A 115,343-nucleotide genomic window follows, 5' to 3' on the forward strand; every position below is an offset into this window, starting at 1 on the left:
CCTCTTCGCGACTCAACGCTTTGCGGGTAACGCTCTTGCCCGTGGGGTCGCCGATCATGGCGGTGAAATCGCCGATAACGAACAGCAGGCGATGGCCGAGATCCTGGAATTGACGGGCCTTATGGAGTAGCACGGTATGCCCCAGGTGCAGATCCGGGGCGGTGGGATCCATGCCCAGCTTGATCCGTAGGGGGCGGTTATCGCGCTGCGCCGCTGCGAGCCGCGCCAGCATTTCGCCTTCGGGCAGCATGTCGACGGTGCCAAACGCGATTTGTTCGAATGCATCCTGATGCTTCATAGTCATAAATTGGCCGGTGTCTTGTGATGAGGCTGCATATTAGCATCGGCGGGCTCTCGGCTGAATGCTCTTTGCCGACACCGGGATTGGCGCCATGGGTCACGGTCAGGCACTGGTTAGTCGCCGCAACAAAGGCACCTTGATCTGGTCGAGGATCAGGGTGTAGACCATCGTCGCCAGGAGCAGGCCGACGATAATCGGCATCGGTAAGGGCGCCATCAACCAACCCATCGCAGCCAGACCGCCCACCACCAGAATATCCGCGAGGCTGGCCCAGAGCAGGAAGCGACCGGGGACTGACGCCCAGAGATGGCCACGCTCCCGCACCAAAAAAACATTGGCCAGGCCGGAAAATACCAGTCCAAGGAAATCCAGGGTCTGCACGGATGCCAGCGGCAGCCCCAGCGACCGGCCCACACCATACACGGCGAAGATATAAATCAGCCAGGCGAAGGCAACGACCAGCGAGGAAAATACCAGGGTATGTATGTCCCAGCGATCCGGTTTCGGCGAGGGACGCACGTTGTCCTCCGCCAGGGACATGGTCACGAAATCGTTGGCAAAGAGCAGCAGAAGAACCAGCAGCGGGGTAACCACAAAGCTGCGGAACAGCAGGAAGCCCAGGCTCAGGAACAGGGCGACCTGAAAGACTTTGACAATTTTATTGAGGGTGTAGGTGAGCATGCGCTGATAGACGCGCCGCCCGGTGACCACCGCATCAAGCACCCCCTGCAAACCGGGCGCGGTGAGCACGAGGCTGGCCGCCGCCTTGGCAACATCGGTGGCGCTTTCCACGGCCACGCCCATCTCTGCCTGTTTGAGGGCGGGGGCGTCGTTGACCCCGTCGCCCGTCATTCCGACGATCCGACCTTTTTTCTGCAACCCTTGCACCAGATGAAACTTATCAGCGGGGAAGACTCCGGCATACACACCACAGTCCTCAGCCAGGGCCTTGCCGTCACAAACGCTGCCCATGATACCCAGCGCTGTGGCAACATTTTTTGCGGTCTGCGGACTGTCACCGGTGACCATGCGCACCTGCACGCCCAGTTCCTGTAATTGTTGAACGACTTGGGCCGCATCCGGGCGGATCGGGTCAGCGAGCGCAAGCAGACCGAAAAATCGTGGTTGGCCATCCGGGCCCGCTGCCACGGCGAGCACCCTTGCGCCACCGGCGGCGAGATCCGTTGTCGCCTGTTCCCAGTCCGTATTGCCGCAGAGTTTGGCGATGATCTGGGGTGAGCCTTTGAGTGCGCGCCAGGATGCGCCGTCCTGCATGAAAACCCCCTCCGAACGCTTGGTGGCGGGATCAAAAGGCACGAACTGCTGACGGTCCGGGAGGTGTGGGGTCTGGGCTACCGATGCACGGAGAACGGCGAGATCAATGGGATCCTGAGTGGCACTGTCACTGGCGATGGCCGCCATCTTCAGAAGCTCCGTCTCTTCCACGCCGGGCCAACCCTTTGCCTGACTGAGGCTGAGGCGGTTCTGAGTGAGAGTGCCGGTTTTGTCACTACAGAGGTCGCTCATGGCAGCGGCTTCCTCCACGGCGGCCAGGCGAGTGACCAGCACACCCCGGTGCACCAGATGCAGGGAGGAGATGGCCGTAGCCAGGGTGAAAGTGGCGGGCAGCGCCACCGGTACCGAAGCAACCAACAGGATGAGCGCAAAAGGCAATATTTCCGCAAGGGGGACGTGGCTGGCGGCTGCGTAAATCAGGATCGCGGCGACGAGAATGACGTCCATCATTACCAGATAACGGACGATGGAGAGCACCAGTTCTTCCAGGTGACTTTTGGCACCGGCGCCGCGCACCAGTTCAGCGGTCTTGCCAAAATAGCTTTTGGCTCCCGTGGCCGTAACTTCCCCGGAAGCTTCGCCGCGGCGGACGACCGAGGCGGAATAGAGGCTGTCGCCCGCTGCCCGCTCCACGGGCATGGACTCGCCCGTCAGTGCGGATTGGTCCACCAATATGCCACCATCGCTGAGATGCAGATCGGCGGGAACCATATCCCCGACCCGCACATGAACCAGGTCGCCCGGCACAAGGTCGGCGGCCGGGATACTTTGCCATTGTCCATCGCGACAGGCGCGGGCCTGAATCCGCAGTCGCTCTTTCAGCAGTTCCAGTGCGCTCTGCGCCTTGCGCTCCTGGCTGAAGCCGAGCACTCCATTAAAAATGAGGAGCAAAGTGATGATGATCGCTTCCGGCCACCTACCCAATATGGCCTCCAGAATCAGGGTGCCTTCCAGCATCCAGGGTACTGGTGCCCAGAACTTGTGGAGAAAGAGCAGCCAGTTTTTGGGTTTTTCTTCGATGACTGCATTGGGGCCATATTGGGCAAGCCGTTGCCGCGCTTCATCACTGCTCAGTCCGCTACAGGTGTTTTCCGGCATATTCCGTTATCCTGATATCTTTTACGTTTTCCCAAGTATAGAACCCCGAGGCCCGCGAAGATTCCCCCATGGGCCATGCTGGTAGTAAACTGCGCAGATCGCGTTGCATGGGGAGCATGGCGTCATGTTAAATCTTCTGGGAAAAATGGTGATCGAGGCAGGGATGCCGGTTGCCCTGGCGTCTGTCGCCGGGAGGGCAATCCGGCTGACCAGCCGCCCGCCCCGGGGAGAGGGTCGGCGATGATTCTGTTAACCCTCCTGAAGGGCAAACTGCATCGGGTGCGGGTCACGGCTGTCGAACTGGAATACGAGGGTTCCTGTGCGATCGACAGCGAGCTGCTGGCTGCGGCGGGCATTCATCCTTATGAGCAGATACACATTTACGATGTGAATAACGGTGACCGATTCAGCACCTATGCGATCAGCGCGTCAGCGGGGTCGGGTATCATTTCGGTCAATGGTGCGGCGGCGCGCAGGGTGTCCCTGGGAGACGTACTGATCATCGCCGCCTACGCACAGGTCACCGCAGATGCCGTGGCCGGTTTCCGACCGCAACTGGTCTATGTAGACGAGCACAATCGCATCATACGGCGCAACCAGCACATTGACTCCGCCCCTGCCTGAACGACACCCCCCTTGCTGAAAGGGGTCCCCCGTACTGCGCGACTGCTGATGGGTGCACGCGCCGCGCGCAGCGTGGGGCAGGGTGCGCTGGTCGTCGACTTTGCACTCTATCTGCATGCCCTGCATTGGTCGGCATTGGCTATTGGCCTCCTGTACTCGGCCAGCCTGCTGGTCGGCGCTGTAGCGACACTGCTGGTGGGCCCCCTGAGCGATCACTTTGGTGCCAAAGGCTTTCTGCTGGGCTACGAGGCAGTTCAGCTCATCGCGGCGTCCATCGCGCTGAGTACCGCCCAGCCCATCTGGCTCACTCTGGCAGCCGTATTGGGCGGGTTCGGTCGCGGCGCCAACGGCGGGGCAGGGCCCTTCGCACCAGCGGAGCAATCCTGGATATCCCGGAGTGTAACCCGCGGGCAATGGGGACAGGTGTTCCATTTGAATACCAGCATCGGGCTCCTGGGGATGGCCGCCGGCGCTACGCTGGCAGCCTTACCCGGCCTATTGGCAGGCGTATTGCCGGGTACCGAGGCCTACAGGTTGCTCTTCCTGGTTGTCTTGCTGGGTTCGCTTATCTGTCTGCTGTTTTTGGGTGCGGCAAAAGAATCGACGGCCGATACGGCATCCGCAGTGCACAGTGAGCAGATACAGACTGCTCCTCCGAAGGTGCGCAAGCCCATCTGGCGGGTGTTGCTGACTTTCGGTACTATTAATGCACTGAATGGTCTGGGAATTGGTATGGTAGGACCGTTGATGGCGTACTGGTTTCACCTGCGCTTTGGGGTGGGGCCCGCGGCGATTGGTGGCGCGATGGCCCTCGCCTTCGTCAGTGCCGCTTTCATGTCGCTGATCGGTCTACACCTCATTCGGCGCTTTGGCCTGGTCGGAACGGTTTTGCGTATGCGTCTGCTCGGGTTGGCGCTACTGCTGGCTCTGCCGTTTGCACCGTTTTTCTGGGTGGCGATGCTGCTCTTCATCGCCCGCGCGGCCTTGAATCAGGGGAGCATAGGCTCACGGCAGGCCCTCTTTCTGGGTCTGGTGGACAAGAGCCAACGCGGCCTGGCCGCGACGGTGAACAGCCTGTCAGTGCAGGCACCGCGCTCTATCGGCCCGACCATTACCGCCCTGTTCTTTCAGGCAGAGATGCTGGTAACGCCTTTTTTGATTGCGGGGGCGCTGCAAGGCCTTTATCTATACTTTTTCCAGCGGTTTTTTAGCCGGGCGGAGGACCACGACCAAGGCGCGTAGCCGGTGGCGCTGTCCGTCGCCGGACGTGGTCAGGCGATACCGGCGGCCCTCATCGTATCGGCCCGCTTACGGCCGCAGCGGGCCGGACCCAAGCCGTGACAGGCATGAATTTAGGCTTCCGATTGCCAGACAAGGCGCATGGCGACTATGCTTTGGGCATGGACCATACCAACCCCAATTCCTTTCGTTTCGCGCCGCTACGGCGGGCGGCCTATCGCCTGAGTGTGACCCAGGCTGGCCAGTTGCCCGCCGATGATGGCGCCGAAGTAGCCATTGCCGGTCGTTCCAATGTCGGCAAGTCATCCACCCTCAATATGCTGACCGAGCGCCGGGCACTGGCGCGAGTCAGTCGCACCCCGGGCCGTACCCAGGCCATCAATATTTTCGATCTCGATCCGGGGCAACGCCTCGTGGACCTGCCCGGCTACGGGTACGCCAAGGTCCCCGAGGCACTGCGGCGCTCCTGGGGGCCACTGCTCGAACAATATCTACGGCGGCGCGGCAGCTTGCGCGGATTGATCCTGGTCATGGATATCCGCCACCCCTATACTGCCCACGATGCCGACCTCATTGCCTTCGCGGAGGGCTGCAGCAGACCGGTGCATGTCTTGCTCAACAAGGCAGACAAACTCAGCCGTGGTGCGGCGATTCAGGAAATGGCCCGCTTGCGGCGGATTCCGGAATTGCAGGGGGTCGCCATGCAGCTGTTTTCTGCCCAGTCGGGGTTGGGTATAGATGAGTTGCATGAACGTATCGCAAGATGGTTCTCAGCGGATTCAGAAAAAGAAACCCCAGCCGGAGCTGGGGCGAATAGCGAGTTCTCAAAGGGAGGGGAGAACTCATGATCCGGTCAGGGAGGGTAGACCGGACCCAGACAACCAAAGGGTCATCTATAGCGTTGGAGTGACGCGTGCCAAAAAAGTTCAGTGAGCAGCATCCCTGGCACGTTTTGCGGCCAGACCGGCGTGCCCGCTGGCGCGCGCGCAGGCAGCACTGGACGAACGTCCTCCACCTGGAGGACTGGTATCCGCATTTTCCCATCGCGGCGGCGGTAGGTTTTCTCGGGCTCTTCAATATCCTCCCGGCGCTGGAGCATCTGCTGGGCCTGAGCTACACCGACAGTCTGGCGGATGTCTCGCACAGTTTTGTGCTGGATGCCTTTCGCGGCGTTCCCCAGGGTGCTGCGGGCGTGGTGTTGCTGATCATGTCCCTGGGCCTGGTCTTCCGCTCCCGTTTTGCCTGGGCTATCGTCCTGACCATGGCGACGGCCATCCTCGCCTTTGGAATTTACCGCCATCCTCAGCAGATTACCGTGCTGCTGTGTTATAATGCCGCGCTGGTCTTTTTCCTCTGGATATTTCGCGGCCGTTTTAACCGCAGCAGTCTGGCCACCGGCACCCTGTTTGCGTTGGTCGGCGCCATCATGGTCATGAGCTACGGCATCTTTGGCGCATATATTCTGGGGAACGGGTTCAGACCGCAGATTCATAGCCTGTCTACGGCACTGTATTTTTCGGTGGTCACCATGGCTACCGTGGGCTACGGCGATATCCTGCCGGTCAGCAACGAAGCGCGGCTTTTTGTGGTATCTTTAATCGTGCTGGGGATAACGGTGTTTGCCACGTCGCTTTCGGCCATTATCGTTCCGGCAGTGAACAACCGCCTGCAATCCGCCCTGCAAGGAGAAAAGCGCCACATGATCCGCAAAGGCCATTATATTATTGCGGGCGACACCCCGCTGGCGCGCAACAGCTATCGCGAACTCAAGAGTCGCAATCTACCCGTGGTAATGGTTATGGGGCATCAGCCTGATGACTCCATCTATCAGCCGGAAGATCTCGTTATCGGCGACTCCAGCGACACGGACGTGCTGCGCAGTGCCGGGGCCGACCAGGCAGCGGCGGTACTTGCCCTACGGGCCGACGACTCGGAAAATGCCTTTGTGGTGCTGGCGGTCAAAGAAATGGAGGGCTCCGCCAAAACCGTAGCTGCCGTCAACGATAGCAAAAATCTGGGACGCGTCCGCCGGGTGCAGCCAGACATGATCATCGCCCCCCAGGTGCTGGGCGGGGAACTGTTGGCCATGGCCCTCAACGGCGAACAACTGGACAGCGACGCAGTGATGAAGATGTTCCGCTTCAGCAGCGGCACGGAGACCGCCGGGAAAGACTGAGTTCAGCCATGCGCTTCATCCCAGTGCTTGCCGATACCCAACCCCACGAGGAGCGGCACCGCCAGTTCCGCTACCCCCTCCATACGCGCCTTTAGTGCCGACTTCGCAGCCTCCAGGCCGGCCTCCGGCACCTCCAGAATCAGTTCGTCATGTACCTGGAGAATCATCCGACCACGCTCGGGCCGTTCCTGCAACCAGGCATCCACGGCAATCATCGCCATCTTGATGAGATCCGCCGCAGTGCCCTGCATAGGTGCGTTAATGGCGGCACGCTCGGCATAAGTACGCCGAGCCGGGTTGCTGGAGCGAATCTCCGGTACATACAGGCGACGGCCAAAGAGTGTCTCCACATAGCCCTGCTTTTTCGCCAGGGCACGGGTCTGCGCCATATATTCGAGAACACCCAGATAGCGCTCGAAGTAACGGTCCATGTATTGCCGCGCGGCCGCCTGATCAATGCCCAACTGTTGCGCAAGGCCGTAGGGCGTCTGCCCATAAATCAGACCGAAGTTGATAGCCTTGGCGGCACGACGTGCGGCACTGTCCACATCTTCCGGAGCCAGATCAAAGACCTCGGCAGCGGTAACCGCATGAATGTCCTCGCCCTCCGCAAAGGCTTGCAACAGGCGTGCATCCCCGGAGAGATGGGCCAGGATACGCAGTTCGATCTGTGAGTAATCGGCGCTCAGCAGCCAGTGCCCCTCCTCGGCGACAAAAGCCTGGCGGATACGCCGACCCTGTTCGGTACGCACCGGGATATTTTGCAGGTTCGGATCGTTGGAGGAAAGGCGTCCGGTGGCCGCGACCGCCTGCTGAAAATGGGTATGGACCCGGCCGGTGTCGGGATTGATCATCTGCGGCAGTGCATCCGCATAGGTGTTCTTGAGCTTGGCCATGCCACGATAATCCAGAATCAGGCGCGGCAGATCGGCATGAACAGCGAGCTGGGCGAGCACATCTTCATTGGTCGACGGCTGACCGCCGGGGGTTTTCTTGAGTACCGGCAACCGCATCTTGTCGAAGAGAATTTCCTGAATCTGCTTTGGGGAGTTGAGGTTGAAGGACTGCCCCGCCAGAACAAAGGCCTTCTGTTCACAGTCCGCCATGTCTCTACTCAGTTCCGTGCTCAGCACTTCGAGCTGGGCACGATCGATTTTGACGCCCGCTTCTTCCATACGCGCCAGCACCAGCACCAGCGGCATCTCTATTTCCATCAACACGCGCCGCAAGCCCGGCTCGCTGGCGAACCGCGGCCAGAGCAGCGCGTCCACACGCAGACAGACATCGGCATCCTCTGCCGCGTAGGGCAGCGCCTCCGCTACCGGCACATCGGCGAAATTACGCGCTGACTTGCCTTTGCCGACCACCTCTTCGTAGCGGATATTCTGATGTTGCAAGTAGCGCTCGGCGAGGGTATCCAGATCGTGACCATTGTGACTGCTGTTTAAGACGTAGCTTTCCAGCAACGTGTCGCGGGCCAGGCCGGCGGGGTGGATGCCATGTCGCCAGAAAACCCGCCAATCGTATTTAGCGTTCTGGGCCAGCTTGGCGGCCTGCGGGTCTTCCAACCACGGGCGCAAGGCGGTGAGGACTGTCTGTCGATCCAGTTGCGGACCAGCGTCGCGGTGGCCAACGGGAACGTAGACAGCCTGATAGTCGCCACCGGCCTGCCAGGCACAGGAAATTCCCACCAGATCGGCATGCAGCGGATCGAGGCTCGTGGTTTCCGTATCCAAAGCGACCACATCGGCCGCTTTCAGGGCAAGCAGCAGCACATCCAGCGCTTCCGCAGTGGTGATGGCCCGGTAGGCGGCGCGATCTATATCACTGCTCCGCTTTTCCGGCACTTTCCCCGCATCGCCCGCAGGCAGGTCCCTGAGCCAGGCCTGAAAACCCAGGCGCTGCGCCAACGCCCGCAAGGCGACCACATCCGCCGCCCGGCGGGCGTACGTCGCGACAGGCAGCGTCAGATCACAGCGAATGGTCGCCAGATCGCGGCTCAAAGGCAGATAATGTGCGGAGGCACGCAGCGCCTCACCCACCTTGCCGCCGATATCGCCGGCGTGGGCCAGCACACCGTCCAGATCGCCATATTGCGTCAGCCACCGGGCAGCCGTTTTCGGTCCGACCCCGGGCACGCCGGGAATGTTGTCCACCTTGTCGCCGATCAACGCCAGCAGGTCGGCAATACGCTCCGGCGGTACACCAAAGCGCTCCTCAACCCCGGCCGCATCCGTTTCGATACCTTTCATGGTATCGATAAGCCGCACCCGCGAGTTCACCAATTGGGCCATGTCCTTGTCGCCGGTGACGATAAGCACCTGCTGGTCGGGCGCCGCCTCCCGGGCCAGGGTGCCGATCACGTCATCCGCCTCCACATCGGGCTCGATCACGAGCGGCAGGCCGGTGGCCCTGATCCAGTCGTGCAGCAGCGGAACCTGGACTCGTAGCTCCTCCGGCATGGCCGGCCGGTGTGCCTTATACTCAGGATAAAGTCTGTCCCGAAATGTCCCGCCGGGGGCGTCGAATATGACGATGATTTCGTCACTCGGATGCTCCTTCAGCAGGCGGCGGAGCATGTTGGCGACGCCGTAAATGGCTCCGGTCGGAAGATTGTCCGGGGCGCGCAAGTCAGGCAGCGCGTGAAAGGCACGATAGAGGAAACTGGAGGCATCGACGAGGATACGGGGATCTTGGGGCATGGTCTGAGACTTCTCCGCGGATTTCCGTCATAATACGGAAAACTACCACCATTGACACTGGAACGACGGATGCGGGCACATCTCGATGCGGAAAAACTGCGCGACAAGGGCGAGGGGCGCCTCACCCGTGAAGCCTGGAAAATTTTTCAGATTATCGCTGAGTTTGTACATGGTTACGAAAAGCTGGCCGACGTCGAACCCTGTGTCAGCATTTTCGGTTCAGCCCGCATCGAGCCGGAACATCCCTGGTATCTGAAAGCCCAGGAAATTGCCGAGAAACTCTCCAATGCCGGGTTTTCCGTCATCAGCGGCGGCGGTCCCGGCGTGATGGAAGCTGCCAACAAGGGCGCCTTTCGCGGCACGGGCTACAGCATCGGGCTCAATATCGAACTGCCCCATGAGCAACACACCAACCCTTACCAGGATGTCTCCATATCCTTCGAGCATTTCTACTCACGCAAGGTCATGTTCGTAAAATATGCGGTCGCCTACGTGGTGATGCCGGGCGGTTTCGGAACCCTGGACGAACTGGCCGAGTGCCTGACCCTGGTCCAGACGGGCAAGACCCGCAAAATGCCCATCATCCTGGTGGAGTCCAGCTTCTGGAAAGGGCTGATCGACTGGTGGCGGGACTCCATGCTCACCGCAGGCACCATCCGACAGGAAGATCTCGATCTCATCACCATGATCGACGACACCGACGAAGTGGTATCGGCCATTTTCAATCACTATGAAAAACGCGGCTTTGCGCCGTCCGCCGCTGAGACAGAGGCCCTTCTCAACCTTTAAGGACCCCAGGGAGTATTACCATGTCCATACGTATCTTCGTCATAGTTGTCGGTGCCTGCTTTGCGTTAGGCACCAGCCTCTCCACATGGGCTGCGGACGATCTCCAAAAACTGCATCTGCCGACGCTGGCCCCCAAGGCCAAAACCGGTCCCAAAGCCGAGATCAAAGTGCCGAAAGGCTCCCGGATCGAGGAATATAAGGTCAATGGCAAGGTGTACATGGTCAAGGTCATCCCACCCAAACCGTTCCCACCCTACTATCTGGAAGACAAGGGTGGCACCGGCCGCTTCACCGAGGTGCCGCAGACGGCAGCTGAACACCTGAGTGTGCCACATTGGGTTATTTTCCGCTGGTAATTCTGCCCTGTTCCTCCCCATCTCCGAGCGAAAGTGCCGTTTATGTCTGTTTATACCAATGTCAGCGAACACGAACTCGCGCAATTTCTCAGAGACTATGAGCTCGGCGGCGCCTGCGCGTTGACCGGCATCTCCGCCGGTGTAGAGAACAGCAACTATTTCCTCGACACCGAAAAAGGTCATTTTGTCCTGACCATATTCGAGCGTCTGCCGCGTAATAAAATTCCTTATTTTCTGGATCTCACCGAATGGCTGAGCCTACACGGCATTCCCTGCCCACGCCCAGTGCATACCACCGCAGGAACCAGTCTCAGTACGTTATGCGGCAAACCGGCGGCCATCGTTCAGCGTCTGAGTGGTGCGTCCATCGAGGGGCGGGTACCCTCTGTTACCGAAATCGGCATGCTCGGCACCTTGCTGGCGCGCATGCATCTGGCCGGAGAGACCTTCCCGGAGCGGCACCCCAACCCCGCCGGACTCCTCTGGTGGCAGGAAACGGCCAGACATCTGGTGCCGCACTTGAGCCCGGAAAACAACGCCGTGATTGCGGATGAAATTGCCTATCAGAGCGCACTCAATCGCAGGGATCTTCCCGGTGGCGTCGTCCATGCGGATCTTTTTCCCGATAATGTGCTGTTCGAAAAAGGCCAGATCTCCGGCACCATCGATTTTTACTATGCTGGGGACGATGCCTGGCTTTACGATCTGGCGGTGGTGGCCAATGCCTGGTGCTCGGAAGCCGATGGTCGTTTCGACCGGGCATTGGTTACGGCGTTGTGGGATGCCTATGTGGCTACCCGACCTCTGCAGACCGGCGAGGAAGCATTGTGGTTTCCACTGCTGCGCGCAGCGGCCCTGCGCTTCTGGCTCTTGCGCCTGGATGCCATGCACTTTCGCCGCCCCGGGACCATCACCCAATGCAAAGACCCGGAGGAATACCGGCGGATCCTCCTCATGCGCCAGCGAGGCGCTTAGCCTCCAGCCTGACGCTGCTCGGAGACACGCCATTGGTATCACGATTGATCATCGGGTGGCTTCTTTCCCGACCAGTGTGCGAGCACCACCAGCGCGAGCCCGAAGAACAGGCCCTCGCTGGCCGGTAAGGCCCAATCCAGCGGATGCCCACCGGCAAGGATCGAGGCGAAGAGTGCAACCGCCGCCACCATCAGAAAGATTCCCAGACTCTGCATGATTTTTTGAAACCGTACGGTATCGACCGAACTGACCAGGTTCCACAAACCCAGCAAGCGCAGCAGCCGTTGGGTCTGGCGCGGAAAGAGCACGGCCAGGACGATACCTACGGCGATGCAGGTGTTGATGACGTACAGCCAGATCATGGGCCCCTCCCTTATCTGCACCAGCCGGTATCCAGCGACCTTTCACGCTCGCGCCGGGCCCCTGGTTTAAGGATATCAGAGTGTTCTTATAGTCCTGCCGGGGTCAGGATTCAAGCATCATCTTGGCGGTCCGGCCTGCCTGGGTTAGAGTGCTCCGATCCACCCTGAATCCGGTCCGTTTATGACGTGGAGGCGTCGCCCAATGAGCCTGTGTGCAGAAGCCAACTCGAAACCACCCCGCAATATCTGGCCCCGGGAGGGCCGTTGGCTGCACGCAGGGATTGCCTTTGGCGTCACCTGGCAGCTCTGGTCTTCGCTGTGGATGGAGCCCAACTGGAAGCATGCCAACTATGGCAGTATCGGCGGCATCCTCTTCAGCCTCCATTCCTGGATTGGCCTGATGACGGTGCTGTTCATTCTCTGGCAGTGGTTATGGATTGCCAGCGAACCGCAGATCCGCCGTGAGATCTTTCCTTGGAGAGGGCCGTGGGCGTCCATCCTGGCAGATGCCCGCATGCTGCTGCGTGCCCGCCTGCCGCCAACCGGGCCCCGTTGCGGGCTGGCCGGCCTGATGCATGGTCTGGGACTGCTGGCGGTGACCTGCACCGGGGTCATCGGCTCCGTCATTTTCTTTTTCCTGCCCCAGAGCGGGACCCCGCCGGGGGACACCCTGCACATGCTGGTTCCCCTGCACGAATTCCTGGGTACCGTGGTCTGGGTCTACTGGATCGGGCATGTCGGCATGGCGGTCCTGCATGCCTGGCATCGCGAACCGATCTGGGGGATTTTCCGCCCGATGGACTGAGGCAGATCGCTTAGTCCTTCAGCGAGAAAGCGTTCGTCTGCGGACCACTTTCCAGGATATACCCGTGACTACCGTGTCGGACAACGCGCTCCTCGCCGGTCGGCACGGCGGTATGGGAATGCCCTGGGCGTCTGGCTGCGGTTTGTGGCAGGGTCGTGGCACCATCGAGACTGAGCACCGGGCGCAACCGCTCCAGGAGCCTGGGACCGATACCGTGAACACTGGTGAGTTCATCCACGCTCCGGAAAGGCCCGTGCGCCTGCCGGTATTCCAGCACCGCCTGGGCCTTGGCCGGACCGATGCCCGGCAGCGCATCCAGCGCCGTCGCGTCCGCGGTATTGATATTCACCGACGCCCAGACGGCGGGGGCGAACAACAGAAATAGCACGCACAAAATGCCCTGCAGTTTCATTTCCATCACGCTCCACTCCTTGTTTTAAGGTAACCGCTCCAAAGCCACCACCCCCAGCGCCAGCCATTTGCTTCCCGAGGCAAACTGCACCTGAATCCGGCCCTGGCGGCCGCCAGCCTCGTAATCCAGCACCATTCCCTCACCAAAGACCGGGTGCTGGAGGCGCGCCCCCAGGGGATAGGGCATTTCCGGTGCCTGTACTCGCACTGGCATAGCAGGTCGGCTGACCCGTGCCCGTGGCCTCAGCTCCCGCAGCAGTTCCCGGGGAATCTCCCGCAGAAAGCGCGAGGGTATGGTCATCCGCTCACTGCCGTGCAGGCGGCGGCTCTCGGCATGGCTGATGACCAGCAGGCGCATGGCCCGGGTCATGCCGACGTAACACAGGCGCCGTTCCTCAGCCAGCCCCTGGGGGTCTTCCAGAGAGCGCTGATGGGGAAACAGCCCCTCTTCCAGCCCCACCAGAAACACCAGCGGGAACTCCAGACCCTTGGCGCTGTGCAGGCTCATCAACTGTACACAGTCCTCCCAGGCGTCTCCGGCACCATCCCCGGCTTCCAGGGCAGCATGGGTCAGGAACTCCGAGAGCATATTCCCCGGTTGCGGCGCAAGATCACCGAGATTGGGGTCGGCGGACCAGTCCTGGGCATAGCCGCGTGCCGCATTGATCAGTTCATCCAGATTCTCCAGGCGGCCTTCGGCGCGGTCGCCCTCGCGGCCGTGCCATTCACGTAGGCCGGTGTGGGCCAGTACCATCTCCACCCGCTCGCCGAGATCCGCCTCCGCCGTTCGTGCGGCAAGATCATCCACCAGATTGAGGAACGCGCTGATTTTCGGCTGACCGAGTTCGCCGGCGGCCTGCCAGAGCGAGAGGCCGCGCTCGCGGGCCAGATTCCGCAGACGCTCGACACTGACCGCACCAATGCCCCGCGCCGGCACGTTCACCACCCGTTCGAAAGACGCATCATCGTGGCGGTTGGCGGTAAGGCGTAGATAGGCCAGAGTATCCTTAATCTCCGCTCGCTCGAAAAAGCGCAGGCCACCATAGACCCGATAGGGCATCCCTTCACGCACCAGCACTTCTTCAAAGGCCCGCGACTGGGCATTGGAGCGGTAGAGGATGGCGCAGTCCGCACGCCGCCCACCATCGTCCAGCCATTGCTGAACGCGGCCCACCACGTAGCGCGCCTCGTCAAATTCGTTGTAGGCGGTGTAGAGTTGAATGGATTCACCGCCCGGTTCCGCCGTCCACAGGGTTTTGCCGAGGCGATCGGAATTGTGGGCGATAATGGCATTCGCCGCCTGCAGGATGGGTGCCGTAGAACGGTAGTTCTGCTCCAGGCGCACCACCCGCGCCCCGGCAAAGTCTTCGCCGAAGCGGAGCAGATTCTCCACTCGTGCGCCTCGCCAGGCATAAATGGACTGGTCATCGTCGCCGACCGCAAAAATCTGCCCATGCCGAGCCAGCCCCTTCAGCCAAGCGTACTGCACCGCGTTGGTGTCCTGAAACTCATCCACCAGAATATGCTGAAAACGGCGCTGATAATGATCGAGGATTTCCGGCGATTCCCAGAGACGCAGGGCGTAGAGCAACAGATCACCGAAGTCCACCAGCCCGGAGCGCTTTTTAGCCGCTTCATAGGCGCTGTAGATGGGAATGAAGGGCGCGGCTGCCGGACCTTCATATTGTTGTACCTGCTCCGGCCCCCAACCCTCGTCTTTCCAGCGGCCGATACGCCCGGCCATGGCGCGCGGCGGCCACTGCTTCTCATCCATCTGCGCTTCACGCATGATCCGCCGCAGCAGACGCTGGCTATCGTCGGCATCCAGGACCTGAAAGTCTGCGGGCAGGCCCAGCACTTCGTGATGCATGCGCAACAGACGGTGGGCGATGCCGTGGAAGGTGCCCATCCACAAGGCCCGCAAGTCCATGGCCACCATGCCATCCAATCGCCCGCGCATAGCGCGTGCCGCCTTGTTGGTGAAGGTCACGGCAAGAATTGCGCCAGGGTATACGTCCCCTTCCAGCAAATGGGCGATACGACTGGTCAGCACCCGCGTTTTTCCCGATCCTGCCCCCGCCAGCACCAGCGCCGGACCAGACGGCAGGGTCACCGCCTCCATCTGGCGGGGATTGAGAGCAGACCATTCAGACACGATAACTCCTTGCGCGCATGCGCCCAGGCTTGAAAATACGGCGTAATGACCGCATTGTGGCAGGCAGACTTGCAGTCGGACCGCTGTCTGCTATAACCAATGATAAGGGGGACGAGTTGGAATACAAGGACTACTACAAAATTCTGGGAGTCGAACGCAGCGCCGATGCCGATGCCATCAAAGCGTCTTATCGCAAAATGGCGCGCAAATATCACCCGGATGTGAGTAAGGAAAGGGATGCGGAGGAACGCTTCAAGGACCTCCAGGAAGCCTACGAGGTGCTCAAGGACCCGGAGAAACGCGCCGCCTATGACCAGTTGGGCAGCAACTGGCGCGCCGGCCAGGAGTTCCGGCCCCCGCCCGGTTGGGGTCAGGCGGCCGGGGGTGGCTTTGGCGGGGGTGGCGGCGGGTTCAGCGACTTTTTCGAGTCCATATTCCGCCAGCAGGGTGGTGGCTTCGGAAGCGGCGGGGCGAGCGGATTCCGCAGCCAGGGCGAAGATAGCGAGGCGACGATCCGCGTCAGCCTAGAGGATGCGGCCCACGGCGCCCAACGTGAGATCAGCCTGGAAGTACCCACCATGGGTCCCGATGGCCGTATGCGCCGTGAAGCGCGGCGCCTGACCGTCAAGATCCCCAAAGGCATCCGCGAAGGGCAGCGACTGCGTATGGCGGGGCAGGGTGCGCCGGGTATGGGTGGCGGTCCCAATGGGGATCTGTACCTGCACATCCAGTTTCTGCCACACCCCAGATTTCGGATAGAGGGCAGTGATTTATATCATGACCTGCACATCACTCCGTGGGAGGCGGTGCTCGGCGCCAGCGTCGAAGTTCCCACCCTGGATGGCGACGTGCGCATGAAGATTCCGGCCGGTAGCACCAGCGGGCAGAAGCTGCGACTCAGTCAAAAGGGATTGCCGGGCGCCGGCAGTAAACCACCTGGAGATTTGTATGCCGTAATCCAGATTGTCGTCCCCAAAAAAATCAGCGAACCGGAAAAAGCCCTGTGGAACCAACTGGCAGAGATGTCCGACTTCCATCCCCGCCGCTGACCAGAAGACCGAGGAGAATGCGCCATGGTTTCACCACCGATCACCGTCATCGAAGCGGAGTTGCTGGAAGAGGGCGGTTTCTGCTTCGATTTTCCGCACTTTTGCAGCCTGCTCCACTGCGCCGAGGGCGAAGCCGTGCAACTGGTGCATTACGGCGTCATTCATCCCGAAGGCAGCGGCCCGCAGCACTGGCGCTTCCGCAGTCTCGATCTCTATCGCGCCCGCCTCAGCCGCCGCCTCAGCCGCGATCTGGAGATCGATATGGCAGGCGCCGCGCTGGCGGTGGACTTGCTGGAGCGGTTAAGGGGGTTCCAACCATGACTACTTATCCCCCGCATTATGCCAGCCGCGAAGCGGCTGCAGAATTACTGGCGCACAGCCTGGCCGCTTATGATGGCAAAGATCCCCTGGTGCTCGCCATTCCCCGCGGGGCACTGCCCATGGGGCGCATCATCGCCAACGCGCTGCATGGTGATCTCGACGTGGTGCTGGTACGCAAAATCGGGGCGCCCGGCAATCCCGAATATGCCGTAGGCGCCGTCGATGAAAGCGGGCGGATATGGATGGATCCCATTGCCGGCCGTCTGGGCATCGGCGAGCAGTACATTCGCGACGAAGCCGCGCGGCAACTGGAGGTGATCAAGGCGAGACGGGCGCAATACACGCCGATTCACCCGGCCATCGATCCCCGTGGCCGGGTCGTCATTGTGGTGGACGACGGCGTCGCCACCGGCGCTACTCTGGGAGCTGCACTGCGTCTCCTTCGCCAGCAGCGGCCCGCGCGTCTGATCGCCGCCTTTGCCGTGGCCCCTCCCGACACCATCGCACGCTTGCACCCCCTCGCAGATGATCTGGTTTACCTGTCGGCCCCGGAGCCATTTCATGCGGTAGGAGAGTTCTTTACGGATTTCCGGGAAGTCAAGGACGAAGAGGTGCTGGAGATCTTGCGCAAAACACCGTCGTCACGAAAACCGCCGCATCCGTAAGCCATGCCCGTTCTCAACCCCGACATCGCGCGCGCATTCGACGAAATCGCTGATCTTCTGGAGATCGAGGATGCCAACCCCTTCCGGGTACGGGCATACCGCACCGCCGCCCGCCTCGTGCTGGGGCTGAGCAGCGACCTCAAGACCATGGTGGAGGCTGGAGAGGATCTCACCGAGCTGCCCGGCATCGGCGAGGATCTAGCCAAAAAAATTATCGAGATCGTCACCACGGGACACTGCTCCTTCCTCGAAAAACTGGAAAAACAGACCCCGCCCGCGCTGACGGAGCTGCTCAAGGTGCCGGGTCTTGGACCCAAGCGGGTCAAGGCGCTTTGGCACGAACTGGACGTGGAAACCGTGGACCAGCTCACCCGCGCCGCCAGAGAGGGGCGCATTCGCAGTATCCCCGGTTTTGGGGAGAAAACCGAAGCGCGCATCCTGGAAGCCCTCCAGGCCCAGATCGCCGCCGTTCCCCGTTTTCCCATCGCCGTCGCCGCCCCGTATGCCGCTGCCCTGGTCCGCTATCTGCAGAACGTACCCGGTGTGCGGCGGGTGGTGGTGGCCGGCAGCTTCCGACGCGGCAGGGATACGGTGGGCGACCTGGATATACTGGCTACGGCCACTGCAGACAGCCCGGTCATGGAACGCTTCACCGCCTATGAGGATGTGGCGGAAGTGTTCTCCCAGGGTACCACCCGAGCCACCGTGATCCTGCGAAACAAGCTCCAGGTGGACCTGCGCGCCGTGGACGAATCCTCCTATGGTGCCGCCCTGCATTATTTTACCGGCTCCAAGTCCCACAACATCGCCATCCGCCGCATGGGTCAGGACATGGGTTTGAAAGTCAACGAATATGGGCTTTTTCGCGGAAAGGAACGGATTGCCGGCGATACGGAGGAGTCGGTCTACGCCGCTGTCGGCCTGCCCTATATCGAGCCGGAATTGCGGGAGAACCGCGGCGAGATCCAGGCCGCCCGCGCCGGACATCTGCCGAAACTGGTGGCGATGGGCGATTTACGCGGTGACCTTCACGCCCACAGCAAGGCCAGCGATGGCCACTATAGTATGCGGGACATGGCTGCGGCGGCCCGGGCCGCGGGTCTGGAATATCTGGCTATCACCGAGCACAGCCGCCACCTGACCGTCGCCCATGGCCTCGACCCGGTGCGTTTGCGTCGGCAGATGGACGAGATCGATGCCCTCAATACCGAACTCGATGGTATCACGCTCCTCAAGGGCATAGAGGTCGACATCCTGGAAGACGGCAGCCTGGATTTACCCGACGGCATCCTGTCTGATCTGGACCTGGTAGTGGCTGCCGTGCATTACCGCTTCGACCTGCCCAGGAACAAACAGACCGCACGCATCCTCAAGGCCATGGACAGCCCCCATTTCACCATCCTCGCCCACCCCAGCGGGCGACTCATCGGCAGCCGGGAACCCATGGATGTCGACATGCCCCGCATCATCCGCCATGCGCGCGAGCGGGGATGCTTTCTGGAGATCGATGCCCAGCCCGAGCGGCTGGATCTCGTCGATATCCATGCGCGGACGGCCAAGGAAGAAGGAGTGCTGCTGGCCGTCAATTCCGACGCCCACAGTATTCACGACTTCGACAACCTGCGTTTTGGCCTGCAGCAGGCGCAGCGCGGCTGGCTGGAGATGAAGGACGTGCTCAATACGAGAACGCTCGAGGAGTTGCGGCCCCTGCTGGCAGCGACCATGAGCCGGTAGATATTGACGGACTAAACTGTCACTCCGGCGGAGCCGGGGGATTTCCTGTTTTTGATCATTAACCCGGCCCTTGAATATCCGACATGGCCTAGCGGGCGGCAGGGTGCCGCAAATGGCTGGCGATCTTTTGCGGCATTTGGCGCGGGCTCTGCTGGAAGGCCACTTCACCTCGTGGCGAAATCGCCGAGATCATGGACAGCGTAGTCCAGCGGGCTGGTACGGCCAATACCGGGGTTTGTCCCCGAGGCGCATATTCGCGTACCCCATAGGCGTCCTCCTTGATGGCGGTTTCATCTCCCCAATAAATCACCGCCCCTTCCTGAGCAGCCTGGGCGCATAGGCGGCGATAGTCCTGCTCCAGCCACTGACGAACCGCTTCCGGATTCTGCTCCAACGCCCTTTTGACGGGACTGCGCCGGACACCGTTGCCAACTCCTTCACGCGCATCCCGGATTGCTTGCGCAGCCGCACCACCATCCGGCGGAGCATCTGCCTCTCTTCTATCTCAAACCGCGCACATCGATTCGTTCCATGCGTTAGGTTACACCACGCTATGGTCGGGTATTTAAGGGCATGTTAATAAAACCACCGTTTTGGTCGCTTCTCTATTGCTGCATCCATCTGTCGATATCGCCCACCCATGTCCGTCTCACCCGGAAAACCCAAGGTGTTCCTGCTTTGAATCAACAGTCAGACCCTCTCAGACTTATATTGGTACCATTGAATGCGTTTATATCTATCGCAAATTTGTTCACTTTTTAATAATAACGACACGGTAAGTATATTCCGTGAGCGCGTTTGGTCTTGTTTAGCGATTGGTCGGGAAATGACGGGCTTGGTCGTGGGATGGTGGTCCTGATCACCATCCCTGCAGGGCCTTTCTTGCTCCGCCTTCCAGGCAGGCTTTGATGTGCAGTTTGGGCAGTATCTTCACAATCAAAGAGAGGGTTGACCATAATCAGTTTTTATAGTCATATATAGTCGTTATGTGGTTATAGATGAATTAGATGATAAGTATATGCTAACTCGGGGGTGAAGATAGATGGTCCAACTTAGCTACACCAAAAAATCCGGCAAGATGGTGGCCATGGTATCTGTCGTGTTTATTGGTATGGGTGCGATGCCTTTTGACACAATTGCTTATGGAGCGGCAAGCGCACCGAACAGCAAGATTGTTGCTGCCACCGTTTCTTCGTCCGCGGCCGTTACGGCTCCAACGCAATCCGTGGCGAGTGCACAGAAAACGACGGATACCAATGCGGGAGGCATTCCGCAACCGGTAAGCACTACCTGTATGGCATGTCACGGAATGACTGGAATATCCCCCGGTGGATCAATGTTTCCAGATTTGGCTGGTCAGTGGGCTCCCTATCTGGTCAAACAACTCAATAACTTTAGAAGTCATACGCGTGCGGATCCCATGGCAAAGGCTATTATGTGGGGCATGGCCGCGTCGCTGACGCCGGCACAGGTGCAACAGGTAGCAAATTACTTCTCTACCCAGACTCCACCGAAAGCAAAAATGGTAAACGCTAAACTAGCGGCAGAAGGAAAGAAGATATATGAAGGTGGAATATCTAACCTTCATGTGCCTGCCTGTATGGCATGCCATGGCCCAACCGGTCTGGGTGACCCGCCTTACTTTCCTCGCTTGGCAGGTCAACGACGAGCCTACGTAGAATTGCAGCTGCATTATTTCAAAAAAGGTCTTAGAACCAATGATCCGTATGCCATAATGCGGTACGTCGCCTCGCGGCTAACGGGGCCGCAGATTACCGAGTTAGCAACCTATGTACGCAGTTTACCCGGAGGTGCTAATGAATAATTACGTACCAGTTGATGGCTTGCTGAACGGGCGTGTAATCATTGTTACAGGAGCCGGAGAAGGGATTGGTCGCTGTGCTGCCGTAGAATTTGCTCGTTTGGGTGCTGAAGTAGTGTTATTGGGCCGAACTCAGCGGAAGCTAGAGGGTGTATACGACGAAATTGTTGATTCAGGTTATAAAGAGCCGGTTATACATCCCATGGATTTGCTGACTGCCAAGGGGCGCGATTATCAGGATTTTGCGCAGCGCCTGAAGGAGAGTTTAGGCCGTTTGGATGGGATCCTGCACAACGCTGCGGAACTCGATATATTGACACCGATCCAGTATTACGACGAGGAGTTGTGGGAAAGCGCGATGAAAGTGAACGTGACCGCGCCATACTTATTGACACAAGCCTGTTTGCCACTGTTGCTGGCATCCGAGGATGCCTCCATTGTTTTCATTACTGATGACTGCGCCCGTGAGGCAAAAGGTTATTGGGGTGCCTATGCTGTAAGTAAAGCGGCAGTACAACACCTTGGACTTACGCTTGCAATTGAATTACAAAACACCAACGTTCGCGTGAACGTGATAAATCCTGGGCCATGCCGTACGGGAATGCGGGTGAGGACACATCCGGGAGCGTCAATAATGTCCGTTCCACCACCGATAGCGATCATGCCCCTTTATGAATATTTGTTAGGGCCCGATAGCAAAAATACACGTGGGCAGATCATGAATGCCAGAGATTGGCTGGATGCGGAACACGATGATCGCCAGATAGTTGCTGTTCTTGAGCAATAAATCGAACGAAGTTAGATAGTGTCGCAAATACCAATACGGAATAAGGCAAACTCTGGTAGTTACGCTGTTTGTATCAGAGCACTAGCGAGGTTATAGAAATGACAACAGTTACAGATTCGGAACATGGCCACAAAAATATTACACGCCGGCGATTTTTGGCGGCGGCTACATCCGCAGTTGGCGCGGTGGTGGCCGGAATGGTTGCGGTGCCGCTCGTCGATTCATTGGAGCCAACGGCAGCGGCCGAAGCAGCATCGTCAACCACCGTAGATCTGACGCCCATTGAACCAGGTATGCAGGTAACGGTGCCGTGGCAGAAGAAACCGGTAATAATAATAAATCGGACCCCGGAAATGTTGGCTACATTAAAAGAAACGATGGCAAAAGGGATTTTGAAAGATCCGCTATGCAAAGTGCCGCAGCAGCCTCCATACTGTACAAACATGTATCGTTCCAGAGTTCCTGAATGGTATGTCGGGATACGTATCTGTAATCATCTATGCTGTATTCCACATTATAGACCGAAGAAAGGAAGTGTTGCACCATGGTGGCTTGGCGGATTTCACTGCCCGTGCCATGGTTCAATGTACGATCTGTCTGCACGGGTGATACAGGGTTCCCCAGCCCCGCATAATATGGCGGTGCCGGAGTATGAGCTCTCCACAGAGAAGATGAGTGCTACGATAACTCATATGTATCCCAAAGCTCACTTGTGTTGACAGATTGATAATTGAGGAGTGGATCCGATGAGTAGATTTTCGGCATGGGTTAACAAGAGGCTCCCGGTAGATGAGACCATAAGGGAGCACATGACAGAATATTTTGCGCCAAGAAACTTCAATATTCTATACTATGCAGGATCATTGCTGTTGTTGATGATCGTGCTCCAGCTGATTAGCGGGTTTTTTCTGATGGCGCATTATGTTCCTACATCTCAAGATGCCTTTGCTTCAGTGCAAGGCATCATGTACGACACAAAATGGGGCTGGTTGATACGCTATATGCATGTTGATGGCGTATCTTTAATATTTATCTTACTCTATACCCATATGTTTCGCGGGCTACTGTATGGCTCGCATCGTGCCCCTAGGGAGCTTGTTTGGGTTATCGGGTATGTTATTTATTTGTTAATGATGGCGGAAGCCTTTGTCGGCTATGTATTGCCATTTGGAAATTTATCTTATTGGGCTGGCGAGGTTATTACCTCCATCATGCACGCACTGCCGGTGGTTGGGCCATCTCTTACTACCCTGACGCGCGGCGGGCCCGGGATTGGGTCTGCGACACTGCAACGCTTTCTAGCGCTGCACGTGGTTCTGTTCTTCCTTATTATTCTCGCAGCCATCGCGCTCCATATCGTAGCATTGCATCGGGTAGGTTCGAACAACCCCGACGGTATTGACATCAAAAAACACAAGGGCCCGGATGGAAAACCGTTAGATGGTGTACCATTTCACCCATATTATACCGTGAAAGACCTGTTTGGTGTTGGGGTTTGGCTGACCATATTTGTTTCTGTTATATTTTATGCTCCAACCATGCATGGGGTATTCATGGAACGTACGACGTTCCTTGCCGCAAACCCGATGGTCAGTTTACCAGATGTAACCCCACCTTGGTACCTATCGCCTTATTACGCAATGCTCCGTGCGGTACCTAACAAGTATTACGGAATCGCAATAATGATTACATCCGTCTTGCTGCCGTTGCTGTTGCCTTGGCTCGATCGTAACCCGGTTCGGTCCAGCAGATACCGTCCAGTGTACAGGATAATGCTTATTGTTGCGGGGGTTTCCTTCATTATTTTGGCATGGATTGGTCAGGAACCACCGTTGCCTAAATATTTCTTGATCGAGCGGGTGGCGACAGCTTTATACCTCGGGTTTTACCTCTTGCTGCCGTTCGTTAGCATGATAGAACCTACACGGCCCGTACCGGAGAGGGTTACAGGATGAGCACGTACAGATATCTATGGTTTTTGTTGGTGTCCATGTTGATTCCCGGGATAGCATGGGGAGCGGAAAATACGGTACACTGGATGACGCCGCATTATACGTTCAACCGGACCACTGTAATAGCTGGAGCGCGTTATTTTGCAGATCACTGTATGGCGTGTCATTCAGTTAGTTCGTTGCGTTACGAGTACCTCCGTGCAGATCTTGGCATGACGAAAAAAGAGGTGGAGAAGGACATCATGCTTCCGAACGGTGCGGCCTGGAAGGGACAAATAGTCTCCCCAATGCCCCCTGACATGGCAGCCAAATGGTTAGGCAAGCCTCCTCCAAACTTGAGTCATATGGACCGGTATCTTGGCTCAAAATTTATTTATACGTACCTGCTGTCATTCTATTGGGATCCTGCGCGACCATCAGGTTGGAATAATTATGTGTTCCCAATGGTTGCCATGCCAAATATATTGGCTCCATGGGGCGGTACGGTTGGGTCAAAGGGGCAAGTAATTTTTCCCGGAAGACTTTCTCCTGCCAAGTATCACCAAAATGTTGCAGATGTCGTGGCGTTCCTTCGGTACGCCTCGGATCCTTCGTATTTTACAAGAATGGCTATCGGCCCATATGTCATTGGCATAATGGTACTATTCACCATTCTTGCTTATTTTCTCAAGACAGCATATTGGATTGATCTGAAGAAAAAACGTAGTAATACCCATACAAAGGGCTAGTGGTTCCATACCTGTTGTATGCCGGGCATGAAGATGGCCCGCCTGACCAGCGCGTTTTTAGGGGTCTGGCGGGTTTTTCGACATGAACGCGCGGTGTTAGTTTGCCCCGGTGTGGGCTCGCTATGCTCCGTCGCCAACAACGTTGCGCGGTAAAGAGATATGATTTATTAGTGGGTGGTAACATATTGATATAATGATGAGTGCTGATGCCGATGTCGAGGATGCTGCGTTCTCGCCAAAGCGGAACCTCCAGCGCCTGACAGGGTCTCATTCCAGGGATCTTCGGGGCGGCTCCGGGAGATCGCGATGCAGGGCTTGATTGCCCCATGCGCATATGGTATCAAGCTAATTATATGGTTTATGCTTAGGATAACGCGATAGTGCATGGTTTGCCCCATGGATATCGGGTCTTCACTTTGTTTGTCGTTGCGGGTGAGTAACATGCAATGGGTTGGTTCCGGGCATAAACATGCATTGTTATCTTATTATAGAACTATTTACAGGTGTATTAATAGCCTGCCACTAATCATGTAGTTATCAGAGGGATCAGATTTGGCTAAGCAGATTTCTGGAGATGCAAGTTATTCGAGAACGCGCTTAGCAATAAATTTTTTGGGTTCCATGCGATTGGCGGTTAGTCTGCTGGTATTACTGGCCATCGCCTCTGTTATTGGTACAGTTCTCAACCAACAACAACCCTATGAGGATTACGTTTTAAAGTTTGGCTCATTCTGGTTTGCTGTTTTTCGTGACGTCGGTTTGTACAATGTTTACCGGACTAATTGGTACCTGGCGATTGTTGGTTTTCTCGTGCTGTCTACTAGCACATGTTTGATTCGTAATACACCGCGCATGCTGAGGGAAATGCGCGAGCCGGATTTGGCGGTTGGGTCTGGGTACGATCCGCGAGGGATGGTGAATAATACGGAAATGTTCTCGCCATTAGCCATCCAGTCCGCAAGTAACATGGTGGTAGCCGTTATGCGGGGGCGTGGATATCGACCGAAACTCCACGAAAGCAACGGTGGAGTGGTAGTTACTGGTCGTAAAGGGCGTTATAATCGACTTGGGTATATACTAACGCATGCGGCGATCATAGTATTTTGTGCGGCCGCGCTTTATAACGCCGATATTCCGGTGAAGCTGGATATGCTGACCGGCGCAGTACGACCGGAGAATAACTTTCATATTCCGCTGTCGGAAGTCAGCAAAAAGGCTTGGCTCTCGGATAATAATCCTGCATACCGTGGCACGGTTACTGTACCGGAAGGCCAGTCAACGCAAGTCGTCTATGAGTTGGTGGGGAATGGTTATCTGGTCCAACCACTTCCGTTCCGGATCATGTTGAAGCGGTTTCATGTCGCTTACTACTCTACGGGCATGCCCAAGGATTTTATTTCCAATATCGTTCTTTACAATAATGAAGGCAAGGTACTGAAAGAGGCTAATGTCCGAGTTAATCACCCACTTACCTATCATGGCGTTCAGATATTTCAGGCGAGCTTTGTCGACGGGGGATCCCTTCTGAAAATGAAACGCTACATGTTCAATGATCCGGGTGCGGGTGCGGTTGATGAGCAAGCGCGCGTCGGGCAATCAATAAAACTGCCCGGTACGACCTATATGTTAAAATTAAAAGGATTCTCCTTGGATAATGTTGTCCCTGCAGACGCCATAGAATCCCGGCCGGGCGCCGCACACAAACATATCAACCTCGGGCCGAGTTTTACATATATTGCGCAAAGTACATCGGCGTCTAGTGCCGAGTTCAAGACCTATATGCAGCCGATCACGAGAGATGGACAATCCTATTTTGTGCAAGGGGTTAGGACAGCGTTCGGTACTCCATACCAATATCTTTTTATCCCAACGGGACCAAATGGTTCCATTGGTTTATTTATGAAATACTTATCTGCGCTGCAAAAGCAGGCGGGCATGAATAGCGGTGAGAGCACTAAACGTTACGTTTTACATACATTTAAGGTGGTGATCAGCAAATATGCGCCATCTATGACGACGGAAGCCGAGGCACTATATTTTCAGTCCGCGATCAGCGCAATACTGCAGCTCAAAGCATACCCAGTACCCTTCGTGGTTACTCTTACCGGATTTGATCACCGATGGGCGGCTGGGCTGGAGGTTACGAAGTGGCCTGCCACTGTGGTTATTTATTGGGGTTGTGCTGTACTGGTTCTTGGCATATTTATACTGTTCTATCTGCCGCAGCGCCGGATGTCGGTTGCCTTGCGCGCATCGAACGATGGCACAGAGGTAATAATCGGTGGCGCGAGCAGCCGAAACCCGTACGAGTTCACCAAGGAGTTTGAAGGATTTGTTACCCGTCTCAAGAGTGCCCTGCAGAGTCAGGATGACAGGAAGGAGAATAATGATGGCTAGCTCACAAGCAGATGAGTCGCTCGCGCTTACGAAAATGGAAGCCGAGGGACATTGGGTGAATCGTATCAGCAAGCAGGACCTGCTGTGGTTCGCGGGGCTTACGGTTGCTGCTGGTGTTTTGGTGGACGTTTTTAACAGCCAGTTTTGGTTTTGGCAATATGTGGTTCTTGCTACCTGGTATGTCACGTTGGTTGCAGTCGGTATTCACTGGCGCGCCTTCCAGGTGGCATTCTTAACGGTGGTCAGCGCCGCTCTTCTGGGTGTTTGGTTGTATAGCATCGGCCAAACACCTGCTAACGATGTCATTTTATGTTACGTATTACAAGGCTATGCCGGTGTTATGTGGATGATCGGTTTTCTTTTGGCCGCCACCAGTGCTTATATTATCTACCTGTTTACCCTCTCGGAAAAAGTGGGGCGCTTGGCAACGGGGCTGACATGGGTCGGTGTTATTATGGGCTTCATCGGCCTTGGTGTCCGTTGGCGCGAAACCTATATCGGGCATCCTGATTGGGGACATGTTCCGGTGACCAATCTTTGGGAGGTGATGGTGGTATTTTGCGCAGCCACTGCCCTCTTTTACCTTTATTATGAGTCCCGCTTCAAATCCAGATCGCTAGGGGCTTTTGTCATGCCCTTGGTTGCGGCGGCTGCAGGGTTCCTTATCTGGCTGACCTTTGTCCAGCATATGGATCGTATAGCACCGATAATTCCTGCGCTACAAAGCTTCTGGATGAAATTGCACGTACCGATGATGTTTGTGGCATATGCCAACTTCACCATCGCCAGTCTGGTTGGTCTCGCTTATCTTCTCGGCGACCGCTCGCGTAGAAGTGGTGGCGGCGGCGTTCTCGCGCGGGCTCTTCCCAGCGGGGAGGTTATGGATAACATGATGTCCAAGGCAATTGCCTTGGGATTTCTGTTGTTTACGATCGCCACTATCCTCGGTGCTGTATGGGCCGCCAAGGCATGGGGCGGATTTTGGTCGTGGGATCCCAAGGAGACGTGGGCACTTATAGTTTGGTTGAATTATGCCGGATACCTTCATGCCCGTACAAGTAAAGGATGGCGGGGCAAGCAGATGGCGTGGTGGTCCTTTATGAGTCTGTGGGTTGTGACATTCTGCTTTCTGGGCGTCAACCTCTTTCTATCCGGGTTGCATTCTTACGGGAAGCTCTGATTGCCATTAGCGTTAAGGATATTTCGTGCGGGGCGACAAAAGTTGGTGGCGCCGGCAGGTAATGAAGGACGGAACGCATGGAAATGGAATTTGGCCGGCATGGTGGCGCTCCCTTTATCCTTCGGCGTATGATAAAACATGGATAGATGTCGGTCATTATCGGTATTGCAGGCGTGTGCATGAGATATCTGATGATTGTTGTTACAACCCTGGATATGGAAAAGAGCACAGCCATAGAGGCTGTTTTCAACCGGGCCAAAGCAGCCACGGCTGAGTACGATGTAGAAGTTATTTTGACTGGAGAATCTGGGGTTATTGCAACAACACATGCGGTAAAAAGCGGCATCGATGAAGAATATCTGCGTCTACTGTATGACTCTATGCGATCTGCAAAATCAGCCGGTGTGAAAATTAGTATTTGCGAACGATCTATAGAGTGGTGCAGTTTAAATAATGATGAGCTTATCCCGGAGATAGATGACGTCGTCAGCAGTCAATATATTATGGAGCGGGCCGCACCAGATACATATGTTGCTTATTTCTGAAGTTGGAATTGTGAAATAAAAGCGTTATGACGCAATTCTGCCTGTCGTTCATAAATGTTCATTGGGGGCGCACATGGCGGCGGTTATAAAGAGGGCATTCCGAGATGTAGAATAACAGGAATGTCGCCCCCCTCTGCCGGGGATGACCCATGATAGTCTGTAGTTGCTCTAATTATTATCAGGTGGTCGGGTATACTTTAACGGTCTTGTGCCCGCAAAAAGAGGGCGACCCAATGCAACTAATGCCTGAGGTGGTTTTTCGTGCTGCGCTGGCGTGAGAGTCTTTCCTGGCGCATGCCGACGAAACACACATGATGCCGCCCATCAGCAATACACGAATGAGCGTGGAATACTTTGGCGATGCTAAAGGCATAATTAATAGTCCTTTTATAAAAAGTGATGTTTATCAATGAGCCATCAGGCCATCCCCCCTTCAAAGGGCGCATAAGGCGGCGCTGGACTTTTGCGGTGTGGAAGCCCCGTCCTTCCCGTCCTTCCCGTCTTTCCCATTCTTGGGAGCGGCAGCCATAGGCTGAGGCGGGGAGGGCGTCCACGCTACCGTGGCAGTACTGCCAGTATCGAAGGCTACCACGCTGTTCCTGCCAGATTCCATGAATCTGTTATGCATTCAAGCCCACAAGGGAGAACGCGATTGTCAGATACTGTTCTCCTCGTAGTTATTTGGCGGAGGATAATATCTGCTTATTGTCCCGATGTTTGAATGCGCCGGATTCTCCTGCCCCTGTTTCAGCTCAACACCATTGGCCAGCCATATGCTGGCCGTAGGCGGCCCGACTCAAAGGCTAAGCGATCTATTTCATCTCATTCAAGCACCGGCTTGAGGCGCGTTGCTGGCTTCCCGCCTTGTCCACCCCGTTTGCGCTTTTGGTCATCCAGAAAGATTCTGGCATGGTTCATCAAAACCGCGTCGTCAGATTCCAGATAATCAAAAAAACAAGACCGTGGCCGATATTCTCACCGTTTGCGTACTTTTCGGAGAAATGGTTCCGTCAATACCGTTAGTGACGAATTTTCGAACGATGTCAACACCCGCTTCTGATATGTCCAGAACCCCGTCTGATCCACAATATTCGAGAAAGCGGCGCACTGTGTGTCCGTAGATGCGCATGGTGGCTGGTAAATACGGGTTTTGGAAGTTTTGACCTGCCATTCAGGTGACGAAACCGCTGCTGAGCCTGCCTATGTCGATCATACCCCCCAATTTCCCCCATCGCGACGCCCATGTAATTAGTATAATGTATATTATGCTAACCATGGTAACGCAGCTTGGTCCTTCATGCCAGTCCAGGCGTTGAAATATTATCTAACATTATGCGTCGTAGCGCTCGTCAAGTGGTTTTATACGAAACATCATCGTTTGATGGTTAACTTATGGATGGTCTCAATAATGACCAAGAATGTAGCAGGAATACTCGTTCGGCGGGTATCAACAGAGTATTTCGGGGATGATGCGGTTGATCGGATCCTAACCAGGCTTACAAAAGCTATGTTTCGTTGTGGCGGGGAGGAAATTGGACAGCGGCAACACGTGCGGCCACCAGGACGGCTAACAGCGCTGCGATGGCCAGAAGTTCGGTTGAATCCATGCGATGGGCGTAAAGGCCGATAAACATCTCACGCAAAACAAAAACGATGCCTACTTCGGCCAGTACCCGCAAGCGAAGGCGGTGAAACTCTAAATAATCTGTGAAGGTGCGGAAAAGCTCAATCAGGACGAAGGTTGAGAGAACATCGATGACGAGACCCTGCCCGAGGTCCTCAACGAGGCCGTGGATATGTGTGAGGCCTTGGACAACAGCCGCCTCGCGCAGAGTGCTCACTGCAACTGCAAAATCATAGGCCAAGCCAGCCAATGCACCCAGCAGAGTAAGCAGCATAACAAAGATCAGTGCTATGACAATGAGGTCCAGAAGCTTGCCATAAAAAGTCAGAGTCCTACCTCGAGCCCCCACTCCTATCTCTTGTGACATGATTCGATTCCTTTCTTGCTGTTCTGGCATGGGTTAGTCCGTAGTCGTGGTAGCTTGGTCCAGGCAGGGCCAAAAAACCAGCTTGTATCGATAACGTTTCAAGTATGCACCTGTTGTTATCAGCCGGCAAGATTGGTCCCATTACCGTGCCTGAAGGCCAACTATTGTCGTTCCACTGACATTCAACCGCGCCACGTTTCTGTAATAAGAACCAATCATATAATGTAAATATATTTAATGATCAGGGGAAGTAAAAAGTCATGATAACCTAGGTGTGTTATGTTCCATGGGTGATATTCGTTAACCAATGGTTATGCTTCTGTTTGGTTTTACGTATGATATATTGCATTATATTTAGTAGAATAAGTTATTATATAGGTTGTCTCGTGGTAGAGTCGTGCGGTCCGAAGATATTGGCAACGCACCATAGCATGATTATCTTTCTATAAAATAATATTGCGATTATCGATTACTACAAACGTCAAACAATACGCTATAATCATTCTGTCCGAGTAATCCACATTGGCAATCTCTTGCCGAGGAGCCGCCATATATTTGGCAGAGTGAGGTTTTCATGTCGGGGTTATATATCATCTGTTTGAGCGGGGTGAGAGAGAAGTTGCAGTTTGCGGCGATGGCGGCGTCGGTTGCGGCGGTTTCTGGGTCGGAGGTGCATGTTTTCCTGTCCATGAATGCCTTTCCCTATTTTGTGAAAGGACACGGCAAGGAGGCTCCGGCGGAAGGTGAGATGGGGCATTGGATGGCCGGACGCAAGGTGCCGCCATTCTACCAGATCTTTGAGCAGGCCGTGGAGCTGGGCGATGCCAAAATCTGGGCCTGCTCCATGGCCATGGACGTGATGGGGATCAAGGCGGATGCGTTGGAAGACATCGTCGCCGGGCCTTTGGGCCTGACCAGGTTCCTCAGCGACGCCGAAGGCGCGCAGGTCCTGACTTTTTAAAATCGCCGCGCCGGCGCGGCGCGCGCAAGCATAGGAGTGGTAGATGAGTGAAAGAATCGTAGATGCCCGCGGCAGTTTTTGCCCCGGGCCGCTGATGGAGCTGATTTCCAGCATGAAGATGATGAGTGTCGGCGACACCCTGGAACTGTTGTCCACCGACGCCGGTTCCGCTGCGGATGTACCGGAGTGGATCCAAAAGGTCGGTCACGAAATGCTGGATACCCGACAGGATGATGCGGGCACCTGGCACATCCGGGTGCGCAAGACCAAGTAGCACGACGTCCAACCAGTACACAGACCAACAAGGAGTGACACCATGAGAATTCTCGTCGTCGGTGGGGGTATGGGGGGCACCATTTTCGCCAATCATCTGGCCCGCCGTATCCACCATGAAATGAAAACCGGCAAGGCGCGCATCACCATGCTCTCGGCCAGCCACGAACACGTCTATCAGCCCGGCTGGCTTTATGTGGCCATGGGCCGGACGACCCCGGATGAACTGGTCCGCGAACAGCAGGGCCTGCTGGAGCCCGGTATCGAGTTTCATGTCGATCCCGTGGAGGAGTTTCATCTGGCTGACAATCATGTCCAGTGCAAGAGCGGCAAGGTCCATGAGTATGATGTCATCGTCATTTCCACCGGCTCCCGTCCCATGCCAGAAAACATCCCCGGCCTCAAGGAGAACTCCATCAACTGTTATACCGCGGAGAATGCGGTGGAGTTCTTCCGGCAACTCTCGGACTTCAAGGGGGGGCGCATCGTCGTCACCGTCGGTCTGCCGCACAAGTGTCCGATGATCCCGCTGGAAATCACCTTCGCCATGCACGATTTCATTCAGGATCGTGGCCTGCTGGACAAGACCGAGTTCTACTACACCTATCCCATCGGTCGGGTGCACAGCCTGGAGAATGTGGCGAAGTGGGCGGCACCGGAATTCGACCGGATGGGCATCCAGTACGAGACCCTGTTCAACATGAAGGAAGTCGATGGCAAAAATGCCCAGGTCCTCAGTGAGGAGGGGGGTGCCGTCAAGTATGACCTGTTGGTGGCGGTGCCGCCGCACAAGGGTCAGGAAGTCATCGAGAAGAATGGCCTCGGGGAGAATGGCTGGATTCCTACCAACCGCACGTCCCTGCACATGGAAGGGGAATACGGCAAGAATGTCATCATCCTGGGGGATACCACCAACCTGCCGATCAGCAAGGCCGGCTCCACCACGCATTTCGAGGCAGAGGTTGCCGCCGAGAATGTCGCGGCGGTGATCAAGATCGGGCGGCCGGTACGCAGTTATGATGGCAAGGTCTTCTGCTTCATAGAAGCGGGCAAGGATCGCGCCACGTATGCCATGTTTGATTACCAGCATCCTCCGCAGCCCAAGGCCCCGACCGGTGCGGTCCATGCCTTCAAGATGGCCTACAACCAGCTCTATTGGGCCAGTGCCCGCGGCTTGCTCTAAGGGAGGTGATCTATGACGGCTGTTATGGCGGAAACCTCCCACGAGGAGGAGCTGGCCAAGGCCCGGGAGGCCCTGGGGCATCTGGTGGAAAACGGGGATCTGGAGCGTATCGTGCATCTGGCGCGTCTGGTCGGTGCCGCGCAGGATTCCATGAGCGACGAAATGGTCGGACGGATGGCGGGTCTGGCCAGCGACGGCCTCGACCTGCTGGACCGGGTCCATCGCAGTCAGGTCGTCCATGCCCTGCCCGCCATCTCCGCGCTGGTGGAGAATGGGGATCTGGAGCGTATCGTGCACCTGGCGCGTCTGGTCGGTGCCGCGCAGGATTCCATGAGCGACGAAATCGTGACGCGCTTGGCGGGCATGGCCAGCAAGGCCCTGTGCCTGCTCGACCAGGCTACCCGCACCGGCGTCATGGAACGGATGGTGACGGTGGCGGAAAAGATGGATCAGGAGCATATCCTGACCGATTTCCTCCGCTGCCTGGCCGGGGCTACGGAAGAAGCGGCCCATGCCCCCCCTCCCAAAGGCGGCCTCACCGGACTCTGGGAACTGATAAAACAACCGGAAACCCAGCAAACCATCCAGTTCCTCATGCTCCTCGGCAAACACTTCCGATCCTGCCGACTCAAACACTGAGGCTCGGATGTTTTCCGCGCTGGCAGAGCTGGACGCCATGCCCGATTGTGGCCGGGTTTTCCTTCCGGTGTTGGGTAGAGGCGATGGAGTGGTCTCGTTTTCAGGGGTTACGAGCCGAGGTGCGATATGTGCAGGCATCACTTGATCATTGCGACATGGATGGTCGCAATGCTGTGGTTATCCGGATGTGCTGTAAGTCAACGAGAAAAGCCGCTGACGATTGGAACAACGTATACTGCTGCAGTATCCATGGCCATGCTTAAATTCAAGGTGTTGTCCTACAAAGGTGATGGTTGGTATGACGTTCAACTGATCGGTAGCAACATGGAGCCTTTTACCACCACTGAACCCGCGCTGATAAATTCCCATGCCCTTTCTATCCTGCAACCCAGCAAGGGCAATTAACCCTCCATAACCCCTGCAGGATGCTTGCGGGGTGTCCTTTCCGGAAGCCCCCTCCTTGTTGGAGGGGGGCCAGTGCGGCCGTACCATGAAGACCGACCGGGGTGACGATGGCGGGACATTTTGTTGACCGCACATGGTCGAAGTGGTGTATCTTCCATGATCCGGGCGCGGGGGCGATCGGATGTGATCATCGTGCCGACTTGGTCATTCGTGTCCACGGATCGGCCATGCCGCCATCTGGTGTGACTTCGAGGCTGCTGATGCCATTTGTTTCCATGCTATACGGGGAGTGATCTGATGACCATGCAGGACTGGGTATTGATGTACATTGCACTGGCTTTTGTGGCCGCCAACCTGCCGTGGTTGAGCAATCGCCTGTTCTTCTTTCGCAAGGTGGCTGGCGGTAAGGTATTGCGGCAGCACCTGTTCGAATGGCTGGTAATGTATCTTGTTGTCGGGATTATCGGCATGGGTATAGAGGACGGTCTGAATGGTCATCTCCATGCGCAGGGCTGGGAGTTTTATGTAGTTACTTTGTGTATGTTTGCTGTTTTTGCCATTCCGGGATTTATCTGGCGCTTCAATCTTTTGCCAATATTGCGCAGATCCTGAGTCGTTTCCTGCTGGTGTCTGAAGCACTGTTTTTGCGGAAAATCCCCACGCAGAGAAAATTCTGTCGTTCGAGACTCGCCCATTGCGTCCGCTTGTGCATTCCGGATGGTGAGGTATAGAAGGCTATCGGCAGTGCCTGGACTGTTGGGGTCCGGGTGCACTGTCGCATCTGCAGCGCAGACGCAACGATGCCTTTGCCCGTTCGTCGGATATCAATCATCCAAACCAATAAGCATATAGATATAATATATCGGTCTTTCAGCTTTTGTACGCCGTCGATTAGTCTTTGTCCCTGATGTTCGCCGAGCCGGTGCGATGAATCATGGTGACAATCGATAAGATGGTGCTGCAATGGAATTGATCCGACAATCAGACTTTCTACTGGACCCGCGAAAGCAGGAGGACCTGCGACGTTTCGCGGAGGGCATGACTCGCGAACAATTGCTGTGGTCCAGCGGCTATTTGACGGGTTTTGGGGAAAGTGCGCCTGCCTCAAAAATACAAGAAGACATTGGAGAAAAGATCACCATACTGTTTGGCACGGAAACCGGTAATGCCAAGCGGTTGGCGGAACTTTTGGCGGCCAGGGCCCAGGCGATGGGTGTGCAAACCAGCATTCAGGACATGTTGACGTATGGTCGTGCACAATTGCGCCGGGATCGCGTCATCGTGCTTATTGTCAGTACGCATGGGGATGGTGAGCCACCAGACAGTGCCCGCATGCTTTTGGCTTCACTGACCGATGGGCCGGTTCCGGATCTGCACGGCAGCCGCTTTGCCATATTGGCATTGGGTGATGCCAGTTATCCAAAGTTTTGCCAGGCGGGAAAAGCGTTCGATATTGCCCTCGCTTCCGCCGGCGCCGAGCGCCTTCTCCCCCGAGTCGATTGTGACGTCGATTACGAAAGGGATGCCATGTATTGGATGGAGCAGGTCCTGGGGGCACTCACCACCGGCAAGTCCTCTCCGGCAGTACCGTTTCCGGCTCCCGTTCCGAAACAGGGATACTCGAGCCATGCCACTTTCCCCGCCGTTCTGCTGGGCAAGGTGAATCTCTCCGGCCGCGGGTCGGACAGGGAAGTCTGGCATCTCGAACTGGACCTCGACGGATCTGGCCTTCACTATGCACCAGGCGATATCGTGTCCGTTGCTCCGAGCAATCCGCCCCAACTCGTAGAGGAGCTACTCGACCGGCTCGAACTGGACCACAAGGCCTCCGTACGGACCAGACAGGGTGAAATGCCGCTGGTGGAGGCCCTCGCCGCGCACTATGAAATCACCAGAATCACATGGCCCTTTCTGGAGCGTTACGCGCGCCTGAGTGACGCGAAGGCTTTGCAAAGCGCGATTGCCGGGCGAGATGTCAACGGCCTCGACACTTGGACAGACGGCCGGGAAGTCATCGACATCGTCGGGCAATACCCCGTCAAGGGGCTTAGTGCGCAATCCTTCGCCGACTGCCTGCGGCCCTTGCCGCCGCGGCGGTATTCCATCGCCTCCAGCCTTCTCGCCGTTCCGGGCGAGGTCCACCTGACGGTCGCCGCCATCCGCTACAGCAGCCACGGACGGGAGCGTCTGGGGGTTGCCTCGACATTTCTGGCGGATCGTGTCGCCATCGGCCGGCCTGTACCCATATTTATCGAACCCAATGCCGAATTCCGGCTACCCGAAGATTCCGGACAGGCGATGATCATGATCGGGGCCGGAACCGGGGTGGCCCCCTTTCGTTCCTTCCTGCAGGAACGGGAGGCGCTGGGTGCTGCCGGAAATAACTGGCTTTTCTTCGGGGACCGTCACTTCAGCACCGATTTTCTATACCAGCGGGAGTGGCTGCGCTGGCTCAGGGATGGGCGCCTCACCCGACTCGACGTTGCCTTCTCCCGCGACCAGGAACGCAAGATATACGTCCAGGACCGTTTGCGGGAGCGTGCCGGTGACGTATTCGCATGGCTTGAAGAAGGTGCCGCCGTGTATGTTTGCGGGGCCGAAGCGATGGGCAGGGCGGTACATCAATCCCTGGTGGATATCGTTCAGTCGGCCGGGCGCACGCAGGTTCAGGCCGAGGAATATATTCTGGAATTGAAACAGACGGGGAGATATCACCGAGATGTCTATTAATGACAAAGCACTTTCCGATGTGGAACGGATCAAGGCAGAGAGCCAGGGGCTGCGCGGTACGTTGCGGGAGAGTCTGCACAATCCCGTCACCGGTGCACTGGCGGAAGATGACGTTCAGGTCATCAAGTTCCACGGCATTTACCAGCAGGACTATCGCGACCTGCGGGCGGAACGCCACCAGCAGAAACTGGAGCCCCTGTATCAATTCATGGCCCGGCTGCGCCTGCCGGGCGGCGTATTGAGCGGAGCGCAATGGCTGGCGTTGGGCGACATCGCCCGCACCTACGGCAACGCCAGCCTGCGTATCACCAGCAGACAGAGCATACAATTTCACGGACTGCTCAAGCCGCATCTCAGGCCGGTGCTGCAAGCCCTCGACCGGGCACTGCTCGATACGGTCAGCGCCTGCGGCGACGTCAACCGCAACGTCATCGCCAGTTCCGCCCCTCAGATCTCCGCCTTTCATGCCGAGGCATACGGTTGGGCGCAGAAAATTGCCGAGCACCTGCTGCCGCAGAGCCACGCCTATCATGAAATCTGGTTGGGCGGCCAACAGATAACCGCACCGGAGGAGGATCTCCTGTACGGGTCTACTTATCTGCCCCGCAAGTTCAAGATTGCCATCGCTGTGCCGCCGCACAACGACGTCGACGTGCTCACGCAGGATCTTGGGTTCATCGCCATACACGAGGAGGGGCGACTGGCGGGATTCAATGTTTGCGTTGGGGGAGGCCTTGGTCGCAGCCACAACAAACCCGATACCTACTCGAGGCTGGCGGATGTCTGCGGATTTTGCGCCCCCGGGCAGGTGTTGGCCATAGCCGAAGCCGTGCTCATTACCCAGCGTGACCACGGAGACCGAAGCAATCGAAGCCACGCCCGCCTCAAATACACGGTAGACCGTATGGGTTTGGATCGCTTCATGGAAGAGGTGCAGCAACGCACCGGATTTTCGCTGGCCCCGCCGCGCCCGTTTCACTTCGAGACTTCGGGAGACCGGTTCGGCTGGCTCGAAAATGATGACGGAACAGCCTGCCTTACCCTCTTCATACCCGGTGGCCGGGTTGCCGATGGTGATATTCCGCTCCTCAGCGGGCTGGATGCACTCGCACGCCTGCACCATGGCGAGATCCGGCTGACCTGCAATCAGAACCTGCTGATCGCCGGCATTTCCCCCGCGGAACGCCCGGTTGTCGAAACCGTGCTTGCTGAATACGGGCTTAACCGATTGCTGAATCTCGCCCCGGTCCGTGCCCACGCGATGGCATGTGTGGCGCTGCCCACCTGCCCCCTGGCGATGGCCGAGGCCGAGCGCTATTTGCCGGTTTTTCTGGATCGCATCGAGGCGTTGCTTGCCGAGGTCGGTCTGGAAGGAGAAGCGTTGACGGTGCGTATGACCGGATGCCCCAACGGGTGCGCCCGGCCTTATCTCGCGGAGATCGGCCTGGTCGGCAAAGCGCCAGGCCTTTACGATCTTTATCTGGGCGGCGATCGGACCGGCATGCGCCTGAACGCACTTTACCGGGAGGCATTGGATGAAGAAGCTCTGCTGGATGCCCTGCGCCCCCTGTTGAAGCGCTTTGCCGGCCAGCGCTGGGCCGGCGAGACATTCGGGGACTTTGTGCGGCGACAGGATTTATTACCGCCGGATCCCGGCCTTCCGCATACAGGGAGACGGTGAGAAATCCATGAGTGTAGGAACCAGGATACAGGATGTGCTCCTCCTTTTCGGGGAATTGCGCAACGCGCCATACGCACCGGCGGTTTTTGCCACCAGCTTCGGGGCGGAAGATATGGTGCTCACGGACCTGATTGCGAAACATGCGCCCTGGATAGAGATATTCACCCTCGATACCGGTCGTTTACCGGAGGAAACCTACCGGCTGATGCAGGAAACCCGGGGGCACTACCACCTCCCCATCCAGGTGTATTTCCCGGAATACGGGACAGTGGAGCGCTATGTCCGGGAACACGGGCCCAACGCCTTTTATGAAAGCCAGGAATTGCGCAAAGCCTGTTGCCATATGCGTAAGGTCGAACCCCTGCAGCGGGCATTGCGGGGTAAAGGGGCCTGGGTGACCGGAATGCGCCGGGAGCAGGCGCTTTCGCGGCAAGACCTCGCCATCCGGGAATGGGATGCGGCTCACGAGCTGCCCAAGTTTAATCCCTTGGCTGATTGGCATGGCGAAGAAGTCTGGGACTATATCCGTCATTTTGAGGTGCCTCACAGTCGTCTTCATGATCAGGGTTACCCCAGCATCGGCTGTGCCCCCTGCACGCGCGCCATCTCCCCCGGCCAGGATATCCGCGCGGGTCGTTGGTGGTGGGAGAATCCGGCCACCAGAGAGTGCGGCCTGCATGTCATTGACGGCAAACTGGTCCGCGCCAAGCCAGTAACACCACAAAAAACTTCAGGACAAATATGATGCATACTACAGCCGAAAAACATGTTCTCGATGCCGCTAGCAATCACCATCTGGACTGGCTGGAATCAGAAGCGATCCACATCATGCGCGAGGTTGCGGCCGAATGCGCCAAACCGGCGCTGCTGTTTTCCGGCGGCAAGGATTCGCTGGTGCTGCTGCGCATCGCCGAGAAGGCCTTCCGCCCCGGCAAGTTCCCGTTTCCGCTGGTACATATCGATACTGGCCACAATTTCGCTGAGGTCATCGAATTCCGCGACCGACGCATTGCTGAACTGGGCGAGCAACTGATCGTGCGTTCCGTCGAGGAGTCGATCAGGCGGGGCACCGTGCGCCTGCGTAATCCCGCAAGCGATTCGCGTAATGCGGCGCAGGCCGTCACACTGTTGGAGGCCATTGCCGAATTTCAGTTTGATGCCTGCATCGGCGGCGCCCGTCGCGATGAAGAGAAGGCTCGCGCCAAAGAGCGGATTTTTTCATTCCGCGATGAGTTCGGGCAGTGGGATCCGAAGGCGCAGCGCCCAGAACTCTGGGATTTATATAATACCCGCATTCATCCTGGCGAAAATATGCGCGTGTTCCCGATCTCCAACTGGACCGAACTAGACGTTTGGCAATACATCGCCCGCGAAAAACTGGCGCTACCTTCGATTTATTTTGCCCATGAGCGCCAGGTCATTCCGCGTAACGGCTTTCTGGTGCCGCTGACCACGCTGACACCGGCCAAGGAAGGCGAGGTAATCAAGACCCAGGTCGTGCGTTTCCGTACGGTTGGCGATATCTCATGCACCTGCCCGGTGGCATCGGATGCCGCTACCATCGAGGCCATCATCGCCGAGACCGCCATGACCAAAATCACCGAACGCGGTGCAACCCGGATGGATGACCGGACATCGGAAGCATCGATGGAACAACGCAAGAAGGCAGGATATTTCTGATGAGCGCGACCATTCCCAAACAATTTTTTCAGGAACTGACGAGAGAGCGCGGCTTGCTGCGCTTCATTACTGCCGGTTCGGTGGATGATGGCAAGAGCACGCTGATCGGCCGTCTGCTGTTCGACAGCAAGGGCATTTTTGCCGACCAGTTGGACGCGATATCCCACGCCAGGCACCGTCGCACCATCGGCGACGCGATCGACTTGTCGCTGCTGACGGATGGCCTGGAAGCCGAGCGCGAGCAGGGCATCACCATCGACGTCGCTTACCGCTACTTCGCTACGCCCCGGCGCAAGTTCATCATCGCCGATACCCCGGGTCATGAACAGTACACGCGCAACATGGTTACCGGAGCATCCACCGCTGACGCCGTCGTCATCCTGATCGATGTCTCGAAAGTGAAGATGGGCGAGGATGGCAGCGTGGAATTACTGGTGCAAACCAAGCGCCATTCGACCATCGCCCACCTGTTGCAGATCGAACATGTCGTGGTCGCGGTCAACAAGATGGATCTGGTGCATTACGACCAGGCGGTGTATGACCGTATCGTTCAGGCGTACCGGGAATTCGCGCAACGGCTGGGCCTGAAGGATATCCGCACGATTCCATTGTCCGCCCTGGCGGGCGACAATGTGGTCACTGCGGGCGACAGGATGCCCTGGTATCAGGGGCCAACACTGATCGAACTGCTCGAATCCCTGAGCGTCTATGACGCATGCCATGACGAACCGCTGCGTTTTCCGGTACAACTGGTGGCGCGCCACAACGGCCACGAAGCCAAGGACTTCCGCGGTTATATGGGCCGCATCGAAGCCGGGAAAGTCCGCAGGGGTGACCGGTTGGTGGTGCAACCAGGAGGACCGGCGGCGACCGTGAAAGACATTCTGATACTCGATCAATCGCTGGAATCGGCCGTCGTCGGCCAATCGGTAACGCTGTTGCTGCAGGAACACCTGGATATTTCGCGTGGCGACATGCTCGCGTCCGCCGATCGTCCGGCCAGCCTGCTCAAAACCGTCACCGCCGACGTCTGCTGGTTGTCGGAGGATCCGCTTGATCTGCGTCGCAAGTACTGGCTGAAACACACGACCCGGCAAGTCACGGCGCGCGTCATAGAAATCAATGCGTTGCTCGATATCAACACGCAACAGAAGCGTCCGGCCGATGCCTTGCGGCTGAATGACATCGCCAGCGTCACGCTGAATGTGCAGCAGCCGCTCGCCGCTGATGCATATGACGCCATTCGCGCGACCGGAGCGTTTATTTTGATCGACGAAGTGACACATCAAACCGTTGCGGCCGGGATGATCCGTCTCGACGATTCCGGGGTGAGGAATGTATCCGAACGTTAAAACTACTGGTCTCCGGAGTATGAGGCCTGGGCTGGAGCGGCTGCACGCACAAGACGCCGGATCAACCGGCCAACGGCGGCTGCTGATCGCCGGAGGGCCCCACCTGTGAGCAGAGAAGGCTATGGTAATAGCGGGAAAGTCTGGATTGTCGGGGCAGGTCCGGGTGACCCCGACCTGCTGACCCTGAAGGCGGCCGCCCTTGTGGGTACGGCCGATATCATCTTTCATGACGCCCTGGTCAATCCACGCATTCTGGACATGGCACGGTCGGACACCAAATTGGTGGATGTAGGCAAACGGGGCGGCAGGCCCTCTGCTTCTCAGGTGAGCATCCAGACGCGGATGATCCACGCTGCGCGGCAAGGTATGCGTGTAGTGCGCCTCAAGGGGGGCGACCCGTTTATTTTTGGACGCGGTGGTGAGGAGTGTATGGCACTGTGGACGGCCGACATCGACTACGAAATAGTGCCCGGCATCACCAGCGGCCTTGCGGCGGCAGCCTGTGCCGCCGTACCGCTGACGTACCGCAGCATCAGCCAATCCGTCCTGTTCGTAACAGGGCACGAAGCGGCGAATACCTCACCAGTGGACTGGCATCGTATCGCAAACGCAGCCGATACCCTGGTCATCCATATGGGGATAGCCCGCATACTGGAGATTCAGAACGCCTTGATCGCCGGTGGACGGCACCCGGATACGCCGGTGCTGGCCATGCAATGGGCAACTTTGCCGCAGCAGCGCCATGTGTACGCCAGGTTAAACGATCTGACCGATGCCATTCACGAAGCAGATCTGGGTAGCCCGGCAATCCTTATTGTGGGTGAGGCGGTACGCTTGTCGCAACAGTTATCACACGGAATAAATCCCGCTTCTGATGACCCCTTTGGCCAAAGATGGTGGTATTTATCCGCAGTTGGCAGTGCATGACCAAGGAAGCCCATTTGCTGCTCGCGCATGGGTCCCGTGATCCGGAATGGCGCCTTCCGTTTGAGATCCTGGCGGCCGACTTGAAGGCAATCCATCCGGAACGCCCTATCCGACTATGCTACTTGGAACTGTGGCACCCCATGCTGACCGACGCCATTCAGGAGGAATATGGCCGCGGTATCAGAAATTTCAGAATATCCCCTCTGTTCTGGAGCCGGGGGCGTCATCTCCGGGAAGACCTCCCGCGTCTGGTTGATGCGGTGATGATCCCCGGTATGCACATCCGTATAGACGGGCCATTGGGACTCAATGAAGAGGTATTGCGGGCAGCATTGACTGCTCTGACCTGATGTTTTATTACGGGAACCAGGAGCATCCAATGAGCAGAAAAGAAACTGTAGTTCATATTTTCAAGGACGGTGAGCGCAATATTACGGCATGCAGGCTGGACGATTCCGAGAATATATCCTTAAACTTTTGCTTGCCCGATATACAACTCACCCCATTGCATTTGCTCAACATGGCTCTTGGCCGATGCCTCGTGGAACTCACGTTACGGTTTCTGGAACGACGGGACTTAAGGGCAACCTGCCTGATGAGCATCTGCACAGCTGTAAAAACCACTGGCGCGGTGCGGATTGATGAGATCAATATTACATTGACATTACCATTGCAATTATCACCTGATGATGAAGTGATCCTGATCAGGATGCTACACCAATGTCCGATACATGCAGCTATCACCGGAAGCGTTTCCATCACCTTACAGATAGGTGATGACCGCGAAGCCCTTTCACGCTATGAGCAGAATCCATTATTCCAAACGTCTGCCAACATATTGCACGCCCATACGGTTAGCGACAACGCTAATGATATCCGGATATAGCGCCATAAATTCGTCACATCATGAGTTGGTGTGGCCTGACGCTGACCGGTGGTCGTGCTGTGCGTTGAATAATGAATGCTCACCGCCAAACATCATTGCTATTCCTACCGTGAGCATGGCGGGCAGAAGTACACCATAGCTCCCGGTCATTTCGGTGATCATGACGATAGTAGACAAGGGCGCGTTGGCCGCTACGGAAAAGACCGCCATCATGCCGACCACCACAAACATGGCAATGGGTATATTGAGGTTAGGGGAAACCACCTTCGCAAAATGCCAGAACAAGGCGCCCGAGAGCCCACCGATAACCACCGTTGGGCTAAAGGCCCCGCCAGATGCCCCGGATCCGGCAATCAGGGACATGGCCAGAATGACACAAATTATACCAAGCGTTAATTCGGATACTCCAGGGGAGATTTTGTGGTCCATGATCAACTGCAACCAGCCATAGCCGTTGCCTATGGCATAAGAAGATAACAAACCAATGCAGCCGGCCAGGACACCGCCTATCAGGGCAGTGACATAGATCGGCTGCTTCAGCTTCTTGAACAAATCAGAAATATAATAAAACACCCACAACAGAAAGCGGGCAATCAGACCGGAAAAAATACCAAAAATGGAAAACCACAGAATATATCTCAACTCAAAGTTGTGTACCGGCAGAACACCTATGCGGAACAGCGGCGAAAATCCTACCTTGGTGGCTACCACCAGGTAAGCTGCAGCCGATGCGGCAAACGCGGGAATGATCGTTTCGATATCGAAATCGTGCTTGAAAAATATTTCACTACTAGCAATTGCCCCCGCGAGAGGCGCCTTAAACATGGCTCCCAGCCCGGCGCCGACCCCTATAGCCAAAGCTTCGCGCACTTCATGGGGTTTTTGCCGGAGCAGCTTGGCAATGAACACGCCGACGCTGCCGCCCACCATGCTTACCGCGCCCTCGCGGCCAGAAGGCCCGCCGGAGCCAAGAACCATAGCTGAAGTAAAAAGCGTGGTAAATGCCTCCTTTAAAGTGAGGGATTCAGGGTTCTCATGGTAAGCGCGAATCGCTTTGTTGGCACCAAGACTCCCCGGATTTTTAATCATAAAATAGGACAGCACCCCGGAAATGAACGCAGCCATTCCTTCGACAAGAGGAATCATGAAAGGATAGCCCGGGGCGGAGGTGTAGCGCGACTCGACCCCCCCGCCAAAACCGGACGAACGCGGGGGAGTGAAATGTGCAACGACACCCAAAGACAATCTCGTAAAAAAATCCATTATATCAATAAAAACTAAAGATAATACCCCAACAATGATTCCGATAATAACAGGGGTAATAAAGTATCGCGCCTTGTTTTTACCTTTTGCAGGCGGTTCAAGTATATTTTTCCAGCTATGTTGGGGTGCCTGTTCATCAGTAGATTCGATATGGTTCACGACAAACCTTTCATTTTCCATGGCTTATTCCGTGGGTAATCTATAACCTGACCGGTCGCCCTGTCCGATTTCAGCAGGGGGCCCGTTATCAGCCCGGGTGTTCGCCCAGCAGTCTTTACCGAGGCGGTAATGTTAGCGCATGAAGTGTCACCGCTTGTATACTAAAAAGCAACAGACCTCTCCTCAATGCCGGATGAGGCACGCCGCTCGCACCCTTGGCAGACGCTTCGCTGGCAAAACGCTCTTCGAGAATGTTTTTGCCAGCGCTTGGGCGAGGCTTGCCGTCACCGCGCTCAATTTGTTACCGACATGTCCCTGCGTATGCCTGCTGGAGGGCTGGCAACCTGTGGCACCTGAAATTCAGCGAAACTTAAATCTACATAGAGATCATGACTCACTAAATGCAGGGCAAAGCGTGACTATGTATCTTTCACTGACCACCCACATAGTGAATTATATCATTTAGCCACTATATTATGATTTGGTATGAAGACTTTTTGCGATGGTTTCTCCTGTCTCTGCATCTGCACCGGGCTCGAGCGCCTTAGTTACTGGTCCGCCCGTTGTTGGCGATTCCGAACGTTCTTCTTCCTTCATCGCCTGCCGGAAACTTTTTATGGCGGAGCCTAGATCACCTCCTATATTCTTTATTTTTGATGTCCCGAAAAGCGCCATAACGATCAACAACAAAATAATCAAATGTGGAAGACTGAATATATCCATGGTCATATCCTCACTGGTTGACTCATGCCCTTACTCTGATCTGTCCAGCCCGGCAACACCTCCACTAATAGTGCCAACATTAAATTTTATTAACATGTCATGCCTGGCCGACCGTATGCACTAAATTCACCAACCAATGATCATGATATACTAATCCTGGCAGGTTGAACAAGGTTGATGACCGTGAGTCGGCGGGCGCCGGATGCGGCACCGTGACAGTGGCGTTCTCGGGCATGCAGGTGCCGGGGAGTGGTCTCAACGGGGAAAACGTGACATCCTCCTGTTTGGGAGGCTACGAACAGCTTATGATACCTTCAGGATCACCACGCTTAGACTAGGCATGTGGGCGTTTTTATCACGAGCGCCTTTGTGGAACTTTTCCATTGAATATGGGGAGATGCTGGATATCTAATATCACTTATGGAGTGATCTGTGCATGCGCTGCGGCCTGATCCAATACCTCTGGTCCATAGCCCGCAGAATATGGAATTGGTCGTTCACTCCTGGCGCCAGAGAGTTGCGCGACTTGACGGCTTATGGGGTTGCCGGTGCGGTGCTCTGTGGTAGTGCTGCCTATCTGATATTATCCCATGATACCCTGGACATACTCGCAGCGGCAGCGAATGGTCTTCTTTGGGGCATTATCATTGGTTTGAAACTATGACCAGACATAAACTCACGAACCATGACGACGATGAGTCTTTGCAAAATGACGTCATACCAGTTAGCGGCCCTGCCGTCCTTTAAGAAACCACCCTGGCCTGCGAAAAAATTGGACCAGCCTGGCAAAGAAAACGCGTGCGGCCACAACAAAAGGCGGGATGCGGGTCACCCTGGCAAGAAAATGACCGAAGATGACCATCCCCACCGCGGGCACGAGAAAGAACACAATGATCCCCCATACGAGCCACGTCGGAACGGTTTGATTGTTGGCCTGCGCGACCTGTTCCACCGGTGACGGCGGTTCCCATTCTTTATTTTCACTGATGGGCGCTGTATCCATCCGGGCAGGTAATGAACCGTGCATACCGGTGAGCTTTTCCGCGCGCATCGCCTTGACGATGGCGACATTCTCAAAATCCATGTAAGTGGTGGTTATCGGCCACCCTCGCCAGACCTTGACTTCCATGCCACCGCCCTCTTTCCAGCGTGCTATGACTGGCCCATGGTTGATGTCGCCGGTTATACTGCTTGGCCGTCCATACTTATACGTGACCATGGTGATAATGTTTTGGACCTGCCTGGTGTCCCCGAAGCTGGGGAATTTATACTCGGCAAGCGCAAACCGGTTATGTCTGTCATACTCCACAGAAAACATACTTGCGCCTTGCAGTTGTGGCAACTGCCCGTTTATCCGGTAGGTGTCGGACCATTGCTGGGGGCCGTTCGGAATAGGGGGAAGGCCTGCTTTCTCTAAAGCAGGCGTCAGCGTCGTGCGCGTCGCGTCCTGTAGAGGAACACCAAAAAGCAAAAGAGGCGCAGCCGTCGCGCTTCCGAGCCAAGCCCATAGCGATATGGCCACAATAAAACGCATCCTGATCACCTGCTCACCCTCCCCTACTATGGATATACCCTACTGTACATACTCCGCATGATGTCCATTGCTGCTTCACTGCGTTCAACAAGCGGGATGACGATAATCGCCCAGATTCCATACTGGCGCAGAGTCGGGGCAGATGCACTAATCAGTGGCGCTAATGTAGTAAGAAACCAGCGCATCATCTTCCACCCTCTCTGCTGGCAATGTCAGAGCTATTCTCTGACAGCACCATTATGAACAGCATTTGTCCCCCCGCCAAGATGTGGGGCCGACTTCGACCGCTTTACGACCTCCCCAGGACCACCACGGATATCACGAGCACCGCCATGAGCTTCGTCGTTTTGCGCTCAGGCGCGGTCCATGATCTTGTGTGATCTGGTAATGGCGAAAGGTCTGATGGCCGCAATCTATAAGGGTTTACTGTATAATTTGATCATCAACAAGACCGCACAGCGGTATTGTATCACCACGACGTATCGGCGGTTATTTTCGGTGCCGGGCAGGCCCCACCACAGAGGGTTTTAGCAACAACCATACACGCGGTTATACGACACTCATGGTTTGCCATCCTGAGCCCTCCTCTTTGTCGATCATTTTTCTGGCGACCGCGTCCAACGTTGAAGGGCAGGGTTTGGTATTGGCCTTTGCATATACGCATTACCTACCACGGCAGTATGAGTAATTGCCCAACATTTGTTGGAATGTAGTGCATCTCTGGGTGAACGCACCTCGGAAAACGCCGCGATCCTCTTTACGTTGAAAATTTTCCTATTATACTAAAATTGGTAGAGTTAGTTTTATACTTACCATCCAAGGAATAATAGATGATGTTATAATCACGCTACAGGTGAACAAGGAGGCATCATGAAACTCACATCACGCCATTTCGCTATCACCTTACTCGCCGGCACCATCGGTTTGATAAGCAGCACCGCCGCTTGGGCCTATGAGGGTCAGCAGTATGCTCAGGAGGCACGCATCAGCCCAGACAAGGCGGAGACCATCGCCATGAACGCCAGTAGGCCCTGCGGATTTCGACTAAGCAAGGGCTTTTTTCATCCTCTGCAAGCAAAGACCATCGCCAAACAGACCTGCCCCCCGAACACTGCCAAAGTCACCGGTATGAAGTTGGAAAAAGCCCCCGGCGGTAGTGGCCTGCGTTATGTTGTCGACGTTAGCCGCGAAGACCTGATGTACACTATCTCCATTGATGCAAAAACAGAGAAACTCTTGGAGATGGTGATTCTGCCGGGCGGTTCCAAGCCCTGAATGGCCACCAGACAAAGTCGCCAAATCCGTCCCCGCAAATCTGCATATAGTGGCGCGGAGTGACGAAGGCATCCCGCCAGCGCCGTGCAACATGCATGTGCAGCGCTGGCGACCTTGGCTTAGGCTGCGCTCATGGGTTTCCACAGCCACTCACAAAACCCGCAGCAACAGGCACGTTAGCCGTGCGAGAACACCAACAAACCTACCGTCTCCAGCGTTTGGCCAGCGGTAAGCGTCCTGTATGAATGTCCTCGGTTTTGCAAGATGTCATAATTTTGGAGAAGAGGTCGACTGCACACATGTATCCGGCCTGTTTGTAGATATTGTTCTGGCCCCTACGGGTAATCCGCATATCTGTTCCTCATCAAAGCAACGGCCTGTACCTCGACCAAGACGCTTCCCAGGTTTCCCAGATATCGGTTCGACCAATTCGCCATCTTCACGTTATCACGCATATGAATTCCCCCGTACGTTGCCAGACGTCGACTGTTTTACTCGTGATGGCAGGAATCGTTACTAAAGGCCCTCAGATTCCATCTGGAGCTTGGATATACCTATCCCGTCACGCTGCTCCCAAGTTCGAACTTCGACCGGCACGCACCATCCGATGCTTGGATTGGGTCAGGTATGTCGGATAACCGACGGTGTAATCACGGCAACCTCGCCAGAGAACACCGCACCGGAAAGCTTACTTTCTGATCGCCATGTTTGTAACTAATAATATTATATTGTTCGCATGTATTGTTGTTCCGTGTTTTTAACGGCCGCTGAATTTGATGTCCCGCTCTACGACCTGGACAGATTTGTAACTGTGTGATAACACCTGATATGATGAGGTTTCATATAGCTGGGTTAGTTCGTTCCCCTGTGGAGCACTTGGCTTTGCTGGAGGCAGCGCTATGCTGCATGAGTCGGGCCCTATTGCGCCGTCACCTGGTCTATAGGTCATTTATAACCTGATGTGCAGGGATGTTTCGCGACATTGTTTACTTACTTTCGGTATCTTTTATAAAGATCCATAACCCGTCACCTATGGTGTATTTTTAATATGCATTCCACTAACCACGCCATGTCTCATGGCGCCTTGAACCTCCAGCGCGTTTTGCTGCTACGCGGAATGGCTGTCATCGGCCAATGCATGGCCATAGCCGTGGTTACGATCATTCTCAAATGGCACATACCCATATGGCATTTGGCGGCGGTAGTCGCCATAGAAATACTCCTGACAATGGCCACCACTGTTCGCCTTACTTTCCAGTGGCCTATCAGCAACCATGAGTTCTTTGCGCAGATCCTGGCCGATGTTGCCATTCTGGTGGCCCTCCTATATTTTTCCGGGGGCCCTACCAATCCATTTATCGCCTTACTGTTGTTACCATTAGTTATTACCGTTGCCACCCTTCCAAAAATATACGGGTGGTCAATGGCGGCGATAACCGTATTGTGCTATTCAGGATTGATGGCTTCTTATGTACCGCTACCACTACATGCTCTTGCCACATACGAAATGAAGTTGCACATATGGGGGATGTGGTTTGAATTTATTATAATTGCCGGCGCTATCAGCTATTTCGTCAAACGCATGAGCGACAGCCTGCAGGAACGGGATCAGGCTATCGCCCATGCGCGCGAAGAAAAACTGATGATGGATCGCGTTGTTGACCTAGGTGCTTTGGCGGCCGGTGTTGCTCATGAGCTGGGGACGCCTCTCGCCACTATGACGATAATAACCAAGGACCTGCAGCAGGACTATAAAGAAACCCAGAATCTTTCGGAAAGTCTGGGTATTTTGTATGAACAGCTGCAGCGGTGTAAACGCATTCTCAGCACAATGTCTGCTTCCGCTGGCCAGTTGCAGGCATCGAGCGGTTGCCAGCTACGCATCGAAGAATACCTCAATGATATCATTACCAAATGGGGCGATGCTCGTCCGGGTATTCACGTCGAATTTCGTTCAGATGGCTCCGGATCGACTGCAAAAATTGTTGCGGAGCATACCTTGACTCAGGCGCTAACCAACATTTTCAATAACGCCGCCGACGAATCGCCTGATTATGTAGAAATAGATGTACACTGTAGCGATCACGATGTCGTCATTGATGTCTGCGATCTTGGTCGCGGGGTCACTCCGGAGATAGCCAGGGATGTGGGACAACCTTTTGTCTCTAAAAAAGAAGATGGTCTTGGTCTTGGGCTTTTTTTAGCGACTACCATTATAAACCGTTTGGGTGGGAGCGTCTCCCTGTTCAGCCGGAGAGAGGGAGGATCCTGTACCCGTGTGGTATTTCCCCTGACCTCATTACTGATAAGTACCAACAACTAATGACCGTAAGAACTATGGAAAATAGTGCGGATATCACCGCCACACCGGTTTCTAACATTATGGTGGTGGACGACGATGTAACCTTTTGCCGGGTGCTGTCAAACGCGTTTTCCAGGCGCGGTTTTGAAGTATGCACTGTGCATGATAGCGCCGATATAATCGCGGTTGCGGAACTTTACGTGCCGGACGCCGTAGTTCTGGATCTGCGAATGCCGGGGGTTTCCGGTTTGGAAATGATAAGCCCCCTTCGGAGCATCAACCAGGATATCAGAATCCTTGTGCTCACCGGTTACGCCAGCATCGCAACAGCGATTGAGGCCATAAAGCTCGGGGCGGTATATTATCTGACAAAACCTGCAGATGCAGATGAGATTATCGCTAGGTTACATGAAAAGGATGGCAACCCCACCGCTCCGGTCAAAAACGAGTTCTTGTCAGCGCGCAGAGTTGAATGGGAGCATATCAACAAGGTACTGATGGAGTGTAATGGCAACATATCGGCTGCCGCCCGCAGACTGGGAATGCACCGACGGTCCTTACAACGCAAGATGAATAAGCACCCCGTACGACGCTGACCGTTGAATGTGCCTATAATTATAGGGCAAATCGGTGAGGACGGTTAAGCGTCGGATATCACAGTGTTCTACGGATAACTTGATCTACCCGATCGACAGACGGCGTTATATATGGGTTCTCTCGTATCCAGATGGAGGCTATCCATTTTTCTCCATGGGTAACCGGCAAGCCCGCATGTAGGGACTCCCGCAACTGTCGGTTCTGCGCGTCTGTATTCCTGAATAAAATACCGGATCCTGCGTTGGGCACTATATTCGCCATGATGTGCGGGAATTGTGTCCATCCACCATACTCCACATCATTCAGGTACAGCAGTACCGTTAACAGCCTGTTCCCGCCATTCCTCAATTGCGGAGATCCGTCCGAAAAGGCATCATAGTGTATATCATACTTCCCGCCACGGGTATAATGCAGAATCTGTAGTGGTTCCTGATTTTCCTGCGAAATCCCGGAAAATAGCTCGATACGCCGCCTTATCTCCAGAATTATTGGATACGCGTCAACTGATGGCGCCACCACCGTACTGCAGCGCCCGGGTGTTTCATATGCAGCATCGGAAGCACCATCAACCACTACCGAAGGTTTTGCGTCGGATACACTACCAATCGCTATCAATTCGGCGCACTCGTCAAGACTCAGAAGCCCCTTGAAGTGAACCAGTCCTATGGTATCGTTCACCGAAAGTATTTTTGGTCCCATGCCCATATCTCCAATAGATGCGGGGCGGCATTGGCAGCAGCAGCCAAAGTTTGAATTCTTTGTATCACAGTGCAGATCAGGGATATCGGCCGATAATCAGGATAGGTATCGTATTTTTCAGTGCATGGGGCCCATCTGCATGTGGATCATCGCCTCATACTTGCCATCCGTTTTTATAACTCCTTCGGGAACACTGACTCTATAGTACTCGTTACCTATAGAGGCGCGAATGTTATCGTATCCTGATCTTATTTGCGGCCACTCCTTGGCGAGGCTCATGGGTGTTGGTGACCATGTAAATGCGATGTACCCATCTATTATATTCCTTGCCGCATTAACAATGGATTGCGATTTTTTGGCATCCGCAGAATCGGTCGGGATTTTGCATTGCGACAGATTCTTTTTTGCGTACAGTGCATACAGCCAGCTGGTTTCATCAAAAGATGCCCCCGGATTTTTATTTTTAAAAAAGCTTACATCCGTGGCCATATGTCCGGATGCGACGACTGCATCGCGATAAACTGCCAGGGTCGGGGGCAATACACAATCATAAAACGATTCCATCTGGGTTGCAGGCGCACACCGTGCCATCACCGGTACGGCCAGTGCTACTACTATCGTAATAAATCGTAAAATATTTGTCATAACGACTCCTATCACTGGATGGTTTTCCCCATCATAATTTCAGGGCACCTGTCTTGCTCTAACCAACAGAAAAGCAGACCGCCAAAGAACGGAATCCGGCGCACCCAATGGCCCTAACACTGCACGGCAGCGGTCACCGCATCAACCCAAAACATTGCCCGCGATATCGCGCCAACAGTTTGCCCCCTTAGAAAGCCCATTTCACGGCTTTTGATGGCCTCCCATTGTGGATGTAGAGGACAAAGCGTAGTATTTCTAACGCAGTCATGGCCCAGTATGCAGCGTATCTCTAGCGGACGCCCTTCGGTAATCTCAATGACGTCAATAATATTTAGGGACTCGGCACCAGGGCGCAACATATAGCCACCGCCCTTCCCTTTTACGGAATACAGGATTCCACGCTTGGCCAAGCAGCGCAATACTTTGGTAACGCATGGCGCGGAGCCCCCTATATAGTCAGAAATATCCCGGCTCAGCACCGGCCTTCCCGATGGCTGAGCGGCCAGATAAATTAGACTCCGCAGGGCATATTCGCTAGCTTTGCTCAACATCATCTGGCGCACTCATTTTATGATTTTTGAGAATAATCCGGTTCCAGCAATAGTGCCACGCGTTTTCCGTTCCAGCTTTGCAGGGCGAGGAGCAATCCGACGACGGCAAGGAGATAAATGACACCCTGCTCGCCGGCCATGCCCAGCCCCCAGCCACCGACCACACCCCCCGCGAATATCCCCAGAAACTGCATCAGCGAGTATACACCACTGGCCGCCCCCCGCTGTTCCTGGGTGGTGCTGCGGCTCATCATCGAAGGCAGAATCGCCGAGGCCACGTTATAACCCGTGAAGAAAATCACCGCTCCTACCGCCACCGGCCAGAAGTGACCAGCGAGCAAACCCATGAACAACGCTCCCGCAGCAATGGCAAGACCACTGAAGACCAGCATCTGTCCGTGCTGTCTGTGCCTTTCGGCGTGGATCACCGGGTAGAGCATGCCCGCCACCGAGAGCAGCATCACCGGCAGATACACTTCCCAGACGGCGCTGCCCGGAATGTGCATGGCCTTGACCAGTTCCGGGGAGAGCACCACAAAACTGGCCCCCAGCACCATCTGCAGGATGAAGATGCCGACACTGGCGGTCAGAACCGGGGGGTATCTGAATATCCTCAGGGCGTCACGCCAGTTCCCCATGCGCTGCTGCAGATTGCGGGGGATGGGGGGAATCACTTTCCACAGCGGTAACAGCGCGAGGACGCCGAGTGCGGCGGCCACCAGAAATACCCCGGTCAGCCCGGAGAGACCGTAAAAGACGGGCCCCATCGCCATCCCCAGAACATAGGCGATGGCGATGCTGCCGCCGATGGCGGCCATGGCCTTGGTGCGGTGCTGTTCACCGGTGAGGTCCCCTGCGGTGGCCAGGAGCACCGAGGAGACGGCGCCCGCACCCTGCAGCAGACGGGCGAGAATGATGCCCCAGATGTTGTGGGTGACCGCCCCCAGCAGGGAACCCAGGACGAAGATCAGCAGACCAAAGACCAGTACCCGCTTGCGCCCGAAACGGTCGGAGGCCACCCCGAAGGGAAACTGCAGGGCGGCCTGGGCCAGTCCGTAGATGCCAATGGCCAGGCCCAACAGCACCGGGGTGCTGTGGCGAAGCTGGTCGTTGTCCAGGGCCAGTACCGGCATGAGCATGAACAGACCGAGCATGCGCGCGACATAGATGAAGCTCAGTCCCGCCACCGCCCGCTTTTCGAACGGGCTCATGGGCGGGCCTTTGGCGGCCTCAGAAGAAGCCATAGCCCATCACCAGTTTACCCAGGATCAGGGCAGTAAAGAGTAAAAAAAGGTAGGAGATGGAGTAGGCGAACATCCGCCGCGCGTAGCGGTTCATCTCCGGGCCTTCGGGCAGACCTTTGAGACGCAGGGCCATGCCCACGAACCATGCGCCGGAGAGCCAGGCGATGGCTCCATATAACCAGTCGCCGGTGAGTAGCGCTGGCACCATACTGACGATCCAGGTGAGTATGGCGTAGTTCAGCACTTCCCGGCGGGTGCGGTCGACACCATGGGTCACCGGCAGCATGGGTATGCAGGCCTTGGCGTAGTCTTCCCGACAACAGATGGCCAGGGGCCAGAAGTGCGCCGGGGTCCAGACGAATACCAGCAGGACCAGCACCAGAGGCAGCACGGCGAGACTGCCGGTGATGGCGGTCCAGCCGATCAGTGGCGGCAGGGCACCGGCAAGGCCGCCCCAGACGATGTTCCAGGGCGTGCTGGGCTTGAGGTAGAGGGTGTAGACGACGCCGTAGCCGACGGTGCCCACCAGGGTCAGTACCAGGGTCAGAGGGTTGGTGCCCCAGGCGAGTACCGCAATGGCGGCGCACATCAATGTCATGGCATAGGCAATGGCACCAGCACGGCTGATGCGGCCTTCGGCCAGCGGCCGGTGGAGGGTGCGTCGCATGTGCTGGTCGAGGGCGGGTTCGACAATCTGGTTGAGTACCCCTCCTGCTCCACCGGCCAGCGCGATGCCCGCCAAACCAGCCAGCGCCGACTCCCAGTGCAACAGGGCGTCGGGGGCGAGGATCTCGCCCACTGCGGCGGTAAATACCAGCAGCGATACCACCCGCGCCTTGGCCAGAACCCAGAGATCGCGAAGATAAGACGGCCGTGCCCGGGGACCAGAAAGTTCGCCAATGCCGTCGCTGTGTAATCCTTCTTTTAACATGACGCTAGGACCTCATTAACGCCACTGCAGGACAATGGCGAGGGACATGAGCAGGACCATGGATTGGTGAAAGACCACCATGACGCCAGGATCCCGGGGTTTGAGATTCACCGCATGAAACAATAAAAAACCAACAGCAACCTGGGTTACCGCCAGATAAAAAGCGACAGGATAAGCTGGCATCATCCAGCCAAGGGTGGCGACCAGCAGCAAGGCCGCACTGACGTGGGCAGCGATGGTCCACTGTGAGGCCTTCTGAGGTTTGACGAAGGCGCCGATGGCAGTGCCGAAGCCGCGCTGACCGGTGGTCATGCCCCCGAGGAATACGGCGAGGAGCAGGGCATGCAGAGCACCTACGGCACTGAGGTAGCTCCAGAAGTCGAGCTCCGGATAGACCAGACCGGTCAGGTAAACGAGGAAGACCCCATAGGCGAGCAGGCCGTGGGTGCCGTGAACAAACGCCGGGGCCCTGCCGGCGAGGACATACAGGGTGCCCATACCGAACAGGGCGGTAACTACGATCAGGGACAGCCCGCTGATCGTAGTGATACTTGGCGACAGTATCACCAGCGCAAGGGCCACCAGGCCGACCAGGGTCGCTACCAGGCGATGTGCAGCCTCAGGATCACCACGCACCATCAGTACCGCGATGTTGCGCGTGTAAGGCCAGCGGGTCCCCAAGGACAGACCGTAGCCGAAACCCTCAACAATACTGCCGAGCAGGATCAGGGCAATGGCAAAACCTACTTCGCTGGCTTTGAGGCCGTTGACGACATCCGCTATAAAACCCTGGTGGCTGTTCATGCCACGCCACAACCCGGTCAGCACCGCCGCCAGCAGCATCCCGGTAATCAGCCAGCCGATCACTCGTACTACCGGCGTCATTTCCCCTTCTACGGCGTGGGGAATGCCGTTCGTATCCTGGTAGGTAGCCCCGCCCGATACCCCATGATGAATATTGCGCCGCATATTTAACACCTTAAATGAAGAAACGTCAGGTTATCTGCGTTTGGGAGTTTATCTGGATTAATTAATATATGTACCGTGGCGATCCTGTTTTCGTGGTCTATAGTTCAATAAACTTAACCAATCATCATACGCTGCATGCAAGTATACTCATAACATCATATAACGCATACCGCAAGACATGAATTCGTATTTTATAATAAACACCAATGGCCAGGGCAAGATAACCATCCGCCCTGGCCACCGGGATCTACACTAACAAAGCGTCGTTACCCGAACAACAACCATCCGCGAATTACTTGACAACGATCTTACCGAACATACCGGTGGCGGCATGCCCCGGTATCTGACATACGTAGTAGTAAGTGCCCGCCGTCGGATGCCAGGTAAAATCCGTATATCCGAACTTGCCATCTTTTGGGACCGGACTGAATCCTGTTCCTGCAACAATGGGGTCGATCACCGGCATAACCGCATAAGGAGGTCCTTTTTTGGTGATGTCAAAACTATGACCGAATCCCTTGTTGGTGTTAATGAAGGTCACGTCCACCGTTGCCCCCGCGGGAATCTCCAAGGTCGGGTTCTTTTTGTCATGAACTTCAAAACTCGGAAATGGAAATCCCGGGAGCACGGCCGCCGCGACCACATGTACAGTCTTGCCACTGTAGGTAACAGTGTCACCACTGACTTTCCCGGTGTCTTTCTCCAACATGGCCTTTACTTGGGGAAGCGTCGCCTCTTTCCATGTGGTATCCAGAGTACCGGCCATCGCGGTGCCCATGCCGACCGTTGCCGCCAGAGCCGCAGCCGCACCAACAGTTACATACCAGTTCTTTTTCATCGTGTTCTGTGTATACATTAGATCCCTTCTCCTTAACGTTTAACCTGATGTAGAACCAGCCGCCCTACAAAACAATCACTGGGCTATCTGGCATTTTAATATGCTACTACACGATATTCATCACCCATTCCAACCGGGAAACTATCTCAAAACAGCACCCTAAGGGTAACATAATAGCCACCCAGAGCAATAATAGCCCACAATAATCCTATGATCAACACGATGTTTCCATCCCATGCGCCATCATCGCGATCATCGTGAGAAATTAAACGGCCCTCGTTGTTCATGATTTACCTCCTTTGAAGCATGGGTAACGACGACGTCACGGTAAAACGCAAAACAAATCTGGATGGCCGCCCGTTATTCGCACGGCCATCGTGGAACGTCATGCGTTGCTAGATGCGCCGTTTTCTCCCTTTTTTAGAATACGCAGCCGATCTTCCTTGCCTGCCTCCTTTAATACCCACCAAAAGTATGCACTAAGAAACACTACAGGAAACCCAATGTACCCCGTCAGCCAGAAGAACGTCGGATTATCAGCTCCGGACGGGATAACGAACGATAAATGTGACATATCCATTGTTTTACCCTCACTCTATTAGATAATCTTCTATACGACCTTATGCAATATAGAAGACAATAAAAAACGCAACCCATAGAACAACCACACCGCCCCAGAAGGTTAACACGTTATACGACACCCATCGCTCGCGTTTCGCGCGCTCCGGAGTGCGGGTGATTTTCATGATACTCGCCAGCAGCGCCAGGATGGCCGCCACGAAATGTACCAGAAACCACAAGCTGGTAATGTCATAAATCCCGCCATAACCACTACCGATGGTTAAGGTAGTCCAGTTGTAGACGATTCCACCCGCCATCACCAACGAGACCACCATCAGGGTTGCCAGGCTGCTCACGATACCGGCATCATCGCCCTGATCCAGTTTTTTGCGGGCCGTCATCACCGGCACCAGGCTGACAAGCATCAAAACAGTCAGCGCAACACCCACGCCCATGCTCAATGTAGCGGGCACCGCAGTGCCCCCCCACAGAAAACGCGCGAGGTCCCACATCGCAAAAATGATGGCTGCAAAAAGCAGCAGGAAAAAGAACGCACCCCTTTTTGCACGCTCCGAAGCCGGATCCATTAGCGTGGCATAACCGTTGTCTGTCATGGTTTAATTCCTCCTAAATTTACTTGCTTGGCGTAGGTACCCAAATAAAAGGTTCTTTCGCTTCCGCCGCATAGTTATCGTTCGGGCCCACAACCTCTGGCTCAGTCCCTGCCGGATATGGCACATACGGTGTTGGCGATTTTATTTGCCATTCCAGGCCGTTGCTGCCCCAAGGGTTGGCTTCGGCCTTGGGCCCATAGCGCCAACTGTATAAAAGGTTGGCCAGCGGAATGAGAAACCCTGCGCCCAGGAAAAAGGACGAGATAGACATAAACAGGTTAATGTCATGCAGGTAAGGAAGATATATCGCAATTCTCCTGTTCATTCCATCGAGGCCAGCTATAAACATGGGAAAGAACGTACAATTGAAGAATACGAAAAACCACCATGCGTGAAACTTTCCCCAAAATTCATTGATCTTCCGTCCAGTAACCTTGGGAAACCACCAGTATAGCGCGGCAATCCAGCTAAAAATCACCCCACCAAGCATCGTATAATGAAAATGCGCAATAACCCAGTAGGTGTTGTGCAGCTGAAGGTCTGCGGGAACATCGGCATTGAATATGCCTGTCAGACCACCGATCAGGAAGTTCATCATCGCCATCAACACGAGCAACACCGCAGCGTTAATTCTTAAACGACCACCCCATAACGTCCCGATGGCGGACAAATAAATGAACCCCGTCGGAATGGATACGGTTTCCGTTATCGTCATGAATATGGGCATACGTGCGTCACTCACCGCAGTGAAGTAGTGATGAACGCCCAACATTGCACCCAACATGGAAACGCCAACCAGTCCAGCGATTGCCCAACCCCTAGCAAATAACGGACGCTTGGCCGCGGCAGGAAGAATCTCCAGCCATATGGCAAAAGCGGGCAGGATGAAAACGTAGACCTCTGGATGGAACAAAAACCAGAACTGATCCAGATACGCTAAGGGGTGCCCGGTGGGGCCGGTGTAAAAATGTGATCCGGCGATCATATCGGACAAATCCATGAGTGCGCCGGTATAGGTTGCTGGCGACTCTACGACGAGAATAGTGGCTGCCGCAAACAAACCCCACACAAAAATCGGAACGCGACCCAAGCTCATGCCCTTGGCGCGCATGTACACCATGGTTCCGGCGATATTGATGGCTCCAAGTAGCGACGCAAAAAGAATGGTGGCGGCACCAAGGACGTACCACACAATACCGCTACCACTGTTTTGCGCCAATGGCGGATATCCCCACCATCCAGTCTGAAACCCACCAATCGTAGGACTCATGAAAACAGCGACAGTCGCCGGTGGTAAAAGCCACCAACTCAGGCCGAGAAGCTTTGGGAATACTACATTTCTCGTGCCAAGCATCAACGGAATAAGATAGTAGCCAACACCGCCGACGATGGCAGATGCCACCACTCCCAGCAACATCATCAATCCATGAATACCGAACGTTTGGTTGTACTGAATTTCCGACAGCCACCAACTGGTGGAATCCGGCGTCAACAATTCAATGCGGATAGCCATGGCGGCCATACCGGCGAGGAAGAATGTTACTATATTTAATACCACGTAGCGTACGGCCGTAGATTTTGAATCGGGACCAAAACGAAAATAACGTTCGATGCCCGTGTAAGTTGGGGCTTCTTTTCCTCCAAATGCGCGTCGTATCCATCCCTCCCATACGCCGCTGCCCATCAGCCAGCAGACCAAGCCGACCACATAACCCACTGTCGCGGGTAAAGGATTTACTATTACCGTATGGAGCAATAAAGCGGTAATCCATGCCGCAGCAAAATATCCGGTTAGTCCCCAAAGCGTCGCACGGACCAGCGGAAACAGCATGCTGGCCGCAAATGGCGTCTTGTCCACTCCCATGTTGTTCAACGCACTTTCCTGAATTTCGTTAGTTGCCATTACTTACTCCTTATTACATTTTACGTTGGGTGCTGGCAAATCTTCAGCTGGCTCTACTAGAAGCTATTGTTTGCCACCCAAGTCTTGAAGTCCGCTGGTGTCACCACCTTAACCGGAGCGCGCATCAACGGATGTCCGTTGCCACAAATCAAGGAACACTGTACACGCAGCATGGGGTTTGTAGCGGTTGTTCCCAGCATGGTGGGTGTAATAAACAAGTGCCGCACTTCATTTGGGATCACGTCCTTTTTCTCACCCCAGGCAGGTACCCAAAAATCGTGCATGACGTCCTTTGTCCGCAGAACAAAGTCTATGGTGCGCCCCTCTGGAACCACCAGTTGTGAAACATCCGTTACGCCCTGCTTGGGATAAGAGAACGTCCACTTCCATTGTTGCGCGGTAACATCGATCACCAATGGATTTTTCGTATCTAACTGGATACCCCAAAGTTGTTCCAGGCCCACCATACCCGGGTAAATGGTATTTGCCAGGTTGATGCCTATGGCCAAAACCAGCCAGGTCACTACGAAAGGTGCCCAGGTCCGCTTTTGATAAGCCGGCGCCGCAGTGTCTGACATGGACGATGCGCGGAAACGAAACGCGCTATATACAACCGCACCGCCGACCAGCACATATATGGCTACGGCCTGCCATAACAGGTATGTGGTGGCATCCGCGGTAATATGCGCCTGGATACTCCCCAAAATTGGCCAGTTACCGATGCCCCAGGCCATCAGCGTTTCGCCAATCGCCAGGCCAATAATCCAGACCATCACCAAGCCACGGAAAGCTTTCCATAAATTTTCTTTTGCTGCGTTCATATGCCCTCCCTAAATTAGCTTCCCTGAGCAGGTAGTATGTCAAGAATGCCATGCATACCATTCATGAAGTGTTGACCCGTCTGCAGAAAACACCCATATTCCCATTTCCCGGGCTTATTGGGCACCACAAAACTGAAGGTGTACTTTTGTCCGCCGTTGAGGCTGACGGAAAATGCCGGTACCGGTCCTGTCTGGCCCCCGCTGGTAATTGGCACACCATCAAAGAAGTTATCTTTCCATCCCACGGCTATAGCCTGTGATTTTGGAAAGCCATTGTCCCGGGATACCAGTGTTCTGCCGATGGAGAACTGATGCGCAATCGGGGGTGCCGATTGCGATCGGTTATCTATCGTCAACTCCACTTTTTCCCCGACATGCCAGGTCATCCGATCCGGTTTATAATAATAGTTAAACTCATCAATCGTATAATGATGTACTCCATTAATGACCTGCCCGGAAGGATTGGGCAGAGCTACCGCTTTTTCCCACTGCAGGGCGCCTATAATTACCCCCGCGCATATCACGGCGGATACAAGCACCGTAGTCATACCTTTTTTTGCTGCCATACCTCTACCTCCTTTGAGAAGCACATAAATCTGTCGGTGCAAATGCCTGGCAGACCCATTTTTATAAATTTCAGTCTGCCAGGAAAACTTCTGCTGACCAGTTACAACGATGAAAGATAAGCCGCCACATCCTTCATCTGCGCCACGGTGATATTCTTCGCAATCTGATTCATCAGGGTATTAACCCGTGTGCCGTTGTGGAAGTAGGTCAACTGCTGAATGATGTAACCGTAACGCTGGCCCGCCAAGCGGGGGAACGGGCCCGCTCCTTGGCCAGCCGATCCGTGGCATTCCATGCAGGCAGGGATTTGTTCGTTGGTAACCCCTTGGTTGAATATGGCCTTTCCTTCTTTCACACCGGCATGCTTGATGCCGCTGCTTTGCATCGGCGGCTTCTGGGCGTTGAAGTAATCCGCCAGCGCCGTGATTTTCGCACTGTCCAGCGCTTGTGCCACGGGCCACATGTAGATTTCGCCATTCTGATCGGCACGGGAGTGGTCCTTATACGCTTTCAACTGCGCCTCCAGATAACTTTTATGCTGTCCGGCCAAGCGGGGGACGATCGGGTAAAGTGTGTCACGGCCAGTCATCCCGTGGCACACCATACAATCGCTGGAAACGCGGTATGGCGCCGGCGCGTCGGCGCTGCCGACGGCAGCACTCGCCTGCCCGGCCACCAGCAGGAGTGCGCTGAACAGGAGGAAGGTTTTCGACTTATACATCTTGCTATGTGGATGGGTCATCGTGTCGTTCTCTTTATTGCGCAACCGGTCTTGGCTTAAGTATGTCGTCATGGCATCGGCTCCTAGTATGATATCCAGGCCAGCAGTTCAAGGGTGTTATACGCAGACGCCCCATATCCAAGGTTGTTGGACGACGCCGAACCAACGCCATTGAACTTGTTGTATACGACATATCGCAAGGAGAAGCGGGTATTCCACCACGGCAGATAGGAAGCCTCTATCCATTCATTGCTGGTGTCCGGAGAACCACTATTGGTGTATGTGGTACCGTAGAGACCGGGGTTGGCGGATCCCCACACATTCCGGTATCCGCCCTGGATACCGTAGTGGTCGTGATACCAATAGGTGGCATTAATATTGAAGAAATTCAAGTTACCGGAGGAGTTCGAAGATATGACATTCCCCGCTCCAAATTGCTGCTGCTCGTTTACCCATGCAGCACGGATCGTCACGTTATTGTTGTCGTTGGTGTCAAGCCATTGGAGCTGAGTATCTAAATCATAATCATCGAAGGTATCAATGGGGCCGCCTGCTTTATTGAGAGTGTTATTTATGGTGTTATCGTACACGCTGGACCACATGCCAAAGGTACCGACCTCCCAGTTCCAGTCACCCCAATCGTGCTGATAGGCAAGACGAACATAAGGGGCGCCCCCTGAAAGTCTGCCCTGGGGGCCAGCTGCAGTAAAGCCGCCAACCGGGTTGACCTGGGTTCCTTGACCGTTGGTATAAACATCGGCGTCTGCGTAGAGCCAGTTTGCCCTGTTTGGCCCGAAGATATCGGCTCCGTAGACACCAACACCCGCTAATGGGTAACCAGCACCTGCTGAACTTTCAATGAATGGCTGAGGTACGTGGCCCCAAGACGAATAGTCTGAGCTAAAAAATGGTGCCTGCCAATCCGGTGTGGTATTCCACAAGTCCATAGCAGTCGGCGTATTGTTGACGTCTACGCCCGTGACCAAAAGATTATTGGTGCCCAACTTCCATGGATGGGTCCAGACAATGCTGGAGTCATCAAAACTAAATCCTCCGGCACCGGCACCACTGCCGCCGCCAGAGTAGGTCAAATGCAGAAACGACCCAATATGCGGAGTGATTTCACCGGCATAGAACAAGCTCACCTGTTGGGGGAACTGAACATTATTGTTGGGAGAAGCACCCGCATTAGAGTTCCCAGGACCAAACACCGCCTGACCGCCACCAACATTGGTCGCCGAAGCCTGCAGAAAAATAGAAAATTGTGATACGCGGGATATGAGCAGACCGACGCTGTTCCCGAACTTGGCTTGGAGTTTCTGTTGCCGTTGCAGGTTTGTGGTCGTGAACCCGAGCAATTTGAACATTCTGCCCATGGGCGTCAACTGCGGGTAGGATGTGTGACAGGCAGCGCACGACCAACCGGTCTGACGCGCAAAGGATGGCAGTGCCCAGGCACCGGAAGACAACGCCATTCCACCAACTGCTGCTAATGCTACGATCAACCTTTTCTTTTTAAAACCAACGGACGATGACACCATAATCCCCTCCATAGCGGTATGCGCTTTCAGGCATATTAGATAAACAAAATACGCTCATGCGCCCGGTCTTCCTGCCAGGCTGGTAACAGCAAACCACAACAACGCGATGCCAATTAATAAAACCTATAGCCAACCAGAATTCATAATGTAGGCTTATGAATTGTTTCTGGTTGGTCTCAACCCGCCCCTAACCAGTGGTGTTGCGTTGCTAACAGCACCCACACGTTCTATTTAGTACAAACCGTAATACTTTGCAACACCTTTTTATGCTCCCATTAAAATACATGGCCAACCCTTCCATGCATTTCACGATCACCTCGCGAGCTACAATTATAATACTCATACAATCAATACGTTGTGAACGCGCATCACGATACGGATCCACTAAAACACAATAACTTAAATAAAGAACATAAGAAAAGAATTATGTGCTAACGTTATTTAAACATGTTAATCTGGCCTTTTAATTATATGCCGCGATCACTAAAATGTCCCAAAAACTGACATGCCAAGATATCTCCACGCCATGCGTCCTCAACACAAAGGTGTTGGAAGAGACATCTCAAGGTCACCGTGATGGGTCGCGGTAGAGGCAGTAGTTACCCACCGCCCCCCGCACAGATCCGTACGAGCGGAATTACCGCATACGGCTCCTACCTCAGGTCATGACGCGAAACCTTTGCGATGGGTAGGGATGAGCCAGTTTTACGGGAGGAAGGTATCGGTTCACTATCGGTCCAAAACGCCGCCAAGACATTCGTACGCGCTGACTGCGTCGCCTTAACGCATGCAGCCATGCGCGAATCACTTCCGTCCGGAAGCCATTCAGCCTATTCATGTTGCCGGGGGACGGCGAAGTACGGCCGCATGACGATCCCCGCCCATCTGCCCCGGGTGGAAGTGCGGCATGATCCTCTGACCTGCACCCGCGGGCAGTGCGGTGGCCTCTTGGAAACCGTTGGAGAAGAGATCAGCGAAAAACTGGATTATATCCCTGGACGCTTCCAGGTGATTCGCCATATCCGCCCCAAACTGGCCTGCCGCCCCTGCGGTACCATCGAAAGTCCGGCATTACCGGCACAGGTGATCGACAAGGGCTTGCCCACGGCGCGCCTGGTGGCCCACGTGATGACGGCGAAACATGTGGATCATCTGCCTTTATATCGGCAGGAAACCCAGTACCTGCGGGCGGGCGTACCGATCTCCCGCGCCACCCTCTGCAGCTGGCTGGGCCAGGGCGAATACTGGATCAGCCTGCTCGCCGAAGCCTGCAAAATGGCCTTGCTGGAAGGGGCTATCCTGCACGCTGCATTGCCATTACAAGGAATTCATCTATTAACAGCGCAACTTCCGCAGCGTGCGTTTCCGTGGAAGTGACAAGATTTTGCAGACTATTTCTTTGCAAGAGCAGCAAACTTATTGCGAATAAAAGCCGATATCCTCTACTTTGCCCTTCACCGCAGGACTGGGCAAGCCGCAGCTTAGAGTTGTCTTGCGCGCTTTGCAGTGGAGGTCATACACCGCCATGCGCGGAAGATGTGCAAGAGCAGCTTGGCATTTGCTCCGCTCCTCTCCATCACAACTCTGGTTGAAACCAAGACTCGATGCCGCCGCCCAGGAGCTCAGTACCGGTACGATCTCCACCAAGGACTTAACATTGGCCACATAAATCCGCAGCACTGGCTCCAAGAGCCGCTGACCTAGCTGGCTACGGTATAGATTCTCGGCCGTGCCCAAGGCTTGGATCCTTCCTTTGGAGTCCAGTAGGGCCACCGACTGAATAGATGCCTGGTCCGGCATTGTGCCCCACTGTAACCGCCAACCATTGGCCAGGGTTACCATGCGCCAAGGGAAGATATTGAAACCATCCAGCAACCGTTGCTCCAGAGGCCCCCCACCCGCCGTTTCCCAACCCTGGGTGAGGCAAGCTAGCTTTGCCTTCTCTAACTTCTCTTGTTGCGCGTAGAGTTCCTTCGTGCGGGCCTTCTCCGTTCGCAGAATGCAGCCATAATCCTTGCCGCACGCATCCCGGCGCTCCAAGTAAGCCTTCTGGGCCGCGATCACTCGCTTCTGGACCGGACTGTCCATGGGAAGGTCTCGCCAGAGATTAATGTAATTGCCGTTGGCCGCACCATCATATTCCATCATTGCTCCAACAATACTATTGTAATGGGTCAAATGGGGATCAGATGCATCACAAATGACTTTCTGAGCCGGACGCAATTTGTCCTTTTGATCACATGACCCGAGATTGGCATATGGCAGGTCCAGTATCGAATTCGCCTGGGCCAGTACAGACATACAAAGTCCCAGTAATACCAGAACTATAGTCAAATATGGTGTATGAGCATTTTCTGACATAAATGTACGGTCAAAGATATTGATGGTTTTGACTATGCTGGCAGTCACATAACGGGAGTGGCTGAGAGCCAATCCCCCCTCAAAGAACTTGAACAAACGCGCCGGTTGGGGGAGCGTCACTTTCCAGCGAAGAAAAGGACCCCGCCAGTGGGCCACAACCTTCTGCATGATCAAAAAACACTTCAGCTTCCGCTGAAGTTGAGTCGCACTCACCTTATTCAGGCGCAGAATTTTTGTTATATGCCCAGCGTAGAAGTCAGCAGCAACATGTTATGTTATAACGTATTATTTATAGTTATTGCTTATCATGTTATCTGATAATGTTAATTTTCTTGCCTTGAGAAAGGGAAGTCAAATAGCTAACGAGTGCTACCATTTTCTTGCTGTTATAAGGCAGCTGTTTACCCAGAAGAGCGTTTTTGATACATGAGTTAACTTGCATATCAAGGGTAATCACCTGCCCAGCCCGTTTGTTATAGTGGGGGAAAGTGGCCGCAGCACCGATGAGGCTGGGTATGGATTTACCATTTGGTAAAATTCCTTCGCTACGTCCACCTCCACGATGACAGGTCATGCAGGAATTACCGCGACTCCCCAGGGATGTTGAGGCAAAAAGTGTCGAGCCGTTTTTGATAGCATTTTGCATTGCGTTTGTCGATGTTTCCGCAGAAGCGGTTACACACCAGAGCAAGGCAGATGCCGACAACGTGCTTATGAGAAAACGTATTTTATATCCCATGAGTAAAATCTCCTTTTTCAACTGGCAACCAACCGGTCTGGCTTTTGTCAGGTAGTTACCGTCCCCATGATTTGACGGGAACTCGTTATCTACACTGGCTCGAAGCCAGGAGCTAACAGTATGGAAGGCCCTTAGTAGTAAAAGTCTATGCTTCAGTATCTGGAAAACAAACGCGCCGTCAACTTTTGAGAGTATAGACGATATTCGTTGTTGACGTGAAGTCGGCATCTGATAGTGGCATAGGCATACATAACAGGATCTGCGCGTGTGTTTATGGATGCTGGCGTCCCTTCCTGGGCAGCCTGAGCGCGTAGGCGGGGATAGTCCTGCTCCAGCCACTGACGGACCGCTTCCGGATTCTGCTCCAACGCTCTTTTGACGGGGCGTTGCGGCGTGAAGCCCCAACGCTCGAGAGACTTGCCAATCAGGCGTTCCTGCAGATCCACACCAAAATGGTCCCGAATCAGCGCACATCGATTCTTTCCATGCCCTAAATTATACCATGCTATGGTCGGGTATTTATGGGCATGTTAACAAGCAAGCTCAGCCTGCCAGCGCAAGCATCAACTGATTGATGCGGGCGACGAAGCCGGCGGGATCTTCTAATTGCCCCCCCTCGGCCAGAATCGCTTGATCCAGCAGCAGTGCTGACCATTCGGCGAAGCGGGTATCGTCTTTTTCGCCTTCTATGCGTGCCAGCATGGGATGGGTGGGGTTGATCTCCAGGACAGGTTTGGTGCTGGATATTTCGTGGCCGGCCTGCTTGAGCAATTGCTGCATGTACAGGGCCATGTCCCGCTCACCCAGGACGATACAGGCCGGAGAACTGGTCAGACGATGGGATACGCGCACCGTCTCCACCCGCTCGCCTAAGGCGTTTTTGATGCGTTCCACCAAACCCTCAGCATCCTTTTCGGTTTCTTCCTGCGATTTGCGTTCTTCTTCGGTTTCGATGGCGCCCAGGTCAAGTGCACCCTTGGCGACGGATGTCAGTGCCTTACCCTCAAATTCGGGCAGATGGCTGGTCAGCCATTCATCGACGCGATCACTGAGCAGCAATACTTCGATGCCTTTTTTGCGCAGCAACTCCAACTGTGGGCTGTTCTTGGCGGCAAGGAAGGAGTCCGCAGTGATGTAGTAGATTTTATCTTGACCCTCGGCCATACGCGCGAGGTAATCGGCCAGCGATACATTTTGCGTGTCCGTATCCGTGTGGGTGCTGGCGAAGCGTAGCAGCCTGGCGATCTGTTCGCGGTTGCTGTAATCCTCGCCCGGTCCTTCCTTGAGTACCCGTCCGAACTCATTCCAAAACGTCTGATATTTTTCTGGCTCTTTCTCGGCCATTTCCTCGAGGAGACCCAGTATTCGTTTCACCGAACCGGAGCGCATCTGATCAATGACTCGGTTACCTTGCAGAATCTCGCGGGAGACGTTAAGAGGCAAATCGCTGGAATCGATCACACCGCGCACAAAGCGCAGATAGCGGGGAAGGAGCTGCTCGGCATCGTCCATGATGAAGACGCGCTGCACATAGAGCTTGATACCGTGGGGATGGTTGTGATCCCAGAGATCAAAGGGTGCTTTGGCAGGAATGAAGAGTAAGGAGGTGTATTCCAGTCGTCCTTCAACATGGTTGTGGCTCCAGGTCAGAGGGTCACCATAGTCGTGGCTGACATAGCGATAAAACTCCTTGTACTCGTCGTCGCTGATCTCGGACTTGGATCGTTGCCAGAGAGCGGAGGCCTTATTGACCGTTTCCCATTCGTCACCAGGTTTGCCGCCTTCGCCTATTTTGCGCATACGGATCGACAGGGGTATGTGATCCGAATACTTGTTGATGATGCTGCGTAAGCGCCATGCGCTGAGCAGGTCCTGGCGTTCTTCCTCGCGCAGGTGCAAGACGATTTCGGTACCGCGCGCGGGCAGATCCAGGGTTTCCAGGGTGTAGGTTCCGGTACCGTCCGACTCCCAGCGAACACCATGCTCGGCCTCCATGCCGGCGCGACGAGTATTCAGGCTGACGCGATCTGCAACGATGAATGCCGAATAAAAACCTACTCCGAACTGGCCGATCAGCTTGGCGTCTTTGGTCTGATCGCCGCTGAGGCGTTCAAAGAATTCTCGCGTTCCGGATTTGGCGATAGTGCCGATATTGGCGATCACCTCGTCGCGGTTCATGCCAATACCGTTGTCTCGCACGGTAATGGTGCCGGCCTCGGGATCGAAATCCACCTCTACCTTGAGCTCGCTGTCACCTGTCAAGAGGGCAGGGTCGGCCAATGCCTCGAAACGTAGCTTGTCGCAGGCGTCGGAGGCATTGGAGATCAACTCGCGCAGGAAGATCTCTTTGTTGGAGTAAAGCGAATGGATCATCAACTGCAATAGCTGATTGATCTCGGTTTGAAATTGCATGGTTTCCTTGCTGGCGGCCATCATCTCTCCTGATGAAGTAACGGGGTTCGCACAGAGAGCGAACGGTTGAATGTAAGCACGCTGAAGGTGGCGCCTGCCGAAGAAAAAATCAAGGCCGCGGGTGCTTCATCCAAAGCAGGCGCTGATGGGGATTCCTCGCGAGAGGACGGGTTCATTATTCAACGCCGCTCCGGCATACATGGCCACATCATCTAAAGTGCTCCGCAATCCTATTGATGGTCTGGTGTATTTCGTTCCAGACATGCTCTGCACCATCCTTTATTTCTTCCCAGCCATGCGCGCCACCTTGACGCAGTTCCTTTAGCTTGTTCTGTGCTGTAACCCGCTGTGCACGATGCATTTCCAACTGGGCGTCGATATTGCGGCGGATATCGCCATCCGCTTTCTTGGCCTTCCTCTTCCATCCGGAAATTTGTTTATCCCATTCCTTGAGTTGCGTTTCGAGATGATCCTCAAATATTTCCTTCGCAGTTTTTTCCTTGGTCGGAATGGGGGTACGACGTAGCATGGCATCTATCTCTTTCTCCGCCTCCACCCAGTCCGCAATCGGATCGCTCTCCTGGAAACCGCGCCGTTCGGCATGGTAATAGGCCGCCTCTGCAATCATCAAATGACGCTGCTCAGGGGAGACCGCCTCGCTGTGTTGATTGGTCATGGTGATACTCCTTTTCAAATGGAATGTCGGAACTGTTTTCATCCCTTGCTGCGAACGCAATTGGGATTATCCTTTCCATCGCTGTAGTCATCCAGGTTCTGGATCGTGGTCCTGGCAATGGTGGTCAGTGCCTCACTGGTAAAAAAGGCCTGATGGCCCGTGATGATGACATTGGGAAAAGTGAGCAGCCGTTCGAAGCTGTCATCGCAGATAATGTCATCGCAATGATCCTTAAAATATAATTCTGCCTCTTCTTCATAGACATCCAGACCCACAGCACCCAGATGGCGGCTTTTCAGTGCCGCAATGAGTGCCGTGGTGTCGATGAGCGGACCACGGCTGGTATTGATCAGCATGGCACCGTCCGGCATCAAGGCGAACCGTTCCGCATTCATCAGATGCCGGGTTTCCGGGAGCAGCGGCACATGGAGGCTGACGATTTGGCTTTTGACGAGCAATTCTTCCAGCGGTACATATGCAACGCCGAGTTCCAGGCACGCGGGATTGGCGACTGTGTCGTAGCCCAACAAGTGGCAGCCCATACCATGCAGAATCCGGGCGAGTGCCTGGCCAATTTTTCCAGTGCCGATAATGCCTACGGTTTTGCCATGCATGTCAAAACCCAGCAAGCCGTCGAGGAGAAAATTACCGTCACGCACCCGGTTATAGGCTTTATGCAGGTGTCGGTTCAGGGTCAACATCAGGCCGACGGCATATTCAGCCACCGCATAAGGGGAATAATCGCGTACCCGCATGACGGTGATGCCGTACTTCTCGGCCGCAGGCATGTCCACATGATTGAACCCGGTGCTGCGCAAGACCAGTAGTTTAGTCCCCAAGCGCGCTATGGTTTCCAGTGTTTTTGCGTCCAGCGTGTCATCCACGAAGGGGCAAATGGCAGGGTATCCCTGGGCAATAAAAGCCGTATCCGCGCTCAGTGCGGTTTCAACAAATACCAATTCGTGGCGTCCATGGTTGGCGGCGCTGAGGAATTGTTCATCGTAAGGGCGAGCACTGGTCACCAGACAACGCATAGCACCTCTCCTTCGCTGTACTCATCAGCACACGGGGGATAAAAGATTCCTACGTCAAGGATAGTCCAAAACATCAGGTAAGATTGAGGAGACCTCCGGCTTTAACCGAACGTAGATTTGACATGGGCGAACGACTGCGTTCAGTCTTTAACTGTCATCAGGTCGTAAAGACTACTACAGCAGCCGGTCGTCCGTGGGCAAGGCCTCGCCGCGGATCAGAAAAAGTTGCTGCCCGCGACACGGACTATAACCTCTTCACAGCTCACCCCCAGGCACGCCGCGACCATGCCTGCGCCATTCACAGCCCTGTCCGCAGCATCTGTCAAGCAGGTCCGGCCGCCCGTAATTCAGGGAAACGCCGGGATGATGCTTTATTGTCCGTTAACAATAACACCTGTTAACGGACAATAAAGTATCATCCTGGATCAGCCGTATCCCATTGATTCTACGTTTTGAACAATTTCCACGTTTCACGAAGTATCATCCTGAGTAACCCCACCGCCTTTGCCGACCCGGTGATGGTGGACAATAAAGTTTCATCCTGGCGCCTACGGGCATCCCTTGTGCTTGCGCTACACCCAATGACACATAAGCAGCGTAACCGGTCATCCAGAAAGCGGTGGTCAGTACGCTGCGCGCTCGGGTGACTTTTAGTAAAATCATCATAAAATTATTTTCCTCATCGGTTCAGAGAATCCACCAAGTCAGGTCGCATTTCTCGATAGCCGTAGGTGAATAAGCGCAATCCGATTTCCTTTCCTGCCCTGCCGCTCCTCAATGGCGTAAGGTTGAAATCCCAGCTTCTGATAAAACAGTAAACCGGCAATATTTTGATTGAAACACGACACTATTATCTCGGCCGCCTGATGCTTTGAAAAAGCAAGGGCAATCATCTGTTCGATGAGATAGCGGCCCACCCCGCGCCCACGGGCCGCCGGGGAAACGATGACATTGCCGATGGAGCAACGGCCGCCAGACTCCCAGCGATAGAAATTGGCAAAAGCAATGACTTCACCACCAAGCTCGACTACGGATGAATCTGAACGCTGCGCTATGGCATCCCGTAATTGCGAAGAAGACAACGGGAATTCCGCCTTTGGGAACAAGAAAAATAGTTCGTCTTCACTTTGTGGAAACCCGCAAATGATTTGAATGTCTTTCTCGTCAACGGGGCGATGCGTCAGCGGCATGGTCTCAAGCGCCCTCATCGGGGCAGGAAGCAACCTCTCTGCCCCCCACACCGCTGTGCTCAGCCTGTAGACCACCAGGTCTGTTGCCACTGCAGCAAATTGCTATATCGTTCGTTGATGAATCTCCCATTGTTTCATCTCCTCTTCGATAAAGTGGTTCACCAAATCACTGTACATCTTTGCGATTGCATCCGGATTCAGGCCTTCTAATTGCGCCCATTCACGGCGCATCTCAAGCATGGCCTTAAAGCGATCGGGTGAACGGACCGACATTTCGGATGTTTTAAACTTTGATGCCTCAATAACATATTTGAATCGTTTCCCGAGCATTGCAATGATTGCACGGTCAATGCGGTCTATCTCTCGGCGGACGTCGTCCATTCCGGAACAGGCTTCCGGCTCTACTTGCCTTTCAATATTCATTCTGCACCATGGGTTATTTGGCTAATAAAATTATACTCGGACTAACGCCAGACAATGCTCAGGGGATTTCAGGTGCTCCATCCGCAAGATATTGGCCCCGCAAGCTTCCACGAACGCAGCGTCATGGCTCGCAAACAGCGCCAACCCCTCCAGACCACGTAACCTGATGCACTGGGCTAAGATTTCTCGGGCATGATTGTCCAATCCATTGCTCGGCTCATCCAGCAGCATCACCTGCGGGTCGCCGATCCAGGCCGCGCTGAGCATGAATTTTTTCTGTGTGCCCAGCGACATGGCACTGAAACGGGTCTGCAGGTGCGGGTCCAGTCCGAATTGGGCGATCAATTCCAGAATATCCGGACCGACCCTGGTCTTTTTGGCCATGGCGACGAAATCCAGCAGGTCACGCCCAGTCATGAAAGGATAGATAGGGCTTTCATCAGGCGCGTAGGACAGCCCTTGCCGCGCGGGCAACGGTGCCGTCTGGAGGCTGACGTCATTTATCCAGACCTCGCCCGCGTCAGCCGCAATGGCCCCTGACAGGATGCCCAGCAGCGTGGACTTACCGCTGCCGTTCGGCCCCTGCAGGGCATAAACGCCTGGAACCAGTTCGCCACGGATGTCCTGGAAAATCCGGCGCCAGCCAAAGGACTTGGTGATCCCCTCGAATCGCAACATCGTCTTACTCCTATCGAACCACGGCCATCGCCGCGCCCGACCATGTACCGGCCAAAATGACCCCTAGCAAGACCGCTTGTCGTCCCCCATGCACCAGGGGCAAACGCAGCAAGGCCAATAGGGCGAAGTAGGCCAAGGCGAGTGTCGTGTCGACAGACGCGTTGAGATGGATCAACATCGGAGCCAGCAAAACGGCCAAGGGTAAAGCACCGAAGGCGGCGACAAAAGCCGTATCCTGCAAGCCCCAGAACCTCTTTGGCAGGGGGAGCGTATGGAGATAGGGCTGCACCGGTCGATGTGCGGACTGCAGGATGCGATACAAGCCACTGGCGATCAGCGCGATGGCCGCCATGCCGAGAATGGCTGTGGGCAGGGCGCGGGCGTCGAACGCGAACTTCTGCATCAGCCAGTCTGCCGCTAAGGCCAGGGCGAAAACGCTCGCCGTGCGCAACACCGTGCCTCCCGGATGCCGCACCCAGAGTGCTTGCGCCTGGATACGCCAGGCTGGAGGCAGGAAGGAGAAAAGTCGCCGTCCACAGGGAAGCAATTGGGTTACTCGACGGCGGACCCACGTCTGGAGACTGGCCTGAAGGGGATGCCGTAAGACGATAAACGACGCGCCAATCAGCAAAGCGCCACTCAGAGCAAGCCAGCTTGCCGGATCGACCGGGCGGCTCAGGCTCCAGCTCAGCAGAGCATCAGCCAGCCCGAAGATTAAAAGTGCGGCAAGCTGTCGCTCCAGCGCAGCGAGTTCGGCGAGCAGCACCAATCCAGTCATCACGCATACGGTGGCAACCAGGAACGGGGTCGCCGTTGCCCCGAGCAAACCAGTTGGCGCGACGACGACCAGCGCCACAACGGGGACCAGCAAGAGACTGTTGGCGGGAAGGAGCACCGACAGATCAGCCCGGCGCCGCTGATTGACCGAGAGAGGCAGGGATCGCGCATAGACCATGAACGCGCCACCGTCGAGGTGGCGGCGCTGCACCATGACCCAGGCCAGCGCAAGCCCCTGGATGGCCACGAGGCGCCACCAGTGCCATAGCACATCGTGGCCAACATGCAGCGCGGCCAACAGGGGATAGCCCAGGCCCATTAACAACTTGCCGACAGGCATCCCGCCAGGAACCAACGCGCCCGCCAGTACGAATACCTGCCAATGCCGCAGCAGCACGCGGCCCGTGGCCAGGGCGTACCAGCGCAGGCGCAACAGGGTCAGGTGGCGATACATATTCCAGGTTGTTCAAGCTGTCTTGCCGTTGCCATGGCCATGCCTCCCGCTGGCATGAAGTGGTCAGAAAATCATAGTGCAACTCAAGCGGCCAAACCACCCGCTACGTGACCGTTGGCTTCGTAAATCATCCGGTGGACCGCAATGATTTGACGAAGTGGTGGCCGACGATCTGGTAACCGTTGCGCTGATAAAACCTGTGCGCAGGATGATTGGTGACGTAAGCATCCAGCACCATGATTTCGCAGCCCTCTTTGTGCGCGTAGTTCTCTACCCAATCCATAAGCTGTTGACCGATACCGACACCCCGATACTGTGGGGCGACGATCACGTTGTCGACGTCCAGATAGCGTCCACACCAAAAACGCGTTCCCAGCGATATACCCGCCACACCGATACAGCAATCATCCGTAAAAGCGGCAGCGCATCGATATCCCTGTGCGGTCATATCCTGAAGTCTTTGCGCGAGTACATCTGGCGGCACGCCAGGATTGAGTTCCTGTACCAGCGGCAAGGTCATTGCCAGTTCATTCTTCGCCAACAGTCGAATCATCATCTCGGGTAGCAATGGTCCACGCTCGGCAATCATCCCTCATGCACTGCAAAAAAACTCATAGGGGCCCGCCAGATCCAGCAGTTGAATCCCTGGGAATACCAGAAAACCCACGGTAATCGTCATTCGGGATGGTCCTGTTTGCCGTCTTTCAGGCTGGCCAGAACATATTCAGCCATGGACCCGGAGTCAATCTGCTTTTGCTGCTCCAGGTGCGCGACGACACTGTCACGGTTGCCAACCGGCTGGTTCTGACTGATTTTCCACTTACCCATCCAGCGGGAGATGGAGATTTCTATGCCCCCCACCTGTTGGATGAGCCGCTCCGTAAAGTCCTGGGGCGCATCCTCCACCTGCCAGGGCAGGGTAAAGCCGTTCTCCTGCTGCGCGGTCAGGGCGACCATCTGTTGCCGTACCCAAGCGGAGTCGTCTCTGACCTGCAGCGGCCCGTAGGCATGAACGACGGCATAGTTCCAGGTTGGCACCACTTTGCCGGTTTCCGCCTTGGTCGCGTACCAGGAGGGGCTGATGTAGTGTTGCGGCCCCTGAAAGATGACCAGCACCTCATCGTCCGAGGCGCCTCTCGCCACAGGGGATTGGCGCGTGCCACATGGCCTTGCAGCACCGGTTGCGGTCCTTCGTCGGGTGCGAGGTACAAGGGAATATGATTCGCCTCCAGACTATTACCGCCCATGCTGACCAGTGTCGCGAGGGGATAACACTGAATCAGTGCCCGCAGGATTTCCGGGCGGTTTTCTGCAAATGACTCAGGACAATACAAGTTCGGCCTCCTGTCATTCCATGTTCGGCGCTGCAGACTCACTTACGCACAAATCTGCGGCGGGTGGGCGGGCATCAATGGGATGGCTCCGATACTGCGATATGTTTTGCAGTTTTTCCATGGCGGTGAGCAAATCTGGCCAGGGCTCTGCCCAAACCTCCGGATAGGTCCGCTCGCCGTCATACCTCGACGAGAAAGCAAGATTTTCTTGTCCGGGCGTGAATTCGCAGCGGATCCCGGGTTTGCTGTTGCCGCGCGCATCACAACGGTACCAGCCCCGGTCATCCAGCCAGACCGCGGTGAAGCCGTGTGTACAGTAGGGCGGATTGGGGCCATCCAGCGTCAGTCGTTGATAACAGAATCCCGCAGGGATTTGGTTGGCGCGCCATAAGGCCACGAGCAGATGACTTTTCGCGGTGCATAGGCCAGTGCCTTGCTGCAACACATCCGACGCTGCGCAGGTCACTTCTTCCCGGTGAAAATCCATGCTGTGTTCGATGTGATCGCGTACCCATTCGAAGCAACGCCTGGCGGTTGCCGTTGAATCGTCAGAGGATAAGGCGGCCGCCAACTTACGGATATCGGCATGCGCATAATCTACGGTGGCACTTTCCATCAGGAAGTGCGGTAACGGCTGGGTATCGAATTTTGCGAGCTTCATAAATTTCCTGTTATTTCTGCGTGGGTTCGCGCAACACACGGATATCTGCCATATCCACCAGATTCCATTCCCCATTATTACGGTACAGGCGTTTATGCTGATTCGGGTAATCCACGACATCCTGATCCAGTCGCTGACCGATGACCAGGCACACGAGTGTTTCCGTTCCATCGTTGCTGATGCTGTGCGCGGCTGCATGGCAAGGAAAACCGACGAAGTCACCTGGGGCGATGGGATACTGATCATTCTCCATGGTGAGCGTGCCCTTACCAGACAGCACGTACACGGCTTCTTCTTCATAATGATGCAGGTGGTACTCGGTACTCTCTTTACCCGGCTCTATCTGGATGAGATGTATACCCATGTGCCGAAGGCCTACCGCATCGCCTAAAGACTTATTGATACGAACAGCGCCGGGATTGAGGAAATGGACCTTATGTTCGCCCTTCATCTGACTGATTTCCTGCGCGGTGAGCAGCAGTTTTCGGGTATCCATGTCAGTACCACTCCTTGGAAATGTCATCATGTGCGTGGCCAATATGGTCATTCGCCTCCGCGCGATTCTTCAATGCCTGATTCATTGCATGAAAACCCGCTTTTGTCGCCGCTGCCATGCTGGATATGAACATGCCCACCAGAATGCCTGAGAATTGCTCTCCCTGGGTGAACCGCGTGTACCCATGGCTGAGCGCGGCGAGCTGAAAGTAGTGCTGTCCATCGAATAAGCCCGGAAATCCCAAGCGGCCCAGCCAGCGTAATTCTTGTTGATCTGCTGCCTTCAGTACCTTCGGCCGGAAGGTCATGGCCCTGCGTTCCTCGGGTTGAATGGTCGCACGCAATTTCTCTCCCGGCTTCGCCACTCCGGAAAGCGAGCGAATGAAGGGATTCCATTGCGGATAGGCGGGGAAATCCATGAGGATGGACCACACGTGCTCCGGTGATGCTGCGATGTCGATCTCTGTCACGATCTGCTGCATGGCTATCCTTCGTCGTTGTGAAAAAATCCCATTTATTCGCCGCGATGGCTTAAAGCAGGTTCATCCCGCCGTCCACAAGAATCACCTCCCCGTCTGATAGCTCGATTCGATTAGCATCATGGCAACATCCGCGACGTCGCCAGGGCGCGCACCCCGACCCATGGGGGCATCGCGAAACCATTGTTCGCGAATGGTCGTCCATGGTTGATCAGTTTCCGGCGCTCACCATCCTTCAGCAAGTCTGCCTGAAAATAGTGGGCACCCGCCAGCGTTGCCGCCGCTTGTAGACCCGCAGCGGAGGAGGCGCGGGAATGCAGGGCCACCCAATATCCCGCCTGCGTTAAACGCTGCGCGATAGCCAGACCAATGCCGGAGGTGGCGCCGGTAACCAGTGCGACGCGCGAATTACCGGTCATGACAGTTGTATCGACTGATCATACGTGGCCACCTCCAGCAAATTGCCATCGGGATCCCGGAAGTAGACAGAGGTGATCGGCCCCGTGGCTCCAGTGCGGGGCACCGGACCGGCTTCCAGAGTGACTCCGCAGGTCTGCAGATGGGTGAGCACCCCCTGGATACCACCGGTGACAATGAAGCACAAATCCGCCGACCCGGGAGTGGGGCTGGTCGCATGGGGCGCTATGGGATGCCCTGCCGAATGCAGGTTGATTTTTTGCTGCCCAAAGGCCAAGGCCCTTCGCTGGTCACCAAAGGTGATTTCCTGCATGCCCAATACCCGTGAATAGAAGTCGATCGTAGCAGATATATCCACCACGGTCAGGACGACATGATCCAGGCGGTCTATGCGCATAGCGTGATCTCAGAGAGTGTTCGTGGAGAGGGACGGGGCCAAGGTCGACTCCAGCGTAGCAGTGATGAAGGGTAGATAAAACCAATGGTACTATGCTTTCGGATGGTATTGTCTAGTGGTCGAGTTCGACTGGGTGCCTGGCTCAAGGAAAGCATTACCCCGCCCGTCGCCAACGGAAACTGGATGGCCGCTACCAGTCTGGTACCGCCGATCAGAACCTAATGGAAGCAGAGCAGCCTTCAGCAGCTATCAAGATATATAGATATGGTTTCTGTCGTCCAGGTTGCCACACCGGCACCAAAGAAATCTCGATCCTCCGTCCAGATCGGACAATCCAGCAGCAGGGACGCCGCTACCGCCGGCCAATCCCGTTCGTCTCTCCGGGCAATTCTGGCTTTTGCGGCAATTTCTACAGGCGACAATGTTTCCTGGCCAATCAACTGTATGGCCGTCATAAGCGTATCTAACGCGTCCTGCCACACCACTTCGGATATTCCCCGGGCGGGAGCCAATTCTGCTAAGTAGTGCTTGGCTTCGTCATAATTTGCTTCGGCCACATAGAAACTGACCCTGTCACATGCATCGGCGATGAGCAATCGTACTCGCAGCCCCAAGACAGCACGAATCAGGATGTTGGCGTCTACAACCAACCGCCTACGCGGCATGAGCTTTTTTGCGCCATTCCTTGAACCCCGCTACCAGTTCGTCCTCTGTGATACCCATGTGTTCCATTTCTTCACGCATTCGCCGTCCTGCTTCGAGCAAAGCATCTCTTTCTGATTGGCTGGGTTTTTTAGGAACCGGGATGTAAAAGCCGATGGTCTGCCCATGTCGTGTCACCTCAATGGGCATTGAGGCTTCGAGATATTCGGCCAATTTGTCGCGTAATTCTCGCACTCCTACACGTAGGCTCATGAGCGCCTCCTTTCTGCCACGATGTGTACACAATATAATACACAAGTCGAGATCTATCAAGCTGAGGCACATTAAATCTTTCGCACCCCATCCCAGCGGAATACGTGGGCTCTGGTTGCCTGACTCGCGAAGGAACGCTCTGCAGCGGGAGCAGTCGTTCGTATGCTTATTCGACGCCGTCACCCGATTGGTCAATGATATGGGCGGCACCCAACGTTTCAGCCTCGGGGCTGAAACAGACATTGATCATCAGAAGAATATGTTATCGTGGCTGGGGCTTTGCGAAAGGCTTGGAGTATATGGGAGATCTAGGCACATACGTGGATGACTCCGCTTGACGCAATGCTGGCACAAATGAAAAATTATCAGTCACTATCGGCTACTACAACCTAGAAAAGGAAGCTTCAATGTCTCAGAAGGATAATCCAAAACGAGTTTTGCCAAAACTAAAACTAAGGTTCAAAGAGGCCAGCGTAAACGGCACTCGGCCGCCATGGAGAAATTTCCCAGCTCCTATATATGTGGCCTATACGAAAGATGAAATTCCCTGCCCATTTTTATTGTTGCTCGGTAACACTCAATTAGAGGTTATTTCCAAGAGAGTAACAAATTTAAACTTAATGAAACTAGATGTTATGAAAAGTCGCGCCGCTATTAATTTTGTTACATCAATGACATCCGTGAAACAAGACGATGTAAATACAGACTTTGTCATGAAGACATTTATAGATGCATCGATAATTTGGTACTCAAAGCTATTTATTGATTCAGATAATGGAAAAATTAAGCTTGACCACAAGAAAATATATGGGGATAACAAGCACATAAAATTACACAAAAAAATTGTTGAAATAAGGCATGGGGCAATAGCTCACCAGACCGGACGGTTCGACCTAGCTCTCGCTTTTGTAGCGTTAAATCCAGACGCCGAACAAAAGGAGATAATTGAGTTCTATTATAATTATATTTCCTACGGATCCATGGAACTCGAAGAACTAAAAACCTTTGAAGATATGCTCAATATTTTGATCGAATCAATTGACCAAAAGATTTATGGCGCAGAGGACAGGCTATTGAAGGATTTAACAGACAAAATTGGCATCGAGAAACTCTACGAGCTAAGCTTTAAGGTCGGAGATGAATCGGACATTTCTGGTTCGATATCTATAGAAACAAACTATGCATTCGATAACTATGAAACGTATAATAGATTTCACGGAGAAGAAGACTTGCTCCCTGGTCGTCAGTCATAGAGGCGTCCGGCGTTGATTGATCATACTTTACTTCTGCTGCCGGCCTGTTTCCGACCACCAGGGCAACAACGGTAGCAGAGCAGCATGAGCGGTCGTTCAAATTCGGGCGGATTGGTGTAAAGCCAAAAAAGTAGGATGGTTGTAGCCGAGGAGATCCAGAAATGTTATACGGCAATGTCGGGTGTTATGCTGCAAACCCGGCGCAGTTGAATTCCCGTTGGACGAAAAGAGTTTGAACCTGCCTGATCATCTTCAGCGTGTCAGGGCCGCTGCCGAGAGGGCCTTAGCGCCAATTCGCCCTGCTGGAGCATCGACAGCCACCCCGCAGAACCTTCTTTTTGACGCGCAACGCACGGACGCTGGTCGCAATCTGCCACCGTACTATCTTGTGTATTTTCTGCTGATCGACCTATTGGAGTTTAAGAACCTTGGCCAGTTCGAAAAGCTAGCTTGGTCTGTTCCCGTAGACTACAAGGGCAAGGCGTTTCTCATCGAACATAGAAAGTTTGGGATAGGCATCTTTGTAGACAATCCACAGGCACACGAGACAGAAGCGGCAGAAATCGCGACACGCATTCAAAAGGCTACAAAGGTGGCACGGCCCTACTTCGAGTGGCGCGCCGAGAGCGCTGTGGCCGATTCGAAACTCAATGTCAAGAACTACACCGACGAACTTCACCAGCGTTTTCAGTACGTTTATGGTGAATATCAAAAGATAGTGGCCGATATTCGGCGTGAGGAAGAACGGAGGAGGAGTCTTTCACGCGAGGAACGGATGTCAGATTGGGATGGCTATTTTTCCGAGCCCTACACGCTCACAGAAAAGGCTGCTTGGCTAGCGAGTGCGGCTATCGATGCATTCTTCAGTTTCACCGAGCATGTATTCATTCATCTCGCGATACTTCAAGGGACAATTAGCACGGGGAACGAGGTCGCATCTCTAGCTAGCGCTGATTGGGGCAATAAATTCAAAGCCGTCTTTGATCTCCAAGAGCCTACATCAAAGCGCTTCTATGACGACCTGACCGAGATTAGAAGACAGCATCGAAACTTCGTCGCACATGGGTCGTTCTGCTCGACGTCAATTATCTTGACCCATCGGCGACAATTACCTTGGCCGGTGAGTGAGGGACCCTAAGCTGTTACTGTGATACTACACCATCCTGTGAGTCCGTTTCTTCCAGGTCGCGCTTTACCTCCTTGGTTGTCACGGTGACGTTTGCGCGATTCTTGGCCGTCCGGCGCCGGTAGCTTTCTGCATGGAGCTCCAAGATGGTGGAGCGGTGGACCAGACGATCCACGGCGGCCACGGTCATGGCAGCCTCCGGGAAGACCTGATCCCATGCAGAGAAGGGTTGATTGGCTGTGATGGCCAGACTTTTCCGTTCATAGCGTTCCGAGATCAGTTCGAAGAGCACCGAGGTCTCGGCCTGATCCCGGCGAACATAGCTGAAGTCATCCAAAATCAGTAGGTCAAAGCGGTCCAGCTTGGCCAGAGTGGCCGGCAATCGGAGCTCCTTGCGCGCGGATTGTAACTGCTGAACCAAATCGCTGGTCCGTGTGAAGTATACCCGACACCCCCGTTCCACTAGGGCATGCCCCACAGCGGCCACCAAATGGCTTTTGCCGACACCAGGCGGGCCGAAGAGCAGCAGGTTGGCCCCTTCCTGGATCCATCCATCCGCCTCGGCCAAGGCTTGCACATGGGCTTTGGAGAGCGTGGGAACCACCGTGAAGTCATAGTTTCCCAGCCGCTTATCCGGTGGCAGGTTGGATTCCTGGCGACGACGTTCCAAACGCCGTGCCTCCCGCCCCAGGATTTCCTGTTCCAGAAGGGTCGCCAGGAAGCGCTCGGCGGGCCAGTCTTCCTGATTGGACTTTGTGGCGAGGCCTTGCCAAGCCTGTTTCATGGTTGGCAAGCGCAGATCGGTGAGCATCATGGGAAGTCGGGCGAGCGTGCTCGGGTTCATGCGGTCACCTCCATCAGGAGCTGATCATATTGCTCCAGGGACGGAACCGATATGATGGGGTCTGTCGGTACCGTTTGTGCGGGATGCAGGGCCATTCGGAGGGTCTCCAGACCGGGGAGTTCTCCCGCCGCCAGGATCTGGTCCAAACGCAATGCCAACTCCGCCTCACAGGCATCAGCCGCCAACTCCAACAGACCCACCATGATCCGGCAGGCGTCCCGCTCTGGGCAGCGCTCCTGTAAGCGCTCCCAGGTATCCCGGTAAGCCTGGCGAGGGAACAGGGCATCCCGGTATACCCAACGCATCAGGGCCCCGGGCTTGCGCCGGAGGATGGGCAGTACATGGCGATAATCGATCACCGCCTCGTCCCGCAGGCCTTTCTCCGCACGCACCACCAGAGTGCTGCCATAGTATGCTTCGATATGCTGGGTGTAGATGCGTACCTGCAAAGGATGGCCACGCAGACGGGACGGTGCGCTGTACGTGGTGTGGGATACTCGGAACACCCCATTGCTGCTGACCCGAACCGTCGTCTCGACGTAATCGCTGCTCCGTCGCTCGGGAAGAGGCTGGAGCAGCGGGCGTTCCTCGGCCAAACGCTTTTGCACCCGCCGATTCATGTGGGTGGCGACTTCCTCGACAAAGGCCTGATATGCGGCCAAATCGCTGAAGTCGCGATAACCCCGCAGCATCAGCGCCTGATTCAGGGCCTGCTTCAAAGTCCGTTGACGGGCCTCAACCGATCCATTTTCCTGGGACTCCCCCTGATTATTGGTGGTGGCCCGCAAATCGTAATCCCGACACAGGGCGGCATACCGCCGGGTCAACTCTTCGTGCTCGGATTGATTGTTATAGGCCGCCGTGAGGTGGTCCGTGCGGTGCTCTTGCGGAACGCCGCCCAGGCGCCAGAGGGCATTCTGTAGACCTGCAGAAAGGGATATGAAGCTCTCGCCACCCAGAACTACCTCGACGTGGCGCCACCCCGAGTAGGCCATCACGAACTGGTAGAGTTTATGGACCAGAATCTGCCCATCGATAGTGACGCATAACTCCGTGGCGTCGGTGTAATCCGAAAGGCATTGCCTTCCTGGATCGTGGGCCTGCGGGAAGTAAATCTCTCGATCCGGCCCCTCCAATGCCCGCCAGTCCCGAATGCGGCGTTGCAAGGTCCGGAGATGGCCAGGCTCTACCTCTCCCGGATGTAACCGCTGCATCTCCTCCAGCAAGGTCGTAGCCAACAAACCGGGGGCTTGCCGCAAAAGCGGCAAAATCTCACTTTGCCAGTAGGCCGCAAAGGGATCCTTGCGCGTGCGCCAGGTCCGTGGCCCCCTCTGGGAGGGCAGAGCAGCCTCCCGCCTTTCTAATCGTCGCGCCGTGCGCACACTAATTCCCATCTTGTTGGCAGCGGTCTCTTGCTGATACTGCCTGCGAAGTTCCTTGTATTTGTTCACCTGAATATCTCCCAACCACTTGCCGGGCATTGCGTCCTCCTGTCCTTACAGGTCAAGAACGCTACTTTATCCCTCACTCAGGCTCCTGCCCGGCGTCAGGTTTTACCGGCCAAGATAATTGTCGTCAGCCGGACAAGGTAATTGTCGCTTAGCAGTCGTTCGGAAAACAAGGCGAAGCCTTTAGCTTTCACTCCGGAGCGGGAGCTGCTCCCGTGCTCTTGCCTCACATGCGGGGATCGCGAAAGTTCGCCCTTACAGGCCCGCTCACTGTGAATGATCCTGAAGGCATTCAAGTGATCCTAAATTTTATGAACTATCTGTGGAGTGGTGGGCGTGAACCCGCAAGAATTTACCTTCAGCGAACCAGCTTGCCGGTTATTTTGACCATGGCCGCCAATGGCACATATGCCAAAGCCATGCAATCATGTGAAGAGATGGAAAGCTTGGCGGAGCACATGGTGGAACAGTGGGATCGATCGGCGAACATGGACTGGTAACTGTGAGATTGTCGTCCAACAAATCGTTGCAGCGGACGTTTGACCCGCCGGCCATTTTTGCTGCCAAAAAACGGCCGACGGGTCAAGCGCCGCTGAACTCCGGAGATAGATGGACGCCTTCGGCGCAAGAGGAGAAAATATAGAATTAACAAAAGTCAATGAAACATTCATTCCAATTATTGACGCATTGAAAAGTAACGATATTATTTCCGGCAGGAAATTAATCGAGTTGGTTATAGAAAAATATCACTCAAAACTACCAACATAACTCCTTGTTCAGAATACAAAAACGCGGTTAAGGAGCCTCTGATCTGGCGTTTTGGTATACTGGCTGGCATCAGCGATGCGTAGGGGGATGGCATGTCCGGGCAGATGGCCTTTGCGGAAGAACAGGATCTTTCCCGTCGGCGGAAGCAGACCAAGCGGGAGCGCTTTCTGACGGAGATGGATGCCGTCATTCCCTGGGCGCGCTTGGTGGCCTTGATCGAGCCCCATTATCCCCGAGGCGGTAGCGGCCGCAAGCCGATGCCGTTGGAGCGCATGCTGCGCATTCATTTTCTGCAGCAGTGGGGCACCTCGAAAAACCTTCCCACTTCGGCTGTATATGATAAAATATAACTAGTTGAATATTATGGGGTATGCCGGATGACACCACGAAAGAGCGCAATCAAAACCGACCTGTTTGCAGCGGATTTCCACCAGCAGAAACTGGATCAGTTGGGTGATCCATTGCTGCGCATCGCTTCCTGCATCGACTTTCCTGCCCTGGCGGCAGAGGTCGATCGTGTGGCCCCTCGTCCGGCGAGTCCCTAGGGCGGTCGCCCTCCTTATCCCACGGAAACCATGGTGCGGATATTGGTGTTAAAGCGCCTTTACAATCTTTCAGACGAGCAGATGGAGTATCAGCTGCTGGATCGCCATAGCTATCAGCGTTTTTGCGGTCTGGTGGATGCCGCACGTCTTCCGGATCGCGCGACCATCTGGCACTTTGAAAACCGTATTGGCGTAGCCGGTGCCGAAGCGCTGTTCGCGGCAGTCGAGCAGCAAATCCTGCAGCACGGCTATGTGGCCCGGGGGGGCCAGATCATTGATGCCACGCTGGTACCGGCACCCAAGCAACATTTCTCCAGAGATGACAAGGAACAGATCAAAAAAAACGCTATGCCTGCCGACTGGAGCCCAGCGAAACGCCGTCAGAAAGATCTGGATGCGACCTGGACGAAGAAGCATGGCAAAAGCACCTATGGCTTCAAGCTCTTATATGGATGCCTCCATGTGTGCAAGAGGATTGCGATGTCTGACATGTTGAGGTCGGGTTGCAGTCTTATATCCGGCCTTTGATGCAGGACATTAAGCCTGCTGGCCCTGATGAAATCCGCCAGGAAAGTCCTCATCTCTAAAGCGTCCTTATTAGGACAGAGAGCTTCCAGGTTCCCTTTCCTGCGGTCTGACCTGTTTTGCCATCAATCGTGTACCGCCTGCGCAACTCCTTTTGCTGAACGTCAACAATCCTGTAACTGTTACTATAGGGCGGCCGCATTCCTAGCGTGATTGGCCACATATTCTGTGTTTTTCACCAGCAGCGCCCAGATGGTTCGCGCCATCTTGTTGGACTGTGCCACGACCACCACATTATGGGGTCGCCGACTGAGCAGTTTGTCAATCCAGGGATTCCGATTCTTGATCTGGAAGTTCACCACCGCCCTGGCTCCATGGGTCAGCAATGTTCGGAGATAGGTATCCCCCCGTTTGCTGATCCCCAGTAATCGGACCTTGCCACCGGTCCCACTCTGGCGGGGAACCAGCCCCAGAAACGCCGCAAACTCCCGTCCTGAACGAAAGGACTTCATATCTCCCACGGTGGCGATAATGGCAGTTGCCGTAAGTAGCCCCACGCCGGGGATAGCCATCAATCGAGTCACGGCCTCTTGGCCTTTCTTCCACAGCGTCAAACGCTTTTCGATATCCGCAATATCCTTGTCCATCTCTTCAAGACGTTTTAATTGCTGACGAACCGTGTCCCGCAGCATGGGCGATATCGATTTTTCCAGGTCGGCCAAAGCATCAGGAACCTCTTTCAGCCCCCGCTGGCGGCCCTGCGGCAGATCAGCACCAAATTCGTAGAGCAGGCCCCGGATCTGGTTCACCTGCATAGTGCGCATCTTGATCAATTGCTCCCGCATACGGTGCAGCGACAGAACGGATTGCTGTTCCTCACTCTTGACCGCCACGAAGCGCATATCAGGCCGCTGTACGGCTTCCCAGATCGCTGCCGCATCGGCCGCATCGTTCTTGTTGGTCTTCACGAAGGGACGCACAAACTGGGCAGCAATCAAGCGGACCTCATGCCCCAGCTTACGCAATTCCCGTCCCCAATAGTGGGCGCTACCGCAAGCCTCCATCGCCACGATTCCCGGTTGGCGGTTGGCGAAAAACTCCAGGAGTGCACGGCGCTTCAACTGTTTGCGGTGAATCTCGCCGGTCTCCAGGTTTACCCAGTGCAGTTGCATGACCCTTTTTGCCAAATCCAATCCGTATGTTGTAACCTGCATGACGAGTCCTCCTTGTCCTTTACGTGGATAAATTTCCACCTTGGCACCTTGATGCCGTCCGGATCAAGCGGGGACTCCCTTCTGAAGCACCCCGCTGCCGGTCCTGTAGGGGGAGGCATCCATTACATCTCTATCGGAGTAGATCGCAAACACAAACTGATCCGCAAGCTGGTGACCGACACGGCCTCTGTCCACGACAGCCGGCACTTTGAAGTTGTACTGGATGACTGGAATACCAGTGCCGAAGTGTATGCGGATAGAGGCTACCCCAGTCAGGAGCGGGAAGAACAACTCAAGGCCCAAGGCTACCGGAGTCGTATCCAACGGAAAGGCAGCCGCAACCACCCACTGTCCGAATGCCAACAGCGGCGCAACCATAAAATCGCCAAAGTGCGGGCGCGCGTAGAACATGTATTCGGCACCATGGAGCAGATGGGCGGCAAGTGTATCCGGACCATAGGCCAGGCGCGGGCCGACTTTGCGCTGACCATGATGGCGGTTACCTACAACATCAAGCGACTGGGGTTTCTCGAAGTAGGTCCTATGAGGGCGGTGGCTTGCCCGTAATGCGGCAAATTATGGAAAAACAGCCGTAAAGAACAGCATTCGGCATCAAAACAGCAGGAAAATAACCTTAATTCTGATTTTTTAGATTATTCTTCGTTCTGAGCGCCGGTTTTTAGAGGTGCCCAGTGGTATGCCTACTCGGATCCTGGCATGGAAGAAGCCCTCTACGAGATCCCGCTGCTGCGGCGATTCGTGGGTGTCGATCTTGGCCGGGACTTTGTTCCCGATGAAACGACCATCCTGAAATTTCGTCGTCTGCTGGAGCGGCACGACCTGGCGCGCGCGATCTTCGAGGAAGTACAGGTCGTCCTGCGGGAGAAAGGCTTGCTGCTCGCCGAAGGCAGGATGGTGGACGCCACCCTGATCCATGCGCCGAGTTCCACCAAAAACCGGGAACGGAAACGGGACCCGGAGATGAGCTCGACGAAAAAGGGGAATCAGTGGTACTTCGGGATGAAGGCCCATGTGGCGACGGATTTGCAAGGGGTTGTCGAAGCGGTGGAGGTCACGGCGGCGAAGGTCCCGGACCACAAAGCCCTGGACGCTTTGCTGACGGGAGAAGAACCAGTCGTCCTGGCGGACAGGGGCTACGACTATCCCTCTTGTCCACGAGCGCCTGGCCGCGCAGGGAACCCAGGACGCCGTGGCCTTGCGCCGCACTCCCGGGCAGAGGAAAGGTCTGGCGGCTCCGAAGCGCTACAACCGGAGTGTGGCCCGGATCCGTGCCTTGGGAGAGCACGCCTTTCGGGTGCTGAAGTGCCAGTTCGGCACCCGCAAGACCCGCTACCGGAGCCTAACCAAGAACGGCGCCCAGCTCACCACGCTCTTTGCCCTGGCCAATCTCTACCTGCTGCGGCGTCGCCTGCCGGCTGCCTGAGGCGCACTGCGCCCAAAATCCGCCCCAAGGGGCAGAATGGACGGGATCTCGCCCACAAAATCGCTGAATGGGCCTATTTCGGGCAAATGCGCGGGGAGAAATCGGCGTTTTCATGCCTGATCAGGAGTTCCCTAGCTCCGGCGCGATATTATTGCCCCTGATCAGTCACGCACCTGAACGTAACGTCCGATTCCATAGGCGTCCATGTCGGAGCTCCAGAGTTGTGCACGCTCACGAAAACCATTCTTTTATTCATGCCAGCACAATAATCCCGCGCTTTGGCAAGTGCTAAAGATTCCAAATGCGAGAAAGTGCGCAATCCGCCACCACCCGAGGCCGCAACCATGTATGTATCGCGGTTGAGAGGGACAATTGCGCCAGCACTGGCACACCCCGCTAATGCCACCGCCATGACAACCAACAACAATAACTTCCTGCCTTTCATGCATTTCCCCTTTGTTTATTCAAGCCCAGCCTTGCGGTCAGCATCGATAAAATGAGTTATATTTAACCCATCGCATTGATTTATAACTAATTACACAACAATCCAATGCAAAGGGACGCTCAGACAGTCTACTGATAGCTTTAATGGGCCACTTTCCGTACCCCATCACAAGCTTGCCTGTTATTTTAAATCTGATCTCCGATCTGTGTGCAAGCAGCCCAGCTCTAACCTACCCAAAAAACTCCTCATCCAGCCTTCGGATTTCCAGGGTCTCTTCCACGCGGCACCCTACCCCATGACGGACCATCAGCCTGGAAAGTTGCTTGCCGTTAATCAGTACAATCCTTTTGCTCAGCATTTCTGCCGTTTCTCGTGCCTGCTGGGTAAAATCTGACGTGGTAATGAACAGCCCTTTACTGGCCTTGAACCGGTCCAGGCTGCCAAAGAAATCCCGAATGGCTCCAGCGCCCACCGTATTGCCTTCACCATAGCGCTTGGCTTGTATATAGATTCGGTCCAGACCCAACGGATCCTGGTCAATGATTCCGTCAATGCCGCCGTCTCCAATGCCGCCGACCAGCGCTTTCTCCACGTCCTCGGCGGATTGACCGCCGTAGCCCATGGCCAGCAAAAGCCGGATTACCAGAGCCTCAAAGAAGGCAGGAGAACCAGAGCGGACGCGCTGCAATAGTTCCTCTGCGAGCGTGGATTCCAATTCGTGGTAAGCCTGCCGCATCAGCTCATCGGGTGCCAATTCTTGGGTCGGCTCCTGCCGCTCCTCTTGAGTCGGGTCTTCATGATGGTGGTGAATGCTGACGAAGTCCTGAAATTCGTTGAACTGAGCCAAGAATTTTCGGTCAATCTTCTCTGGAGACTGAGCCAGCACCTTCCGGCCACGTTCCGTCAGAGAGAAATGACCGCGCTGGGTATTCACCACGAGGCCAGCCTTATTCAAGTAGGATTTTGCCCAGTTCACGCGGTTGGCAAACTGGGTTTGCCTTCCAGAGGGCAATAATTGGTCTCTTTCCAGTTGCGTGAGCGAAAAATCTTCAGCCAACTGTTCAACCACATCGGAAATGCGCCTTTCCCCCTGAATGGCAGACTTCAGGACGGGAAGCATGAGCGTTTGAAAGTCTGGTATGGGCATGGGTCACCGGGAATCAGTGGCTGCATTTAGGCTAAGTTACCATAAGCTGCGCATTCCGGCGATCGTGGGCAGTGATTCCGCTGATCGTGGGCACCTCCTGTCACAGGTCGGCAATATGGCGCCCCCAACGGAGTAGCCTTCGGGGTCTCGAACTTCTATTGGATCGGTTACCTTCCTCGCTTTTGGGAGGGAACCATGAGCAACAGGAGATTTGAGATGTTTACGATTCGTCAGATTTTGGTGTGGATGCGCCATGGCGACACTGACCGTAGTATCGCCCGCGCTGGACTCATGGGTCGCAGGAAGCTTGGGCTCTTGCGGCAGCAGGCTGCGCAAAGAGATTGGCTGGATCCTCGGCGGCCGTTGCCCGAAGATGCTGAGATGGCAGTTGCTCTATAGCGGCGTCCAGAGGGTCAGCCGACCCAGTGTCTCTCCAGCTTCAGGGAGCAGGAGGAGTGTGTCGCCGCGTGGGTGGCCCAGGTATCCAGGGGATCAACATCCATGCGGCCCTGGTGCGGCAGTACGGCTTCGGCGGCAGCTATTCCGCCGTCGAGCGGCTGATTCGCCAGATTCGTGCCGCCGCACCGCCGCGCGTCACCTCCCGGTTGACCTTCGCCCCGGGTGAGGCCGCCCAGGTGGATTTCGGCGCGGGCCCGCTGCTGGCTGATCCTCTGGGATCAGAAGGTGATGACTTCGTCGCATTGGCGCGCCGCGAGGTAGGGTGGTGAAAGCGTCGCTAAACAATGCTTCGCGTCGCGTGAAGGTGGGGCGCAACGACCCATGCCCTTTGCGGATCAGGGCAGAAGTACAAGCGCTGCCACGGACGGTCATAGGCAGCAGGAATTCGTTATCCCTTCATGGGGCGGAGATGATTAGATAACCGAGACGCCGTGATGTGATGCTGATCAGCGACAGTCCTGTCCCGCCGAGACTGGTTAGCTGCTTTGGGTCGGATGATGCCATTTGCTTTCCGCTGCCGAATGTCTGCAATCAGTCTTCTGCCGACGATCAGGGCTCATCGCTGGGCGACCGCTTCCGCTTTGATACCCGTCCGGCAGCACCCGGCCAGCTCCGGCCCGTCATGCACGTAATGAAAAAGGCGCCGACATTGCCGTCGTCGCCAGGAAATTACGATGCATTACAATGTATTTCTACATCGCAAAGCTATGATGCTTAAAAGCGCATCCTTACTGGCCTTCCAGTCACTCACCCATAAACTATGTCCCGTTAGGGTATAAGTTCTAAAGGAGGGCTTGCACATGGCCTTGCAGCGAGTAGCTCTCCACGCGTTCGACGCGAGCATGGCCTGCATGAGTTTGTGATGGACGCGCCAAGCAGCTGGGCAACTGACGATCAGTGGCCCACATTTCTGGATCATGGCTAGGGGGGGCATGTATTCGTTTTGCGTTATGCGACATCTAATGACACATTGCGCAAAATGACTGCCAGTCTCCCCATGATCACTGCCAAGTCTTTATCATCCGTGCTCGACACCGCGCTGAACGCACCGGCAAGCTCAACCTGCGCACTGAAGAAATTCGCGCGGCATTGCCCGGTGTCACTCCGACAGCCTTGCGCCAGCGATCTCCATACGCTTCGCGATGAGTTTCCGGCTTTCTTGCGCGTAAGGCTTTTGGCCTTCAGCTATTATGTTGAGCACAGCATAGTCGATAGGGGTCAACTCCGCCTATCTGTAGGGGTACTCGGCCGATTCTTGTATGGCCGTTTTGACCTCTTCTAGTGCGGTGGCGATATCGGTGCTGCCCAACTGGACCATGTTGGCCATCATCAACCGGAAATGCTCGGGCACCAACGCCAGGTCGATAAACGCCTGCCATGCCTCCGCTTCATTTAACTGACGCTGGGTCGCATTCGCAAAGGCGCGAAGCATGTGCTGCACGAACGCTGGCCCCAGTTGGGGAAAGGGTATCTGATGGCTAAACTGGAAAAACGGGGCCTTTTCCATCTGAAACATCCGCCGCAGGCCTTCGCTTGATGACCCGGTGAATACGGCTTTGATCTGGTCTCCATGCTTGTCGAGGCCGCTCCTCAGAGCGGCCACCAGTGCGCCATACCGCTTCTCGTCCGCCAGCGTCTGAATTTCGTCCACGAGCAGCAGTGTGGGGTTTTTCTTCTGGGCCAACGTGTTCATCCACTGCCGGAGATCCAGCATGCGGTCACTGGCCTCTGCCGTCCCTCGCTCCCATGATGCCTGTGCGCCTACTGTACCCGCATTGGCTCCGACACCTTTTGGTCCCGGTCGGCCCAACCGGCGCCATATGCCCGGAATAACACCCTCTCCCTCCGCGGCCTTTCGGATGGCATCGAGCAATACCGATTTGGGGTCCTCCCCGGACTCCCGCAGGGACACGTAAATGGTGATATACCCGGCATTTTCTGCGGTCGGCAGTAGGTCCTTACGGAGAAATTCCGTTTTCCCCATCCGCCGCTGGGCAAAGAGCACCAGGCTCTTGCTGAGTCCGATGCCCAACGTTTTCAGGTATTGATCGGCCAACGCTGTTCGCGGGTAGTGCCAGGGGTCTTTGGCCATTTCTATCCTGTTTTATTGCCATGATAGATAATTATCTATGTTACCGATAAAACCAGGTAATTCAATCGTTCTGCTTTGTTTGGAGGCTTCGGCTGCAAAAAGCGTAATGGACTGCACTTTGGAATACGGGTTGTCGTCGGACACATAGGACCAGCGTCTGAATTTCGTCCACGAGCAGCAGTGTGGGGTTTTCTTCTCCCCACCGTGGTCGACCGATTCATCGATTTACGGTCAGCCAGAACGGAGCCAGACTGAAGGTGGCGGACAAAGCCATCGACAAACTCAAAGACCGCATCCGAGAACTGACCCGCCACATCCGAGGCCACCGTTTGGCCGACATCGTGGCAAAGCTGAGAATAATTCTGCTTGGTTGGAAAATATACTTCGGCGTAGCCGAAGTGCTGAGTCCCGGTCCTCTGCGCGACATCGACAAACGGCTGCGGCGCAAGTTACGCTGCACTATCTGGAAGCAATGGGGCAGGTCAGGCTACCGGCAACTACGCAAACGCGGCGTATCCGTGCGCGAAGCATGGAACACCAGTAAAACGGTCCGTGGCGTTTGTCGAAAACCCGGCGCTATCGCTACAAGAAAGAGGAACTCCAAACATATGGCATTGCACCCGAATTTCCCACGCTCTCCCTACGAGGTATTGCCCCCAGACCTGCGCTGGTTCCCGGCAGCGGAAGAACTACGCAGTACAGCTTATGAAAAGCTGCTGCCTCCACTGGTCGCGAAAGTACGGGAAGAGGTAAAAGCATGGCGCGATACTGACTATGCGGGCGCCTCGTCAACGTCACGCGCACTGCTGGCTTGGTGGTTCGAGACCAGCCATATGATCGAACAAGCAGACGGCACACAAAACCAGTTCCGCTACTACTTCGCGCAGCGCGAAGCGGTCGAAACCGTCATCTGGCTCTATGAGGTGCGCGGCGCGCGCGACAAGTTCGACCTGCTGCGTTTCGACGCCTCTGGCGCCGTGTCGGCCAATATGTTCGATGAGGCGTGGCCGCGCTTCGTGGTCAAGATGGCCACTGGTGCGGGCAAGACCAAGGTGCTGTCGCTGCTGATCGCCTGGAGCTACTTTCACAAGCTCTATGAGGCGGATTCGACGTTGGCGCGCAACTTCCTGCTGATCGCGCCCAACATCATCGTGCTCGACCGCCTGCGCGCCGATTTCGACGGGCTGCGCATCTTCTTCAATGATCCTGTGCTGCCCGACAATGGCCATGCCGGCCACAACTGGCGCGACGATTTCCAGATGGCCCTGCACATCCAGGACGACGTGCGCATCGTTCGGCCGACCGGTAATCTTTTTCTGACCAACATCCACCGGGTCTATCTCGGCGAGGTGACCGAGCCCTCGCTGGAGGATGATGACCTGCGCGATTACTTCCTCGCGCCGTTCGGTGCCAAGCCCGTCGGCAAGACCACTGACAGCAACACCGACTTGGGCGAAATCGTGCGCGAGATTGATGAACTCGCCGTGTTCAACGACGAGGCGCACCACATCCACGACAGCCGCCTGGCATGGTTCCAGTGCATCCAGGACATTCACCACAAGCTGCTACAGAAAGACCTGCACTTGGCGATCCAGGTGGACGTGACGGCCACGCCGCGCCACGACAATGGCGCGATCTTCGTGCAGACCGTGAGCGACTACCCCCTGGTCGAGGCCATCGCCCAGAACGTGGTCAAGCACCCCGTGCTGCCGGATGCGGCCAGCCGGGCAAAGCTGGAGGAGCACAAGAGCCCGATCATCTCCGAAAAATATGCCGACTACCTCACTCTGGGCATCGAGGAATGGCGCAAGAGCTACGCCGAACACGAGAAGCTGGGCAAGAAGGCGGTGTTGTTCGTCATGGTGGACGACACCAAAAACTGCGACGAAGTGGGCAGTCACCTGGAGCGGATTTGCCCGGAGCTACAGGGAGCGGTGCTGGTAATCCACACCAAGAACAACGGCGAGATTTCCGAGGCGGCCTCCGGCAAGAGCAAGGAAGATCTGGAGTTGCTGCGCAAGCAGTCCAATGAAATCGACACCTGGAAATCGCCCTACAAGGCGATTGTCTCGGTGCTGATGCTCAAGGAAGGCTGGGACGTGCGCAACGTCACCACCATCGTTGGCCTGCGCGCCTATGCCGCCAAGAGCAACATCCTGCCGGAACAGACCCTCGGGCGCGGCTTGCGCCGCATGTATTTCGGCAGCGACCAGCGCGAGACCGTCTCGGTGATGGGCACGCCGGCTTTCATGGATTTTGTGGAATCCATCCAGAACGAGGGCGTCACCTTTGACCGTGTGCCGATGGGCGGCGCCGGTGGACGGCAACGGCAAGATTCTCTGGTTGTCGAGGTCGAAACCGAATCGCCCGACAAGAACATCGACGAACTCGACATCACGGTGCCGCGCCTGACCCGGCGCTACAACCGGGAATTCAAAGACCTGACCGAGCTGGAGCCGGAACACTTCGGCAACCCGAAGCTGCCGATCAAGGCCTTCACGCCGGAAGAAACCCGCGAGATTGTCTTCAAGACCATGCTCGAAGGCGAGGTCGATCACACCATGCAATTGGATGGCAGCGGGCCAGGCGATTACCGCTCCGTGGTGGCGTTTTTCGCGAGGCAACTCCTCAAGGACTTGCGCCTTGTCGGCGGTTACGACCAGCTCTATCCCAAGGTCAGATCCTTCCTTCGCGACCACCTCTTCACTCAGCCGGTCGATCTGGAAGACCCGGTGATCCTGCGCAACCTGTCCGAACCGGAAGTCGGCAAGCTGGTGTTCGATCATTTCCGCGCCGCGATCAACGCCCTGACGATCTACGAAGGCGGCAGCTCGCGCATCGACGGTCATATCCGGCTTCGGGACACCCGGCCTTTCCGAACCGAGCCGCGCGACTTCGTGCAGGCAAAGAAGTCGGTATTCAACCGCATCGTCGGCGAAGCCAACGCGGGCGGCCTTGAGCTGGCCTTTGCCGCGTTCCTGGAGGCTGCGCCCGACGTGCGGGCCTTCGGCAAGAACTACATGGCCGTGGGCTTCAAGATCGAATACGTCAAAGCCAACGGCGAGTTGTCCACCTACACGCCGGATTTCATTGTGCGCATCAGCAACGGCGAGGTCTGGATCGTCGAGACCAAAGGCCGCGAAGAACTCGACCTGCCGCAGAAAATGGCCCGCCTGCGGCAGTGGTGCGAGGACGCCACCGAAGCGAGCAAGGACGACGGCGGGCCGAGTTACCACTTCGTCTATGTCGATCAGGAGGGCTTCGAGCAGCACAAGCCCTCGACGTTCGCGGGCTTGGCCAGCGTATTCCGTGAATACCAAGACGAGGGCCGCTGACCATGGCAAAACAAGACAAGAAAGCCTACGACCTGAGCGAAGCCGAACAACGCGACCTGGTGACCCTGATCCAGCAAGGCAAGGCCCTGCCGGAGAAATACCGCTTCATCCTGTTCGAGGACAAGCGCGAGGTCGAGCTGGTGTGGAACGGCAAGACGCGGGACGTGTGCACCACGGTGCTGCCCTTCCAGACCCTGGAGCATGTGGACGAGCCGCGCGCCGAGACTAAAACCCAGGGAGATCTGTTCGACCCGCGCGGCCGCCAGGTCAGGGGTTGGACCAATAAGCTGATCTGGGGCGACAACAAGCTGATTCTCTCCTCGCTCAAGAGCGGCGCGCTGCGCCGCCAGATCGAGGACGCGGGCGGCTTGAAGCTGATCTACATCGACCCACCATTCGATGTCGGCGCGGATTTCAGCATGGATGTCGAGATCGGCGGTGAGACCTTCCACAAGGAAGCGAACTTACTCGAGCAAATCGCCTACCGCGATACTTGGGGGCGGGGGGCGGATAGTTTCATTTCAATGATCTATGAGCGCCTGATCCTCATGCGCGATCTGATGGCAGAGGACGGGAGCATCTATGTGCATTGCGATTGGCGACTGGCAAGTCTTGTCCGTATCGCATTAGATGAAGTATTTGGGAAAGGAGGCGATAACGAAGCTCCTGGATTTCGGAACGAGATCATTTGGTACTTCAGTCAAGGTGGAAAGGGGGTAAAGCACTGGGCGCGAAAACACAATACCATCCTTTATTATTCTAAGACTGATTCTCCTATCTTTAACCAAGATGCGGTCAGACTTCCGTTTACTCCACATAAGCAGGATGAGAAGGGCGAGAACTATGGCGGGCGTATGGGCGTTGACGAGGACGGACGGCGTTACGTAGAAAAGTGGGGAACTGGGAAGAAGAAGCTATATCGGTACTACCTGGATGAAGGCAAATTACCCGAGGATGTTTGGACCGACATTCAGTCTATTCAGTCTGCGGCAACTGAACGCATGGACTACCCGACTCAAAAGCCGGAAGCCCTTCTCGAGCGCATTATCAAGGCTAGTAGTAAAGAAGGAGATTTGGTTGCCGATTTTTTCGTTGGTTCCGGCACGACCGCTGCCGTCGCCGAAAAATTGGGGCGCAAATGGATTGCCACCGATCTTGGGAAATTCGGTATCCATACGACCCGCAAACGGCTCATCGGTGTACAACGCGAGAAAAAGGCCGCCGAACAAGACTTCCGTGCTTTTGAGGTGTTGAACCTTGGCCGCTACGAGCGCCAAGCCTACTTGAATGTCGGTGGGCGGCTCTCAGGCGAACAGAAGGCCCAAGCCCTCACCCAGAAAGAAAACGAGTTCCGCGACCTGATCTTGCGCGCCTACAAGGCCACAGAATTTGGCGGCACCGAAGGCACGCAGGCGCAGGACGGCTTTTTCCACGGCGCGCGCAATGGCCGGCTGGTGGTGATCGGGCCGATCAACCTGCCCGTGGGTCGGCTGTTCGTTGAGGAAGTCATTACCGAGTGCCGCAAGCGCGGTGCTTCGCGTGTAGACGTGCTGGCCTTCGAGTTCGAGATGGGGTTGTTTCCGGCCGTGCTTGAGGAAGCGCGTGGCAAGGGCATCGACCTGGCCCCGAAATACATTCCCGCCGAGGTGTTCGACAAGCGGGCCATCGACAAGGGTCAGGTGGTGTTCCACGACATCAGCTTCGTCGAAGCCACGCCGCGCTACGACAAGAAGAACAAGTTCGCGGTCACCATTGAGCTAACGGATTTCTCGGTCTATTACACCCAGGGCGCCGCCGAGGCCGCGATTGCCGCCATGAAGGAAGGCAAGAGCGAGGTCATGTGCGAACAGGGTCAGCTCTACAAGGTGAGCAAGAACAAAGAAGGGATCGTCACCAAGGCGCGCCTGACCAAGCACTGGACGGACTGGGTGGATTACTGGGCGGTGGATTTCGACTATATGAGCCGCAGAGAAATCATCAAGGTGCCAGTGGGCACCGGCCTCAGTGGAGTCGCCTCACTGCTAGGCATTGAACCGCCGCAAGACGAACTGATTACGCAGGAATTCGAGGAGCGCTGGACGGGCGGCTACATCTTCGAGAATGAATGGCAGAGCTTCCGCACCCGCCAGAATCGCGACCTGGAGCTGGCAACGGCCGTGCATACTTATGACCGGCCGGGGCGCTACACCGTAGCTGTCAAGGTAATCGATATTTTCGGCAATGACACGATGACGCTCGTGCCAGTGAACATTGGTTAATCGCAGTTCCCCGTGCGAAAACATATAAACAGTGAGTAGGAGATGGGTGATAATGCAAAGCAAGAAAACACGGTCCCAAGCGATCAACGAGGCGCTGAAACAGCCGAACGGCGCGCGGTTCTACCGGTGCGCTCTGCAGGTTAATCCGTTCGCCTATCACGACCGCCATGCCAAACAGACCGCCTTCCAAAACGAGGCTGATTATAACTCCGCGATTATTGAGGCTTGCCATGCCAACAACATCGAGGCCATTGCCGTCACTGATCACTATCGGATCAGCGATTCGCGGGGTTTAATCAACGCGGCTCGTGCGGCGGGAATTTTCGCCTTCGGTGGGTTCGAGGCGGCATCAGATGACGGCGTACATTTCTTGTGTCTCTACGATCCCGACAAGGACGACAGCCTGGAACGCTTAATCGGCCAGATGGGCGTGGGGGATCACAAGGCAATCTCCCCGAATGGGGATAAGAACTGCCTCAAGTTACTGGAATGCGTCCGCAAACAAGGTGGCATCTCAATCGCTGCCCATGTCGCCGCTGACAACGGCTTGTTGGCGACGCTTGAGGGCCAGCCGCGCATGAATGCGTGGCAGTCCCGTGATCTGTACGCCTGCGCACTGCCAGGGCCAATTGGCGACGCCCCGCAAAATGTACGCGCCATCCTGGAGAACAAAGACGCGGCGCACAAACGCGAGCGCCGTGTCGCCGTCATCAACGCATCTGATGTGAACAGCCCCGAGGATTTGGCTGAGCCACGGTCAAGCTGCTTCATAAAAATGTCGGCACTGTCGGTAGAAGGCCTTCGCCAAGCGTTCCTCGATCCAGAGTCTCGGATACGCTTGCATAGCGATCCAAGCCCGGAACCGCATGCCGAGTTCATTGCCATGGCTTGGGAAGGCGGCTTCCTTGACGGAACGCGACTGCATTTCAACGGCAACCTAAATGTGCTGGTGGGTGGCCGGGGGACCGGGAAATCGACCATTATCGAGAGCCTTCGCTATGCGCTGGCGATCGACCCCATTGGAGAAGAGGCAAACAAGGCCCATCAGGGCGTTCTGAAATACGTCCTGAAAAGTGGCACCAAGATTTCGCTGCTCGTGCGGTCGCATCATCCCGCCAAGCATGATTACACCATCGAGCGGACGATACCCAACCCGCCTGTGGTCAAGGACGAGCTAGGTAACGTTCTAAACCTGTCGCCCCTTGACGTAGCACCGAGCGTCGAGATATTCGGCCAACACGAAATATCGGAACTGACCAAGAGTCGCGGGAAGCTGACGCTGCTACTGGAGCGGTTTGTCGAACGTGATCCGAACGCGGGTGCCCAGAAGGCGAAATTGCGCCTGGATCTGGAGCGCTCGCGTGGCCGGATCACTGATGTGCAACGAGAAATCAAGCTGATCGAGGAGCGCCTTAGCCTTTTGCCGAGTCTGGAAGAGACGCAAAAGCGATTTCAGGATGCCGGTCTGGAGGAACGTCTGAAGGAGAAGAGTCTCCTGGTGCGGGAAGAGCGCATTTTGGCGACCATCAAGGAAAGGCTGGCTCCGGTTTCGACGTTACGCCAGGAGCTGGCCGGGCTCCTGCCGATCGATACTGCTTTCCTATCCGCCAAGGCGTTGGAGGGTTTGCCGAACAGCGCGCTGCTCATCGAGGGCGCAGCCATTCTTGATCGGATGACGGCGCAACTTGAAGCGGTCGCTGGGCAGATCGAACAGGAGCTTTCCGTGGCCGATACTAGCCTGTCGGCATTGCGCGGTCATTGGGACCAACGCAGGCAAGCGGTAGAAACCACCTACCAAGCTCTCTTGCGTGAACTTCAGAAATCCAAGATTGATGGCGAGGAGTTCATCCGCCTGCGTCGGCAGATCGAGGAATTGAGGCCGCTCCGGGAGAAAAAGGAAGCCCTTACCCGTGACTTGGCCGCATACCAACAGAATCGGCGCAACTTGCTTGATGAGTGGTTCAATCTTCAATCCGCCGAGTACCGTGCCTTGGAGAAGGCAGCCAAGCGTGTTTCTAGGAAACTGGGCGGTCGAGTGCGTGCCATGGTCATGATGGGGGGCAATCGTGAGCCGCTCGAAAAGCTTCTGCGTGATGAAATTGGCGGCAACCTTGCCGCGCTGCTGGAGCGTTTGAAAAGCCGCGATACTCTGTCGCTGATGGACTTCGCCCAATGCTGCCGCGAGGGCAAAGATTCGCTTATCAGCAACTACAGCCTGCCGTCGGCAGCGGCCGAACGCCTAGCCCAGGCGGATCCCGACATTTTCATGAGGATGGAAGAGCTGGAATTACCAGCAACAACTCAGATCGAACTAAACACCTCATCCGAGGGCGAGCCGGAAACCTGGCAAACGATTGAAGCACTTTCGACCGGCCAAAAGGCAACAGCCGTTCTTTTGCTACTGCTGCTTGAATCGGAAGCTCCTCTCGTCGTTGATCAGCCTGAGGATGACCTCGACAATCGCTTCATTACCGAAGGTGTTGTACCGACGATGAGGAATGAGAAACGCAAACGGCAGTTCGTCTTCTCGACCCACAATGCTAATATCCCCGTGCTTGGTGACGCCGAGTTGATTATCGGCCTCTCAACAGGTATTCAGAACGAAGTCGTTCAAGGGCGTGTCAACGAACGGCACATGGGCTCGATTGATATGCAGCCCGTGCGCGAGATGGTCGAGGAAATCCTTGAAGGCGGAAAAACCGCTTTTGAGATGCGCCGCCAAAAATATGGATTTTAGACATGACCATGACCTACACCGAACTGCTAGAAATCATCCGCAACGGCGAGAATTCAGGCGTTGAATTCAAGCGTGACGATATTCAGAACCATGACTTGGCAAAGGAACTCGTCGCCTTGACCAATTTCGAAGGCGGGATCGTCCTGTTGGGGGTTGAGGATGACGGTAGCATCAGCGGTATCACACGGCAGAAACTTGAAGAGTGGGTAATGACTGCCTGCCGGGACAAAATACGACCTGGCCTTATTCCGTTCTACGAGCAGATTAGGGACGTTGAGCCAGGAAAAGATGTCGCTATCGTGCGCGTTTCACGTGGTCTCGATGTTCATACCCTATGGCACAACAATAAGAACAGCTATTTCATCAGGGTGGGGACTCAGAGTCGCGAGCCGACCCCGGAAGAGCTCGGTCGGCTGTTCCAGCAGCGTGGTAGCTTCCGAGCTGAGCTGCGACCAGTATCCGGCGCAACACTCGCCGACCTGGACATGCGGCGCCTATCGAATTACTTCGCTCAGGTGAGGGAGCAGGTCGTGCCGGAAAACAATGATGAAGCCGCGTGGAGGGCCCTTCTGTTCAACACCGAGATCATGGTCGAGGACGGCATCACTGTTTCAGGCATTCTTCTGTTCGGTAGGACACCCAATCGATTCCTGCCTCAAGCTGGTATCGACGCCGTTGCCTTTCCGGGCGTAGATAAGGACTATGCCGCCCGTGAAAGGGCCGCCTTGCGGGGGCCGATGACTCCGCTGCTAAACGACGCAGGCGATATCGTCGAAGCTGGCTTGGTCGAGCAAGCCATCGCCTTCGTCCAGCGCAACACTGCTATCGGAGGGCAACTTGAAGAAGGCGGTGCGCGCCGCGAGAACCTCCCAGCTTATCCCCGCGAGGCCATCCGCGAAGCGATCGTCAACGCCCTGATTCATCGAGACTATCTGCTCTCAAGCACTGACATTGAGCTTTCGATCTATGAGGACCGACTAGAAATTACTTCCCCAGGCAGATTGCCAAATGGTATTACGCCGGCGCGGATGCTGACCGGCTGCCGTGCGACACGAAACCAGCTCATCAAGGATGTTATGCGCGACTACCGCTACCTCGAACATTCCGGCATGGGCGTCCCACGCAAGATCGTTAAGTGCATGAGGGAACACAATGGCACCGAGCCTCAGCTAATTGAGGATGGAGAGCTTTTCACGGTCCGCCTTCTTCGGTAACCAACGGCTGGGGCATGAAAGCCTCGCGATACTCAATCACTATGTGGAAGCGGATGGGCCGGGAGCCTCAAAGAGCTTTTTCCTCAGTTTTGCTGCCCAAACGCCATTCTGTTGTTGCTCATTACCTCCCGGATCAGGTCTCATCACCTTCCGCAGCCGCTCATATTGAGCAAGCTGGTCGCCTTCATTCTCTGTAACGTCCCAACGTCCTCCCCGACAATCCAGCCGGTGAAGAATCAACAGGATATGGTTTTCGATATCTCGAAGCCCGATACTACCCTTGAATCGCAGCAACAGCGTAGACAAGGCCATTATGTTACTATGCTCCACATCCAGCAACACCACCGGGAACGTCTTTTTCTGGAAAAATACGGCAACCAGGCATAATCTTTGGCGCTTTCCAACCATGGAAAAGGCCTGCCCGGTTTCAAGCCGACACAGCGCCGTCAAAACACGGACATCTATTAACCCGTGCGCCATGGTCCGGATCACCTGCATCAATCGCCTTAGATCGTCCGTACCTTCACCTTTCTCGACCGCAAGCACCTGAAACTCCATGGGCAGGAGATCGTCGTGCAGAGACTCAGGGGAAACGCTCACTTTAGGCGGTGGGGTTTTTCCACTTCCCCGATATTTTCGGGTCTTTCCCTCATTTTCACTGGTACCCGCAGCACCCTTGTTTCTACGCCTGATAACACGTACCCGATCTTTTTTATCCACCCGACGCACTTCGATTTCCCGGTCAAAAATGCTGGTTCTGGTCAATATCGGCAGGGCTGGCTGATGAACATCCGTCCTACTACCCGAACCTACCGTGTCTATGACAGGAACGTCACCGGATGACGGCCCACCGTCTGGTCCACGCCTTTTGGGCTGACTTTTTGGCATCCGCACTGTAATCGTTTTCCCCAACGACGGATGAGAAAAATACAAAATGTCACAGGGTACCCTTTTCCCCGTGAACTCGGAGATTTCTAAGATAAGCCACTGATTTCCTTTCCGCACTCCACGAAACTTAATTCCACAGTCATGCAGATCAGGAGGATCAAAGGTCATATACTTTTGTTTGAATGTCCGTTCGTAGACACTGTCCCAGGCGCGTTGCCCATCAGGATCCACCGCTAGCCAAGAAAATTCCAAGATAAATGGCCTCTTGAGTGATCTCACTGGCATTTGCTGGGTATAATCGAGCTGCAGACGAGGATGAAACCCAGGTTCGACCGGCCTGAAGAGTGTCATAATGCCCCCAGGCTGCATAATATGATTGGCAAGCGTTTTATTATGCAGGAACAGGCTACGGATGAGCTCCATGGTCGGGACCAAATACTCCACCTGATCCACTCGATAACGCAAGAGTCGCTGCACCCCCTGTGATTTGCCTTCAAACGAATATAATTCCGGCGGAATGTCGGACGAGTTGATTTCCTCTCCTTCCGCCAGATTGGGAATAATCACTTCCGAATATTCGCCGTAGGTTATTGGGAGCAATCTACCGTCGGAGAAGCTATAGCCGAGTGCCAGCACCGGGAACAGCCCAATAGGTACGCGCCACATGGCAAATTCGCCTGACGACACGCCGCGGGTGACTATACGGACCTGCCACCCTTTTTTATCGTCTTGTTCGACTCCGGCCAGCCAGTGTAGCGTCAAATCTTCAGGCACTTTGCGCAATACGTCTATTCTGATCAATTTATACCTCAAAGGATCCAGCCATTATTTCCAATGCGGCCAAGGCGGTTTCTACGCTCGGTGAAGCTATCGAAGGCAGCCCTGCTAAGCGGCGTACCCGCCACGATCGCAAAGGCAACGCCTGGCGATCCAATTCCGAGACAGCCCAAGCAATACGGCGCAGGCGAAACGCATCAATAGTCTCCGTGACCTCGCCAAGTACACCGATACTTTTAGGCAGTTTTGCCTGTTGTTCTGACATCCGGAGTGGCCGCCCCAACTTGCGCTCCAAAGCCGCCTGGGTAACGCGTTGTGGCGGAACCTCCCGAGTGATTTCCCGCGCGGCCTTACGCAGTTGGATCGCCATGCTACGATCCAATGTCTCCCAGTCCACACGCTGATCAGACCATTTCTTGTGCAGTGCCGTTGGTGAATGTTGCTCCAGCCACTCCCTGTCATGGCGGTACAACCATGAGTGTTCTTTGGGTAGCAGGAGTGCCAGTCGCCGACGTGATAAATCAGCGTAATTCTGCTGCATGTCCAACCACCGTATTCTTATGGCATCCCGGTCTGGCACCAATGTTCGGGAATGTCGTGCGGCTAAGGGCTTCCAGGGCACATTCAACCCGCGTCGGGAGGCGTGCAATCTCACCGTCCCTGGATCAATGGCAAGATATTTGGCTACCGCCCTGAGTCCCAGGCCTTCCGCCACTTTCTGCCGGATTTGACCATCCAGTAGGGGACCAAAGTCCAAAATGCGCGGCGAACTCCTTGATCCCACCTCTCGACTGTACACAAATCCGCAGGCGCAGGAAAATCGACCAATCACCCGATTCTGTTCATGGCGAACAGCGATCTCGTAGATCACGTCTTGCCCATAATGGTCTGCCAGACGATTAAAGCAGGGCCACGGTCCCTTGCCGAAGGGGGTTTCCGTCCGCCGTTGCGGCGACCGTTTGTCCAGAAAAATCTGGAATAGAACATGCCGCAACGGATGAAATGCCTTTCTGTGTTTCCGTACCATGGCCGTAGGCCAATCGTCGCCGAGACCACCGGGGATAAGGTCGATTACTGGTTCAAACAGGCTTGAAATTGCTTCCCTGAGAAGGTTCTGAGCGACATTCTCCTTGCCTTTGCCGAAGCCGCGATCAATCACTGCGCTCCGATAATATGCACTCCAATCGCGAAAGCTGGGGCGCGCTGGCGGATGATCGAGCAACGCCGCGCTCCGCTTGGCAATCTCTTGCAACAGCGTCACTTGGCGCGGGCTACTCGCCCAAGAAGGGAGTGCCGCCACAGGCGAACAGTTCTTTTGATCCGCGGCGATGAATTCGTGCTGGTTACTGCCACCTTGAGAGACCGCACTGTCCGCCAGGGCCGCGCCATGATCTGGACAAACCAGAACGCCGGGGAGTTGATGGCTGCGCCTCCAATATCCTTCTCCATAGCGGCTCAACATCTCGCCAAAGCAGATGGGACAATACCGTAAGTATGCCGGAGCCGAAATCGCGCTCGCCGCAATACCCAGACGCACATGCACGGCATCCGCCGGGCCGTCCGCTAATGACGCCAGTACGGATTGTCCCACTGACTTCGGCTCGAATGCCGTGTAATAACGGTAGAGGGTAAAATCCCTGGTCAGTCTTTCCGGACTGAGTCCGCGATCGGCCGGTATTCTTTGGCTCAACGCCGCCACATGGCTTTGCAAGCCCACCGTCGCCCGCACCCCGGTTTCACCAAAGAGATCATACAGGGTGTGTTTCGGGCTTCTGGAACAAACGTGGCGATGATAACGCGCAAGCGCGCTGTATAACAGTTCGTCGGGATAAATTTCCGGGAAATAGGCCAACACGGGTGGCTTTTTCAGCTCGCGAGATCGGCCATCGGCGGTTTAACGGCGCCCGCCGCAAGCAATGCATCGTAAGCGGATACGCCCTCTTTTTTGGCCGAGATGATCGTCCGGAGATCCTGCGCATCCACGGGAAGTGGTGTTTTCGCGGTTTTAGTAGCGCTTGTAGTCGACTTGCGCGGTTTCTTAGAGGGATTGGCGGGTGCGCGATCACGTAATTTAGCCGTAATAATGCCCACGAGATCTAGCGCGGACAGGCCCGGATGCTCTGCTTCGGCTTCCGCCACCAGGACTTCCGCGATGTCCCCAGCCAACCCGAGCTGCGCCAAGATAGGCAGAAGGATGCCGCGCACATCCAGATTCGTGCTTGCCGCCTTTTCGGTCGTGACCGAAGCCACCGGAGAGCGGGTGGCGAGGACAGGTTGCCCTGGCATGCAACTCAGCGCGTCGCTGAACACCTGCAGAACCTGGTCCTGCATGGGGCGGATATCATCATATTGTGCGATCGCCTCGCGATCCCCACGTTTCAACGCATTGATCATGGGCGCGATAAGCCGCATGTGCTCACTAGCCACCTGCCGCAGCAGACCAGCGTCGATACGCTCAGGCCTGCCCCGTAGAACTCCGAGTTGGATGGCACGCAACTGCGCCATCATGAAGAGGTTGACCAGCACGTCCACAATCCCCTGGCTTTCCTCATAGAGCGCTTGGCGGATCTCGCCGGTCAGGGGCGAGACCTCCCGCGTCCACTGATAGCTCCACATGCGATCGACAAAATGGTTCCAGGTCGCGCCTACTTCCATGCGCTCCCAGACCAGACTTCCTAAACCACTGGCGCGGCGCGCCTGGCGGAAGTCCCCCTGCAGCAGCGGCAGTGCGCCCAGCGTGCCGATGACAATCACCGGGATGCCGATGGTGTTCACCAATGTTACGAGAAAATTCAACAAGGCGTCGGCTCCAGTGCCGGGGGCTTCCTTGATATGCTGAATCTCGTCGACGATCAGTACGCCGAGGGCATGCAGGTTGGCCATTTGCGCCATCTGGACCATCATCTCGTCCAGGGAACTCCGGCTGGCTCCGTACCGGGCGCGGTAGCGGGTGCCCAATAGATTGTCCATCTCCTGGAAAAAGCTGATGCAGAGTTGTTTGGGGGATCCTTTGTAGGGGCTATCCAGCTTCAGCCAGACCACTTGGTCAAGACTGAAGGGCTCGGCATGGTGGACGACTTGCGGATACAGCTCCAGGACCCTGGCCATGCCGTAGCTCTTGCCGATGCCGGAGCAACCAACCAGAGCAAAACTGCTCGCCGTCGAACGAACCGGGCGCCGGACAGCGGCGAGATCCTTCCCGACGACCCGCTCGTAGCCGTCCTGGAGACGGCGGATATAATCGGTAGTGTTGGGATTGCGGCTCAGATACCCCTGGCGGAGGAGCATGCCGAACTTCGCTTCCAGTTGTAGATGGTTCTCCAGCGGCTCGAAATAATTCTTCAGGCGCAGGACGCAATGCGCCCGGAGGTGGGCGGCGTAGCCACGCTCTTTTTCGTTAAAAATCGGAGGCGCGGCCATGGTCCGCAAGGCTTCGCGCGCCGACAAGAGGGGCGGCAACTGCGCGATGAAGGGGTTGTCGCGATATTCCGGCAAGTCGGTCACGTCATCCCGCGTCGTCATCGCCCTGCTCTTCGTTCTGCGCGCGCAGAATCTCCGTGATGTCCGGCAGACTGTAGTCGTCCTCCGGATTCCCCTTGGGGAAGGGGAGGATTTCCCCTTTTACCGAAGCATCCTCCCGGCGCCGACCGGGGCGGAAGGCTTCCCGTTCCTGGTTCTCCCGTTTTTCCACGCGACGGTTTTCGCGGATGCTGCCCGTTCGCTGGCGATTGCTGCCGGATGGATCGGGCGCGTCCACGCGCATGGTCTGGGCTTCGTGAACGATTCCTTTGATGTTCTCGGCGAGGTTGATGCGACCGCGCAGAATCTGCCGCTCATGGTTGCGCGCGGCCCGGCTTTCTTCCTGACGGATTTGGTCGATCTCCCATAGCGTCCGGCCCTGGTGATGCCGACTCTTTTCGGTCAGAGCGCACGGAATGAAGTGGCCCCGTCCCGTCTCGTCCTGCAGGTATATCTCGTCCATGCAGCGCGGTTCGTAGGAGATCCGCACCTTCCATCGCGCGCGTTGTCGCGCGCGCTCGAACCAGTGTTCCTCGATCGCCTTCTGGCAACTGTAGAAGCAGCCGGCATAGCGGATGCCTGTGGCCGTGACGGTCGCCTCGCCGCTCGGCAGCAGGCTCAATCGCACCCGTTCCGGCGGGAAGGCGCGCAGGCTACCGCTTCGATGAGCAATCCCCCAGTCCCATAGGTCGGATGGGATCGCCTGGACTCCGTCGGCGATCATGTCGGACGATTTCTCGTAATCCCGGAGGAGATGCTGGTTGTTATAGTACAGGATGCAGTAGAGGACGATACGGGTGAATTGATCTATATCCAGAGTCGCATCGAGACGGTAGTCCCTGGCCCCGCGCTCCTGGAAATCCGGGGCGACATAGCCGGCCACATAGGCCTTGAAACGGGCGGGAATCAGGCGGAATCGCTGCTCGACGATGCCCTTCCAGTCCGCACGGTAGGGCGCGGCGTTTTCCACCCGCACCTGGAAGTTGTTGATAAGGGTCTCAATGGCGCTGCCGGCAATCTCTCCCCGGTCGCCGAGCAAAGCGTCGGGCAGGGCCTGGCACGGCCAGTCCGCCGCGCCGATCTCGACGCCGAACTGGCGGCAATATTCCACCTTTTCCGTGGCGGTGTTGGACAGGGCCATCATCGCCCCGACCCAGGAAGGTCCCTCGAACCCCACATACACGCCGGTGATCATGCGGCTGAACACGTCGATGACGATATAGAGCACCGGGCGTCCGACGATCTTTGTACGGTCATATCGCGATACCAGGTACACGTCCGCGATGGTCGCGTCGATCTGGTACCGGGAGGCGGGGCCGACCGTTTCCGCCGTCGACGATCCCAGGAGGGCGCGCCGGTCCTTGTCGTACACCCGCGGCGTGCGGCGGATTCGGTCGACTCGGAAAACGTCGTTGTCCTTGTCGAACCAGTAGCGGAACTGCCTCAGGGTGGGGGCGTCCTTGCGGGGTACCAGTTCCTGGCGCCCGGTCCGCTCATTGATGACCCGCTCAGAAAAGGCGCTTACGATTAGTTCGTCGTAGGCGGCCCGAAAATCCATCTGATTATTCTTCGCGAATTTCCCGGTGACCACCGCACGAAACAGTTCCCGCATTTGTGGCGTGACGTTGACGCCCGAATCGTCCCTGTCCGCAGTCCGGCCACGCTTTTTCCCAGAAGAGGGTTTTTCGTTACCTCGACCTCCGCAGCGGTCGTAATCGGGAAGCAGCGTGTTCGGCGTCATGCCGCGCTGCCAGTAGCGGCGCAGCAGGCGGTAGATTGTCTGCTTGGTGGCCCCCGTCTCCGCCATCGCTGCCTGGACCGCCCGGCTTCGGGAAACGGACTGGAAGATGGCGGGCTGGTCAAAAATCAGAGCGCGTATCATGGCCCAGGCGCGGTCCCTCTTTGACCGGTAGGTTTCCGGGATGCCCTCGTCGGCCAGGAACGCCAGCCAGGGATCGGCCTCGGTGACGCGCCATTCGCCCGTCTCGCGCATCCGCTCCATTTCCTCCGCCTCGCGGAAAACGGGCATGGCGGTCGGCGCATGAATGTCGATGGCGTAGAGGCCGCTCATCGCGGGATCGACCCAGAGGATCCTTTCGATCTTCCCTTCATCGGGGTATTCCAGCAATTGGTTGACCGACAGATCCCTCATCCGCTGGCCCTCCTGGATTCACCTTCGGCCACTCGAAACTGACGCAAAAGCTTGGAGTCGTCCGTAGGCCCGTCCATAGGACAGACGATTGCCTTCGTGGCCAGCAAGTGGCGAATTAGGAGGAGACAGTCACCAGCAGACATAGAAAACTGCAGGTCCATGTCGGCGCAGAATTGCCGGAGGGTAGGCCCCGGGTGCGACGGAAGTTCTCGTAACACCAGCCTTGCTTTCTCATCGTAGTAGCCGTCGTAGGGCTGGCTCATCTGGTCAATTACGGCATAACTGTGAACCCAGGCGATATTGCGAACCATCGCTTTCGGGATGTCCCGCTCGGTGACGACGCCCCAATCCACGCCTTGCTGCGCCCAATAACGGCGTTCAATCTCCAGTTTTTCGACCACCCGCGGCTTTTCAAGTTCTTCAGCCGGTTTTACCGCCCGCGCCAGTTGCACCATACGTCCATCATGGATCGTGTCCACAAGAAAGTCCGTGGTCATGACTAGAGGGGTGCCGCTGCCAACATCGCGGGGATGGATGACCCCAAGATCATCCGCAATACGGCGAGTGATGTCGCGATTCAGCGGAAACTGTTCGCGGATGTCCGTGACGGCGTCTGCCCAATCGAACAGGTAGAAGATGTCGCGCTCAATATCCGAGAGCAGGTGATGCACTCGCCCGGTCTTGATGCCCTTGAGTCGGTGGGACCGCCCTTGGGAGGGCACGTCTTGGATGGTAAGCCAGGGGTGGTAGTCTGCGCCACGCCCCTGACCACGTCCCTCCTTTTGGAAGCGTGCGATCCGGTCTTCGTCGACACCGTAGCGTTGGCGTGCCAAGGCATCCTCTCCTAGCTGATCATTAGGCAAGCATACTCCACTACCTCCGGAGCGCAAGGCCAGGATGATACTCTATTGTTGAGGATGATACTTTATTGTTCGGGATGAAACTCTATTGTCCAGAATGATACTCTATTGTCCGTTAACAACACCCGGCACACCGAACCGCCCCATTACTCCACCGTCACGCTCTTCGCGAGGTTACGCGGTCGATCCACATCGGTGCCCTTCACCAGCGCCGCATGATAGGCCAGCAACTGCACCGGGATAGCATGGACGATGGGGGAGAGCAGACCGGCGTGACGGGGCAAACGCATCACATGCACGCCCTCACTGGCGTTAAAGTGGCTGTCCGAATCGGCAAAAACATAGAGCTCACCGCCACGGGCGTGGACTTCCTGCATGTTGGCGGCCAGCTTTTCGAGGAGGCGGTCATTGGGCGCGATCACCACCACGGGCATGTCGCGGTCCACCAGGGCCAAGGGGCCATGCTTCAATTCGCCCGCGGGATAAGCCTCGGCGTGGATATAGGAGATTTCCTTGAGCTTCAGCGCGCCCTCCAGCGCAATGGGGTAGTGCAGGCCGCGCCCCAGAAAAAGCGCATGGTCCTTGCTGGCAAAACGTGCCGCCCAACCCTGAATCTGCGGCTCCAGGTTCAGGGCATGCTGGACACTGCCCGGCAGTTGCCGCAAGGCGTCCAGGTGATCCGCCTGCTGCACATCGTTCAGATGCCCCTGCGCCTTGGCCAGGGACAGAGCCAGCAGATAGAGCGCCGCCAACTGGGTGGTGAACGCCTTGGTCGAGGCCACTCCGATCTCTGGGCCGGCCCGGGTCAGGAAGCGCAACGCCGACGCCCGCGGAATGGCGCTCTCCGCAACATTGCAGATGGCCAGCGTGCGGGTATGACCGAGATCCTTGGCGCGGCGCAAGGCCTCGAAAGTATCCAGCGTTTCGCCGGATTGCGAAAGGGTCACCACCAACTGGCGCGGGTCGGGGATGGAGTCCCGGTAGCGATATTCGTGCCCCAGCTCGGCCTGCGCCGGAATCCCCACAATGCTTTCCACCCATTGGCGTCCCACCAATGTCGCGTAGTGGCTAGTGCCGGAGGCCAGGAACAGCACCCGGTCCACATCGCGAAACATAGCCGCGGCACCGTCTCCCCAGAGATCTGTCAGATCCAGTTGACTGTTCAGCGCACCTTCCAGGGTATCGGCAACCGCGCGGGGCTGTTCGTGGATTTCCTTCTGCATGAAGTGGCGGTAAGGCCCCAGATCGACAGCCGCCGCACTGAGCTGGCTCCAGTGTTCTTCCCGCTGCCGCGACGCTCCGGCCTGATCCGTAATCCGCAGGGTCTGCCGCTGCAGCATGGCCACATCGCCGTCTTCGAGATACAACACGCGGCGGGTCACCGGCAGCAGGGCCGCCACGTCCGAGGCGAAGTAATGCCCATCATCGGCAACGCCCAGCAGCAGCGGGCAGCCCATCCGTGCCACGCACACGGTCTCCGGATCGCCGCTGGAGATCACCGCAATGGCATAGGCGCCGCGCAGATCGCCCACTGCCCGGCGGGTCGCCGCGAACAGGTCCGGCGCGGTCTGCCGATAATGGTGCACCAGATGCGCGATGACCTCCGTATCGGTCTCGGAGGTGAAGGTGTACCCCGCTGCTTCCAGGTGGGCGCGCAAGGCATGAAAGTTCTCGATGATGCCGTTATGGACCACAGCGATCTGTTCATGGGAGATCATGGGATGCGCATTGCATTCGGCGACGCCGCCATGGGTGGCCCAGCGCGTGTGGCCGATGCCCACCTGACCCTGCAAGCCACGCTCGACAACGGCGGCGGTCAGCTCGGCGACCCGCCCGACGCTGCGCACCCGCAGCAAATCCGCATCGGCCCCCAATATCGCCAGCCCGGCAGAGTCGTAGCCACGATACTCCAGGCGCTGCAACCCCTCCAGAATCATCGGGACCAGATCTGTTTTACTCACCCCACCGACAATACCGCACATGATTCTGTTCTCCTGTTATCGAAGACCATTCCGCGTCATCCGGAATTACTTTTTGTCACGCCGCGGCCGCTGCCAATGAGGAATGGTACGCTGCGGGCTGCGACTCAGCGTCAGCCCTCCTGGAGGTACCTCTTTGGTAATGGTGCTGCCCGCGCCGATGGTCGCTCCGTCGCCGATGTTCACTGGCGCCACCAACTGGCTGTCGGAGCCGATGAACACGTCATTGCCGATGATGGTCCGATGTTTGTTCGCACCGTCATAATTGCAGGTAATCGTCCCGGCGCCCACATTCACCCCGGTACCGATCTCCGCGTCCCCAAGGTAACTCAGGTGGTTGGCCTTGCTGCCCGCGCCGATTTTGGCCGCCTTCACCTCGACATAGTTGCCGATATGAGCGGCTTCGCCGATCTCCGTTCCGGGGCGAATCCGCGCGAAAGGTCCTATCCGCGCCCCGGCCCCAATCTGGGCGCCTTCGATATGGCTGTAGGGTAGAATCTCCACATCGTCACCAATCCGCGCATCCTGCAAAACGGCGCCAGCTCCCACGCGGACGCGATGCCCCAGATGCACCTCGCCGACAAACAACACGTTGGGATCCACCCAGCAGTCCTGACCGCAAGTAAGCTCGCCACGAATGTCTACCCGCGCCGGGTCCGCTACCCGTAATCCCTGCATCTGCAACGCGCGCAGTTGCTGCCGCTGAAACACGCGCTCCAGAATCGCCAACTGCACGGGGTCATTCACCCCCAGAGCCTCGGTCGCGTCAGCCAGTGTAAAGGGCCAAACGACATAGCCGTCCGCCCGCGCTGCGGCCACCACATCCGTCAGATAAATCTCGCCCTGGGCATTGCGAGCGGACAGCCCCTGTAGCCAGCCCGCCAGCGGCTGTACCGGCAATACCATCATCCCAAGATTTATCTCGCAGATGGCCTGTTCGTCCGTCTGGCAATCCTTGTGCTCACGGATACCCTGCACCTGACCGTCCGCATCACGGAGAATCCGGCCATAGCCGTGAGGCTCGCTTACCGATGCAGTCGTCAATCCAAGTGCTGTCACCGGGGTTTGCTGGAGAAATTCGCGCAGTGTCGCTGCCGTCAAGAGGGGCACGTCGCCGTACAATACCAATACCCGGTCCGCTCCCGTGAGACCCGGCAACGCTGATTTCAGCGCATCGCCGGTACCGAGCTGCTGTGCCTGAATCCACCAGCTCGCCTGCGTGTCCGGGAAGGCGGCCTGCACCGCATCGCCGCCGAAACCGACCACAATGTGGATACGCCGTACCGCCAGATCTGTCGCCGTAGCCAGTACGTGGGCGAGCATTGGTTTTCCCCCAAGAGGTTGCAGCACCTTGGGTAAAGCCGAGTGCATGCGCGTGCCCTGCCCGGCAGCGAGAATTACGATATCCGTCAACATGATGTCTCCATGCCCTGCGTTGTCTGTCAGCATAAACGCCAGACCATAAAATACACAGACCCCAGGGACTCTTCAGCCGCTGGGGTCTGTGTGGCGTTACTCGACACGTCTGCACATATGCGCGACGGTCAGCGCAGCAATCCCTGCTCCCGCAGGCGTTGCACTGTCTTCAGGCGGGCAATCTGCTCCAGCAATTCCGCCTGAGCCGCCGCATACTCCATCTGGTCCGTGTGTCCCGCCATCCGAGCTTCAGCAGCCTGCTTGGCCGCTAAAGCCTTGGCTTCGTCGATATCGGTCGCGCGTTCCGCCGAGTCAGCCAGCACCGTCACCATGTCGGGTTGAATTTCCAGAATCCCGCCATTGACGAAGAGATATTCCGTCTCCGCACCGTGAATGATCCGCAACTCACCGGGGCGCAACCCGGTCAGCAACGGCGCGTGGCGGGGCAGAATGCCAAGTTCGCCCATCTCGCCGGGGGCCACCACCATATCGGCGACCCCCGCGTAGATGCTGCCCTCGGCGCTGACTACCCGCACATCTATGGTCATCGCCATGATTTAGCCTTGCTGCAGCTTTTGGGCCTTGGCAAGGGCTTCATCTATGGTGCCGACCATGTAGAAGGCCTGCTCGGGCAGGTGGTCATACTCTCCTGCCACGATCGCCTTGAATGCACGGATCGTTTCCTTCAGGGAGACATAGGTACCGGGGCTGCCGGTGAACACTTCAGCGACAAAGAAAGGCTGGGACAGATAGCGCTGAATCTTGCGTGCCCGCGACACCAGCAGTTTGTCGTCCTCAGACAATTCATCCATGCCCAGAATGGCAATGATATCCTGCAATTCCTTGTAGCGCTGCAACGTCTTCTGGCAGGAACGAGCCACATCATAGTGCTCTTGGCCGACGATCTGCGGATCGAGCTGACGGCTGAAAGAATCGAGCGGATCGAGTGCGGGGTAGATGCCCAGTTCCGCAATCTGCCGCGACAACACTACCGTGGCGTCCAAGTGGGCAAAGGTCGTCGCCGGAGAAGGATCGGTGAGATCGTCCGCGGGCACGTAAACGGCCTGCACCGAGGTGATGGAGCCCACCTTGGTGGAAGTGATACGCTCCTGCAACTGACCCATTTCTTCAGCCAGCGTTGGCTGATAGCCCACCGCAGAAGGCATACGCCCCAGCAGCGCCGAGACTTCGGTGCCTGCCAGCGTATAGCGGAAAATGTTATCGATGAACATCAAAATGTCGCGACCTTCATCACGGAAGTGCTCCGCCATGGTCAGGCCGGTCAACCCGGCGCGCAAACGGTTGCCGGGCGGCTCGTTCATCTGCCCGTATACCAGGGCGACCTTGTCCAAAACGCCGGAGTCGGTCATTTCATGGTAAAAGTCGTTCCCTTCACGAGTCCGCTCGCCGACGCCTGCAAACACCGAATATCCGGTATGCTCGATAGCGATGTTGCGGATCAACTCCATCATGAGCACCGTCTTGCCCACGCCGGCGCCGCCGAAGAGACCGACCTTACCGCCTTTGGCGAAAGGACAGACCAGATCGATGACCTTGATGCCGGTCTCCAGCACCTCGGTGCTTGCCGCAAGTTCATCAAAGGCCGGCGCCGGGCGATGGATGGCCTGGCGATCTTCCGTCTGCACGGGTCCTTTGCCATCTACCGGCTCACCCAGGACGTTCATGATCCGGCCCAGGGTGGCATGCCCTACCGGCACACTGATCGGCGCACCGGTACGAGTGACGGCCAGCCCGCGTTTGAGGCCTTCGCTGGGCCCCATGGCGATACCGCGCGCCACGCCGTCACCCAACTGGGCCTGC

106 protein-coding genes and 7 pseudogenes (2 of these 113 cut by a window edge) are annotated in these 115,343 nt (G+C 55.9%); 53 read left to right on the forward strand and 60 right to left on the reverse strand.

Translation table 11 applies throughout. From position 1 onward, the window contains the following. Positions 1–304: the 5' portion of a tyrosine--tRNA ligase gene (gene tyrS, locus AFE_RS14150; RefSeq protein ID WP_012607615.1), read on the reverse strand. Its footprint begins 920 nt before the window's first position; the window shows 304 of its 1,224 coding nt (coding positions 1–304); the start codon lies at positions 302–304; the stop codon falls past the left edge of the window. Positions 305–403: 99 nt separating this feature from the next. Beyond that, positions 404–2,695 (reverse strand): plasma-membrane proton-efflux P-type ATPase, encoded by a 2,292-nt coding sequence (locus tag AFE_RS14155; RefSeq protein WP_012537586.1) that lies wholly within the window; start codon positions 2,693–2,695, stop codon positions 404–406. 240 nt (positions 2,696–2,935) lie between these two features. Here AFE_RS14155 and panD point away from each other — a divergent pair, with 240 nt between their 5' ends. From panD to kch, 4 genes are all read left to right on the forward strand, one after another. Continuing rightward, a complete protein-coding gene (panD, locus tag AFE_RS14160) occupies positions 2,936–3,319 on the forward strand; it encodes an aspartate 1-decarboxylase (protein ID WP_012537587.1) in 384 nt (127 codons plus the stop codon). A 48-nt stretch (positions 3,320–3,367) separates the two neighbouring features. Then, the gene (locus AFE_RS14165) at positions 3,368–4,561 is read left to right on the forward strand and encodes an MFS transporter (RefSeq protein ID WP_012537588.1); all 1,194 of its coding nucleotides are present in this window, start codon (positions 3,368–3,370) and stop codon (positions 4,559–4,561) included. Positions 4,562–4,665: 104 nt separating this feature from the next. Beyond that, entirely contained in the window at positions 4,666–5,406 is a 741-nt protein-coding gene (yihA, locus tag AFE_RS14170; RefSeq protein ID WP_318253108.1) for a ribosome biogenesis GTP-binding protein YihA/YsxC, read from the forward strand. Positions 5,407–5,471: 65 nt separating this feature from the next. Next, positions 5,472–6,734 carry a voltage-gated potassium channel protein gene (kch, locus tag AFE_RS14175; protein WP_012537590.1) on the forward strand — a complete coding sequence of 421 codons (1,263 nt, stop codon included), beginning with the start codon at positions 5,472–5,474 and terminating at the stop codon, positions 6,732–6,734. Positions 6,735–6,736: 2 nt separating this feature from the next. On the opposite strand, the gene polA is transcribed toward kch, so the two are convergent. Further along, on the reverse strand, positions 6,737–9,436 hold the full coding sequence (polA, locus tag AFE_RS14180) for a DNA polymerase I (protein ID WP_009567300.1): 2,700 nt from the start codon (positions 9,434–9,436) through the stop codon (positions 6,737–6,739). Between the two features lie 69 nt (positions 9,437–9,505). Here polA and AFE_RS14185 point away from each other — a divergent pair, with 69 nt between their 5' ends. The 3 genes from AFE_RS14185 to AFE_RS14195 are packed head-to-tail and all read left to right on the forward strand — an operon-like array spanning position 9,506 to position 11,556. Then, the gene (locus tag AFE_RS14185) at positions 9,506–10,225 is read left to right on the forward strand and encodes an LOG family protein (protein ID WP_009567301.1); all 720 of its coding nucleotides are present in this window, start codon (positions 9,506–9,508) and stop codon (positions 10,223–10,225) included. Between the two features lie 20 nt (positions 10,226–10,245). Beyond that, positions 10,246–10,581, forward strand: coding sequence for a DUF2782 domain-containing protein (locus AFE_RS14190; protein WP_009567302.1), 336 nt, complete (start codon positions 10,246–10,248; stop codon positions 10,579–10,581). A gap of 42 nt (positions 10,582–10,623) precedes the next feature. Beyond that, on the forward strand, positions 10,624–11,556 hold the full coding sequence (locus AFE_RS14195; protein WP_012537591.1) for a homoserine kinase: 933 nt from the start codon (positions 10,624–10,626) through the stop codon (positions 11,554–11,556). 38 nt (positions 11,557–11,594) lie between these two features. On the opposite strand, the gene AFE_RS14200 is transcribed toward AFE_RS14195, so the two are convergent. After that, positions 11,595–11,918, reverse strand: coding sequence for a hypothetical protein (locus AFE_RS14200; RefSeq protein ID WP_012537592.1), 324 nt, complete (start codon positions 11,916–11,918; stop codon positions 11,595–11,597). Between the two features lie 202 nt (positions 11,919–12,120). Here AFE_RS14200 and AFE_RS14205 point away from each other — a divergent pair, with 202 nt between their 5' ends. Continuing rightward, positions 12,121–12,723 carry a cytochrome b/b6 domain-containing protein gene (locus AFE_RS14205; protein WP_012537593.1) on the forward strand — a complete coding sequence of 201 codons (603 nt, stop codon included), beginning with the start codon at positions 12,121–12,123 and terminating at the stop codon, positions 12,721–12,723. 10 nt (positions 12,724–12,733) lie between these two features. Here AFE_RS14205 and AFE_RS14210 read toward each other — a convergent pair whose 3' ends face one another. Both AFE_RS14210 and AFE_RS14215 read right to left on the reverse strand, forming a co-directional pair. Then, complete coding sequence (locus AFE_RS14210) at positions 12,734–13,141, reverse strand: ComEA family DNA-binding protein (RefSeq protein ID WP_012537594.1); 408 nt, start codon at positions 13,139–13,141, stop codon at positions 12,734–12,736. An 18-nt stretch (positions 13,142–13,159) separates the two neighbouring features. After that, on the reverse strand, positions 13,160–15,289 hold the full coding sequence (locus AFE_RS14215) for a UvrD-helicase domain-containing protein (protein WP_012537595.1): 2,130 nt from the start codon (positions 15,287–15,289) through the stop codon (positions 13,160–13,162). Positions 15,290–15,405: 116 nt separating this feature from the next. On the opposite strand from AFE_RS14215, the gene AFE_RS14220 reads away from it, so the two are divergent. The 4 genes from AFE_RS14220 to polX are packed head-to-tail and all read left to right on the forward strand — an operon-like array spanning position 15,406 to position 19,058. Continuing rightward, complete coding sequence (locus AFE_RS14220) at positions 15,406–16,338, forward strand: DnaJ C-terminal domain-containing protein (RefSeq protein ID WP_012537596.1); 933 nt, start codon at positions 15,406–15,408, stop codon at positions 16,336–16,338. Positions 16,339–16,362: 24 nt separating this feature from the next. After that, positions 16,363–16,659 carry a chaperone modulator CbpM gene (locus AFE_RS14225; protein ID WP_009566502.1) on the forward strand — a complete coding sequence of 99 codons (297 nt, stop codon included), beginning with the start codon at positions 16,363–16,365 and terminating at the stop codon, positions 16,657–16,659. Further along, the gene (locus AFE_RS14230) at positions 16,656–17,324 is read left to right on the forward strand and encodes a phosphoribosyltransferase (protein WP_009566503.1); all 669 of its coding nucleotides are present in this window, start codon (positions 16,656–16,658) and stop codon (positions 17,322–17,324) included. Before AFE_RS14225 ends, AFE_RS14230 begins: the two co-directional genes overlap by 4 nt. Positions 17,325–17,327: 3 nt before the next feature. Next, positions 17,328–19,058, forward strand: coding sequence for a DNA polymerase/3'-5' exonuclease PolX (gene polX / locus AFE_RS14235; RefSeq protein ID WP_012537597.1), 1,731 nt, complete (start codon positions 17,328–17,330; stop codon positions 19,056–19,058). Positions 19,059–19,146: 88 nt separating this feature from the next. On the opposite strand, the gene AFE_RS14240 is transcribed toward polX, so the two are convergent. Next, positions 19,147–19,452 carry a transposase gene (locus tag AFE_RS14240; protein WP_012607620.1) on the reverse strand — a complete coding sequence of 102 codons (306 nt, stop codon included), beginning with the start codon at positions 19,450–19,452 and terminating at the stop codon, positions 19,147–19,149. 648 nt (positions 19,453–20,100) lie between these two features. On the opposite strand from AFE_RS14240, the gene AFE_RS15870 reads away from it, so the two are divergent. From AFE_RS15870 to AFE_RS14270, 8 genes are all read left to right on the forward strand, one after another. Continuing rightward, on the forward strand, positions 20,101–20,883 hold the full coding sequence (locus AFE_RS15870) for a c-type cytochrome (protein ID WP_012537598.1): 783 nt from the start codon (positions 20,101–20,103) through the stop codon (positions 20,881–20,883). Then, on the forward strand, positions 20,876–21,667 hold the full coding sequence (locus AFE_RS14245; protein ID WP_009566406.1) for a YciK family oxidoreductase: 792 nt from the start codon (positions 20,876–20,878) through the stop codon (positions 21,665–21,667). The genes AFE_RS15870 and AFE_RS14245 overlap by 8 nt, the downstream gene beginning before the upstream one ends. A gap of 98 nt (positions 21,668–21,765) precedes the next feature. Continuing rightward, the gene (gene petA, locus AFE_RS15875) at positions 21,766–22,386 is read left to right on the forward strand and encodes a ubiquinol-cytochrome c reductase iron-sulfur subunit (RefSeq protein ID WP_009566407.1); all 621 of its coding nucleotides are present in this window, start codon (positions 21,766–21,768) and stop codon (positions 22,384–22,386) included. A 90-nt stretch (positions 22,387–22,476) separates the two neighbouring features. After that, the gene (locus AFE_RS14250) at positions 22,477–23,622 is read left to right on the forward strand and encodes a cytochrome b (protein ID WP_225487342.1); all 1,146 of its coding nucleotides are present in this window, start codon (positions 22,477–22,479) and stop codon (positions 23,620–23,622) included. Between the two features lie 83 nt (positions 23,623–23,705). Beyond that, complete coding sequence (locus AFE_RS14255; RefSeq protein WP_225487680.1) at positions 23,706–24,347, forward strand: cytochrome c1; 642 nt, start codon at positions 23,706–23,708, stop codon at positions 24,345–24,347. Positions 24,348–24,899: 552 nt separating this feature from the next. Beyond that, positions 24,900–26,744 carry a cytochrome c biogenesis protein ResB gene (locus AFE_RS14260; RefSeq protein WP_012537600.1) on the forward strand — a complete coding sequence of 615 codons (1,845 nt, stop codon included), beginning with the start codon at positions 24,900–24,902 and terminating at the stop codon, positions 26,742–26,744. Beyond that, positions 26,737–27,924, forward strand: a complete 1,188-nt coding sequence (ccsB, locus tag AFE_RS14265) for a c-type cytochrome biogenesis protein CcsB (RefSeq protein ID WP_009566490.1) — start codon at positions 26,737–26,739, stop codon at positions 27,922–27,924. Before AFE_RS14260 ends, ccsB begins: the two co-directional genes overlap by 8 nt. A gap of 146 nt (positions 27,925–28,070) precedes the next feature. Beyond that, entirely contained in the window at positions 28,071–28,469 is a 399-nt protein-coding gene (locus AFE_RS14270; RefSeq protein ID WP_009566491.1) for a hypothetical protein, read from the forward strand. A 1,505-nt stretch (positions 28,470–29,974) separates the two neighbouring features. Here AFE_RS14270 and AFE_RS14275 read toward each other — a convergent pair. After that, complete coding sequence (locus AFE_RS14275; RefSeq protein ID WP_012537602.1) at positions 29,975–30,460, reverse strand: phosphate-starvation-inducible PsiE family protein; 486 nt, start codon at positions 30,458–30,460, stop codon at positions 29,975–29,977. A 574-nt stretch (positions 30,461–31,034) separates the two neighbouring features. On the opposite strand from AFE_RS14275, the gene AFE_RS14280 reads away from it, so the two are divergent. The 14 genes from AFE_RS14280 to AFE_RS14345 all read left to right on the forward strand — a co-directional run bounded on the left by AFE_RS14280 (position 31,035) and on the right by AFE_RS14345 (position 43,177). Then, the gene (locus AFE_RS14280; RefSeq protein ID WP_012537283.1) at positions 31,035–31,421 is read left to right on the forward strand and encodes a DsrE/DsrF/DrsH-like family protein; all 387 of its coding nucleotides are present in this window, start codon (positions 31,035–31,037) and stop codon (positions 31,419–31,421) included. Between the two features lie 43 nt (positions 31,422–31,464). Next, on the forward strand, positions 31,465–31,695 hold the full coding sequence (locus tag AFE_RS14285; protein WP_009566820.1) for a sulfurtransferase TusA family protein: 231 nt from the start codon (positions 31,465–31,467) through the stop codon (positions 31,693–31,695). Between the two features lie 42 nt (positions 31,696–31,737). Continuing rightward, entirely contained in the window at positions 31,738–32,877 is a 1,140-nt protein-coding gene (locus AFE_RS14290) for an NAD(P)/FAD-dependent oxidoreductase (RefSeq protein WP_009566821.1), read from the forward strand. Between the two features lie 12 nt (positions 32,878–32,889). Next, on the forward strand, positions 32,890–33,516 hold the full coding sequence (locus tag AFE_RS14295) for a hypothetical protein (RefSeq protein WP_012537284.1): 627 nt from the start codon (positions 32,890–32,892) through the stop codon (positions 33,514–33,516). A 141-nt stretch (positions 33,517–33,657) separates the two neighbouring features. Continuing rightward, a complete protein-coding gene (locus AFE_RS14300) occupies positions 33,658–33,921 on the forward strand; it encodes a hypothetical protein (RefSeq protein WP_225981880.1) in 264 nt (87 codons plus the stop codon). 297 nt (positions 33,922–34,218) lie between these two features. Continuing rightward, complete coding sequence (locus AFE_RS14305) at positions 34,219–34,533, forward strand: DUF2818 family protein (RefSeq protein ID WP_012537604.1); 315 nt, start codon at positions 34,219–34,221, stop codon at positions 34,531–34,533. Between the two features lie 351 nt (positions 34,534–34,884). Further along, positions 34,885–36,651: a diflavin oxidoreductase gene (locus AFE_RS14310; protein ID WP_012537605.1), complete on the forward strand. Its 1,767-nt coding sequence runs from the start codon at positions 34,885–34,887 to the stop codon at positions 36,649–36,651. Then, positions 36,641–38,332, forward strand: coding sequence for an NADPH-dependent assimilatory sulfite reductase hemoprotein subunit (locus AFE_RS14315; RefSeq protein WP_009566801.1), 1,692 nt, complete (start codon positions 36,641–36,643; stop codon positions 38,330–38,332). Before AFE_RS14310 ends, AFE_RS14315 begins: the two co-directional genes overlap by 11 nt. Positions 38,333–38,339: 7 nt before the next feature. Further along, the gene (locus tag AFE_RS14320; protein ID WP_012537606.1) at positions 38,340–39,077 is read left to right on the forward strand and encodes a phosphoadenylyl-sulfate reductase; all 738 of its coding nucleotides are present in this window, start codon (positions 38,340–38,342) and stop codon (positions 39,075–39,077) included. After that, positions 39,077–40,012: a sulfate adenylyltransferase subunit CysD gene (gene cysD / locus AFE_RS14325; protein WP_041646660.1), complete on the forward strand. Its 936-nt coding sequence runs from the start codon at positions 39,077–39,079 to the stop codon at positions 40,010–40,012. Before AFE_RS14320 ends, cysD begins: the two co-directional genes overlap by 1 nt. After that, complete coding sequence (locus AFE_RS14330; RefSeq protein WP_012537608.1) at positions 40,012–41,364, forward strand: sulfate adenylyltransferase subunit 1; 1,353 nt, start codon at positions 40,012–40,014, stop codon at positions 41,362–41,364. The genes cysD and AFE_RS14330 overlap by 1 nt, the downstream gene beginning before the upstream one ends. A 105-nt stretch (positions 41,365–41,469) precedes the next feature. Continuing rightward, a complete protein-coding gene (gene cobA / locus AFE_RS14335) occupies positions 41,470–42,291 on the forward strand; it encodes a uroporphyrinogen-III C-methyltransferase (protein WP_009567513.1) in 822 nt (273 codons plus the stop codon). After that, the gene (locus AFE_RS14340) at positions 42,288–42,641 is read left to right on the forward strand and encodes a sirohydrochlorin chelatase (RefSeq protein ID WP_009567512.1); all 354 of its coding nucleotides are present in this window, start codon (positions 42,288–42,290) and stop codon (positions 42,639–42,641) included. Before cobA ends, AFE_RS14340 begins: the two co-directional genes overlap by 4 nt. A 29-nt stretch (positions 42,642–42,670) precedes the next feature. Beyond that, positions 42,671–43,177, forward strand: coding sequence for a hypothetical protein (locus tag AFE_RS14345; RefSeq protein WP_009567511.1), 507 nt, complete (start codon positions 42,671–42,673; stop codon positions 43,175–43,177). An 18-nt stretch (positions 43,178–43,195) separates the two neighbouring features. Here the strand turns inward: AFE_RS14345 and AFE_RS14350 are convergent, their stop codons facing one another. The 3 genes from AFE_RS14350 to AFE_RS14365 form a co-directional block, all read right to left on the reverse strand. Then, positions 43,196–44,620: a chloride channel protein gene (locus AFE_RS14350; protein WP_012537609.1), complete on the reverse strand. Its 1,425-nt coding sequence runs from the start codon at positions 44,618–44,620 to the stop codon at positions 43,196–43,198. Between the two features lie 453 nt (positions 44,621–45,073). Next, on the reverse strand, positions 45,074–45,322 hold the full coding sequence (gene tatA, locus AFE_RS14355) for a twin-arginine translocase TatA/TatE family subunit (protein WP_012537610.1): 249 nt from the start codon (positions 45,320–45,322) through the stop codon (positions 45,074–45,076). A 724-nt stretch (positions 45,323–46,046) separates the two neighbouring features. Then, a complete protein-coding gene (locus AFE_RS14365) occupies positions 46,047–46,856 on the reverse strand; it encodes a hypothetical protein (RefSeq protein WP_012537611.1) in 810 nt (269 codons plus the stop codon). Between the two features lie 870 nt (positions 46,857–47,726). On the opposite strand from AFE_RS14365, the gene AFE_RS14370 reads away from it, so the two are divergent. The 3 genes from AFE_RS14370 to AFE_RS14380 all read left to right on the forward strand — a co-directional run bounded on the left by AFE_RS14370 (position 47,727) and on the right by AFE_RS14380 (position 51,029). Then, a complete protein-coding gene (locus tag AFE_RS14370; protein ID WP_012537613.1) occupies positions 47,727–48,131 on the forward strand; it encodes a PepSY domain-containing protein in 405 nt (134 codons plus the stop codon). A gap of 1,048 nt (positions 48,132–49,179) precedes the next feature. Continuing rightward, the gene (locus tag AFE_RS14375) at positions 49,180–50,454 is read left to right on the forward strand and encodes an ATP-binding protein (RefSeq protein WP_012537615.1); all 1,275 of its coding nucleotides are present in this window, start codon (positions 49,180–49,182) and stop codon (positions 50,452–50,454) included. Between the two features lie 14 nt (positions 50,455–50,468). Next, positions 50,469–51,029 (forward strand): response regulator transcription factor, encoded by a 561-nt coding sequence (locus tag AFE_RS14380; RefSeq protein WP_049756730.1) that lies wholly within the window; start codon positions 50,469–50,471, stop codon positions 51,027–51,029. Between the two features lie 58 nt (positions 51,030–51,087). Here AFE_RS14380 and AFE_RS14385 read toward each other — a convergent pair whose 3' ends face one another. The 14 genes from AFE_RS14385 to AFE_RS14445 all read right to left on the reverse strand — a co-directional run bounded on the left by AFE_RS14385 (position 51,088) and on the right by AFE_RS14445 (position 63,635). After that, positions 51,088–51,729 carry a prolyl hydroxylase family protein gene (locus AFE_RS14385; protein WP_012537617.1) on the reverse strand — a complete coding sequence of 214 codons (642 nt, stop codon included), beginning with the start codon at positions 51,727–51,729 and terminating at the stop codon, positions 51,088–51,090. A 117-nt stretch (positions 51,730–51,846) separates the two neighbouring features. After that, entirely contained in the window at positions 51,847–52,374 is a 528-nt protein-coding gene (locus AFE_RS14390) for a hypothetical protein (RefSeq protein ID WP_012537618.1), read from the reverse strand. A gap of 113 nt (positions 52,375–52,487) precedes the next feature. Beyond that, positions 52,488–52,928 carry an Rrf2 family transcriptional regulator gene (locus AFE_RS14395; RefSeq protein WP_012537619.1) on the reverse strand — a complete coding sequence of 147 codons (441 nt, stop codon included), beginning with the start codon at positions 52,926–52,928 and terminating at the stop codon, positions 52,488–52,490. 14 nt (positions 52,929–52,942) lie between these two features. Then, positions 52,943–54,136, reverse strand: coding sequence for an MFS transporter (locus tag AFE_RS14400; protein WP_012607630.1), 1,194 nt, complete (start codon positions 54,134–54,136; stop codon positions 52,943–52,945). Between the two features lie 19 nt (positions 54,137–54,155). Next, positions 54,156–55,100 (reverse strand): heme o synthase, encoded by a 945-nt coding sequence (locus AFE_RS14405; RefSeq protein WP_012536251.1) that lies wholly within the window; start codon positions 55,098–55,100, stop codon positions 54,156–54,158. Between the two features lie 15 nt (positions 55,101–55,115). After that, positions 55,116–56,069: a hypothetical protein gene (locus AFE_RS14410; protein WP_012537621.1), complete on the reverse strand. Its 954-nt coding sequence runs from the start codon at positions 56,067–56,069 to the stop codon at positions 55,116–55,118. A 292-nt stretch (positions 56,070–56,361) separates the two neighbouring features. Further along, positions 56,362–56,925 (reverse strand): rusticyanin, encoded by a 564-nt coding sequence (locus AFE_RS14415; RefSeq protein ID WP_012537622.1) that lies wholly within the window; start codon positions 56,923–56,925, stop codon positions 56,362–56,364. Positions 56,926–57,053: 128 nt separating this feature from the next. Beyond that, positions 57,054–57,194 (reverse strand): hypothetical protein, encoded by a 141-nt coding sequence (locus AFE_RS16555; RefSeq protein WP_012537623.1) that lies wholly within the window; start codon positions 57,192–57,194, stop codon positions 57,054–57,056. A gap of 333 nt (positions 57,195–57,527) precedes the next feature. Then, on the reverse strand, positions 57,528–58,082 hold the full coding sequence (locus tag AFE_RS14420) for a hypothetical protein (RefSeq protein WP_012537625.1): 555 nt from the start codon (positions 58,080–58,082) through the stop codon (positions 57,528–57,530). A gap of 19 nt (positions 58,083–58,101) precedes the next feature. Then, on the reverse strand, positions 58,102–59,985 hold the full coding sequence (locus AFE_RS14425; RefSeq protein WP_009561084.1) for a cytochrome c oxidase subunit I: 1,884 nt from the start codon (positions 59,983–59,985) through the stop codon (positions 58,102–58,104). 56 nt (positions 59,986–60,041) lie between these two features. Continuing rightward, the gene (locus AFE_RS14430) at positions 60,042–60,806 is read right to left on the reverse strand and encodes a cytochrome c oxidase subunit II (RefSeq protein ID WP_009561085.1); all 765 of its coding nucleotides are present in this window, start codon (positions 60,804–60,806) and stop codon (positions 60,042–60,044) included. Positions 60,807–60,820: 14 nt separating this feature from the next. Continuing rightward, on the reverse strand, positions 60,821–61,372 hold the full coding sequence (locus tag AFE_RS14435; RefSeq protein ID WP_012537626.1) for a cupredoxin domain-containing protein: 552 nt from the start codon (positions 61,370–61,372) through the stop codon (positions 60,821–60,823). A 101-nt stretch (positions 61,373–61,473) separates the two neighbouring features. Next, positions 61,474–62,166, reverse strand: a complete 693-nt coding sequence (locus AFE_RS14440) for a c-type cytochrome (RefSeq protein WP_012537627.1) — start codon at positions 62,164–62,166, stop codon at positions 61,474–61,476. An 11-nt stretch (positions 62,167–62,177) separates the two neighbouring features. Then, positions 62,178–63,635 (reverse strand): hypothetical protein, encoded by a 1,458-nt coding sequence (locus AFE_RS14445; protein ID WP_012537628.1) that lies wholly within the window; start codon positions 63,633–63,635, stop codon positions 62,178–62,180. Between the two features lie 861 nt (positions 63,636–64,496). Between AFE_RS14445 and AFE_RS14450 the strand changes: the two are divergent. Further along, positions 64,497–64,943, forward strand: a pseudogene (locus AFE_RS14450) (IS66 family transposase zinc-finger binding domain-containing protein); the annotation flags it as partial. A 108-nt stretch (positions 64,944–65,051) separates the two neighbouring features. On the opposite strand, the gene AFE_RS14455 reads toward AFE_RS14450, so the two are convergent. The 20 genes and pseudogenes from AFE_RS14455 to AFE_RS14535 all read right to left on the reverse strand — a co-directional run bounded on the left by AFE_RS14455 (position 65,052) and on the right by AFE_RS14535 (position 79,077). Further along, positions 65,052–66,164 (reverse strand): lysozyme inhibitor LprI family protein, encoded by a 1,113-nt coding sequence (locus AFE_RS14455; RefSeq protein ID WP_012537629.1) that lies wholly within the window; start codon positions 66,162–66,164, stop codon positions 65,052–65,054. A 142-nt stretch (positions 66,165–66,306) separates the two neighbouring features. Further along, entirely contained in the window at positions 66,307–66,735 is a 429-nt protein-coding gene (locus AFE_RS16285; protein WP_146235849.1) for a cytochrome C, read from the reverse strand. A gap of 152 nt (positions 66,736–66,887) precedes the next feature. Continuing rightward, the gene (locus AFE_RS17140) at positions 66,888–67,244 is read right to left on the reverse strand and encodes a helix-turn-helix domain-containing protein (protein WP_371741686.1); all 357 of its coding nucleotides are present in this window, start codon (positions 67,242–67,244) and stop codon (positions 66,888–66,890) included. A gap of 34 nt (positions 67,245–67,278) precedes the next feature. Then, positions 67,279–69,168 (reverse strand): molecular chaperone HtpG, encoded by a 1,890-nt coding sequence (gene htpG / locus AFE_RS14460; protein ID WP_012537630.1) that lies wholly within the window; start codon positions 69,166–69,168, stop codon positions 67,279–67,281. A gap of 187 nt (positions 69,169–69,355) precedes the next feature. Then, positions 69,356–69,823 carry a DUF2934 domain-containing protein gene (locus AFE_RS14465; protein ID WP_009562387.1) on the reverse strand — a complete coding sequence of 156 codons (468 nt, stop codon included), beginning with the start codon at positions 69,821–69,823 and terminating at the stop codon, positions 69,356–69,358. Between the two features lie 38 nt (positions 69,824–69,861). Then, a complete protein-coding gene (locus tag AFE_RS14470) occupies positions 69,862–70,857 on the reverse strand; it encodes a 2-hydroxyacid dehydrogenase (RefSeq protein ID WP_009562388.1) in 996 nt (331 codons plus the stop codon). Between the two features lie 704 nt (positions 70,858–71,561). Further along, positions 71,562–72,047, reverse strand: coding sequence for a GNAT family N-acetyltransferase (locus AFE_RS14475; RefSeq protein WP_009562839.1), 486 nt, complete (start codon positions 72,045–72,047; stop codon positions 71,562–71,564). Between the two features lie 102 nt (positions 72,048–72,149). Next, on the reverse strand, positions 72,150–72,470 hold the full coding sequence (locus AFE_RS14480) for an isochorismate lyase (protein ID WP_009562838.1): 321 nt from the start codon (positions 72,468–72,470) through the stop codon (positions 72,150–72,152). 30 nt (positions 72,471–72,500) lie between these two features. Further along, complete coding sequence (locus AFE_RS14485) at positions 72,501–73,148, reverse strand: ABC transporter ATP-binding protein (protein WP_009562837.1); 648 nt, start codon at positions 73,146–73,148, stop codon at positions 72,501–72,503. 10 nt (positions 73,149–73,158) lie between these two features. Next, positions 73,159–74,379 (reverse strand): hypothetical protein, encoded by a 1,221-nt coding sequence (locus AFE_RS14490; protein ID WP_012537631.1) that lies wholly within the window; start codon positions 74,377–74,379, stop codon positions 73,159–73,161. A 127-nt stretch (positions 74,380–74,506) separates the two neighbouring features. Beyond that, positions 74,507–74,968, reverse strand: a complete 462-nt coding sequence (locus AFE_RS14495) for a GNAT family N-acetyltransferase (protein ID WP_012537632.1) — start codon at positions 74,966–74,968, stop codon at positions 74,507–74,509. Between the two features lie 86 nt (positions 74,969–75,054). Next, positions 75,055–75,522, reverse strand: coding sequence for an FMN-binding negative transcriptional regulator (locus tag AFE_RS14500; RefSeq protein WP_236608968.1), 468 nt, complete (start codon positions 75,520–75,522; stop codon positions 75,055–75,057). An 8-nt stretch (positions 75,523–75,530) separates the two neighbouring features. Further along, positions 75,531–75,755, reverse strand: a pseudogene (locus AFE_RS16870) (FMN-binding negative transcriptional regulator); the annotation flags it as partial. Continuing rightward, on the reverse strand, positions 75,727–76,374 hold the full coding sequence (locus tag AFE_RS14505) for a transglutaminase-like domain-containing protein (protein WP_012607637.1): 648 nt from the start codon (positions 76,372–76,374) through the stop codon (positions 75,727–75,729). The pseudogene AFE_RS16870 and the gene AFE_RS14505, both read right to left, overlap by 29 nt. A 10-nt stretch (positions 76,375–76,384) precedes the next feature. Then, positions 76,385–76,870, reverse strand: coding sequence for a cupin domain-containing protein (locus AFE_RS14510; protein WP_012537634.1), 486 nt, complete (start codon positions 76,868–76,870; stop codon positions 76,385–76,387). A gap of 1 nt (position 76,871) precedes the next feature. Beyond that, the gene (locus AFE_RS14515; RefSeq protein ID WP_012537635.1) at positions 76,872–77,351 is read right to left on the reverse strand and encodes an SRPBCC domain-containing protein; all 480 of its coding nucleotides are present in this window, start codon (positions 77,349–77,351) and stop codon (positions 76,872–76,874) included. A 116-nt stretch (positions 77,352–77,467) separates the two neighbouring features. After that, positions 77,468–77,767, reverse strand: coding sequence for an SDR family oxidoreductase (locus tag AFE_RS14520; protein WP_012537636.1), 300 nt, complete (start codon positions 77,765–77,767; stop codon positions 77,468–77,470). Further along, positions 77,764–78,162, reverse strand: a complete 399-nt coding sequence (locus tag AFE_RS14525) for a VOC family protein (protein ID WP_012537637.1) — start codon at positions 78,160–78,162, stop codon at positions 77,764–77,766. Before AFE_RS14525 ends, AFE_RS14520 begins: the two co-directional genes overlap by 4 nt. Positions 78,163–78,401: 239 nt before the next feature. Beyond that, the gene (locus AFE_RS14530) at positions 78,402–78,812 is read right to left on the reverse strand and encodes a PIN domain-containing protein (protein WP_225487348.1); all 411 of its coding nucleotides are present in this window, start codon (positions 78,810–78,812) and stop codon (positions 78,402–78,404) included. A gap of 4 nt (positions 78,813–78,816) precedes the next feature. Continuing rightward, entirely contained in the window at positions 78,817–79,077 is a 261-nt protein-coding gene (locus AFE_RS14535) for a prevent-host-death protein (protein WP_012537639.1), read from the reverse strand. 407 nt (positions 79,078–79,484) lie between these two features. On the opposite strand from AFE_RS14535, the gene AFE_RS14540 reads away from it, so the two are divergent. Together AFE_RS14540 and AFE_RS14545 are read left to right on the forward strand one after the other, a co-directional pair. Beyond that, positions 79,485–80,330: a hypothetical protein gene (locus tag AFE_RS14540; RefSeq protein ID WP_012537640.1), complete on the forward strand. Its 846-nt coding sequence runs from the start codon at positions 79,485–79,487 to the stop codon at positions 80,328–80,330. Positions 80,331–80,547: 217 nt separating this feature from the next. Next, positions 80,548–81,468, forward strand: a complete 921-nt coding sequence (locus AFE_RS14545) for a hypothetical protein (protein ID WP_148208628.1) — start codon at positions 80,548–80,550, stop codon at positions 81,466–81,468. 4 nt (positions 81,469–81,472) lie between these two features. On the opposite strand, the gene istB is transcribed toward AFE_RS14545, so the two are convergent. After that, entirely contained in the window at positions 81,473–82,300 is an 828-nt protein-coding gene (gene istB / locus AFE_RS14550; protein ID WP_012536793.1) for an IS21-like element ISAfe9 family helper ATPase IstB, read from the reverse strand. Beyond that, positions 82,297–83,781: an IS21-like element ISAfe9 family transposase gene (gene istA / locus AFE_RS14555; protein ID WP_012536794.1), complete on the reverse strand. Its 1,485-nt coding sequence runs from the start codon at positions 83,779–83,781 to the stop codon at positions 82,297–82,299. The genes istB and istA overlap by 4 nt, the downstream gene beginning before the upstream one ends. Before the next feature lie 239 nt (positions 83,782–84,020). Here istA and AFE_RS14560 point away from each other — a divergent pair, with 239 nt between their 5' ends. From AFE_RS14560 to AFE_RS14575, 4 genes and pseudogenes are all read left to right on the forward strand, one after another. After that, positions 84,021–84,248: a hypothetical protein gene (locus AFE_RS14560; RefSeq protein WP_009565743.1), complete on the forward strand. Its 228-nt coding sequence runs from the start codon at positions 84,021–84,023 to the stop codon at positions 84,246–84,248. Between the two features lie 109 nt (positions 84,249–84,357). Beyond that, entirely contained in the window at positions 84,358–84,516 is a 159-nt protein-coding gene (locus AFE_RS16435) for a hypothetical protein (RefSeq protein WP_012607643.1), read from the forward strand. A gap of 104 nt (positions 84,517–84,620) precedes the next feature. Continuing rightward, positions 84,621–84,818 (forward strand): annotated as a pseudogene (locus AFE_RS14565) (IS5 family transposase); the annotation flags it as partial. Between the two features lie 75 nt (positions 84,819–84,893). Beyond that, positions 84,894–85,505 (forward strand): annotated as a pseudogene (locus AFE_RS14575) (IS5 family transposase); the annotation flags it as partial. Positions 85,506–85,771: 266 nt separating this feature from the next. Here AFE_RS14575 and AFE_RS14580 read toward each other — a convergent pair. Then, positions 85,772–86,800: an IS110-like element ISAfe1 family transposase gene (locus AFE_RS14580; protein ID WP_012536826.1), complete on the reverse strand. Its 1,029-nt coding sequence runs from the start codon at positions 86,798–86,800 to the stop codon at positions 85,772–85,774. Between the two features lie 126 nt (positions 86,801–86,926). On the opposite strand from AFE_RS14580, the pseudogene AFE_RS14585 reads away from it, so the two are divergent. Both AFE_RS14585 and AFE_RS17185 read left to right on the forward strand, forming a co-directional pair. Continuing rightward, positions 86,927–87,367: pseudogene (locus AFE_RS14585) on the forward strand (transposase); the annotation flags it as partial. Between the two features lie 126 nt (positions 87,368–87,493). After that, positions 87,494–88,244, forward strand: a pseudogene (locus AFE_RS17185) (IS5 family transposase); the annotation flags it as partial. A 148-nt stretch (positions 88,245–88,392) separates the two neighbouring features. Here AFE_RS17185 and AFE_RS14595 read toward each other — a convergent pair. Further along, positions 88,393–88,689 (reverse strand): hypothetical protein, encoded by a 297-nt coding sequence (locus AFE_RS14595; protein WP_041646670.1) that lies wholly within the window; start codon positions 88,687–88,689, stop codon positions 88,393–88,395. A 229-nt stretch (positions 88,690–88,918) separates the two neighbouring features. Beyond that, positions 88,919–89,836: a restriction endonuclease gene (locus tag AFE_RS14600; protein ID WP_012537644.1), complete on the reverse strand. Its 918-nt coding sequence runs from the start codon at positions 89,834–89,836 to the stop codon at positions 88,919–88,921. A gap of 467 nt (positions 89,837–90,303) precedes the next feature. Between AFE_RS14600 and AFE_RS14610 the strand changes: the two genes are divergently transcribed. From AFE_RS14610 to AFE_RS16440, 3 genes and pseudogenes are all read left to right on the forward strand, one after another. Further along, a complete protein-coding gene (locus AFE_RS14610) occupies positions 90,304–90,564 on the forward strand; it encodes a hypothetical protein (protein WP_009565616.1) in 261 nt (86 codons plus the stop codon). A 60-nt stretch (positions 90,565–90,624) separates the two neighbouring features. Further along, positions 90,625–90,669: pseudogene (locus AFE_RS17155) on the forward strand (SEC-C metal-binding domain-containing protein); the annotation flags it as partial. Between the two features lie 62 nt (positions 90,670–90,731). Beyond that, positions 90,732–91,013, forward strand: coding sequence for a hypothetical protein (locus AFE_RS16440; protein WP_158303831.1), 282 nt, complete (start codon positions 90,732–90,734; stop codon positions 91,011–91,013). 510 nt (positions 91,014–91,523) lie between these two features. Here the strand turns inward: AFE_RS16440 and AFE_RS14615 are convergent. Further along, a complete protein-coding gene (locus AFE_RS14615; RefSeq protein WP_009565614.1) occupies positions 91,524–92,387 on the reverse strand; it encodes an ATP-binding protein in 864 nt (287 codons plus the stop codon). Positions 92,388–92,644: 257 nt separating this feature from the next. On the opposite strand from AFE_RS14615, the gene AFE_RS14620 reads away from it, so the two are divergent. The 4 genes from AFE_RS14620 to AFE_RS14635 are packed head-to-tail and all read left to right on the forward strand — an operon-like array spanning position 92,645 to position 101,931. Beyond that, positions 92,645–95,722: a group II intron maturase-specific domain-containing protein gene (locus AFE_RS14620; protein ID WP_225487349.1), complete on the forward strand. Its 3,078-nt coding sequence runs from the start codon at positions 92,645–92,647 to the stop codon at positions 95,720–95,722. 2 nt (positions 95,723–95,724) lie between these two features. After that, a complete protein-coding gene (locus AFE_RS14625) occupies positions 95,725–97,980 on the forward strand; it encodes a DNA methyltransferase (RefSeq protein WP_009565613.1) in 2,256 nt (751 codons plus the stop codon). Positions 97,981–98,029: 49 nt separating this feature from the next. Then, positions 98,030–100,717, forward strand: a complete 2,688-nt coding sequence (locus tag AFE_RS14630) for a TrlF family AAA-like ATPase (RefSeq protein ID WP_338075744.1) — start codon at positions 98,030–98,032, stop codon at positions 100,715–100,717. A gap of 2 nt (positions 100,718–100,719) precedes the next feature. After that, on the forward strand, positions 100,720–101,931 hold the full coding sequence (locus AFE_RS14635) for an ATP-binding protein (protein WP_009566737.1): 1,212 nt from the start codon (positions 100,720–100,722) through the stop codon (positions 101,929–101,931). 39 nt (positions 101,932–101,970) lie between these two features. Here AFE_RS14635 and AFE_RS14640 read toward each other — a convergent pair whose 3' ends face one another. From AFE_RS14640 to atpD, 9 genes are all read right to left on the reverse strand, one after another. Further along, positions 101,971–103,620, reverse strand: a complete 1,650-nt coding sequence (locus AFE_RS14640) for a hypothetical protein (protein WP_041646673.1) — start codon at positions 103,618–103,620, stop codon at positions 101,971–101,973. Position 103,621: 1 nt separating this feature from the next. Further along, positions 103,622–105,451, reverse strand: coding sequence for a TnsD family Tn7-like transposition protein (locus AFE_RS14645; protein ID WP_009568473.1), 1,830 nt, complete (start codon positions 105,449–105,451; stop codon positions 103,622–103,624). Between the two features lie 11 nt (positions 105,452–105,462). Next, positions 105,463–107,118 (reverse strand): ATP-binding protein, encoded by a 1,656-nt coding sequence (locus AFE_RS14650; protein ID WP_009568474.1) that lies wholly within the window; start codon positions 107,116–107,118, stop codon positions 105,463–105,465. After that, the gene (locus AFE_RS14655; RefSeq protein ID WP_012537651.1) at positions 107,102–109,267 is read right to left on the reverse strand and encodes a Mu transposase C-terminal domain-containing protein; all 2,166 of its coding nucleotides are present in this window, start codon (positions 109,265–109,267) and stop codon (positions 107,102–107,104) included. Before AFE_RS14655 ends, AFE_RS14650 begins: the two co-directional genes overlap by 17 nt. Beyond that, on the reverse strand, positions 109,264–110,130 hold the full coding sequence (locus AFE_RS14660; RefSeq protein WP_012537652.1) for a heteromeric transposase endonuclease subunit TnsA: 867 nt from the start codon (positions 110,128–110,130) through the stop codon (positions 109,264–109,266). Before AFE_RS14660 ends, AFE_RS14655 begins: the two co-directional genes overlap by 4 nt. Before the next feature lie 143 nt (positions 110,131–110,273). After that, a complete protein-coding gene (glmS, locus tag AFE_RS14665) occupies positions 110,274–112,109 on the reverse strand; it encodes a glutamine--fructose-6-phosphate transaminase (isomerizing) (protein WP_012537653.1) in 1,836 nt (611 codons plus the stop codon). A 45-nt stretch (positions 112,110–112,154) separates the two neighbouring features. Beyond that, on the reverse strand, positions 112,155–113,522 hold the full coding sequence (glmU, locus tag AFE_RS14670; protein ID WP_012537654.1) for a bifunctional UDP-N-acetylglucosamine diphosphorylase/glucosamine-1-phosphate N-acetyltransferase GlmU: 1,368 nt from the start codon (positions 113,520–113,522) through the stop codon (positions 112,155–112,157). A gap of 128 nt (positions 113,523–113,650) precedes the next feature. Beyond that, positions 113,651–114,076, reverse strand: coding sequence for a F0F1 ATP synthase subunit epsilon (locus AFE_RS14675; protein WP_009569104.1), 426 nt, complete (start codon positions 114,074–114,076; stop codon positions 113,651–113,653). A 3-nt stretch (positions 114,077–114,079) separates the two neighbouring features. Next, positions 114,080–115,343, reverse strand: partial view of a F0F1 ATP synthase subunit beta gene (gene atpD, locus AFE_RS14680; protein ID WP_012537655.1) — the 3' portion only. The gene runs 146 nt beyond the window's last position; only the last 1,264 of its 1,410 coding nucleotides appear in the window; its start codon lies off the right edge, out of view; it ends in the stop codon at positions 114,080–114,082.

Origin of the sequence: Acidithiobacillus ferrooxidans ATCC 23270 (assembly GCF_000021485.1) — a bacterium.
GTDB classification, from domain to species: Bacteria; Pseudomonadota; Gammaproteobacteria; order Acidithiobacillales; family Acidithiobacillaceae; genus Acidithiobacillus; species Acidithiobacillus ferrooxidans.

What these genes read in the sequence shown, in the direction of transcription:
- AFE_RS14475 (WP_009562839.1), bottom strand. Translation starts at nt 72,047, where the DNA reads ATGCCGCTGACGCATCGCCCCGTTGACGAGAAAGACATTCAAATCATT.
- AFE_RS14390 (WP_012537618.1), bottom strand. Translation starts at nt 52,374, where the DNA reads ATGACAAATATTTTACGATTTATTACGATAGTAGTAGCACTGGCCGTA.
- htpG (WP_012537630.1), bottom strand. Translation starts at nt 69,168, where the DNA reads ATGGCCGCCAGCAAGGAAACCATGCAATTTCAAACCGAGATCAATCAG.
- AFE_RS14520 (WP_012537636.1), bottom strand. Translation starts at nt 77,767, where the DNA reads ATGACCGGTAATTCGCGCGTCGCACTGGTTACCGGCGCCACCTCCGGC.
- AFE_RS14190 (WP_009567302.1), top strand. Translation starts at nt 10,246, where the DNA reads ATGTCCATACGTATCTTCGTCATAGTTGTCGGTGCCTGCTTTGCGTTA.
- AFE_RS14270 (WP_009566491.1), top strand. Translation starts at nt 28,071, where the DNA reads ATGTCGGTCATTATCGGTATTGCAGGCGTGTGCATGAGATATCTGATG.
- AFE_RS14540 (WP_012537640.1), top strand. Translation starts at nt 79,485, where the DNA reads ATGTCTCAGAAGGATAATCCAAAACGAGTTTTGCCAAAACTAAAACTA.
- polX (WP_012537597.1), top strand. Translation starts at nt 17,328, where the DNA reads ATGCCCGTTCTCAACCCCGACATCGCGCGCGCATTCGACGAAATCGCT.
- AFE_RS14210 (WP_012537594.1), bottom strand. Translation starts at nt 13,141, where the DNA reads ATGGAAATGAAACTGCAGGGCATTTTGTGCGTGCTATTTCTGTTGTTC.
- AFE_RS14535 (WP_012537639.1), bottom strand. Translation starts at nt 79,077, where the DNA reads ATGAGCCTACGTGTAGGAGTGCGAGAATTACGCGACAAATTGGCCGAA.
- AFE_RS14195 (WP_012537591.1), top strand. Translation starts at nt 10,624, where the DNA reads ATGTCTGTTTATACCAATGTCAGCGAACACGAACTCGCGCAATTTCTC.
- AFE_RS14615 (WP_009565614.1), bottom strand. Translation starts at nt 92,387, where the DNA reads ATGGCCAAAGACCCCTGGCACTACCCGCGAACAGCGTTGGCCGATCAA.
- AFE_RS14405 (WP_012536251.1), bottom strand. Translation starts at nt 55,100, where the DNA reads ATGTTAAAAGAAGGATTACACAGCGACGGCATTGGCGAACTTTCTGGT.
- glmU (WP_012537654.1), bottom strand. Translation starts at nt 113,522, where the DNA reads ATGTTGACGGATATCGTAATTCTCGCTGCCGGGCAGGGCACGCGCATG.
- AFE_RS14295 (WP_012537284.1), top strand. Translation starts at nt 32,890, where the DNA reads ATGACGGCTGTTATGGCGGAAACCTCCCACGAGGAGGAGCTGGCCAAG.
- AFE_RS14625 (WP_009565613.1), top strand. Translation starts at nt 95,725, where the DNA reads ATGGCAAAACAAGACAAGAAAGCCTACGACCTGAGCGAAGCCGAACAA.
- AFE_RS14510 (WP_012537634.1), bottom strand. Translation starts at nt 76,870, where the DNA reads ATGGATACCCGAAAACTGCTGCTCACCGCGCAGGAAATCAGTCAGATG.
- istB (WP_012536793.1), bottom strand. Translation starts at nt 82,300, where the DNA reads ATGAACCCGAGCACGCTCGCCCGACTTCCCATGATGCTCACCGATCTG.
- AFE_RS14430 (WP_009561085.1), bottom strand. Translation starts at nt 60,806, where the DNA reads ATGAACGCAGCAAAAGAAAATTTATGGAAAGCTTTCCGTGGCTTGGTG.
- AFE_RS14350 (WP_012537609.1), bottom strand. Translation starts at nt 44,620, where the DNA reads ATGGAAAATGAAAGGTTTGTCGTGAACCATATCGAATCTACTGATGAA.
- AFE_RS14345 (WP_009567511.1), top strand. Translation starts at nt 42,671, where the DNA reads ATGAGCAGAAAAGAAACTGTAGTTCATATTTTCAAGGACGGTGAGCGC.
- petA (WP_009566407.1), top strand. Translation starts at nt 21,766, where the DNA reads ATGACAACAGTTACAGATTCGGAACATGGCCACAAAAATATTACACGC.
- AFE_RS14375 (WP_012537615.1), top strand. Translation starts at nt 49,180, where the DNA reads ATGCATTCCACTAACCACGCCATGTCTCATGGCGCCTTGAACCTCCAG.
- AFE_RS14420 (WP_012537625.1), bottom strand. Translation starts at nt 58,082, where the DNA reads ATGACAGACAACGGTTATGCCACGCTAATGGATCCGGCTTCGGAGCGT.
- AFE_RS16285 (WP_146235849.1), bottom strand. Translation starts at nt 66,735, where the DNA reads ATGGGATATAAAATACGTTTTCTCATAAGCACGTTGTCGGCATCTGCC.
- AFE_RS14650 (WP_009568474.1), bottom strand. Translation starts at nt 107,118, where the DNA reads ATGACGACGCGGGATGACGTGACCGACTTGCCGGAATATCGCGACAAC.
- AFE_RS14435 (WP_012537626.1), bottom strand. Translation starts at nt 61,372, where the DNA reads ATGGCAGCAAAAAAAGGTATGACTACGGTGCTTGTATCCGCCGTGATA.
- AFE_RS14330 (WP_012537608.1), top strand. Translation starts at nt 40,012, where the DNA reads ATGAGCGCGACCATTCCCAAACAATTTTTTCAGGAACTGACGAGAGAG.
- AFE_RS14595 (WP_041646670.1), bottom strand. Translation starts at nt 88,689, where the DNA reads ATGAAAGGCAGGAAGTTATTGTTGTTGGTTGTCATGGCGGTGGCATTA.
- AFE_RS14290 (WP_009566821.1), top strand. Translation starts at nt 31,738, where the DNA reads ATGAGAATTCTCGTCGTCGGTGGGGGTATGGGGGGCACCATTTTCGCC.
- AFE_RS14340 (WP_009567512.1), top strand. Translation starts at nt 42,288, where the DNA reads ATGACCAAGGAAGCCCATTTGCTGCTCGCGCATGGGTCCCGTGATCCG.
- AFE_RS14285 (WP_009566820.1), top strand. Translation starts at nt 31,465, where the DNA reads ATGAGTGAAAGAATCGTAGATGCCCGCGGCAGTTTTTGCCCCGGGCCG.
- AFE_RS14250 (WP_225487342.1), top strand. Translation starts at nt 22,477, where the DNA reads ATGACAGAATATTTTGCGCCAAGAAACTTCAATATTCTATACTATGCA.
- AFE_RS14365 (WP_012537611.1), bottom strand. Translation starts at nt 46,856, where the DNA reads ATGCGTTTTATTGTGGCCATATCGCTATGGGCTTGGCTCGGAAGCGCG.
- AFE_RS14165 (WP_012537588.1), top strand. Translation starts at nt 3,368, where the DNA reads ATGGGTGCACGCGCCGCGCGCAGCGTGGGGCAGGGTGCGCTGGTCGTC.
- AFE_RS14385 (WP_012537617.1), bottom strand. Translation starts at nt 51,729, where the DNA reads ATGGGACCAAAAATACTTTCGGTGAACGATACCATAGGACTGGTTCAC.
- AFE_RS14370 (WP_012537613.1), top strand. Translation starts at nt 47,727, where the DNA reads ATGAAACTCACATCACGCCATTTCGCTATCACCTTACTCGCCGGCACC.
- AFE_RS14445 (WP_012537628.1), bottom strand. Translation starts at nt 63,635, where the DNA reads ATGGTGTCATCGTCCGTTGGTTTTAAAAAGAAAAGGTTGATCGTAGCA.
- AFE_RS14395 (WP_012537619.1), bottom strand. Translation starts at nt 52,928, where the DNA reads ATGATGTTGAGCAAAGCTAGCGAATATGCCCTGCGGAGTCTAATTTAT.
- AFE_RS14185 (WP_009567301.1), top strand. Translation starts at nt 9,506, where the DNA reads ATGCGGGCACATCTCGATGCGGAAAAACTGCGCGACAAGGGCGAGGGG.
- AFE_RS14275 (WP_012537602.1), bottom strand. Translation starts at nt 30,460, where the DNA reads ATGTCACAAGAGATAGGAGTGGGGGCTCGAGGTAGGACTCTGACTTTT.
- AFE_RS14380 (WP_049756730.1), top strand. Translation starts at nt 50,469, where the DNA reads ATGGAAAATAGTGCGGATATCACCGCCACACCGGTTTCTAACATTATG.
- AFE_RS14480 (WP_009562838.1), bottom strand. Translation starts at nt 72,470, where the DNA reads ATGAATATTGAAAGGCAAGTAGAGCCGGAAGCCTGTTCCGGAATGGAC.
- AFE_RS14310 (WP_012537605.1), top strand. Translation starts at nt 34,885, where the DNA reads ATGGAATTGATCCGACAATCAGACTTTCTACTGGACCCGCGAAAGCAG.
- tatA (WP_012537610.1), bottom strand. Translation starts at nt 45,322, where the DNA reads ATGGATATATTCAGTCTTCCACATTTGATTATTTTGTTGTTGATCGTT.
- AFE_RS14255 (WP_225487680.1), top strand. Translation starts at nt 23,706, where the DNA reads ATGACGCCGCATTATACGTTCAACCGGACCACTGTAATAGCTGGAGCG.
- AFE_RS14675 (WP_009569104.1), bottom strand. Translation starts at nt 114,076, where the DNA reads ATGGCGATGACCATAGATGTGCGGGTAGTCAGCGCCGAGGGCAGCATC.
- panD (WP_012537587.1), top strand. Translation starts at nt 2,936, where the DNA reads ATGATTCTGTTAACCCTCCTGAAGGGCAAACTGCATCGGGTGCGGGTC.
- AFE_RS14225 (WP_009566502.1), top strand. Translation starts at nt 16,363, where the DNA reads ATGGTTTCACCACCGATCACCGTCATCGAAGCGGAGTTGCTGGAAGAG.
- AFE_RS14465 (WP_009562387.1), bottom strand. Translation starts at nt 69,823, where the DNA reads ATGACCAATCAACACAGCGAGGCGGTCTCCCCTGAGCAGCGTCATTTG.
- AFE_RS14470 (WP_009562388.1), bottom strand. Translation starts at nt 70,857, where the DNA reads ATGCGTTGTCTGGTGACCAGTGCTCGCCCTTACGATGAACAATTCCTC.
- AFE_RS14315 (WP_009566801.1), top strand. Translation starts at nt 36,641, where the DNA reads ATGTCTATTAATGACAAAGCACTTTCCGATGTGGAACGGATCAAGGCA.
- AFE_RS14305 (WP_012537604.1), top strand. Translation starts at nt 34,219, where the DNA reads ATGACCATGCAGGACTGGGTATTGATGTACATTGCACTGGCTTTTGTG.
- AFE_RS15870 (WP_012537598.1), top strand. Translation starts at nt 20,101, where the DNA reads ATGGTCCAACTTAGCTACACCAAAAAATCCGGCAAGATGGTGGCCATG.
- polA (WP_009567300.1), bottom strand. Translation starts at nt 9,436, where the DNA reads ATGCCCCAAGATCCCCGTATCCTCGTCGATGCCTCCAGTTTCCTCTAT.
- AFE_RS14505 (WP_012607637.1), bottom strand. Translation starts at nt 76,374, where the DNA reads ATGAAGCTCGCAAAATTCGATACCCAGCCGTTACCGCACTTCCTGATG.
- AFE_RS14515 (WP_012537635.1), bottom strand. Translation starts at nt 77,351, where the DNA reads ATGCAGCAGATCGTGACAGAGATCGACATCGCAGCATCACCGGAGCAC.
- AFE_RS14495 (WP_012537632.1), bottom strand. Translation starts at nt 74,968, where the DNA reads ATGATTGCCGAGCGTGGACCATTGCTACCCGAGATGATGATTCGACTG.
- AFE_RS14400 (WP_012607630.1), bottom strand. Translation starts at nt 54,136, where the DNA reads ATGAGCCCGTTCGAAAAGCGGGCGGTGGCGGGACTGAGCTTCATCTAT.
- AFE_RS14320 (WP_012537606.1), top strand. Translation starts at nt 38,340, where the DNA reads ATGAGTGTAGGAACCAGGATACAGGATGTGCTCCTCCTTTTCGGGGAA.
- AFE_RS14490 (WP_012537631.1), bottom strand. Translation starts at nt 74,379, where the DNA reads ATGTATCGCCACCTGACCCTGTTGCGCCTGCGCTGGTACGCCCTGGCC.
- AFE_RS14280 (WP_012537283.1), top strand. Translation starts at nt 31,035, where the DNA reads ATGTCGGGGTTATATATCATCTGTTTGAGCGGGGTGAGAGAGAAGTTG.
- AFE_RS14440 (WP_012537627.1), bottom strand. Translation starts at nt 62,166, where the DNA reads ATGACGACATACTTAAGCCAAGACCGGTTGCGCAATAAAGAGAACGAC.
- AFE_RS14425 (WP_009561084.1), bottom strand. Translation starts at nt 59,985, where the DNA reads ATGGCAACTAACGAAATTCAGGAAAGTGCGTTGAACAACATGGGAGTG.
- AFE_RS14485 (WP_009562837.1), bottom strand. Translation starts at nt 73,148, where the DNA reads ATGTTGCGATTCGAGGGGATCACCAAGTCCTTTGGCTGGCGCCGGATT.
- AFE_RS14525 (WP_012537637.1), bottom strand. Translation starts at nt 78,162, where the DNA reads ATGCGCATAGACCGCCTGGATCATGTCGTCCTGACCGTGGTGGATATA.
- AFE_RS16435 (WP_012607643.1), top strand. Translation starts at nt 84,358, where the DNA reads ATGGACGCCTTCGGCGCAAGAGGAGAAAATATAGAATTAACAAAAGTC.
- AFE_RS16555 (WP_012537623.1), bottom strand. Translation starts at nt 57,194, where the DNA reads ATGAACAACGAGGGCCGTTTAATTTCTCACGATGATCGCGATGATGGC.
- istA (WP_012536794.1), bottom strand. Translation starts at nt 83,781, where the DNA reads ATGCCCGGCAAGTGGTTGGGAGATATTCAGGTGAACAAATACAAGGAA.
- AFE_RS14410 (WP_012537621.1), bottom strand. Translation starts at nt 56,069, where the DNA reads ATGCGGCGCAATATTCATCATGGGGTATCGGGCGGGGCTACCTACCAG.
- AFE_RS14635 (WP_009566737.1), top strand. Translation starts at nt 100,720, where the DNA reads ATGACCATGACCTACACCGAACTGCTAGAAATCATCCGCAACGGCGAG.
- AFE_RS14205 (WP_012537593.1), top strand. Translation starts at nt 12,121, where the DNA reads ATGAGCCTGTGTGCAGAAGCCAACTCGAAACCACCCCGCAATATCTGG.
- glmS (WP_012537653.1), bottom strand. Translation starts at nt 112,109, where the DNA reads ATGTGCGGTATTGTCGGTGGGGTGAGTAAAACAGATCTGGTCCCGATG.
- AFE_RS14600 (WP_012537644.1), bottom strand. Translation starts at nt 89,836, where the DNA reads ATGCCCATACCAGACTTTCAAACGCTCATGCTTCCCGTCCTGAAGTCT.
- AFE_RS14230 (WP_009566503.1), top strand. Translation starts at nt 16,656, where the DNA reads ATGACTACTTATCCCCCGCATTATGCCAGCCGCGAAGCGGCTGCAGAA.
- AFE_RS14200 (WP_012537592.1), bottom strand. Translation starts at nt 11,918, where the DNA reads ATGATCTGGCTGTACGTCATCAACACCTGCATCGCCGTAGGTATCGTC.
- ccsB (WP_009566490.1), top strand. Translation starts at nt 26,737, where the DNA reads ATGGCTAGCTCACAAGCAGATGAGTCGCTCGCGCTTACGAAAATGGAA.
- AFE_RS14455 (WP_012537629.1), bottom strand. Translation starts at nt 66,164, where the DNA reads ATGCAGAAGGTTGTGGCCCACTGGCGGGGTCCTTTTCTTCGCTGGAAA.
- AFE_RS14245 (WP_009566406.1), top strand. Translation starts at nt 20,876, where the DNA reads ATGAATAATTACGTACCAGTTGATGGCTTGCTGAACGGGCGTGTAATC.
- yihA (WP_318253108.1), top strand. Translation starts at nt 4,666, where the DNA reads ATGAATTTAGGCTTCCGATTGCCAGACAAGGCGCATGGCGACTATGCT.
- AFE_RS14415 (WP_012537622.1), bottom strand. Translation starts at nt 56,925, where the DNA reads ATGTATACACAGAACACGATGAAAAAGAACTGGTATGTAACTGTTGGT.
- AFE_RS14655 (WP_012537651.1), bottom strand. Translation starts at nt 109,267, where the DNA reads ATGAGGGATCTGTCGGTCAACCAATTGCTGGAATACCCCGATGAAGGG.
- AFE_RS14155 (WP_012537586.1), bottom strand. Translation starts at nt 2,695, where the DNA reads ATGCCGGAAAACACCTGTAGCGGACTGAGCAGTGATGAAGCGCGGCAA.
- AFE_RS14580 (WP_012536826.1), bottom strand. Translation starts at nt 86,800, where the DNA reads ATGCAGGTTACAACATACGGATTGGATTTGGCAAAAAGGGTCATGCAA.
- cysD (WP_041646660.1), top strand. Translation starts at nt 39,077, where the DNA reads ATGCATACTACAGCCGAAAAACATGTTCTCGATGCCGCTAGCAATCAC.